This is a genomic window from Sphingobacteriaceae bacterium, from assembly GCA_002319075.1.
In the GTDB taxonomy this organism is placed as follows: Bacteria; Bacteroidota; Bacteroidia; order B-17B0; family Aurantibacillaceae; genus Aurantibacillus.
Map to the genome: position 1 here is coordinate 1,957,062 of NVQB01000001.1, position 115,343 is coordinate 2,072,404.

Sequence of the window (115,343 nt, forward strand, 5' to 3'; positions counted from 1 at the left end):
GGGGAAGAGCCGCCGACTCTTGAACTTTTAATAAGTGAGCTTTTGCGTGCGCGTAAACAAACATTGTCGCTGGCGGAAAGTTGCACCGGGGGTTATATTTCCTCCTTATTTACCGCTATTCCGGGAGCTTCTGAAATTTTTAAAGGGGCAATAGTACCCTACACAAATCTTTCAAAACATGAACTTTTGCAGGTGGATAATGCCTTGTTTACCACTGTTGGCTCTGTGAGCAAAGAAGTTGTAGAACAATTAGCGCAAAACCTCATGAAAAAGTTTGGAAGTGATTACGCGGTTTCTATTTCCGGTATTGCTGGTCCGACCGGTGGCACGGCTGAAAAACCAGTTGGAACCGTTTGGGTGGCCGTAGCAAATAAAGAAAAAACGCTAACCTATAAATTTCAGTTCGGAGATAACCGCCAAAGAAATATAGTAATGACAGCCGCCGCGGCTATGAGTTTGCTAAGAAAACTCATTTTAGGGGAAATTTAAGTTCGGGGAAACTAAACATCTCAAAGTCATAAATTTTACTTCTTACCCAACCATCTTTTTAGTCGCCTTGTAAAGGGTAATAGGTAGCAGGTCAATCTACCAAAGTCATTATTTTAGTAAATTTGGGCAAGGAATGTCATGAAATTGGCATGTCCTGAAAGTTTTAACTTCAAACCCAACCATTGCAGTTTATTAGTTGTACTGGTAAAGATAAGACCTGGCTATTTAATGGACATTCAGCAAAAACTGATAGAAGCTTGTATTAAAGGAGAGCGTAAAGCGGAATACGACCTTTATAAAGCTACCTATAGTTACCTGATGAGTATCTGTGTAAGGTATACTCGAAATGCGGACCGGGCGAAAGAAGTGTTGAATATTGGATTTCTTAAGATTTTAACCAATTTATCAAAATACAACTCAGAAGTACCTTTTAAACCGTGGATAAGAAAAGTAATGATTAATACTTTGATAAATGAATATAAAAAGGAAAAGGTGCACACGGGCAATATCGAATACATTGAAGGGTATCACGAATCCGACAATTATTCTGAAATAAACCATGCTATAACCAAAATAGACGTGGAGCAGATTTATGTTTTTATTTCAAAATTACCTCCGGCTAGTCAGCAGGTATTTAACTTGTACTATATCGACGGTTACAAACATAAAGAGATTGGCGACATGTTGAACATCAGCGAAGGCACATCAAAATGGCACCTGAATTCAGCACGAGAAAAATTGAAGCTGATGTTAACTGAAGTGGATGTTGTAAAATTAATAGAACATGACTAACGAAGAGAGATTTAAAAAGAACCTGGAGGATTTGCTTGGGGCGAAAGAATTTCCTTTCGATGAAGCGAATTGGAAGGATGCCCGCGACCTCATCGATGCTTCTAAAGCAAAGAGAAGAAGAGTTATGCCATTTTTTATTTTAGGGCTTGTAGTATTGTTAGGAACAGGCGTTTATCTACTTTCCAATATCTCAGCTGCTGATCAGTCATTAGCTGATACAAAAACCCATTTAATTCCACAGCAAAAAAATAGTGTTACTGAAATTCCGGAACTAAGCACGAAACAAAGGGCTCGTGCGGAGGTAAGCCACCCGGCTTCAAAAACACCTGAAGCAAAAACTAACCTTGCTCCGGTAAAAAACCAGATCTTGAGTTCTGAAATAAAACCTGCTGAAAAGCTAAAAGATCAAACTGTAAAGTCTCAGATAAATCCAGAAATAAAAGGTTCAGAGGATCAGGCTATCGCTGCTACAATTCGTCCGACTAAGAAAAAAGCGAATCCTACTCTGCTAAATGCAAGAGGTACCAAAAAGAAAACCTCAGCACCTGCAGAAGCTGAGCTTCCTATGGCAACAGGTACTGCAAAAACTACTCCTCTGGCAGATGAGAAAACAAGTTCTCTCCCCGAACAAAAACCTGCGATTGCCAGCGGCGAAAAAACAGCTGCCACAGATATTACGCCAGACGAGACGTCGGACTCAAAAAAACCATCGGATGATACATTTGCGAGCGATGCTGTTAAGTCAGAAGACCCCGGCCTTTCGCAAGATAAAAAAGAGCAGGTCGCTGAAACTAGTTCATCACCTGAACCAACAGCGAGTAGCTCTCCAGCTAAAGACGAAGAACAATCTACTTTTGCTCCAAACAGTTCCAACATACCTGATACAACAAAAACTGCTCAAGCAAGCAGCATAAGTGCAGTGCCAGGCGATAATGCCGATGGTGAAATTGGAAAAACAAAAGAACGACTTGTTCTGTTTTCAACAGAAGCCGGCGCTAATTATATGCTTGGTTGGAAAAACCCTGACGGACGCGATGCCAATGGATTTGATCCCGTTTTCGGAATAAACTATTTCACTAATTTTAAATCTAAAATGGCACTGACTGTCGGTTTGCAATATACTTCGGTTAGCAAACTTAGCTACAGTAATTATACCTCAAGAGTTATCCGTCTGGCTCTTGGCGAGGAAAGCCAGGTGAGTGTATATACCCCGACAAAATTGCATTACCTTATTATGCCTTTGCGTTTTGAATACAGCGTAAATCCAAAAAACGCCCTGGGCATTGGTTGCAATATAGCTTATCTTGTTACTACAGAAAGTACCGTAGAAACCTACAGTGAAAAAATGGCTACCAAATACGATGTGAGTACATCCAAAGAAAAAGGGTATACAAAAGGATTCAAGCCATACGATACACAGATCTCTGTTTTTTACAAAAGAGCATTACATCCAAACTTTGCAGTTAACATGGAATTTTATTATGGTTTAACAGATATTAAAGACAATACTTTTTTTAATTCGAAGGTGATAGAAAGAAATACAGGTTTGAAACTTACCCTGGTATATAATTTTTTAAAAAAATAAAAAATGAAGGCGCTTAAATTTTTAATAGTTCTATTACTTTTTGGTATAGGTTTTTCCTGTAACAAAAAAGAATATCCAAAACCTATTGAAGTAATAAACACTGCAGTTTATTATTCAAAGTTGGTTATAGACAATACTCCGGTTGTTTTGGAAGCTGGTGTTGACGGGTATTACATGTATTCTTCCTACGAGGTAGATTCTTTTTCACTTTATAATTATGTGGCTGATCTTAAAAAAATAGATTGTTCAGATTGCACAAACAGTCTTAAAATTCAAATAAACGATTATAAGACAAGTTCCGATTTCCCTAAAATAGATTCTTCGTTACATCCGGCTCGCTATCCCTATTTTAACGAAAATCCTACTGTTTCTTATTCGGTAAAATTCACTTCCCAGTCAGACAGCACCACCACTTATTCGTGGGATTTTGGCGATGGCAATTTTTCCTCAGAACCGAATCCAAACCATGTTTACGCTAAAGAAGGAGAGTATTCAGTTTGTCTTAAAACAACAGCTAATAAAGGTTATGTAAATACCATTTGCAACAAAATCACTGTTAACAAGAAAAACTTCAAAGCTATGATTTCCTCCAGCTCTCCATCCGGCAATGTGGTTAAATTTAACGCTAATGCGAGCGGTGGAACGGCTCCGTACAGCTATTTCTGGAGGCTTGCAGACGGTTCGACTTACCAGCAAAGTAGTATTTCCCACACTTACACTTATCGTGGATCTTCTGCCGTTACATTAAGAGTGATTGATGCAGTGGGCGACACCTTAAACATGAATTACAATGCGAAAACATTCACTGATAAGTCTTCCTTCCCGGCCAATTATTATGTATCAAACATTCAGCAAATAGGTGCTGTTTTGCCTTTTTCAAAAATAACAATTCATTGGAAAGCAGCCGATGGCTTGGTTTACAGCTCAAATAGCGCTTTGCAACCGAATGATAGCTTCTTCGAAATACTTTCCGCCACAGAAGGCGAGAAAAATGAAAAAGGAGAACCGACAAGAAAAATAAATGCGAAGTTTAAATGCAGGCTGTATAACGGCACTAAATCTATTGTAGTAAATGATGCGGAAGTTGTAGTCTGCGTTGCATATAAAAATTAATGTTTAGCAGACTATGAAAGTATCCATATCCCATAGAATAAATTTTGTTTTACTTACTTTGTTCTTTTTATTTTCAAACAAAGTTTCTGCTCAATCGCCCTCTTTCGCAGTGAATTCACCCACGCAATGTTTTAGTAATGGGTCTGCGACTGTAAGCGCGGTGATCACCAACACGGTTGCCGGCGCCACAAGTTATTCGTGGATAGTAGTTGGACCCTGCACTCCCACTATAACTACAATTGGAAACGGAACGCTGGTAAATGTCTCTTATGCATGTTGTGGGTCTTATACCTACGTCTGCATGGCGATGAATGCATCAACGCTTATTGCCTCTGCTTTTACAGTAGCTATTGTGTATTGTTCTCCAACGGTACAAATTTCGGGCCCTGCGGTCCTTTGTTCGGGTCTTTCCACGACCCTGCAAGCAAGCGGCGCCACCACTTATACCTGGTTTCCCGGCAACATTGTGTCCACTTCTATCGCCATTAGTCCAACCGTTGCCACAACCTATACGCTGGTTGGCGATAGTGCAAATTGCAATGCTACGGCAGTTACAACGGTTAGCGTTGCACTTCCACCTAATCTTACAATTACTGCCAGTAATAATACTATCTGTGCAGGCACAACTTTAACACTTACCGCTTCGGGAGCAAGCTCATATACATGGGCAGGAGGCCCCCCCTCTCCTCTTTATACAATTACTCCTTTGTCGTCTGCCAGCTACACTGTCTTTGGTACTTCTGCATTTGGCTGCTCATCCAGTGCTGTCACATCCATTTCGGTGTCAACACCTGGTTTTATAAATATCTTGTCCACGCACTCATTTGTTTGTCCGGGACAATCGGCAACCTTAACTGCCGCGGGCGCCAGTAATTACACGTGGACAAATGGTCCATCCACATCTAGTTATGTTGTTTATCCTACAACATCCACTGGTTATACTGTAACTGGATATGCCGGAGCGTGCTTAATAACTGCAACAGCTTTTATAATCGTCAATCCCATTCCGTCTATTGCAATTCAACCTGCTAATACACAAACACTCTGTCTGGGTGCAACTACTACGATCACAGCCAGTGGAGCTCAATCCTACACCTGGTCACTGGGATCTATGACAAATAACCTGGCCCTAACTGTTACGGCCAGTGTTAATTTTTACGTGGTAGGCTCCAACTCTAGTGGTTGTGTAGACACTGCCTTTGTAAGCCTCTCCGTTATCCCTTTTATTTCCCCTGGCTTTACTTATTCGCAAGGCGCAAACGGACAGGTTAATTTTATAAATACAAGCACCAATACGCTATCGAGCACGAGCTATTCGTGGAACTTTGGAAACGGACAAGGCAGCGCCTTAAATTCTCCCGCAACTACTTACTCAGCTAATGGTGTTTATACTGTTACGCTTACCGCTAATAACGGTTGCGGCCCGGTTACCGTTACGCATACGCTGCTTGTAAGCAGTATAAGCGCAGGATGTGCTGCAAGTTTTACAAGTTCTGGATTTGGAGGAAACTATTCTTTTACAAATACATCCACGGGTACAACCAGTAACACCATCTATTACTGGAACTTAGGAAATGGAACAACCTATAGCGCGGGCCCAAATCCTCCACCGCAAACCTACCTGAGCGGCAACTATACGGTATCATTGCATATTATGAGTACTAACCCCTTTTGTTCAGACACAGCTACTAAAATAATATACGTGTGCAGCGAACATGCTCAGTTTACAATGGTGGCCCTTTCTAACAACACCTATTCATTTTCCAGCACATCAACAGGCACATCAGCAAGTACCACTTTTTCCTGGAATTTTGGTGGGGGAGCCACAGCCACAGGAAGTACGAGTATTCATACCTACAGTGCAGCAGGTATTTATTCGGTTTATCTTACTGCAAAAAATACTTCTTCCTGCGCATCAACACTGGTTCAGACTTTGTCTATAGCAGCTTGCAGCCTTTCCTCCAACTTTACACATACACTTACCACAAATGGAGTAGTTAATTTTGGTAATACAAGTAGCTTCTCTTCATCTATCCCTGTAAATCAGCAATGGGACTTTGGTGATGGCACTTATTCTTTTCTGAGCAATCCCACTCATACTTTTTATAATGCAGGTACTTACAATGTTACTTTGATATTGCAGGACAGTTCATCGTTTTGTAAAGACACATTAACCCAATCTATAAATGTTACCGGAATATCCTGCGTTGCGTACTCTAATTTTACACTCTTACCTACCAACACGCCACAGTATTGGGATGCGGTACCTGGTTATCCCTGGAATGTGACTGCGGCCGAATGGAGCTGGGGAGATGGAAGTACAAGCACAGGTCTCTATTCATCCCATACCTATTCAGCGGCAGGCAACTATTCTATTTGTCTTTCGGTAACCGTGTCTTGCGGTTCGAGTTCGTCTTATTGTTATTCTTATTACGTCAATAAATCGAGTGATGAAAGTTCGCAGTTAGTGCATATTAATGTTCAGGCCCCGGAAAAAACAAATGGACTTACGGCATTAACTACAAAAGCTTTTGCTTTCACCATTTACCCAAATCCTAATAATGGAGAATTTAGCATACATCTTAGTGAGCTTAATAAAGATAAATTGACTGTTTCAGTTTATTCCCTTCTTGGAGAGCTAGTCTATTTCTCTGATGAAGCTGAGAATACGGAGATTAAAATTATCGCGCTTCCCGAATTAACTAACGGTATTTATTTTGTAAGGTTAAGTTCAGGTACCAGTGCCCGCACAGAAAAAATTATTATTTCGAAATAATTTTTTTAGCACCCAACCTTTAATTTTTAGAAGTGTTTATACTAGTGAATACAATTATAAATCTTCTAAAATCCCAATCATGAAAAGAATTACAAACTCCCTTAAAGCACTTGCCCTGATTTTTGTATTGGCAAGCTCTAACTCCTCTCACGCCCAGATACTTAGTCCGAGCTTCACCCAAACAGTAAATGCAGGGGGTCAGGTAACCTTTAGCTCCACAACTGCCGGAACATCTTCTATCACTATTTTTAGCTGGAATTTCGGCGATCCTGTGGGATATGCTGGAATTCAAACTTCTTATGACACGATAAATCACACTTATGCGGCCAACGGAATTTATCTTGTAACCCTTCGTATACAAAATGGACCCCCCACAAATACCAGTGCTGTTACACAAACCGTAGTTGTAAATACGTCTACAAACACCGGCTGCTCTCTTAATGCAGATTTTACCAGTAGTTTGTTAAACTTCGGAACTGTGATGCTGACAAACACTTCTACAGGAACTACTCAGGCAACTACTTACTGGATAAATTATGGCGATGGCAGTCCTTTAGCAAACAGCTATTATTACCAGTATCCTTACAACGGTACATTTACCATAAGTTTAACAGCAGACAATAATTACAGCCCGACCTGTGTTTCTACAAAAACTGCAGTTGTCACAGTAACAAACGCTACCTGCAATGTTGTACCGGGTTTTACCTTCAGTAACACTTCCGGGCCAACATTTCAATTTATAAGCACCGCTACAGCGCCAGCTAATCATATCTGCTACTGGAATTTTGGTGACGGATCTCCAACTGCTTCCGGTGATACAGTAACACATACGTTCTCTGCACAAAGCGGTAATTATTATGTCCAACAACAAGTTTCAGGAGGAGGCAGTTGCGCCAGTTATACAACTCAAGAAGTAAGCGTTAGTAGTGCTAGTTGCGTAGCTAACTCTAACTTCACATTCGCTCCTTCAGGAACCCCACAATGGTGGAATGTTTTTCCAACGTTTCCTTACAATGTTTCCAATGCTGTATGGAATTGGGGAGATGGAAATACTAGTAATTCTTTATATACTTCACATCTTTACGCTTCTGCCGGAACCTATACTATTTGTTTATCTGTGACAGTGACTTGCGGAGACACTTCAAGCGCTTGTTCCTCCTATGCTGTCTATAAGTCCACCGATGGTTCATCGGAGATGATCGGAGTTACTGCTCTTGAACCTGGAACTACAACAGGAATTACACCTACTGAAGCTGATGTAAAACAATTTGTCGTTTATCCCAATCCAGGTAATGGTCACTTAAATATTCTGTCCAACTTAACTTCAAAAGCAACTATACAAGTTTACAGCCTGATTGGAAAGCTTGTTTATAGCGAAGAAGAAGCTTCCCTTAACACTCAGACCCATGGAGTAGATCTGACAAGACTTGACAATGGTATCTACTTTTTAAAAGTCACCGAGGGTTCAAAAATATCTACTGAGAAAATTGTAATAACGAAATAAAATTATGCCCAAAAAGAACAGAGAGTTGCCGCGAACCGGCAACTCTTTTTTTTGAAATAAGCTTATCATTTCATATTGATGAGCTCGTTCGTTTTCAGGATCAGATCCATAAAAAGAATTTTAGGATTGGCATTGCGCTCTATATAATAATAATTGCTGTTAAACTCTTCCACCAATCTTTCGTAATTTTTTTGATTTACAAAGGGTGCAAATTTTTCAAGAAATTGTTTTTCCTGCCCGCTTAATCGCACCAGGTTTTTGTCACCATAATTAAACATTAAACTGTCCCGAAAAACTTCAAGACTATACTGTAGAAATTGTTTCTGCTTTTCCCGTCCGCTGGAAGCATTATCATCTATCCAGGTCAAAGCTTTTCCGCAGTCAAACTTTAAAGCAAGACGCATAAAGGTTTGAAAATTATTCAGGAAAGAAACACTTTCTTCGTTTTGCGTCAGAAGATGTAAAGCCTCAGAATAACTGCCATTGGACAAAATTGCTGTTTGCCTCGCTACTTCTGGATTAATTTTAAATTGCGATACCAGGGCATTGGCAATTTCATCTTCCGAATTTGAATAAAAAGGAATTTGTTGCACACGCGAAAAAATAGTTGCAAGCAGTTGTTCCGGATTATTGGAGATCAAAACAAAAATTGTTTTTTCTGGTGGCTCCTCAAGAATTTTTAAAAGTTTATTGGCCGACTCAGCATTCATTTTCTCTGGTTGCCAGATCAGCATCATTTTATAAGAGCCTTCGTAACTCGTGTAACTTAATTTCTTTAAGATATCGTTAGCTTCTTCAACCGGAATGAGTGGTTGTTTATTTTCGGCGCTTATCTCGTTAAACCAACCGTCTAAAGTTAAATAGGGATTTGCAAGAAAAGCCTCTCGAAATTCTTTAATAAGATCGTTGCTGCTTTTTACATCCTTACTTTTTGCAATAGGAAAAACCAAATGCAAATCAGGATGAATTAATTTGGAAACTTTGTTACAGGAAATACAAACACCACAAGCGCCTGTTTCTTTTTTATCTAAACAATAAAGGTGCTGTGCAAAAGCAATAGCAGTGGGCAAATTGCCACAGCCTTCTTTGCCAGAAAATAATAAAGCATGCGGAACACGTTCTTCCTTCACCATTTTTAGTAAACGGTGCTTGGGTTCCTGCTGACCTACTATTTGTTCGTAAAGCATACGCTAAAGATAGGGAATCCCGATAACTATCGGGAGGAAAAATAAGACGGCAAATGTAGCGTTAGAAAAAAATAACTCAGGTTGTTTTTCGATCTACCACGCGCCATGTTACATGTTATGTTATTTATTATTAAACTCGTTCATGCAGCGCTGAAGTCCTATAAAGGCAAAAGCTTTCATGGCATCTGCTGAAATTTTTATTCTATCTTGAAGGGTTTTTAATTCTTCTTCGTTCCATTTGCCAAGAACATAATTAACCTGCTGGCCCTTGTTAAACTCGCTGGCAATACCGAAACGAAGTCTCGGATAATTTGTGGTGTTTAAAGTTTCCTGGATACTTTTGAGTCCGTTATGCCCGCCGTCACTTCCCTTAGGACCAATACGAATTTTTCCGAAAGGCAAGGCCAGCTCATCAACAAGCACCATGATATTGTCAACTTCAATTTTTTCAGATTGCATCCAATAATTCACAGCTTTACCACTCAGGTTCATGTAAGTACTGGGCTTAATAATCACTAGCTGTTTACCTTTATATTTTAACTCGGCAACATCTGCGTAACGCTCTGACGAAAATTTTACTGAACCCGATGCAGCAAGCTCGTCTGCAATCTTAAAACCAATGTTATGGCGCGTTTCGGCGTATTCCTCACCAATATTACCTAGTCCGACTATTAAGAATTTACTCATGCCGAAAAGATTTTAAACCCTGTTAGAATTTTTTTGTTTTGTACAAATCGTGTTTGATGTTGTAACGAATGCAGTCCCAGTATTCTTTGGTATAGCTCACAAAAATTTCTTCGCCCGCTTCTATATCGCGACTGGCAACAATAAAACACCTGTCTTTAACCACTTCGTAATTTGCATTGTTTTTTAAGCCTTTTGTTTTGCTTAATCCCGCTGCATCATTTGCGTAACGCGCTTTGTGCTCTGGCGTAGAATAAGCATCGATACATCTTTTTTTACTAATAAAAAACAGATATCCATCTTTGTCTTCTTTTACGCGTTTTTCATATTCTTTCCAATCAATGATCTCACCAAGGTATTCAATAACCTGCTCGCCTTTTTTAATGGGTTTGTCAGTGAAGAGGCCTTTGCCTGCATTTGGTAACTGTGAAACTTTTACTTTAAGAGCCATAATTTTTTTAGCTATAAGGCGACAAAAATAGAGTTTAATTCTATATCCAGAAGGGCTTTTGAGAAATGTTTGTAAGTTTGGTCGCCCTAGCCCAAAAGAATAAGCCCCTGCGTACAAGAAATTCTATCCCAGAGCGTTATTTAAGCCTTGCCGGCAAATAAACTAAAGAAATACTAGTCAAAACACTATTTTTACTTTGATTAACTAAAGAATATGAAAATCCGTTATCCGGAACTATTAATAGCCACATTTATTTTCGCTATTCTTTGCATTATCGCCTTTACAACCACTACCACAGGCGATTCGGGTGACGGAATAAATCATTATTTATATTCGCATTACGCTTTTAAATATCCCGATATTTTTTTTAATCACTGGGCAAAACCTGTTTTTGTACTTTTTAGCGCCCTGCCTTCACAATTTGGTTTTACAGGTATTCAGATCTTTAATTTTATATGCGCTTTGGCAAGCGCCTTATTAGCATTTTATACCCTAAAAAATCTTAAGGTAAAATACACTTACCTTATTTTTGTGTTTTTATTTTTCTCGCCCCTTTATTTCAAACTTCTTTTTTCAGGTTTAACAGAATATTTGTTTGCACTCATTCTTAGTCTCGGTATTTACCTTGAGAGCAAATCAAAACATAACTCCGCATTGATCTTAATCTCGTTTTTACCCTTGGTTCGGTCGGAAGGACTTTTAATTGTTGGTGTTTTCGCACTCTATTTTATCTTTCTTAAAAAGTACAGGCAACTGCCACTTTTGTTGAGTGGACAAGCTCTTTACAGCATTGTCGGTGCAATCTACCATAAAGATTTTCTTTGGGTCTTTAATGAAATTCCGTATTTAAGCAAAACTAGTCCTTATGGTCATGGCGAGATGTTTGATTTCGTAAACCGTTTAAATTACACCATAGAAAAACCTATTTATTTACTGCTTCTTGTAGGAATTTTTGTGAGCTTCTATAAGTTCCTGAAAAACACCGCGTCAGCTACCGAGCTTTTTAAGATGTTAGTGATTGGTGGAAGTTTCATCATTTTTTTCATAGCCCATTCTATCTTTTGGTGGAAAGGGATATTTAATTCTATGGGTTTGCCCCGCGTTTTAATATCCGTGCTTCCTCTGATTGCCATGCTTTGCGTTTTTGGACTCGATTTTTTACTTGAGAAAATAAAAAATACAAGGTTGAAATATATAGCTCTTGGTACCATATTATTTTTAGTGGTCCTTTACCCGTTCACAAACAGGCCCCAGGGTGTTGTATTTAACAGAAACCTTTTTGTGATTCCTGAGAACGAACTCATCGCTAAAGAAGTGGTTCCATTTATTCAAAAAGAATTTCCAGATTACAAAACTCACTTCTTTTATTATTCACATCCCTTTTTAAGCATAGCTTTAAACATCGACCCCTTCGATTACCGCCATCATAAAGAGATTACTAATGTACCCGCCGACTATTTCTTTGCTAAAAACACATTGGTTATCTGGGACGACTGGTACTCAAGCGTAGAAGGTCGCATCACATGGGAGCAAATGAAGAACGACCACCGTTTTGAACTGCTTAAAGAATTCAGTACTATTGAAAAAGGCAGGGTAATAAAACTTGCAGTGTTCCGATCAATAGAAGGGTTTTAACCTATTCTTATAAAAACCCTCCGCCTATTTGCATGAAGGCCCTGTTTTCTCTGGCTTCGGAGGTCTTTATCAATTCTACCGAATCTTCTGATATAACCAATAATTTGTTGCAATATTTGATGAGTAAATCGAGATCATGTGAGCTTACGAGAATACACTTTTGGTGTTCTTCTACCAACTTTTTTAAAAGTATGAACAAATCGTGTTTCGATGCATAATCCAGGAAAGCGCTGGGCTCATCCAATAACATAAAAGGCGTTTGCTGAGCCAGAGACTTAGCTATTATTGTCTTTTGAAAAAGTCCATCGCTTAATTCATTCACCGGTTTTAATTGATGCGCTTTGATACCACAGGACTCTATGGCTGCATCAATAACAGAAAGATTTTCTGATTTCAATTCGTGAAAAGAATTGGTGTACGGAATTTGCCCAGCCGCCACAACATCGTAAGCCGTCAGATTAAAGCCTCCTACTTTCTCTGTAAGCACTATTGATATTTTACGGGCTAATTCTGTTAAAGAAACTTGCTCTATGTTTTTTTTATTTAAATAAATTTCCCCCGATAAAACCGGCAAAAGTCCACACATACTTTTAAGAAGTGTAGATTTACCTATCCCGTTTAATCCGACAATGCCAATAAATTCTTGCTGGCAAAACTCAAGATTTAAGTTTTTAAGAATGACCACGTCCTTCCCGGCTTTCTTATATCCCAGGCTAACATTATTTAAAGACAAGTGTTGCATGCTATCCATCTACCAGTGTTTGTTTCTGAACATTAAATAAATAACCAGGGGTGCACCAATTAAAGTGGTAATCATATTCAGGGGTAAAGAAATATTTCGGACCACTGAATTTGCAAGAGCATCCGAAAATAAAAGAATACTACTTCCTATAAGAAGGCAGGCTGCAAAATGCAGTTGTTGTTTTGAACTGCCAAAGACCATGCGCGATAAAATAGGAACAGCGATTCCCACAAATGCAATCGGTCCGCAGAAAGCTGTAGTAATGCCTGTAAGAACAGAGGAAATAAGGATCAGGTAAAATCTGCTTTGGTTAAAATTAACTCCTACGTTATGAGCATAGTTCTGCCCTAATAATAAAGCGTTCAGAGGTTTTATAAAAAACAGCAGCGCTGTCAAACATAAAAACGCTACCGGCAAAAATAATCCCAGATCAGAGTTTGTTGTATTTGCTAACGAACCCATTCCCCAGACTACAAAACTTTTAAGACTACCAGGATCTGAAAAATATTCCAAAGCGGTTTGAATAGCCCCACAAATTTGCGAAAACATGAGTCCGATCAGAAGCAAGACAATGTTACTATTTACTTTTTTAGAAATTATTAAAATAAGCACCGTTACCAGAAAACTCCCCGTTATCGCCGAGATAACAATAAAGCTTTTTCCCAGGAAAAAGTCAGAAAACACATGCAGGGCGTTTCCCGCAAGAATACTAACAGCAACCATCAGCGAAGCACCAGAGCTTATTCCCAGAACATAGGGACCCGCCAGGGGATTTCTGAAAATAATTTGCAGAATTAAACCAGAGACCGATAAAGTGCAACCTGCTATTATAGCCGTAACTGTTTTAGGAAAACGGATCTGCCAGAAAATAAAATTATCCGCCGTAACTTCTGAAACATTTACTGATTCGCTTCCACCAAAAAATAAACTCAATAAACATCCCGTTACAAATAACAAAATCAGTATAGAAAATTTTATGGCTGAATAGTTTTTCAATCTTTAGAAATCTAAGTTAGTAATGATTCCATTTTTATTAATCTGCGAGATCAGTATAATCTGTGGTAAAACTAGCGTAGTTGTTCGTAATACCAAAAATCCGTTTTAATTTTTTCGCGCAATGCCGGATGAAAAACCTGGATCAAATCACTCAAAATTCTGTTCGGATAAATCATTCCAGTTTCCCAGTAATTGCTATATCCCTTACTGTTAGTCACTTTGGTATTGTTATATAAATTTCCATTTTGATACGCTTTAAATTCCGAATAACGGCTCTCAAATCCTATCAATTCCTTCTTTGTTCTTAAAGTCGAAAGATTGATCCAGAAATCTGCGTTTTTTGCTTTTACATATACTTGTTCAAAACTCAAAGGAAGGCTGCCAGAAAGCGTATCTTCCTTCCATAAATAATTTGCTCCTGCATCTTTTAAAAGTTGTGCTACATAGCTTCTTCCTCCAGGCATATACCACGAATCACTGTATTTTATTTCATTAAAAACTGTGGGTTTATAAGTTGTTTGTGAGGCAATTTGTTTTAACTCATAATAATTTTTTTCTACCGCTTTAAAAATCGAATCAGCCAGTTTTTCTTTGTCCACAAACGCCGCAAAAAATTTGATCCATTCCGCTCTTGCCAGCGGACTCTCTTCGAGGTGATCAACACTTATTGCTACAGGGATTTTGGTCTGCTCTAGTTTTTTATCCACATCCTTTTCGCCTTCACCCATTCCAAAAGTGAAAATGATATCAGGATTTAGCATAACCGTTTTTTCCAGATCGATTTGCGGCGACTTCATCAGTTCTTTTAAGTCACCCTTCATGTACTTTGTAATGACCTCTTGATTGTTCACGTAATCCATATTGTCAATAGCGGAAAGTTTATCTGAAGACTGTAACTCGCAAAACATGGTCGCGTATATACTACTTAAAGCGGCAATCTTTTTACAAGGACGTCTGATCCGAATTCCTTTTGCAGGGAGATTAGCAGAATCTGTGTAAAGAATAAATGTTGCTGTGGTATCGTGATTGTGCCTGTTACCGAATAGATATACAGCAGTAAATCCATTTCCCTTTGACATTGCAAAGCGTTTTGCATACTGCAGGCTGCTATCTTTTGTTAGAACAAAATCACTTTTTATTTTCTTAGAAGAAGTATTACATCCTACCATAACAAGTGCTACTCCGAAAAGAGTGAAAAGTTTACGCATAAAATTTAATTTCGAAAATGCTCCCGCAAGGTTTATTATCTTTTACTTTTATTTCTGCATTGTGTTGCGTAAGAATGTATCTTACAATGTACAAACCTAAACCGGTTCCTTTAGTACTTCGGGTTTCTTCATTACCTGCTCTGAAAAATTTTGAAAAAACCCTTACCTTGTCGTTATCTGAAATGCCGCAGCCCTGGTCACTCACAAACATGCTTGTTTTTCCATCTACCAGTTTTAACTCTACGAGTATTTCCTTTTCCCGTTTAGAATATTTTAGCGCATTATCCACAAGATTGGTTATAACGGATGGAAACGCGTTTACATCAATCTCCATAAAAATATCGGGTGATAAATTCGTTTTTAACTCGCCGCTGATTAATTCGTTCTTGTAGTAGCGTTTCAAGACTGTTTCTATAAACACTCCAAGATTTTGTTTCTCTTTTTTAGTAATAAACTCACCTGTTTCCAGACGACTTGCCAGTAAAATATTATCTATTAACGCGTTAAGTCTCTCTGTTTCAAGCAACGCATTAGAAATAAGTTCCTGCTGAATTGTCTCGCTTAATTTTTGTTTCTGTAAAGTCTGCAGTTGTAGTTTAGTAGCTGCAATAGGAGTTTTGAGCTCGTGTGTGATACTTAGAAAAAAATTTTTCTGTTGATTGTTGAGGAAAATTTCTTTGTCGTAAGCTTGTTTGATTTTATAAATCCCAAAAAGAAGCAATAAAAGAAAAACAGTTCCTTCGCTCACGATCATAACAGTTTGCATTTTCTTTTTATGATGCAGCACGTTAAGATCTTCTTTTAGCTGAGTTTCATTTGTAGAGGTGATTTCGGTCAACTTTATCTTTTCACCGATAATTCTATCGTTTTGCTTCACCAGTAACATTTCCCACCATAAAAACTGCAGCAAAATGTACCCAAACAAAATGCTTAAAATAAGTATGGATCTTGATTTTGGCTTCATTTATAAAACGAAAATTACACTTCGTTAGGCACCTCAGGAAACTGGATCAGGTCTTCAATTTGCGACAGAACCTGCGCAGAACGTTTCACAGAATCCACATCTTCAATGGTTAAATATAACTTATTGTTTTGTTCTTTCAAGGTGCAAAGGTTCGGATATTTTTGCGCGTACATAAGGGATGCCTGAAACATAGGACTTGAAAAATAGTCACTCTGCTGTTTGTTTAAAAAGTACGCAAGCATTTTTTTATTTTTCAAGGTAAGCTTCTCAAAACCAAGGCGCATGGCTTTCCAGCGCAGACGCACCACATTAATCAATTCTATAGCTTCAGCCGGAATTGGTCCGAACCTGTCGCGTAAATTCTTTTCAAACAAAACAAGATCTTCTTCTTTGGTGATATTATCCAGTTCCCTGTAAAGCATCAGGCGCTCGGTCAGACTGCTCACATAAGCATCCGGAATTAATAATTGTAAATCTGTATCCACAACGGTTTCTTTTACAAACTGTCTTGAGAACACAGAGTTATCCGTTACCTGATTTGTATCTACAATGTCTTTATACCAATCTTCTTCTTTTAACTCTTCAACGGCTTCATTCAAAATTTTCATGTAAGTATCAAAACCCATATCATTAATGAACCCACTTTGCTCTCCTCCCAATAAATTGCCGGCACCGCGAATATCCAAATCACGCATCGCAATCTGGAATCCACTTCCAAGATCACTGAAGTCTACGATTGCTTTTAATCTTTTTCGAGCTTCACTCGTTAATAATATTTGAGAAGGCGCTAACAGGTAACAAAAAGCCTTTTTATTACTTCTTCCCACGCGACCGCGCATCTGGTGTAAATCGCTTAATCCGAAATTTTGAGCATCGTTAATTATAATAGTATTGGCGTTACTAATGTCTAATCCGCTTTCAATAATGGTGGTGGCTACTAAAATATCGTAATCGCCTTCCATAAAACCCAGCATAACATCCTCGAGCTTGTCGCCGGGCATTTGACCGTGGCCAATGGCAATACGCGCATCCGGCACAAGCCTTTGCAAGATTCCTGCAACCTCGGTTATATTACCTACTTTATTATTTACAAAAAACACCTGGCCTCCGCGTTGCAATTCGTAGCTTATTGCATCACGAATTAATTCTTCATCAAAAGTATGCAACTCTGTTTGCACGGGATAACGATTTGGCGGAGGTGTTGAGATTGCTGAAAGATCTCTCGCGCCCATCAAACTAAATTGTAAAGTTCTTGGAATAGGCGTTGCAGTAAGTGTTAGAGTATCAATATTCGCTTTAAAAGTCTTTAATTTATCCTTTACCCCTACGCCAAATTTTTGTTCTTCGTCAATAATAAGTAAGCCTAGGTCTTTAAACTTTACGTCTTTACTTACCAATTTATGCGTGCCTATTAAAATATCTATTTTTCCTTCTGACAAACGCTTAAAAATTTCTTTCTGATCCTTCGCAGACCTGAAACGATTGATGTATTCTACTGTGCACGGAAGATCGCGAAGTCTTTCTTTAAATGTTTTATAATGTTGATAAGCAAGAATAGTTGTTGGCACAAGCACGGCCACTTGTTTACTATCGCATACCGCTTTAAAGGCTGCACGCACCGCGATCTCAGTTTTTCCAAACCCTACATCCCCACAAACCAACCTATCCATAGGATGCGAACGCTCCATGTCTCGTTTTACATCACGCGTTACCTTAATCTGATCTGGCGTATCTTCATAAATAAATGAAGCTTCCAATTCATGTTGCAAATAATTATCTTTTGGAAAAGGGTGTCCGGGTTTTGTTTTGCGTTGTGCGTATAATTTGATAAGATCGTAAGCCAGCTCCTTTACGTTGCGTTTTGTTTTCGCCTTCAGAGTCTGCCAGGTAGTACTGCCTAATTTATCGATGCGCGGCACCTGACCTTCTTTGCCGCTATATTTACTAATACGGTGTAAACTATGAATACTTACATATAAAGTATCGTTGTCGCGAAATAATAATTTTACGCTTTCCTGCTCTTTGCCATTGATATTAAGTTTGTGAAGTCCGGCAAAACGACCAATACCATGATCTATATGGGTTACATAATCACCTGGGTTAAGCGTGAGCAATTCTTTAATGGTAAAAGCTTCGGCATTTTTATGTTTAGCCTCTTTTAATTTAAAACGGTGATACCTTTCAAAGATCTGGTGATCTGTATAAATCGCGATCTTCAGATCTTCATCAATAAACCCTTCGTGAATATTGATAGGCAAATAATCGATCAGGGTATCGTAAGTGCGATGTTCTTTTACAAGCAAATCATTAAAAATGGTAATAAGACGATCGGCTTGTTTTACGTTATCCGTTAAAAAATAATTTTTGTATCCGCGCGTTTTATTCTCCTTCAAATTAGAAATCAATAGTTCAAAATTCTTATTGAAGGAAGGTTGCGGACGTTGATTAAATTTCAGAGTATCAGAGGAAAGCAAAGAACTAATTCCAAATTCAATAACCGGAAAACCTTTTATGGTGAATTTTAATTCCGTAGAATCAGAAAATAATTTTTCAGGCGGAACCTGTTTTACTTCTCCCGTTTGATTGTTATAGGCTTTGCGCGCTGACTCCAGTTTTTTGTCGAAAACATCAAACATATAGTTGGCATCTTCCATCACTAACATGCTATCAGCCTTATCAAAATAATTAAAGAGTAAGGCTTTGTCTTCGTTAAATAAAGCTGAATTAATATTTGGAATGATAGTTACAAAATCAAAATTCGCAGTTGATAATTGCGTGGAGGGATCAAAGGTTTTTATCGCTTCTACATCGTTTCCAAATAATTCAATCCTGTAGGGATATTCATTCGCGAAAGAATAAACATCTATAATTCCCCCGCGAATACTGAACTGACCGGGTTCAAAAACAAAGTCAACATGCTCAAAATTATATGAACTTAAGAACTCAGAAATAAATTCAATAGATAACTTTTCGTTCTTTTTTATTTGTAAGGTATTTTGGTGTAACTGTTTTTTAAGTGTCACCTTCTCACTTAGCGCCTGCGGATAAGTAACAACAACACCTTTAAAATTATCTTTAGAAAGTAAATTTAAAACCTCAGCACGCTCCTGGATATTTGCGTTAGTTGTTTTCTCAATCTGGTAGGGTTGTTTGTAGGTTTCTGGAAAAAATAAAACTTTTTCTTTGGGAAGAAGAGCATCCAAATCATTCAAAATGTAAGCCGCTCTTTCTTTATCAGAAGCAATAACAATCAGATTTTTGTGTGTTTGCAAAACAATGCTTTGCAATAAAAAAGACAAAGAAGATCCGTTTAAACCCTGAAACCAATGATTTTGGTTAAGGTTTAGCTCTTGCAATCGGGAATCAAAAATCCCTTCAAGGGACTTGTTAAGTAACATTTAGGCGGCAAAATTACACAATATCGTCCTCAAAACTCAAAAAACCCATCAAAAAAAGACTTTTTTAAGGATCTGGGGCGATTTACCACTTATACAAAAAATATAACCACCTCTCTCTAAATTTAGCTTTTTAACATTTGTATATAACGTAAAAGGAGCGCTTGGTGTTATCTTTGTTAGAATACAAATATCTGATCATTAAGATGAATAAAAATTTACTTGCCTTAAGTATACTTTTTCTTGGTTTAACAGTAACAGCACAAACACCTCGTTTGTCGCTGTTTGAAGAATTTACCGGTGAAAATTGTCCTCCCTGTGCTTCTACAAATCCTGCGCTGAATCTTATTTTAGCCGCACCAAGTAATACCGCCAAGGTCGTTTCCATCAAATGGCAGGTTCCTATTCCTTCTGCACCTACGGCTACCTGGTCACTCTACAAAACGAATAAAGCAGAGATTGACTGGAGATACCAGGGATCGGGATATGGCTATCAGAGTCAATGGGTTCAAACCGACCCTTCCACTCCGGGAATTAGTTCAGCTCCATCGGGTCTGTTTGATGGTCAGCACCAATGGGTTTTTGGCGCTCCCAATGACCACCCTGCATATGTTTCGAACGGCGTTATTGCCACTGCACAATCTTATACTTCCGCTTTTTCAGTTACTATGAACCGTGCCTGGGATGCCACCGGTACTTCTGTAACTCTTACAGTAAGCATTCAAGCTACTGCGCCTTTTAGCTCTGTTGGATCTCTTGTATTTCGCACTGTTATGGTAGAAGAAAGAATTCAATTTGCAAGCTCTCCGGGCAGCAATGGCGAAACCGTTTTTGAAAACGCTGTTATAAAATCTTTTCCTTCCATTCAATCTGGTGTAGCCATGGCTAGTACGTGGACTACAGGTCAAACACAAACCTTTACTTTAAATTGCCCGCTTCCTTCTTATGTAAGAGAGAAAGCAGAGATTGCTTTTGTAGGATTTATACAAGATGACGGAAATAAAAAAGTGGCTCAGGCTGTAAGATCAGGAAAGGCCCTGTTAACGAATGATGCACTTGCCGCCGGGGCAAAAGTACCTGTTACCTGTAATAGCAATATCAATCCTGAGGTGACTGTTTTTAATAACGGTGCCGATCCTATAACCAGCATGACCATTACTCCTGCGGTGGATAATGTTGCGGGTGCAGTGAATTACTGGACAGGAAATCTTGCGCCAGGAGCATACACAACCATTCCTCTAAGCGCCATGACAACCGGCACGGTAAATAACTCTCACGTATTTTCTTACAGCGTAACATCTATCAACGCTGTTGATTTTAACCCGAGTAATAATAGTGGTAAAACAAATTACCTCGTGGCTACCGACTATCAAACCAATCCTATTGAAGAAGGATTTGTTATGGGTGCTTTTCCACCTGCAGGATTTACTGTTGTTAATCCAAACGCTGGCGCAGGCTGGAGCAGAAGCACTGCTGCGGGCGGTTTTAATGTCGGGCCTTTACAATCCGCTAAGTATGATTTTTATAAAAACACGGTTATTGGAGATCAGGACGAACTTATTTTACCTCCGGTAGATTTAAGTGGTACCGTTGATCCTCTTATGTTTTTTGATGTTGCTTATGCGCAACGTAATTATACAAGTGATGATAAACTTGAAGTATTTGCGTCTATGGATTGCGGCGCAACCTGGACCAATTTTTACAGTGCACATGGAAGCACTTTAAGCACCACTGCTCCCGTATCAAACACTGTTTACGTGCCAGGCAGCTCAGACGAATGGAGAACAGAAAACATTACATTTCCGGGTTACAACAAACCAAATGTGCTTGTAAAATTTGTGGTGACTAATAATAATGGTAACAACTTATATCTTGATAATATTAACTTACTGCAATTAGAATCTCCTACAGTGGGCATTCCAAAAATAACTACTTCACGCTCCAGCATGGTTCTTTATCCGAATCCAAGCACCGGAGTTACAAATTTAATAGTTAGCTCTGGAAGATCTTCAGATGCAACGGTTACAGTAATCAACGCACTTGGCCAGGTGGTTTATAACAAAACAACTAATTTGACTGCCGGATCAACTACGTTACAGGTAGATCTTAAAAATTTGGCGGATGGCATTTACACGGTGTCGCTAACTACTAACGACGGAAGACTTGTAAAAAAAATAAACATTACGAAATAAACAACGATTATAAATAAAGACTACTAAAAACTATCAAAATGAAAAAACATCTAGTTATTTTACTCGCAGCTCTTTCTGCAAACCTCTTATCACAAACTACAATTCAGTTACGTCACGTTGAGGCTGGAAATGTTGCATTAGCTCCTAATGGCATTATTTACTCAACAACAAAAGCTAATAAGTCTACCCTTATTAATATTGACATTACTAATACCAGTACGGTTACTAATACTTATAAAACGAAGCGCTATGATGTTATTTTAAACAACGGAGCAGATGCTTCTTTTTGCTTTGCCGGAAATTGTTTTGCTTCCGTAACAGAAGTTTCTCCCGGGGGAACTACCCTTAACGGAGGGGCAAGCGCTTCGCAATCAAGCACCGAATATCAAATGCTTACAGCGGATATTGCTGAGGGAAGTACGCCCGGTATAAGTCATATTAAATACACTATTTTTAATGCATCCAATCCTAGCGACTCTGTTCAAATTACAATTAAATATAATGTTGCAGCTCCTGTAGGGATTAAAGAAGCAAACAAAAGTTTATCTTCTTTTGAGATCTTCCCGAATCCGGCAAAAGAAAATGCAAGCATTCTTGTAAACTCTGTAAAGTCTTTCGAGTCGCAGGTAATTGTTTATAATTCTATTGGTGCAGTTGTTTTTCAAAAACAAGTTTCGATCGTTGAAGGAAAAAACAAAATTGATTTAAATATCGAAAATCTTTCAGTGGGTATTTATTTTGCCAGCATTAAAACGGCAGAAGCAACGGTTACTAAAAAATTAGTTGTAAACTAATATAACGTAAAAACTGAAGATCCGTTCCAAAAAAAAAGGAACGGATTTTTTTTGAATTTATACTTTTAGATTCATTATAAAACAATTAAAAACAATAAAATAAATTCGCTCATGAAACAACAATTATTCCTTTTAAGTTTTTTAGTATTAGTTCTGAGTGCTGCGGCTCAGACTCCCCGTATGGTTCTATATGAAGAATTTACAGGTGAAACATGCCCGCCTTGTGCTTCTACCAATCCAGGGTTGAATCAATTACTGGAGGCAGACTCTGCGCTTACCATTCCAATTAAATGGCAGGTTCCTATTCCTTCTGCTCCCACAAAAACCTGGTCGTTATACCAAACCAATAAAACGGAAATTGACTGGAGATGGAAAAGCACTGGTTATGGTTATACACCTCCCATTCAATCTGCACCATCCAGTAAAATCGACGGACAAGAAGCTACGGTTTTTGGCGCGGCATCCAGCCATCCTATAGATCTAACACATAATCACCTTGTAACTGCACAATCTTATACTTCTCCTTTTTCAATAACTATAGCGCGTGCATGGAATAAAAGTACTACAGCAGTTAATGTAACTATCACTGTGCAAGCAACAGCACCTTTCAGTTCTGTGGGATCATTGGTTTTTCGTACTGTTATGGTTGAACGTTTGATTCAATTTTCAGTGCAACCAGGCTCAAACGGTGAAAAGAATTTTGAGGATGTAGCTATTAAGTCTTTTCCAACACTTCAATTAGGAACATCTTTACCAGGTACATGGACTGTAGGACAAACACAAACATTTACACTTAGCTGCCCTTTACCAGCCTACACAAGAAAAAAAGATCAGGTAGCTATTGTTGGCTTTATACAAGATGATGGCAACAGAAAAGTAATTCAGGCCGCAAGAGCTAATAAAGCAGCGATCCCACAAACTGCTTTGTCAGGGCTTTCAGCCAACGTAGATTTAACCTGTACAAATTTGATTACCCCTACTGTAGAAATTAAAAACGAAAGCGCCTCTGGTGCAATCACAGCTATGACTCTGACACCTTATGTGGATGGTATTGCAGCTCCGGTTACACAATGGACGGGCAACCTGGCAGCGGGGGCTACCACCATTATTACAATGAACCAGATTTCTTCTCCGGCACTTTCGGGTAGTCATACTTTTTCATGTGATATTGATATCGCTTCACCGAGCTACAACCTTATCAAAAATACAACCCGCGTAACTTATATGAGTGCGTCTAATTACCTGGGTACACCGGTGGCACAAGGCTTTACAGCTGCTGCTTTCCCGCCACAGGGCTTTGGTGTTGTAAATCTTAACAACGGTCCAACCTGGTCGAGAAGCAATGTTAGCGGTGGGTACAACACTTCACAAGAATCTACTAAATATGATTTCTTCAATAACAGTGTTGTTGGAGACCAGGATGAATTTTATCTTCCTCCTATGGATCTTTCTACTGCAACAAGTGCGCAACTATCTTATGATTATGCTTACGCGCAACGCGTAGCTGAAAGTGATGATGCTCTTGAGTTATTTGTTTCTAACAATTGTGGTGTAACATGGACCAGCTTAATGAAAAAACATGGTTCAAGTTTAACAACCAATAGCAATCTTTATGCTAACGCTTATGTTCCTGATTCACAAAATCCTCTTGATCACTGGCAAACAGAAAGCATTGATCTTAGCGGGTATCAGCAGGCCAACCTGTTAATTAAATTTGTTGCGACAAGTGATAATGGGAATAATCTTTACATGGATAATATTAATCTGCGATTTGCTGATGTAACAGGTATTACCAAAAATGTTATTGTGTCTTCAAACCTGAGCTTATATCCTAATCCTACCAATGGTACCACGCAATTAAAAATGATTAATATGAAAGCGGGTTCCGCAAAAATTTCTGTGGTAAATACTTTAGGACAGGTGGTTTTTGCGAAGGAAACAACTTTAACCGAAGGCGCAAACACAGTTCAGTTAGAAACTAAAGAACTTGCAGTAGGCATTTACAATGTAATAATTGATTCACAAAACGGTTCTGCCGTGAAAAAATTAAATGTGATCAAATAATAAAATCTAAAATTTTAGAAAAGCTGTTCCTGAAAAGAACAGCTTTTTTTATGTCCTTACTTTAAGCATGTACCCCTCAATGCCTTGCAAATAATGGCTTTCAAGCTGATGCATCAAAGGCAATCGCAAATACATGATCTTTGCATAAACAGGTAAACACGAAAAAAATCAGCTGTAAGGTGTGCCAATTCTTACATAGAGCTATGTATTATGTTAAAATCGCATTTTCACCTCAGCTATTTTGGCATTTCCGGTGGTAAATCATTTGCAGATCATTATATTTGATATTCAATCTATAATAAAAACTAATACACCATGAAAAAACATTTACTAGCCGGCTTACTAATCACCGGAATGACAGCCGTAGCGCAAACGCCACGTCTTTCTTTGTATGAAGAATTCACAGGAGAGACTTGTCCGCCTTGTGCAGCAACAAATCCTGCGCTTAATGCTTTATTAGCTTTACCAACCAACACAACCAAAATCGTTGCCATTAAATGGCAGGTGCCTATCCCAAGTGCTCCTACCGCTACATGGTCATTATACCAAACTAACAAAACAGAAATTGACTGGAGATGGAAAACCATTGCTAACGGTGGTTATGGATATTCTCCTGCAATTCAATCTGCTCCATCGAGTAAAATCGACGGACAAGAAGCAACTGTATTTGGAGCTACAAGCAGCCACCCAGGTTACTTAACTTCAGGCATTATTACTACAGCTCAATCTTATACATCCGCGTTTTCAGTAACCATGGCACGTGCCTGGGATGCTACTTTTAGCTCGGTAAATCTTACAGTAAATATTACTGCTTCAGCAAACTTTACAGCTACAGGCAATTTAATATTCAGAACGGTAATGGTTGAGAATGTAATTCACTTCGCAACACAACCAGGAACTAACGGTGAAAAAGATTTTGAAGATGTAGCTATCAAATCTTTCCCTACTATTCAAAACGGTGTTTCAATGGTAGGTACCTGGATTACAGGTCAAACACAAACTTTCACTTTAAATTGTCCGATTCCATCTTACGCACGTGACAAATCTGAAATTGCTTTTGTTGGATTTATCCAGGATGATGGCAATCAAAAAGTAGCACAAGCTGTAAGAGCAGTGAAAATGCCGGTAACAAATGATGCTAAAGCTCTTGTTGGAACTATTCCAACAATCTGTGGAACTACTGTTTCCCCACAAATCAGCATTTACAACAACGGATCAAACATCATCTCTAGTTTTGATATTAATCCAACAATGAACGGTACTAACGGAGCTATCTTTAACTGGTCAGGATCTTTAGCTCCCGGAGCTACAACGGTAATTAATCTTCCTTCAACTGCTATTATTGGAGGTGTAAACAATTTCTCTTACACCATCAGTAACGTTTCTGGTTCAGATAATAATTTACCGAACAACTTCGCCGGCACTAAATTCTTTGGTGTTACAAACTACCAGGGAACTCCGGTTGCAGAAGGATTTGTAGGAGCTACTTTCCCACCTGCCGGTTTTGCTACTTATAATAACTACAATGGTCCGAGCTGGGCTAAAGTTACCACTTGCGGTGGTTACGGTCTAAGCGCAAATGCTACAAAACTTGATCTTTTCACTTTTCCAAACGGTTCAGTAAACGAATTAAACATTCCGGCTTACCACACAACTTCTCTAACACCTAAATTACATTTCGACGTAGCTTATGCACAATATGCATCCGGCGACGCTGATCAATTAGATATCCTGGTGTCTGATGATTGTGGTGCTAACTGGACAAATGTGTATTCAAAAAATGGAGCTGGTTTAATGACAGCGCCAGTGGTAACATCCCCTTTTACACCTTCGGCCAGCCAATGGAGAACCGATACCGTATTTTTAAGTGGATATGCTAATAAAGACCTCCTTATTAAATTTGTAGGTACTAGTGATTATGGTAACAATATGTACCTTGATAATATTAATCTGTCATCTTGTGCACTTCAAACAGTTGTAGCAACAAGCAATCGCGAAAACATCTGTGTAGGCGAAACTGCTACCATTACAGCTACAGGAGCTAGTTCTTACAGCTGGAGCACCTCCTCTTCTACCGCAGCAGTTCAAGTAGTAACTCCTTCCCAAACTACTACTTATATGATCAGCAGCAAAGATCAATCGCGTTGTAAAGATGCTTCTACTTCTATAGTTGTAAATGTTGACGCTTGTACTGGTATTAAAATGCTAAACGCAAATCAACTAAAAGTAACTATCTACCCTAATCCGTCTAACGGTGAAACAAGTATTATCATGAATGCTAACAACAGCGGAAAAGCTACTGTAAGTATTGTTAATACTTTAGGACAAGTAGTTTACAAAAAAGCAACTACACTTAATTCAGGTGAAAACACATTGCAATTAGATGTTAAAGCTCTTGCAACAGGTGTTTACAATGTTGTAATCGATTCAGAACAAGGATCTACTGTAAAAAAATTAACTGTATCTAAATAAATCCGCAGGGATTTTTTTCAGTAATTTTTCTTATAAACCCCGTCATGGTAAATCTGTGGCGGGGTTTTGTTGTTTAAAATCAATACCATTTAATTCATTTTTTTTTAGTTTCTTTACAGCTTAATTTAATACGAATATGGAATTATACTTAGACTCAGCCAATTTAAAAGAAATTGAAGAAGGTTTTAAATTGGGCTTTTTAAACGGCTTAACCACAACCCCAACCTTTATGCAAAAGGAAGGAATTACGGATATTGACGGAACAATTGTAAAATTAAGCAAGATTGTGCCTGTGCTCCAAATCGAAGCATTAGGAAACACTGCTGAGGAAGTATTAGCGGAAGCTGAGCGTCAGTTAGCTCTTGGATTAGATCCTACAAAAACAGTTTTTAAAATTCCGGTTTCTTTAGAAGGTGTTAGAGCTTGTAAATTATTAAGAGATAAAGGGTACCTGGTAAACGTGCATTTGGTGTATACGTTGCAACAAGCTTATATGGCTATGCAAGCGGGTGCTACTTATGTTTGTCCATTAGTTGGGCGTTTACAGGATCAGGGTCACGATGCTTTAACGCTGGTTGAGCAATGTGTTGACGCTGTAGAAATTTACGGGTACGATACAAAAATCATGTTCTCTTCGGTGAGACATGCAGAACACGTGAGAAATGCCATCAACATTGGCGTTCATACAATCACAGTTCCCCTAAAAGTACTAAAGCAATTAACGGAGAATAATTTCACTACTTTAGGAACGGATCAGTTTATTGCTGATACCCGTTTGATGATGGTGCGTGTGAAAGAAGCGATGAACGGCGTAAATCCAATCGTTGCAGAAGAAACTAATATTACTGATGCTTTGGTTAAAATGACTGAATTCAATTTTGGTGCTATTACCGTTGTAAAAAAAGACGGTAGCATTAAAGGAGTATTTACAGATGGTTCTTTACGTAAATTGTTACAGGAAAAAGGTCACGGCATTTTAAGCAAAAAATTAAGTGACGTTGAATTCCGCGAACCAATTACAATTGATGGAGGTGTATTGTTGAATGACGCAAGTGTTTTATTTAAAAAGACTTCTGTTGATACCATTGTGGTGACTGAAAACGGTAAACCAGTTGGGATGTTGGATATTCAGGATTTGAAATCTTAGTCTCGACTACGCTCGACTTGACATTCGACTACGCTCGACTTGACATTGCTAACACACGAGCTGGCTCAAAAGAGTCTTTACTCTTTTGCCCTGCTCGACTTGACATTGCTAACACACGAGCTGGCTCAAAAGAGTCTTTACTCTTTTACCCTGCTTGACTTGACATTCGACCAAGCTCGAACTGACACTTAATTAAAACCTGGGCAGCAGATATGCCCAGGTTTTTAGTTTTTTTTTAAAAAGTTTTATGACAGAACCTGAGAATTTATATGGCGTTATTGGTGGAAGATTTATTACTTCAGCCGATGAAATGAGAATCAAACTCGAAAAGATAAAAGCTTTTGTTTTTGACTGGGATGGCGTTTATAATAACGGAGAAAAACAATCTTCCGGAGGAAGCAATTTCAGCGAGGTTGACAGCATGGGACAAAACCTACTGCGTTTTTCCTATTATCTCAAAAATAAAAAACTTCCGTTTACTGCTATTATCAGTGGGGAAAAAAACGATACAGCTTTCTATTTCAGCGAAAGAGAATGTTTGAATTATTCTTTATTTAAAGTGCCTCACAAACGCGCGGCTCTTGACCTGCTTTGTGAAAAAGAAAATTTAAAGCCGGAAGAGATCGCCTATTTTTTCGATGATGTGCTCGATATTCCCATTGCAGAAGTTTGTGGAATAAGAATGATGGTAAATCAGAAGGCCAATCCTCTTTTTGCGCAGTATTGTATTAAACACAAATTAGTAGATTACCTGAGTGCCTCTGCTGGTGGCTCATTCGCGGTGCGGGAAATGACGGAGCTTTTAATTGGTCTTAATGGAAATTATGACGAGGTAATGACCGGGAGAAAAAATAATTCGGTGGAGTATCAGAATTATATTCAAGCGAGAAAAAAAGTGAAACCGGATTACTATACCTTAAATGCGGACGAATTAGTGAAGGTAGATTCACCGAACAATTTAACCACATAGAGACATAGAAAAACATCCTGATTGAGATCGGATGCCCTAGAAAACATGCAAGCCTTCAAAAGTTACACATAGCAATAAAAGCTTTGTTTTTATTGAAGCTCTAAAGTTTAACTTACATCCAGTCCTCCGTTTTCAACTTGGTAAAAGTGATTTTATTAAATAGTTCAGTTATATGGAAGAATTAAAATACCCTATCGGACACTTCAAAGCCCTGGATGATTATTCCCATGAAGATCTAGAAAATTATATCTCTATTATTGAGAGTTTTCCTAAACGCCTGAAACTCGAAGTAGAGAATCTCACAAATTCCCAGTTAGATGTGCCTTATCGTCCGGATGGCTGGAGCGTGATACAAGTTGTGAATCACTGTGCTGACAGTCATATGAACGCTTTGATTCGCGTTAAAATGGCACTTACGGAGGAAACTCCGATTATAAAACCTTACAGGCAGGAATTGTGGGCAGAGTTGGCGGATGGATCTATGCCAATTCATTTTTCTTTAAACATTTTGGAAGGTGTTCATGCGCGCTGGGCAAAAATTTTAAGATCGCTTGATGAAAAACAATGGAAACGCGGATTTATTCATCCTGAAAAAGGAAAAGAACTAAGTTTGAAAGAGGCCGCTGCGTCTTACGCCTGGCATTGCCAGCATCACCTGGCGCATATTACCAATCTTAAGAAGCGCATGTTGTGGTGAAAATTGCACGGCTATAAAAAATGAACTGACCAATTTACGCTATCAGCATAATTCCGTTCAAAAGCTATAGTACGATCCAAAAGCCCCATTTTTAAAATTTCTATAAACTCCGTATCTTTGCAGCCGCATGGACGACTTTAGTGAAGCGGTAATTTTAAAATTTGCGATCCCGATTTATACGCTTATAATTGGCTTCGAGATTTTTTACAGTTACTGGCATGAAAAAAAATATTATTCTACCAAAGGAACTATCGCCAATGTTTACCTGAGCATGCTTAATGGTGGTCTCGACCTTTTGGTTCGTGCGGCCGGTCTCGCTGTACTTTGGTTCTTCTACCAGTTTAAGTTTGTTCAGATAGATAAACATTTACACCCCGTCTTTTATTGGACGGCACTGCTCGTTGGACAAGACTTTTTGTTTTATTGGCTGCATCGTGTAGATCATTATTGCCGCTTGTTCTGGGCTATCCACGTAACACATCATTCTTCTGAAGAATTTAATTTTACAGTTGGTTTCCGTTCTTCTGTTTTTCAACCGCTTTACCGCTTTATTTATTTTATCCCGCTATCCTTCCTGGGATTTAATCCTTTAGATGTTTTATTGATGTATGCCATCACACAAATTTTTGGTATTTTGATTCATACAAAAACAGTTGGCAAACTTGGTCCACTCGAATGGATCATGTCTACACCCTCGCACCACCGGGTACACCATGCCAGCAACGTACGTTATTTAGATAAAAACATGGGCATGGTCTTTATTATCTGGGACAGGCTATTTGGTACTTTTGAAGAAGAAAAAGAAGAAGTGGTATATGGCCTTACCAGCAACTTAAAATCTTACCATCCCATTAATATGGTTTTTCACGAATGGCGTAATATTTGGAACGACCTTAGAAGAAAGAAAGCTCCTCTTAAAGCAAAATTTATGTATGTCTTTGGCCCCCCGGGCTGGAGTCATGACGGAAGTACAAAGACCAGCGCACAGCTTCGTGCAGAACTTAAATTGAAAGACTCCAAGAATGGCTAAACTCACGGCCGTTGAGCGTTTAAAGCACGTTAAAGACTTATTAAAAATTGAACGCGACGAAGATTACCGTCTTTATAAAGAACTATTTCTACGTGTTAATTTAGAACAGAGAAAAAAAAATGGTGTTACCTGGTATCCGGTAAAAATAAATAGTGAAGAACTTGGTTCCGGAGATCTATTGCATTTAGAAATTGAACGGACTTCGCAAATTGACAAAGCACATCAATTCAGTTCTGGAAAAAATGTAAGTCTTTTTAGTAATTACCAGGAAGAGACCCATGAAATTACGGGTACGATAAAATCTGTTTCGAAAAACAGTTTAAAGTTGATCATACATGCGGATGAGCTTCCCGACTGGTGTTACGAAGGTAAGCTGGGGTTAAATATCCAGTTTGACGACAATAGTTACAACGAAATGCAGCGCGCCTTAGATCAGGTAATTGATGCTAAATATAACCGTGTAGCAGAACTTCGCGAAATGATTGAAGGAGAAATTCCCCTTTCATTTGAAAAAATAAATGAGGACATATTAATTCCACAATTAAATCTTTCTCAAAACAGAGCGGTACGTCATGTGATGAGCGTGAACGCTATTGGCGTAGTGCATGGTCCGCCTGGTACGGGGAAAACAACAAGTTTGGTACAAGCCATTCGTTTGACTTTACAAAGTGAAAAACAAGTTTTGGTTTGTGCGCCAACAAATGCGGCGGTGGATGTATTGACAGAAAAACTCGTAGAGTTAGGAATTGACGTGCTGCGTCTCGGGCACCCTGCTCGTATGGCCGAGGAACTACTGAACAGTAGCATGGATGGAAAAATAGCTTCCTCTCCTTATTACAAAGACATAAAAAATTTGCGCCGTAATGCTGAAGAATACTTCAGAATGGCGGGAAAATATAAACGCACTTTCGGTAAAGAAGAAGCCCAACAGCGGACTGCTTATTATACCGAAGCAAAAAACTGTATTAAAGAAGCGCGGTTGCTTGAAGACTTTATTGTAGACGAACTTTTTAAAACCTCGCAGGTAATTTGTTGTACCCCGGTAACCAGCACACACAGGGCTTTGGCGAAAAAACGTTTTAATACTTTGTTTTTTGACGAAGCTTCGCAAGCTTTAGAACCAATGGTTTGGATTCCTCTTTTAAAATGTAAACGTTTGATTTTATCTGGAGATCATTTTCAATTACCTCCCGTAGTAAAAAGTATGGAGGCAAAACGCGGCGGACTCGATCAAACACTTTTAGATCGCTGTATAGAATTTAAAGAAGCGGTGGTGCTTTTAAACCGTCAGTACCGCATGAATTCGGCTATTATGGGATTCAGCAATCACTACTTTTACAAAAATGAGTTGATAGCCGATGAAACCGTTGCCACACATGTGCTTGTAAATGACGACTCTTACCTTGGTAAAAGTATTGAGTTTATTGATACGGCGGGCTGCAGTTTTGATGAGATCCAAAATCCGGAAACATTAAGTTACTGGAATCCAAAAGAAGGCGAGATTTTATTTAAACATTTGCAACAATTGCTTTTAGATTATTCTACTCACGCAGATTTACCTGCGCTGGAAATAGGCGTTATTTCTCCCTACAAAGAGCAGCGAGAATGGTTAAAAGAAAATATATCAGATCTGGATTTAGAAAGAAGTAAACTTCAAAATCTGAGTGTAAAAACCATTGATGGGTTCCAGGGCGAAGAACGTGATGTTATTTATATCAGTCTTGTTAGAAGTAACGAAAAACATGAAATTGGATTTTTAAATGATCTGAGAAGAATGAATGTTGCTATTACCCGCGCTAAGAAAAAATTAGTGGTGATTGGAGACAGTGCTACGATTGGTTCCAGTGATTTTTATCAACAGTTTTTAGAGTACTGTGAGAAGAACGGTATGTATAGAACGGCCTGGGAGTGGGCCTAGAATATTTCGCGCAAAGAGGCAGAGTACGCAAAGGTTTTTATAGTTACAATGCGATCATCCTTCCTTAAACACTCTGTTTAGGCGCTTCAATAAAAGCATCATAATCAAAAACGCAAACATCAATAGAGCAAAATTTAGCCAGAAGTAATTTGCTTTGTCATCAAACTTATCCCAGTTTTTTGCAAGAACGCCACTTAATTTATTTCCGATCGAGGTTGCGAGTTGCCAGCCTCCCATCATCAATGCGGTAAGGCGTAAAGGAGCAAGTTTTGATACCATCGATAATCCCATAGGACTGAGCAGCAATTCGCCAACCGTTATAACTCCATAGCTGGCTACAAGCCACCAGGCGCTGGCCTTATCCATACCGTTATTTGTATGATAAACAGCAAACACCATAACCAAAGTAGAGAGTGCACTAATCAATAAACCATAAGCAATTTTTGTAGCTGTAGTTGGTTCCATCTTTTTTCTCCGTAGAAAAGCAAAGAAGGCAATGATTAAAGGCGTTAGTACAACTACGAAAAAGGGATTTATCGATTGAAATATTTCGGTGTTCACCAGATTTACGGAACCACCTTCCGATGGTATTTTTTCAGGTGCACTGTTCTTGAAATAGAGCGGATAGTCGATACACTTCACGGGTTTTCCTGTCTCGTCTTTTATTTTTCTAAACTGTTCGTCTACTTGATTTACTTCCTCATTTCGGGCCACAAGTGTTTCAGAGAAGCCAAGATCCTTTGTAATGGCTGTTATCTGTTTAGGGCTTTCTCTTTCTGTATAATACTCAGCATAAGTAGTTAATGCAGTTCCATTTTGTTTAAAAATAGCCCAGAATAAAATTACGATAATAAAAATAGTAAACATTGTTCCGAGCGGTTTGCGTTCTTCTGCTGTGGCTTTCTTGTAAATAGATGAATAAAAATAAATCACAGGGATACAAAACATAAAAAAAGCATCGGTACTTTGACTTCCCATAATTGTAAAGATCTTACCTTCTTTACCCCAAATAGCATTAGGAATAACCCACCCAATAACTGCAAACAGAACACCCACACACAGGACTTTTACGAACTGCATTAAAAACGGTTTATCTTCCGGCTTTGGTTCTTTGCGTACATCAACATGTTTATAATGTTTCATACCTGCCCAAAAGGTGATAACGCCGATAAACATTCCAATTCCTGCTGTAATAAACGCGCCGTGCCAACCTATTTTGTTTCGCATAATGGCGGCCACAAAATTGCAGATTAACGCACCCACATTAATACCCATATAAAAAATATTGTAACCGGTGTCCTTATTATCACGGTAACGTGGATCATTATAAAGATTTCCGAGTAGCGTTGCAATATTGGGTTTAAAGAAACCGTTGCCCACAACCATCACCGCAAGAGAAGTAAAAAACGCCCATTTCTCCGGGATAGCAAGCATACAATAACCTATACCCATCAATATTCCTCCAAGTGTTACTGAAAACCGGTATCCGAGTTTTAAATCGGCGAGGAGCCCGCCCATAAAAGGCGTAAGATAGGCCAATGCAATAAAAGTTCCGAAGATGTCAGAAGCTGTTGATCTTTCCCAACCCATGCCGCCATTTTTTCCATCAGCAGTCATGTAAAGGAAAAAGATCCCTATCATTAAATAATAGCCAAAACGTTCCCAGAATTCTGTGAATACTAAAAAGAAAAGTCCCCTGGGATATTTTGATTCTGCCATGCTAAGAAATTTAATTATCACTACTACTCTAAAATTTTGAGGTTTTCGCGACCTACAAAATTCCAGGAAAGAAAATGGATGTTAAGTATTACGAACCGGATTGAATAAAAGTATTGTTATTTTTTTTGTTCATGTATTTTATATTAGCCACATACATGCCAATAAAGACAAGGTCTATCACCACCATAAAAATTGTTCCACCGTAAGACTTTTCTTTTTCGAGACCAATATCAGTTGAAAAGAAATTAGTAGCAAGCTCAGCAATGGCATAAATTATTACGCCTATTTTTTCGAGACGCCACATCATAATTACGCCGATTAAAGAAAAAACATTTGCTATAAGTGAATAAAGACAAGCCATCCCTATTCCATGAAAAAAAGTATAAGGGTCTATCTCAGCCATTTCAGGACTGCTTGCAGCTATCTGCGGCCATATTTTATCAATAGTTGCGTCATCCATAGCCAGACAAACAGTGCCGATAGCGCTTACAAGTATCATGAGTCCGCATGCCACGAAAGATAGAATGCAAAGAATTTTCAAAAATTCAGGGCGTTGAGCAATAGGTTCTGAGGGCATTTGAAAGTTTTCGTCAATTGTGTTTTCCATAAGTTTATTTTTTAGACAGGTAAAAATGCTAATAAAAAAATGGATAAACTAATAAGTAAGATCGATTTTACATCATCGCACAAAATGTATGGTGAATGGTAAAAAATAAAAAGGACCAGAAAAACTGGTCCTTCACTATTTAAACAAATTATGGTTTACCAGAAAATGGCGGGTACTTATCTGTAAGAAAAGACAAGTAGATATTTACGCGGGTTGCCCATCTCAGGGTGCCAACAGAAAAATCATACAGACCTTTAGGATATTTGCCCGTTATAAGTACGGCCCACCAGGCTATAAAAGCCACAAAAATAGTGGCAATGCCACGAAAAAATAAACAGATGCCGTGAGGAATCAGCACATAAATAAATTGAAAAAACAGACGAAGCAATAGAAGGCCCTGATCTAATTTTTGTGGATAAGCAATAGTTACATTGACCTTATCGTCTTGTGCACTCAGTCCAAAAGCCGGATAGCCGTCGGCCAAATTCAGTAATCTTGCCTGGAGTCTTGTTGTCCACCTTATCAAGGACACCTGGAAATCAAAAAAAGAACGAGGATACTGGCCTGTGAATAGAACGGCCCACCAGGCAATGAAGCCAAGTACTGCCGAGCCAATACCAATAAAGAACAAAAGAAATCCGTGCGGAATCATAATGAAAAGCTGTCCGAACAGAGTACGCAGAATCAATTGCCCCCTTGAATAATTGTCCTGATGAACAATATCGAAAGCAAAACTGGGTTGTGTAGTTGTTTCTTCCATTTTGTTTAGATTTTATAAGATTAATATCTCTTGAAAATAGAATTCAGAAACCAGATTGTCAATTAAAAGTTGTAAACAGAAACCTTTCTAAAATTGCTTCCATCTTTCAAAAGCTTCATTTTCTTTTGCATCTTTTAATTTTAACACAGGATTAAAAAACCAGGAAGTTTCTTTTTTATCTTTTAGTAAGGAAATAGTTTTCAATTGCTCGGCCGAATTTACAGTAAGCGTTAGTTCTTCGGTTGACATAAAATACTGCAGCCAGTGATTTAAATTATTTTTCAGCATCATGCCATTAACAGCAAGGATCTCATCGCCGGCGAAAAGACCCGCTTTCCAGGCTGGAGAATAAGGAAAAACAAGACTTATCTTGCTGAAAAAACCACTATCAATAGCTTTAAATCCAAAAGTATGTTCATGAACATTCGAATTATTTTGTTTTGTAAAATCAATTCCTAAATAGTCGAAGCATTCTTTTAAAGGACTTTCAAAATCACCTGGCGTGTAAACATAAGTTTTAAAAAACTCTCTGAAGTCTTTTCCACTAACTTCGTTTACAAGGTCAATAATAGTTTGTTCGGTATATCCAATCGCTTTTTTTCCGAAACGGTCGTAGAGCAAAACACAAACATCACGGAGCGATCTTTGGTTCTCTGTTGCCTGCATGATCTTAACGTCCAGCATAAAAGCCACTAAGTTTCCTTCGTCGTAAATATTTGTTTTACGGTATGGTGCACCCGGAACGTAGCCATCGAGCCAGGTTTCCCAGCTGCTATGGGCTACGCTTAAATTGAAACGGCCGGCGTTGTGAAAATGTTTTACAAGACGCTCCTGAAGTGTATTAAAATACTGTTGTGTAGAAAAGACCGAAGAACTTAATAAAAGTTTGTCGCCATAATAGGTCGTAAACCCTTCGTAGACATAGCCCGTGCGCGAATAATTTTCTTTTGTATAATCGTAAGGCTGCATTTCGATGGGACGAATTGTTTTGATATTCCAGGTATGAAATAATTCGTGACAACTCACTCCTAAAATATCTTCATAAGTTGCCCCCGAATTGATCGCATAGCCCGGACCAATTGCTATTACCGTGTTTTTCTTATGTTCGACACCATGATAGAATTTGAAAGGTAAAACCTGGAATAAAAAATGATATTCGTCGTACGGAAAATCATTCCAGAATTCAATTTGTTTTTTTGTGAAAGCTTCAAAGTCTGTTTTTATCTTTTTGAAGTCAGGTTGGCATTCTCCGTTAAAATGAACAAAAAATTTAATTCCGTTTACTGTATAGCTATCCGTTTTAATATCTGCCGAAGCTATAAAAGGTGAATCTACCAGCTCATCGTAATTTGCCGCGATCAAAGTGCTTTTTTCAGTTTTTAAAGAGCAGGCGATGCTATAAGTTTCTGGAACTTGCAGCTCTACTTTATGCTCCTCTTGTGTTCGTCCTACAACATACATGCAGCAGTGAACAGGATTTACATAAAGTTGCGAGCCATCTGCATAACATGCGCCGGCATTTAATTCGGCTGCGTAATAACTATAAGTAATCTTTACACGTTTGCTTTCACCAATTTCAACTTCCCAAAGATCTTTATTCAGCTTGGTGTATTCGAGCACTTCATTTTTTTCGTTAAACATATCCACGCGCTTTACATTCTTTGCAAAGTTACCAAGTTCGTAGCGACCCGGACGCCATGCCGGCAGTTGGAGTTGCAGCTTGCCGGAGCCTGGATTTTCGACAATCATGTCGATATAAATGTAATGCGAAGAAGGATTTTTCTGGTAAAAAGAATAGTGGATCATTGTTTCAATAATAAGTCTTAAAATTATACATTTGATGGAAATAAGAAGATGCGCTTAACCTTTTTTTTATTAGTTATTTCTAATCTGTTACGTTCCCAGGAAAGTGATACCCTATTGACGCGTATTTTGTTGCTGCAAAACGACACTGAAAAAGTGAACCAACTCTACAAACAAGGTTTTGCTCTACGTAATAGTGATCCTCAACTTGCTTTTTATTACGCCAATATGTGCGAAGAGCAGGCTCACATATCAGAATCTAAAAAACACCTTGCCAAAAGTTATAATTTGTTGGGAATTTTATTTTATAAGAAAGGAGATTTTACAAAAGCATTGGCCTACCATCAAAAAGCACTCTCTATCCGCACGGAAACCAAAGATAAAAGTGCTATGGCCCTGAGTTACACAAATCTTGGAAATATCTATACCGACTTACAATTGTTTGAACGAGCAGAAGCTTCTTATCTAAAAGCACTGGAAATTTTTCGCGAAACAGGTGATGAGAAAAGAGCTGCAGACTGCCTGATAAATCTTGGCGTTTTAAAACAAACTACAAAACAAAATGACGCAGCATTTGAAAATTACGCGCTAGCTTTAAAAATGGCCGAAAGGCTGAATGATTATGAGATGCGATCTCTCTGCCTGAACAATATGGCACAGGTTTTTTTTGATAAAGGCAATTATGAAAAATCTATAGCCTACAATGAAGACGCTTTGAAGATTCGCAATATGATGGATAATAATGTGGAAGTAGCAGACAGTTATTTAAATCTGGCTTCCAATTATATTCGCCTGAGAAATCCCGAAAAAGCAAAAGAAAATTTGGACACGGCCTATGCCATTAGTGCTCACTATGAGTATTACCAAGCTATGCAGACAGCCTTTAAAATTTATTCAGAGTATTATTCTGAATTAAAAAATTATGAGGCCGCCTATAGCTGGTTAAAAAAATACGAACTAAGTAAAGACAGTGTCATGGCCCAGCAAAGCTCCCGCGAGGCAGCTTTCGATTTTGATCTTCCTGAAAGTATAGAGCACGTTTATACACCACAAAAACAATTACATAATCTCTGGCTCCTTATAGTTTGTTTTATTTTAGTAATTTTTATTCCCTTATTTTTTATAAGATTCAAGCGATGAGCAAAAAAGAAAAAAGCGGTGGACTTGTGTACTCTACAAATCCGAATTTTAAACCCGAAGATGATCTTGAAGAAGAAATTGTTATGAAACCCGGTGAACAACACTTAAAAGTATATCTTGATCGTTTAGGCGGCGGCAAGCTCTTAACGAGGATCACGGGCTTTACCGGTAAAACCGGCGATATAGAAACGCTTGGAAAATTATTGAAACAAAAATGTGGTGTTGGAGGTTCGGTTAAGGAACGCGAAATTCTCATACAAGGAGAACATCGTGATAAAGTTATTCTATTGCTTTTAAAAGAAGGCTACAAAGCTAAGAAGGCGGGAGGGTAAATAACCGACTGATATACTGTATAAAAAGGTCACTCTAAACCTAAGAGATAAAGATTATTCTTTCACAACCTTCGCCAGATAATTATGTTTAGCCGTTTTAAATTTCAATGTGTAAACGCCTACTGCAAAATTGGTGAGGTTAATTTGATTCCGTTCAGGCGAAATTGTTTCAGTGGAAAGCTCCTGCCCAAAACTATTCATGACTATAAGAGTTCCTTCTTCGTTGGTGTTAATTAAATAGAGACCGTTAGAGGGATTCGGAAAAACCTTTAGTTTCTGGGCGCTTAAATTAAACTCCGATAGCCCATCTGGTATGCCGTACGACTGGCCGCAGCGGTTACTTCCTTTACGGTACCATTCCAGGCGGGTTTCAAAACCAGAGGGATTGGGATAAGCTGCGGTTAAAGACAAAGTATGCTCAAAGACACCGATTCCCTCAATTACCCTATAGAATAATGTGGGAGGTTCAAAACAGTTACTATCGCTGGTTGCAAAGTCTAAAAAAGCATCGTGCTCGAATATTCCGCAATTATTTATGTAGCTGGTATCGACACGCTGTCCGCAAGAGCCGGAAGTAAATTGAAAGTTAAGAGCAGAAGCCGATAGATCTGTTACCGCAAAAGCTGAATTGTAGGAATTAATTACCGGACCACACGGGTAACAGGTATAATTAGCTACTACGTCATGAACTGTATAATAAACAGTATCCATATTCGTAGAAAAATTTTTACCGGTAAAAATCCGGTAAGTCCACGATGGGGGAGGTTGTGGGTTGGGACTGGCCATGAATTGTTGATAGGAAGTTACAATGGTGTCGCCCACATTATAATTATACACCGAACCATTCGTAAAATTTTGTGAGTGATTCGAAAAAAAAGCAAAAAGAAAAAACAAACTATAAAAATGTTTCATGCTTATGGGTTTTAAGCGGAGATTCATATAAAGGTAAAAAAAATCACAAAGTGAAATGTTAAAAGCAAAAAAGCCGGCTACTCGCCGGCTTTCAAATTATAAGAGTTTCATTCTTAGTTTTTGCTTAAGTACTCAGCAACACCTGCGTGAGTGTCTTTTAAACCTTCTTTACCTTTAGTCCAGTTTGCAGGACAAACTTCACCGTTTTCTTCAAAAAATTGTAAAGCGTCTACCATACGTAACACTTCGTCTACATTACGACCTAATGGAAGATCGTTAATTAACTGGTGACGTACCACGCCTTCTTTGTCGATTAAGAATAATCCACGGAATGCGATCATTGGTCCTGTTGCGATCAACTCACCATCTTCGTTTACATCGTAGTCACCCGAAAGCGTGCCATAATTTAACGCGATTGTTTTTGTTGTATCAGCGATGATGGGATAAGTGATCCCTTTAATTCCACCCGCTTTTTTTTCCATTTGTAACCAACCCCAGTGACTTTCTTCTGTATCTGTACTTGCAGCTACAACCGCGCAATTACGGCTTTCGAACTCATTCAATTTTTCCTGGAACGCGTGTAATTCTGTTGGACATACAAACGTAAAATCCTTTGGATAGAAGAAAAATACAACATGTTTTTTTCCTAAATATTGATCCAATGAGAAATCTTCAACCATTTCTCCACCTTTAACTACTGCACCTGTTCTGAATGACGGCGCTTTTTTACCTACTAAACTTGCCATATATTTATTTTAAATTGTTTTTAATTGGTTTAAATCGTGTGCAAAAGTATAAATTAGTTTTTAAATGATTTTAAAGTAATTTTGAAGAAAACCTCACTTAACAAATATTAGTATGAGTACTGAAATCGGCGCAAAAGCCCCTGAATTTAAGCTGTTTAACACAGAAAAAAAAGAAATTAGTCTTTCCGAACAAAAAGGAAAGAATGTTGTGCTATTGTTTTTTCCCCTGGCCTTTACAAGTGTTTGTACGGCTGAGCTTTGCAGTATACGCGACAATTACGCCATGTATAATGGTTTAAACGCTGTGGTATTTGGTATTTCCACAGATTCTCTGTTTAGTCTAGGGAAATTTAAAGAAGAACAAAAGTTAAATTTTGATTTGCTCAGCGACTATAATAAAGACGTATCTACCGCTTACAACAGTCTTTACGAACAATTCGGATTCGGCATGAAAGGGGTTAGTAAGCGCGCTGCCTTCGTTATTGATAAAGAAGGAAATTTAAAATACTCTGAAGTTCTTGAAGATGCCGGAAAACAACCAAATTTTGAAGCCATTAACGCGACTTTAAAATCTCTGAACTAGTGCTTAAAAGATTCTTTTTAAATAACACAAGTATTGAAGCAGGCTGCGACGAGGCCGGCCGGGGCTGCCTGGCCGGACCCGTATATGCCGCTGCTGTTATTTTACCAAAGAATTACAAAAACAAATGGTTGAACGACAGCAAACAATTGAGTGATGCTGACCGTTACGAACTGCGTCCCGAGATTGAAGAAAAAGCTCTGGCTCATGCGGTAGGTGTGGTATCGCACATCGAAATAGACCAAATAAACATTCTTAATGCCTCCTTCCTGGCTATGCACAGGGCAATTGATCAGTTGAAAATTATTCCTGAATTGTTATTGATTGACGGTAATCGTTTTAACCGTTACAAAGAAATAGAGCACAAATGCATTATTGAAGGTGACGCAAAATTCATGAGCATAGCGGCCGCCAGTATTCTTGCAAAAACATACCGCGATGACTTTATGAAAGAAGCCGCTATAAAACATCCGCATTATTCCTGGCATACCAATATGGGTTACGCAACCAAAAAACACCGCGCTGCCATCAAAGAACACGGCCCCTGCGAATTGCACCGCATGAGTTTTACCCTCTTGCCGTCGCAGCTTGACCTGGAATTAGAGTACCTGGATTAATACCCAGCTCTACGAACAGAACCTTATTAATAAGTCCCCATTACATTCGTTTCAACATTCTACATTAATGGCTACTTTTAACTAGTGTCGCGTTTTAAAACAATTGCTTTCTGGATCTTCGTTGTCCTTGCCCTGGGTACGGGCATATATGCCTATTTTAATCTAAAGAACAACAAGAAACCTCAGCTGGAAGCGCTTTCTGTGATTCCTGACGAGTGTTTGTTTTATCTGAACACCAAAGATTTTTTTGAGCTTAATAAAAAGGTCAATTCTCAGAGTTTGATAGCCGATAAATTAAAGCTCTTTGGAGAAGTCGATCTTATTTGCACAAGCCTCGCCAGTTTTGACTCACTTTGTACTGCCGATGAAGATATACAGGAGATCATAAAAGATAACATCATTCATCTTGCAGGCTACAAAGAAAAAAATGGTTGGCTCGCCGCTTTTAACATCAAACAATTTGGAAAACAAGACGCTATTGCCGGACATCTTGCCGGCATTTTAAAAGCCACAAAAAGTAAAGCAAATATTTATTCCTTTAAGCTCAATGCGCTACTTCTTTATTTTAATTTGAATGAAGGAGTAGCAACCATTTCCAACAGGCAGGAACTGATTATTTACTCATTGGATTCGAAAAGAAAAAAACTTCATACAAATCCTGATTTTGTTCAATTCAAAAACACACTAGACGAAACCAGTTTGCTCACTATCTATCTTGATCATGCAAGATATGCGGAAAGCAATTCAGCATCTCATTTAAACCTGGCATACGCCTGCAAAAAAGGATATTCGGCCGGAGCTATTGATTTTCAACCCTCCCAAATAAAAGTGAACGGGTATATAGAACCAGGAGAAGATGAATTGCTGGCACTATTTCGCGAGCAAAAGCCTCAGAATACTGCTGATGCTCTTGCCCTCCTTCCACAAAACAGTCGCTTCTTTAAAGCCTTTGGATTTAGCTCTTACCAGGATTTAAAGGACGGTTTTCCGCTTACACGCGTGCATATAAAATATTGGATGAAAGCTAATGAGCGCGGACTTTACAATGTAGAAAATGATTTCAACAGCAATCTCATCAATCACATAGTTGAATTCGAAACAAATTACCCTCAGGCCAAATTTATTTCGGTACAGGTAAACGATACCCTGAAGGCTCTGGAAAACCTCAAATTTATGAGCGACTCGGTTTTGAAAAAAGATTCTCTGGTTGTCTTCCGATTAAACGACAGCATTGACAATCCGTTGCGTCTCTTTGTAGCTTTATCTACAAACAACACAAATTATGCGGTAGTTTATCAATCGCACATCTTCTTTGCAGATAAAAGCGAAGAGTTATTTCAATTGATCAAAGATTTAAAAAATGGCAATCTGCTTTCAGCGAACGAAAGCTTTGCAGGCTATAAAAACCAGAATTTCCCTGAGGATTTTAATTATCTTCTCTATACTTCTCCAAACCAGATGCCTGAAGAGATTCCGGCTTTCTTTAACTTTACAACTACTTCCGGTGAAAACCCTTTTTCTAATTTCAAACACTTTTCTTTTTCGGTGAATGGAAATGCTAAAACTTTAAAATTTCGTCTTCATTTAATGAATGAACCCGAAAATCACAGTAAAGAGCAAAATGTTTTATGGACACTTAACCTGGATGCATCTTCAGGAGCACCTGCCAGTGGTTTTGTAAATCATATCACCGGCGAAAATGAAATCGTTGTTCAGGATGATAATAACGTCTTGTATCTCGTTAATGCAAAAGGCACCGTATTATGGAAGAAGCAACTCAGTGAAAAAATTCTTTCCATGATTTATACCGTTGACATTTACAAAAAAAATAAATTTCAATTATTATTTAATACCAGAAATTATTTGCACCTCATCGATCGCAATGGGAATTATGTAGAGCAATACCCTGTTAAACTCCCTGCTGAAGCAAGCGCTCCACTGAGCCTTTTCGATTACGATAACAATAAGGATTACCGCTTATTCATCGCCTGTAAAAACAGCAACATTTACAATTATTCGATACATGGTATGCCGCAGGATAAATTTGCGACCGTTAAAACGGATGATGAAGTCACTCTCCCTGTTCAGTACGTCAAAGTAGGCGCGAGTGACTACCTTGTAGCATTAGATAAGGAAGGGAAAATATACACCTTCAGTCGCAAAGGTGCTGGCCGTATCGGACTGAGAAACCGAGCGATTTCGAACTGTACTGCTTTTTATGTGGATCCCGGAAATTCTGTTAGTTCAACTTTCCTGGTTTATTTAGACGACAAAAGTGGCTTGCTGAATAAAATATCGTTTGAAGACAAAAAAGAAATTGTGCGTTTACATTCAGACCTGGAAAATGCCGACATCAGGTTTAGCCTTGTGGATGAAAATAGAAGTATGGATTTGCTTATCACTAAAAACAACTTTGTACAAGCTTACAACTTTTCAGGAAATCTTATTGTTGAAAAAAGTTCAGAAGCACCACTTGGTAAATCCGGCTTCTATAGCGATGAAAGTCATTCTATATTCTACACTTTGTACGAAGACAAAACGGCTTTGACCATTTTTGACCAGGTAAATTCAACAAAAAAAACAGTAAAAGCCACAGCACTTCCATTGGTAAGCAATCTTTTTAAGGACAATAAAAAATACCTGATCGTTACAAATGGTAACCAATTGAGTTGTGTTCTGCTCAATTAGTACTCACCGCCAATTTTTCTTTTATTAAATTCTTTATTCTTAAAAGAAGGCAGCTTTTTAGGGGCGCCCTGCAAACCAGTGGTATCGCTCAAAGTGAGAAGGAATGACTTTATATCGTGTAATTCTTTCTTTGACAAACCCAAAGAATCGAAAGGTAAAGTTTGATTCTCAACTTTTAGTCCAACACCCGCTCCACCGCCGCGGTTATAAAAAACTAATACAGAGTCTAAATTGTCATACACGCCATTGTGCATGTAAGGTGCTGTGTAAGCAATGTTTCTTAGTGTGGGTGTTTTAAATGCATGGTCATGAATTATAGAGGAAGTGACTGTTTTTCTTCCAGGGTCTGAATCAAGGTTTTTATTGTCCTGCTTTTCAGGAGTTCCAATGACTTCAAACTCATTATCGTTGTACATGGGCGGAACAGTTCCATTAAAGAGTGGAAAAAAATGACAAGAACCGCAGAGTGCCTTGCCGGCAAATAAATTATATCCGTTTATTTCTTCTTTGTTTAGTTGTGATCTATCTCCACGTAAATACTTATCGAATTTACTATTGTGGGAATCCAATGTCTTGATAAATTCAGATAAACATTTTAACACTGCATAGGTAGTAATTACTGTGTCAGGAGTGCCCCGGAAGGCCGATGAAAAAAGTGTTTTATATTCTTCGCTCTGGGCAAGTTTATAAAGGACTTCTTTTTCATCACTGTTCATTTCATGCACATTCTTAAACACAGCGTTGGCTTGCTCTTCCAAATTAAAAAGTCTGCCATCGTGAAAAAATAATTTCTGATAGGCTGCGTTAATTAAAGTTGGAACATTCCGCGTAAGTTTTCCCGACTGATCAAAGGTCATGCTCTTATCCTGCCCATCTGTAAATCCTTTGTTATCCTGGTGACATGAAGCACATGCTCTTTTATTATTCCCGGATAAAATAGGATCGAAAAATAAAAGCTTTCCCAAAGCAGCCTGACTTTTTAAATCAGATGAATCGGTAATGTAGACAGAAAAATACTGTTTGTTTATACTTTCAGGTTCAAAAAAAGAGGCAAGCTTAAGATTGACAGCGTAGTACAAGTCAGACTTTTCTGTTTTAAGGGCCGCGAAAAAAAATACAAGATCCCTGTAAAGTGGATTTAATTGTTCGGTAGTTAATTTTAGACGGTCAAAACTGTCTGAATCTTTATGCTTAAGCAATGCCTTCCTGCAAGAGCCGAGTGTATGTTTCAGCTTTGAGAACAATTTTTTCGTTTCCGAATCCGAAGTCTCACTGTAAGTAGAAATTATTTTTTCTATTCCATCCAGTGCATAAGAACATTCTACATTACTTTCTTTATTAATAGTGCAGTCGTACCCGTTCATGGTTAAACACATAATGCGTATAACCTGTAGCTTTAAAGCGTCCTGAATTTTAGGCCTCTCGATACGAATAGTAGAATAATACTCTTTCAAAACGCTAAGCTTTGCTATGAGGAGACTGTATTCCCTTTCCAGAACTTCAAAATCTGTTTTACCGGCGTCAAACAAGTTCTCTTCAATAACCTGAAAACCCTGCGGCGGAAAAGGTTTTCCGCTTATTTCCATTTCGATTTTTGGCACAAGCGGTCCATTAATATAAAATTTAGAATCGAAAGGTGAATAATATTCTGTGAAAAATTCAATCTGTTTGTAATAGCTTCGTGCCGCGTGATAATGACCGATAAGCTTTTTGCTTCTTTTTGATTTGGATTGCTCCGTTCTGAGAACATCTGCAGAAGCACCTAATTCAGAAATTATTCCCGAGAGATTTTTGAGTACTAATACACGACAAAATTCCTCCGTGTTGGCGGAGGAATTTTGTTTTGTAAACGAAATTATAAAAGGCGATAAAACAAGGATAACAAGGCAAGTAAAGATAAATCTTCGATAAGACTTTACTTTGGTTAACCTTCTATAGGTATCTCTATTCAATGATAATCTTCCCTCTTTCAAGAATTTGAGATCCATTCAAAATCACATAAAAATAAATGCCTTTAATTTGGTTCAACGCGATATGCGTTGTTCCTTTATCTAATTTGGCTGAATACACGCGCTCGCCCAACGCATTAAAAATATCCGCATTAAAGTTCCCCTGCGTATTCAGTTCTATGTTAAACGCCCCCTTGTTAGGGTTCGGATAAATTAAAGTTTGGATGTTTGAGTTGATCTTTTCAACTGCCGTACACTCACTTACATTCTGAACGATGCTGGTTGAAGCCGAGCAGTTGTCCGGGCTCTTTCCCGTAACGCTGTAGGTTGTATTAACAAGCGGGGAAACAACAATACTATTTGACGTCGCATTCGTATTCCACATGTAAGCAGATGCACCTGTTACTGTAAGCGTAGCACTTTCACCCGCACAAATTAAGGTGGCGTTTGATAAAGTAGCAAGAACCGGTAGCGCGTTAACCGTAAAACTTGTAACCGCTACATTTGAACAACCGTTTGCATCCGTTCCTGTTACGGTATAGTTTATACCTGCAGACGGAGAACTAACCAGGGTGGCAGTAGCTATTGCATTACTCCATAAATAAGTTGTTGCGCCATTGGCTATTAAGGTTGTGGTTTCTCCGGCACATAAAGACATGTTTCCAGACAAAGTTACGACCGGAATCGCGTTCACAGCAATAATTTTCATTTCTGTATCCACACAACCGTTAGCATCTGTACCGGTAACCGTATAAGTAGTTCCGGAGGTTGGATTAACAGAAATACTAGACGTAGTAGCATTTGTATTCCATACGTAACTTGCAGCACCACCAGCACTTAAAGTTAAAGCAGAGCCTAAGCAAACAGCATTATTTCCTGAGATTGTGACTTGTGGTAAGACATTGACACTTATTGTTTTTAAAGCGACATTTTGACAACCGTTAGCATCTGTACCGGTTAAAGTATAAGTGCTGTTTGTAACCGGACTGACAGAAATAACGGAAGTACTTGCAGCTGTATTCCACGAATACGTAGTAGCTCCAAAGGCTGTTAAGTTTACTGATTGCCCTATACATATTGCTGAACTTCCCGAAACAGATACTGTTGGTAATGGATTTACCGTTACCGATTGAGTCAGTGTATTCTGACATCCATTCACATCCGTTGCTGTTACAGTGTAAACTGCAGTGGTTGATGGTGCGAAAGGAACACCATTGGTAATTCCAGCATTCCAGCTATACGATGTCGCTCCCGAAGCAGTTATTGAGATGGACGCTCCGTTACAGACCATAGCAGTGGAAGGAGAACTTACCACAGACAACGCAGGCAATGCATTCACAACAATAGCCACTGTAGCGGTATTCTCACAACCGTTAGCATCCGTACCAGTTAGCGTGTAGTTTGAATTTGCGTTCAGTGTAAAAGTTGATCCGTTAATAATGCTGCCTGTCCAGCTATAGGAAGAAGCTCCAGCCCCATTTAAACTCAGCGTTCCACCTGAACAGATGATTCCGGATGTTGGTGTAGTGATCACACTCACCGAAGGCAGGGCATTTACAACCAGTGTGCTGATACTTGATGCGATACATCCGTTCAAATCTGTTCCTGTTACAGTATAAGTTGCAGATAGGGTAGGATTCACCACCACGAGGCTTGTTGTAGCTCCTGAATTCCAAACATACGAATTTGCACCACTTGCCGTTAAACTAGCTGATTGATTTATACATATTGCCGTTGCATTTGCAGATGAAAGAACTACGGGGTTAGCATTTACAGAAATGGTTTTAGTGATAGCCAATCCAGGGCCATAAGTATTTTCCGCGATTAATGATACAGTATAAATACCAGCCGTGCCAAAAGTAATACTTGGATTCTGAGCACCAGAAGAGCTTATAAGCACGCCGGCTGAAGGGCTCACTGACCAAGTCCAAACCGAAGTATTGTTTGTGGAAAGATTGGAGAATGAAATTGGTGCTGATATACAATAAGGAGCAGTTGCAGTAAAATCAACAGCGGGAAGGACTTTTAATTTAAAAGTATCTGCCACACAACTGTTAGGATCCTTCACCCAAAACGTTGCATCCGATAAAGCACTCACTGTATTTGTTTTTGCAGTTGAATTATCATCCCATGTAAATGCACCTGGCCAAGAGGCTTGAAGTGTTGCCACCTGTGCAGGTAGAACCGTATAATTTTTAACGGCATTTACATCTTTGTAAATTGTGAATTTGTCACGCACTACTCCATCAGCGCATAACCATTTTAAATCCAAACGATTTCCTTCAATGTCCATTACTAAAGAGCCGCCGTTAGTTGAATTTGAATAGTGCATAGCATCATGGGGGAAAGATCCTTGTTGCCCTCCTAATTGACCGGATGACCCGGAAAGTACATACACTGTTCCTGTAGCGTGATTTACAGAGTCTTTGGTGTAAGGACAAGAATTTGAACTACCATCGTACAATGCCGAAGATTGACTTAGATTATGAACGGAGGCGGTGAAAGTTGACTCTGCCCCGTAATGCCCTTGCATTAATTTTGAGCGTTCGTAATCGTGACTGTGTCCGCACAAAATTAAATCTACTTTGTAACGTTCTAAAATGCGGATAAATTTTTGACGAATAGCTACGAGATCGCTTTCTGTATCAGAGTTGTGAGATCCCATAGTATATGGAGGATGGTGCCAGTAAGCTACGATCCATTTTTTTGTATTTGCAGCAAGGTCTGCTTTTAGCCACACAGCTTGAGCTCCTGTAGTATCGTACATTTTATTTCCCGCTACAGTACCATAAGAATCTAGTGCAATAAAATGGATGTTGCCATAGTCGTATGAATAATAAGCTTTAGTTCCTGAAGCAACTCCTCCGGCTTCTGCAGCAGTAGGCACATTAAAAATAGAAAAATAAGGAGTAGTGGAGGAAGTTACAGCGCCATTGTTGTAATCATGATTACCCGGCACCGGCCAAAGCACTTTATTCTTCATTACATCATTCTGATAAATAGTAAAAAACTCCGCGTTGAATTGCGGGTCGCTCCCGCTGCTATAAGCGTTGTCACCAAGCGTTAACCAACCATCTACCATGCGGTTACCGTTGTAGTTTTTAAACTGATTTTTTACGTTCACCTGATTGGTCGAAGCGTTGCCGCAATCACCAATTACCCAGAAACGGTATTTACCCTCAGCACCAGGAGTGGGAGAAGTTAAAAAATAATTATTGGTATCGCCTTGAATAACAAAAGAGGTAGTACCAATGCTGTAAAAATATTTTGTGTATGCGGAAAGACTTCCTATCGAAACTTCATGAGAAACAACCGGACTCGTATTTGATATAACTGAGGTTAAACTTGCGGCACTTGTTCCGTACATTACTTTTGTATCGCAGGCAGAACTGGTCTCCCAGCGAATTTTCATAGAGTTTTGCGTTCCAATCTGTAAATAGGGTCCTTTTACGATTGTAGGTGAGGGCACTGCAACAGAGCTTGTGTTCGCTACAAGTTCCATTTCAAAAGTTGCATCGGAGCTTGTTCCGTCACGGTTATGTAATTCGGTAGCGATCCAGTTTGTTCCTGCAGAAAAGGTGTTTGCCGGCACGGTTGTAGTAATTACAGTTTGGCCATCGTCTGATACAGCAGTGGATGCCCAGGTTGTATAGTTGACGGCCCCTGTGGGCATATTGCTCCGGAATGCTTCCGTTCCGTTCACATACACGATGATCCCGTCGTCGCGTTTATAATTAAATGTGTAAGCGGTATACCCTGTTACGCTCGCTAGAGAAATTGATTTTCGGAAATACTGTGTAATATATTTGTTGGTGCAGGTTGGCGTGGCAACCACGGTGCCACAGGCATTTACCAGGGTGGCTTCATCGTTCTCTCCAAAACCGAACTGTGCCGTACCGGTTGGCCAGGCCAGGTCGTTAAATGCCGGTGCAGACCAGCTAGTTCCCTGATCGGTACCGTCGTCCATATATTTCCAGGTGGTGGCAGCAGGGAACAGTGTTACATTCACCGGCACCGTAAGCGTGGCCGGAGCTCCACCTATAAGGTTTAATTCAAAAGTCTCGTCAGAACTGTTCAATGCATTCTGGTGAACTTCCACTGCTATTACATTTGTTCCTGAAGAAAAAGTGCTTGCTGAAACCGTTCTCGTGCGTACCGTCTGTCCGTCATCTGAAGTGCCTGTAGATAAGGTGGTATAATTCACTGCGCCCGTCGCCATGTTGTCTCTGAATGCTTCCGTTCCGTTAACATACACGACAAAACCATCGTCTACCTTATAATTAAATGTAAACAGAGAATAAGTCCCTGCGGGTACAGTAAATGTTTTACGGAAGTAATGTGTTACGTATTTATTGCTGGCGCTTGGTCCATAGGAAAGAACTGTTGCTTCGTCGCTCTCCCCATAACCTAATTGCGCTGTACCAGTAGCCCAGGCAAGGTCATTAAATCCCGGCGCGTACCAACTCGTTCCCTGGTCAGTGCCATCATCCAGGTACTTCCATGTTGTGTTAGTCGGGAATATGGATACCTGTGCCGAGAACACGCAGGTTAAAAATAAAAAGAGGAGTGTAAGATTTTTTTTCATGATGCTTTGTTTAGCGAGCCAAAATTACTCTTAGAAAAAGAGGGCGTTGCATGAATTATCTTATGCTTATGTTATTAAAACATCGCTGAACAAGCGTTAATGTTACGCGAAAATTAAGGTCAGGTGCGAAATGTAAATTCCTGTGCAGAATGGGAGCTTTTTTCTACACTTGTTGGTATCAGTGAGTTTCACGCACAACTATTATTTTTATATTTAATAAAATTTAAACAGAATGAAAACTGCTTCCCTGCTTGCTTTAATGATCTTAGGTTTGAGCTCCTGCAAAAAGAGCTACTCCTGCGAATGTGTTACGACAGAAACAACGGGGCGTAGAGGATTTGTATCTACTTCCACTTACAAAAATACTGAGACGCCTTATGATCAAAAAATGACGAAATCTCAGGCGCAAGCCGCCTGCCAGCATGAAGAAGAAGCTATTCAATCTTCTTATACAAATTGGTGGACAGAAAATGGCACTACTTCTGACCCGAGCGTTAGTGTAAGTACATCGTGTGACCTGACCAAATAACTCTTTGAAAAATGAAAAAAATTATCACGTTACTGGTATTCGCCAGCCCTGGATTGATCTCCTGCAAAAAAACATATGTGTGCGAATGCACGACTAGCTCTAATTACACAGGCACAACGGATTATAATAAATCAAGCGCGAAAACTTACGGTAGTAAAATGACGAAAAAGCAAGCCACAGCCGCGTGTGATCATGAAGCAGAATCTATTGAATCTACTTTCGAAAATTCTTTTTCTGAAAATGGAACTGCAGCAACGAATGCCACGGTTATGACGAGTTGTGAGTTGAAGTAACCAGTATCGCTTGCTCAGCCGCAGGTGTCTCGTAATGAATTCAGTTACTACTTTTAGATCAATGTCAGTTCGAATGCAGCGGTAGGAAAGGTTTATGCACTTCTCGACTAAGCACAAGCTGGCCTCAACATCCACTGGATGTTGATCCTGCTCGAAGTGACAGGGTACAGCTACCGTTAAGTTGATAAAAGGGTTGTAAGTTGGAAAAGGACAAAAGAGCTGCGTTTTTTTGAGCCAGTTTGCGCAGCAGGTTTAAAGAAGCCGAGAACCTAATACTCAAAGGTACCGAACTCCGATTTTATGGTAACGTGTTTGCCTTCGCCTTTTTCAACGCGACCAATAATTTTTGCTTCTACATTAAAGCTGTGGCTGATGGCCATTATTTTTTCGGCAAACATTTCGTCTACATATAATTCCATGCGGTGTCCCATGTTGAATACCTTGTACATTTCTTTATAGTCAGTGTGACTTTGTTCGTGGATGGTTTTGAATAAAGGCGGAACATCAAAAAGATTATCTTTTATGATATGAAGTCCATCGTTTATAAAGTGAAGTACTTTGGTTTGAGCCCCACCACTGCAATGCACGATGCCGTCGATATTTGCTCCCATTTCAGAAATGATTTTTTTGATGATGGGTCCATAGGTGCGTGTTGGTGAGAGCACCAATTTTGCAGCGTCTACTTTTTCTGTTATATTTTTACCGTGTTCGTCGGAATAAGAAACCTCCACTTTGTCCTGTAAGTTTAAACCACCGGTGTAAACAACACTTTCAGGCAAATTAGGATCAAAGCTCTCAGGATATTTTTTTGCAAGAGTTTTTCCAAATACGTCGTGACGTGCGCTGGTTAAGCCATTGCTTCCCATTCCCCCGTTGTACTCTTTTTCATAGGATGCTTTTCCGTAACTGCTCAAACCAACAATCACATTTCCTTCCTTGATCTTATGATTGGAGATCACTTTGTCACGCTCCATGCGACACATCACTGTGCTGTCGACAATTATAGTTCTTACCAAATCACCTACGTCAGCAGTTTCGCCACCAGTAGAGTGAATGGAAATTCCATTGTCACGTAAATTTTGTAAGACTTCTTCCGTACCATTTATGATGGCGGAAATAACATCTCCGGGAATTAAATTTTTATTTCTGCCAATGGTTGAAGAAAGTACGATATTTTCTGTAGCACCAACGCAAATTAAATCGTCCACATTCATGATCACGGCATCTTGTGCAATACCACGCCAAACGCTTAAATCGCCGGTCTCTTTCCAGTACATATAAGCTAAAGCAGATTTTGTTCCTGCTCCATCGGCATGCATTACCAGGCAATGTTTTTCACTGCCACTTAAAAGATCAGGAACTATTTTGCAAAAAGCCTTTGGAAAAAGGCCCTTATCTAAGTTTGCAATAGCTGCATGCACATCTTCTTTGCCGGCAGAAACGCCTCGTAATTGGTATTTATTGTCGCTCATAAATTCGGGACAAAGATACGGTTTTTACCACAGAGAAAAAGAGATTTTTGAGATTCGCTGCGGGGTTTTTGCCACAGATTGCGCAGATTGTAAAGTGCTAAATGATTCTGGCCACAATAGACACTCCCAGAGCGTAAGATCCCGTGCCCATCTATTTACTCATTCAAAAACTGTATTTTTGTTGCTCGTTATTATGACAGAAAAATTCAGAGTTTCCATTGTAAATTACACCAACACACTTCCCTTTAAATGGGCTTTAAAAAGAAGTGATTTTCTTAAGAGCATCGATTTGCAGGAAGACATTCCCAGCATTTGCGCTCAGAAACTAAAATACAAACAGGTGGATATTGCTTTGGTGCCTGTTGCTCTTTTGCCAGAGCTGGACCAGTACCATATTGAAACGGATTATTGTATTGGTGCCAATGGGAAAGTAGATAGCGTAAAACTATACAGCGCTGTACCGTTGGAGCAAATTAAAACGGTGACGCTTGATTATCAATCTAAGTCTTCGATCACACTTATAAAAGTGCTTCTTAAATTTTTCTGGAAACATCCGGTTACGTTTCTCGAAGCAAAACCCGGATTTGAAAATGACATTCAAGACACAAATGCTGCGGTAATTATTGGGGACCGGACTTTTGGTCTGCAGGGAAAACACGCCTACGAATTTGATCTTGCTGAAGAGTGGAAAAAATTTACAGGATTACCTTTTGTTTTCGCTGCCTGGGTAAGCACTGAAAAACTTCCGGCAGATTTTATTGCAAACTTTAACGCCGTTTTAAAAGAAGGCATGGATCATGTTGCGCAAGCGGTGGAAGAAGATTACAACGTGAAAAGTCTTTCAAAAGAAGATACGGTTGTTTACCTGACAAAACGTATAGATTATAAGCTTGATGCCGACAAGCGCAAAGCTTTAAATTTATTCCTGGATTATATAAAACAGCTCTAAAACATTCTTGTTGAATCGCTGTGTTTTTTTTCTATCTTCGATTAAATCATCATAAAATGCTCAGGTCGAAAAAGAATCTATTTCTGTTTTTCATTTTTTTAAATGCGTTTGCATTTGCTCAAACAAAAGTTATTCCTTACCAGGAGTTACCCACTTCGTCAGGCGCAAGCAGCGGCTCTGGTATTTTTTTCAGCGCTGCCATGAACCCTACTTTTGTGACCATTACTTTTGAAGGTCCTGCTAACAGGTGGATTGCCCTGGGACTTGGCACCGCGATGTATACAACGGATGTCATTGTTTATTCTAACGGGCAATTAGCATCAACACATGCTTTGGGTTGGAGAGATTATTTCAACACTTCACATAACGGATCAGGTGTCACACTCGACGCTTCGCAGGACTGGACGATAGTTTCGACGAATACCGTTTCTTCGCAACGCACCGTTACGGCTACACGTTCATTAACAACCGGCGATGCGAATGATATCGCCATAAGTTACACAGCATCAGCCCTTGACCTTGTTTGGGCAGCAGGGGCAACAGCTGATTATACGATCGCTTACCACGGCAGTAGTAACAGAGCCTCAGGAATATCTCTTCCATGGCAAAGTATGCCCACCGCTTCTTTCTCCGCACTCTCAACAACGGTTTGTGCGGGCTCGGCCGTTTCTTTCTCAAATCAGTCACAAGGTGGACAAACTACTTACACCTGGAACTTTGGTTCGGGTAACCCTGCCACATCAACACTTACAAATCCTTCGATAACTTATACAAATCCGGGCACTTATTCTGTTTCACTCATAACAAGCAATGCTGTAGGAACGGCCACTTATGTGCAGACCAATTATATCAGCGTTACAGCAAGCGTTGCCCCTGCCTTAAGTATTTCGCAGATCTCGGGAAACAATCCGATCTGCGCAGGGAGTCCGGCCACTTTTAGCGCAACCGCTATTAACGGCGGCACTTCCCCGGTATATCAATGGAAAGTTAACGGAACAAATGTGGGTACAAATACTTCCACGTTTAGCTCAACCAGCCTCAGCAATGGCGCAGTTGTTTCCTGTATTCTAACCTCTAACTTCACTTGTGCAACTCCTTCCACAGCAACCAGTAGTGCTATTACCATGACGGTAAATTCAACGGCCGCTGCAAGTGTTTCAATTACTCAGAACTCCGGAACAAATCCTATGTGTGTAGGAGTATTCGCTGGATTTACCGCTACAACAACAAATGAAGGTTCCAATCCAATCTTTCATTGGCAAATAAACGGAATAACAACGGTTACGACTGCTGGCAGTATAGGTTTTTCGACGTCATCACTTATTAATGGGGACGTGGTCAGTTGCATTCTCTATTCAAGTAATTCCTGCGCAAGTAACACAGCAGCGACCAGTTCCGGCATTACCATGACCGTTAGTTCCGTGCTTGTTCCATCAATAGCTATCAGCATGACATCGGGCAGCAATCCAATGTGCACAGGCGCTCCGGCAACTTTTTCAGCCAACTATGCTAATGGCGGAATGAATCCGATTTTTCAATGGCATTTAAACACAATGATTACCGGCGGTAACTCCCCTACACTTTCTTTACCAGGCCCCTTTTCCGGCACGGTTGATTGCTCGATGTATTCAAGCTCTCCTTGTGCAAGCGCAACACTTATTACCAGCCCGGCACTTAATATGACTATTCATGCAACACCGGTTACCACCGTATCCCCAATGGGAGTAGTTGCACTTTGCACGGGTACGCATTTTTTAGCTATTGGATCCGCTTCAACAAACGTTCTATGGTCTAATGGCGTCACCACCCAAACTATACTGATAAATCAACCCGGAACGTATGGATTTACACAAACTGTAAATGGTTGCTCCGGCGTATCTCCTGTATTTACCGTAGTTTCAGTGGTTCAACCCACAGTATCTCTTTTTATACCACAGCTCATTTGTAAAGATTCACCAACATTAGCATTACAAGGACAACCGTCCGGCGGCTTCTATTTAGGATCAGGTGTTACGGGTAATGTGCTCGATCCTTCGTTAATTGGGAACGGACCTTCTTTTGTTTTGTATATGTACGCAGAACTTTTTGGTGGCACACCCGCATGTGTCGATACTGCTATGGCATATTTCAGTATTTCAGATTGCGCAGGCGTCACCGAAAATAACAATTCGCAGAATCTGATTTCTGTTTACCCTAATCCTTCACATGGAGAATTTGTTTTACAGTCTGCTTTTCAGAAAATAAAAACTGTTCATGTTTATGATATAAGCGGAAAACAAATCTTTGCAAAGACAGATTTATCTGCAAACACCGCTATTATTGATCTTAAAGAGTTCAAACAAGGCGTCTATTTAGTTGAACTTCAACTGGAATCTCAGGTAGTGAGAACCCGCATTTATAAAACAGACTAAGTTTTATGATTCGGAAATTATATACTTTTTGTTTGATTTTTCTTTTATCTGGTCCCGCTGTTTTTGCACAGGATATTTTTGATGCTGCCCGAAAAGGTGATATCCAAAGAACCGAAGCGCTTTTAAAACTCAATCCTGATACTATTAACAAAAAGAACGCAGCAGGATTTACGCCATTAATCCTGGGAGCTTATCGCAATCAACTAAAATTTGTTGAATTTTTACTGTCGCACAAGGTGAACGTGAATGAAGATTCTCCAGAAGGTCCCGCCTTATTGGGTGCCTGCTACAAAGGAAGCGTTGAAATCACGGAATTACTGCTCAGAAATGGCGCTAATGCAAACGCTACTAACAGTCATGGTACTACCGCACTCATTTACGCGGCCATGTCCAATAATAGTACGTTGGTTAAGTTGTTATTAGCTAACGGAGCTAAAAAAAATCTTGCAGAAAAATCGGGTAAGACTGCCCTTAGCTACGCGAAAATAAATGAATCTGCTGAATTGATAAAGCTATTATCAGAGTGATTGACTTTTTTTATAGTTTTCTCCAACAATGGCGTTAAGTGTTTGTTTTTTATTTTCAAAAACCACCTCTCTGTCGGTGAATTCAGGATCTCCGTCAAAATGGATGCAGTCTTTTTCATCGCGCGTTATCTTAACCTTATCGGTTACATAAGTTTCTATGTGTTTACTAAGATGCGCTTTTTTCATTAAGATCTTAGCCATCAAACCGAATACCTGCAATGCATTAAATGGCTTCAGAATGGCAATATGAAACAATCCATCTTCCATGTTAGCTTGAGGGGCTATGTAAAAATCATTTCCATACTGCCCGGCATTGGCCACGGTAATCAGGAAAGCTTTACGCTCTATTTTTTGTCCGTTAAACTCCAGAGTATATTTCTTCGCCCGGTATTTGAATAATTCTCTGAACGTAATTTTTATGTAGCCTTGAAGTCCTCGCTTTGTCATGGCCGCGAAAAGATTTCCGATATGGGCATCGAAACCAATACCGCTGGTGCAGAAAAATGGAATCCCATTTACAACACCGTTATCCATGCGTGTTATTTTTCCTTGTGCAATTTGCCTGATTACTTCCTCAATCTTCATGGATAATCCCAATGAACGTGCGAGTCCGTTACCAGAGCCAATCGGCACGATTCCCAGAGTAATGTCAGTACCTAAGATTGTTTTTGCTACGTAGTTTACAGTTCCGTCACCACCCACGGCAATAGCATCTGTGTAACCTTCTGTTTTAAGAAGTCCGGCAATTTCTTCAAAATGATCTTTGTCTTTCCAGATAACTACCTGGTAATAAATATTCGCCGGAAATTCTTTTCGTATTTCTTCAATGATGCGGTCCGAAACACGTTTTCCAGCATTCGGATTCACAATAAACAATATTTTACGGGGCATACTAGACGCTGATGATTTCGTTATAGATTCTGTGTTTTGCATTCGCTACCCAATTTTTAAACCATGGATTTGATCCGTCAAATGTAGTAGAAAAATTGGCAAGTTTGCTTAAATCGAAACTATCTGAAAATATTCCTGCGCCTGCTTTGTAGGCATCACGCGAGTTACAAAATTGTTCAAAATGTCCATGAATTGGAACCATCAAAACCGGCTTGCCTAAATACATGGCTTCGCAAACACTTTCAAATCCAGCAGTGCTGGCAAGTCCCTTACTTTTACTCATCATTTCCAAAAATAATTTGTCGTTGATGGCGTGTAAAAAAAGTTTTTCTTTATCAAACTCGTAACTGGCGTTTATTTTTTCGGGTTGATCTGTAAAGCAATGCAGTGTAATCTCTGGATTTTTCCTATGCCAGCTTAACACTTCTTCAAAATAACCACTATTAACAAGGTACACCAGGTAAAAATCGTCGCGCTTGGTCTGAAGTTCGAATATCTCCTTGCGTAACAGAGGCGGCACTATAACTACTTCTTCATTGTTGGTGTGAATTTTATAAAAAGAAAGTCCCAGATTTTTGGAAGATCCTTTCGAGGTCATACGCGTAAAGAACTTAATAGCAGCTCTGTCAAGCCAATGGCCTTCGGGGAATTCGAAGTCGGGATGAAAATAAATATACTGGTGTCCTACACAAATTAATTTTGCCTGTGGCTTGTAGAAACGGTAATACAAGCCGATCAACAAATCAAAAAAGTTGATCACCACATCCGGCTGATGCTCCTTCATTAATGCATCTATCGCTTTTAAACTATTCCGGAACGTTTTCAGTTTTCCAAAATTATGAATAACCGACTTAGTGATGTTTATACTTTTATTGTTTTTATCGCATACAAAATTGGGACTTTGTAATTGAATAATGGGACATTTTATCTTATCAAAGAAAAATTGCGGCACGTCTCTGTTGCCCGAAGAACCAAGAATAACGGCGCATACAGTATGTCCTTCTTCAATGAGAAGATCATACATGCTTAATGTTTGGGTCATATGACCGCGACCTTCACCCTGTACGGATAAAATATACTTTTTAGACATATTATTGGGTATTAATGGTTACACCTTTTGGCAAAATCTCATTGATGGAAGGAGATTCTGTTTTGGCTTCATTTTTAGCCGCTTCTTTTTCCGCCAACGTATTCAGAAATTCCTGGTAATAAATAATTTTCCAGTTGCCTTCATTGTCTTCTACAAGAGCTGTAAGGCTTTCTACCCAATCGCCCGAATTAAGGTATTCAATACCATTTATTTCTTTAATCGCCGGTTGATGAATGTGTCCGCAGATAATACCATGACATTTGCGTGCTTTGGCCACCTTCACTAATTCGTTTTCGTAATCGGAAATAAAAGAAACAGCTGATTTTACTTTTGCTTTTACAATTTGAGACAACGAATAATAAGGCATACCGCGCTTTTCACGGTAGGCGTTATAATGACGGTTTAACCACAACAAAAAAGTATATCCAACGTCGCCTAACTTGGCAATCCATTTTAGTTTAGAAGTAATACTGTCGAAAAGATCGCCGTGTGTTACGAAATATTTTTTCTGAACACCGTAGTGAACGTAGTACTTACGTATAGAGAAATTTCCAATACGCAAAGGCATAATCTCTTCCAGGAAATCATCATGATTTCCCCTCAGGTAAATGATCTTACATTTGTTTTTAGACGTTAAGCTAATAATGTGCTTAAAGAAATTGCTGTGTTGTTTCGTCCATTTGCCACTCTTGCGCAATTGCCAGCCATCGATGATGTCTCCGTTTAAAATCAGAGTCTCACATTTGTGGTGCTTTAAGAAATGAACAACTTCCTTCGCTTTACTGGCTTTGATTCCCAGGTGAATATCTGAAAGGACAATAGTTTTGTAAAAGGTCTTCATTAAGAGAGTTTTACAAATTTGGCTTTATCTTATAACCTTATCATGAAGAGATAATTAATTCTGAATTAAAAAAACCCGCATGTATGTTACACGCGGGTTAAGTAAAACAAGGCTAGGTTAAGAGCTTATTCCACAATTATTTTCTTGAGGCTTTGTTTAGTGCCTGAAGTTATTTGAACGAAATAAATTCCGTTTGAAAGTTTAGAAATATTCAAAGCTGAAGTAGCAGTATAGTTCCTCTCTTCCATAACCACGGCTCCAAGAGCATTGATGATTTTTACGCCAACTGTAGTTTCACCTGGAAACGAAATACTTAATTCGGTAGTTGCAGGATTTGGATAAATCGTGTAAACCTCATTAAGATTTTTTTCTGATAAAGAAGTACATTCTGAAACGCTTTGAGTAATTACTGTTTTAGCTGAACAATTTTGTGCGTTTGATCCGGTAATTGTATAAACAGTGGTTGCCATAGGATTAACAGAGATAGAAGAACTTGTAGAACCAGTATTCCATTGGTAGCTTGAGCCACCAACTGCTGTTAAAACAACATTTTCTCCAGAACAAACAAGCGTAGAAGAACTGCTTGCAGTAATAACCGGAACCGGATTTACGGTAACTGTTTTTGTTAATGTAGTTGAACAGCTATAAACGTTTGTGCCAGTTACAGCATAAGTTGCAGTAGTTGCTGGTGTTAAAGTGATAGCTGAACCCGTAGCACCTGTGCTCCATGAATATGAATTTGCACCAGTTCCAGTTAAAGTAGAAGTTTCTCCTATACAAAGAGTTTCCGGAATAGCATAAAGATTAAGCGCTGGTAAAGGATTTACAACAAATTGTTTGACAAGCGTGCCTGAACAACTGTTGCTACCTACTCCGCTTAATGTATAAGAACCAGATGCAGAAGGCGTGTAAGTGATTACCGAGGTTGAAGCAGCAGAATTAAATGAATAAGTAAGCGCTCCTGAAACTGTTTGTGTGATGCTTCCACCCAAACAAACCGCAGTTGGTCCGCTCACAGTTAATGTCGGCGTAGGGTTAACTGTTACCGATTGAATGATTGAATTGGCTGCGCAATTTGTTCCACCGGTAATAGCCACCGCATAATTTCCTGTTGAGTTAGCTAAAATTGTGTTTGAAGTAGCTGAAGCAATTGGCGTTCCGTTTTTTAACCACTGGTAAGTAACAGCAGTTGAAGCTGGCACGCTTAAAACCGGGGCACTGTTAGCACAAGCTCCAACTGTAGCACCAGCAACACTTAAAGAAGTAGAAAGCGGTGAAGTACAGCCAGGTATTCCCCAGATACTTAAAGTACTGCTTACCTCGTTTGCTGCGATAACAATGTGCTGACCATTAGGACTGTCTGTTTGTTTGATAAAGATAATTCCTTCAGCACCAAGATCAGGACCGTTAGAAGGAAGGCTTCTGTTATTTACATACCTCACAAAAGTAGGAGCCGCCGGATTAGTAACATCATACACCATAACACCACCAACACGTTCTAAAGCTATAAAAGCATAAATATTAGATCCGATTACACCAATAGTTACACCTTCAGGTTCAGGGCCTTTATCATCGCTTCTGTCTTTTCTTGTGGCATTAGAGTTACTTGCATTAAATAAAACAGAGAAAGAGCTGGCAGCAGTGATTTGTTCTAAATCATCTTTGCTATCATACACCTGAACACCAGTGCTGGCATCCCAGATAGAAAAAGAACGGGAACCTAAAGAATAGATGGTATCAATATCACCATCGTTATCTGTATCTCCATTTTTATTTGTAACAGTTAATCTGCCTAATGCATAATTATTTTTTAATTCTGCGCCATAAGGGAATTTTGTTGGGTCAAGAGTTAAACCAGAAACACGTGATTCTTCTGAGAAACCACTGTAGGAACGTGAATCGCCTTCGTTAGCAGAAATAATATAAGCATTACCTCCAACAGTGTAAGAAGCAATGGCATCTGGCATATAAAATCCTTTAACAGGAAAATTCGCAATATTTATTCCTTTCGTTACGTTCGAAGCATCGTAACCGTTATTAAGCAGATTATGATTTTTTGTTCCTAATGCTTTTAAGTAATTGATGGAGTTAGTTGAAAGATTGATTTCTACAAGCGCGTTATTCTCCTGTAAACCAACCCATGCTTTTGAATCATCAGGTGATACAGTAATATATTCCGGTTCAAAATCTTTTGCGGCATTAGCGTTTAATCCGAAGATACGGATGCTTTGAGCCCTTAAAGTGGCTTCTTGTCCATTATAAACAGTAAAAGTTACGTGAGCCACATTGGTTTGACTTAATGTTGAAACCCCACCAGAAATATCCACTATACTTATTGAACCATCAGGATCATTTGTATAAGCTGCGTTTGGTTCACCTTCATTAGCCGTTAATACTTTTGTCCCTGCGTGATTAAACGTGATCATGTCGGGCATCATTCCTACTTTAACTTTGTTTTGGTAAACACCATTAATGTTGAAGAAAACAACGCTTCCTGAATCTTGAGGATTTGTATTTTCAATAGCGCAAGCCACAATGCCATTTTTTACAGCTACTGAATTAATGTTTCCATAAGTAGTAATAGGTACCGAGTACAATAAAACCGGGCTGGAAGGATTTACAAAATTGATGATATCTAGTTTCCCACCAATACTGTTCGCGATAAACAAACGTTGTGAAGCTGGGTCGTGAGCCACAATTTCAGCAGAGTTTACTCCCGATGCTCCGTTTGAAAAACTTGACAGTAAATTCAATGATAAAGTGTTTGAAGCTTGTGGCGCAGTTTTGTCGTCGTCACCAATATAAAAAGCGAACTGACTGGTAGCTCCCGGATTTGCATTTTGTCCGTTAGCTAATCTTAATATAATATATTCTGAACTTTCAAGTGCAGCATCGTTTGTTAAGCTTAAGGTAATAGCTGCTGTAGAACCCACCGTAGCGTTAGCAGCGAAAGTAGCCGTTCCGATAGTTAAACTGTAATCAGCGCCCGAAGCGCTTGATAGAGGAGAAGCAGTAACAGAAATTGCCGAAGAAAATGTGCTTGTTGTTGTTAATCTAACAATAACGTTTGCCAAACCTGCTGTTTCTACAACAGTGGTGTCATTCGTTACAAAAGAAATAACAGCAGGGGGTAAAGTGCTACCACCGGTTACTGTTACATCGTCAATTTTAATGTTAGACCCCGTTCCTGTTCTATCAAATTTCCATCTTATGTACAATGCAGCCTGATTACTTGCTCCTGCAGGAAGTGTTAAACCAGATCCTGAAACCAGACCCCAACTGCCAGCTGCAGGTTCTGTAAAAATGATATCCGTATAAGTGATATTATCTGTGCTCCATGCAAGTGTATAAGTTGCATTAGCACTATAGCTTGCAGATGATCTTCTCATCCCAAAAGAAAGTGTTACATTAGAGTAATTGGTCGTGCTTAACAATAAAACGGCTTCTGACGTTCCAATAGGGGATGACGTTTGTACGTTACCCGCTGTGTTTGTAAAAGTTACAGAGTTACCCTCCCCTAAATATGCATCCCCCGAAAAACCTGTGTAGCCCGAGCCCGGGTTGTTGATACTAATATTCATGGCTGCTCCGGTAAATGTCCAGCCTGTTGGATTAACATTGGCAATTGTTCCAAAAGTGGTTGAATACAAAGTTGTTTGAGCAAGCGCAGTATTTATAAAACCGCAGATTGTAAAAAACACAATCGCTGCCATGGCGAGTTTCGAAGTGAAGGAAGTTTTAGTTAGGTCTGTTTTTTTCATAGTTTGATTTAATTGTCTTATTAATGTGCAAAGAAGCAACTCTTCATTTAGGCTAAGATTTTTTTAAGATTACCGATCGGTAAAGTTTTATCCTCAAATGTTACCCAAGAGTTAGCACACCATCCGTTTTTGTTTATGATATATTTACATGCTCATGTTACAAATCACTGAAATTGGCCTTTTTTGACCAGTTTAATATTATTATCTTTGGCGCTTAAATTAAATGGTATGCAAAGCACATTAAAAGCCCTAGGTATTAAAGAAATAAATGATGGTTGCTCAACAGGACAAAACTGGTTCGCCGGTGGCGATCTTCTTGAGTCGTATAGTCCGGTAGACGGAAAATTAATTGCTAAAGTAAAAACGGCTACAAAAGAAGATTATCAAAAAGTAGTAAAAACCGCAGCTGAAGCTTTTACTTATTGGAGAACAATTCCTGCACCAAAACGTGGAGAAATTGTGCGCCAGTTTGGCGATAAATTACGCGCGAAAAAAGCGGATCTCGGAAAATTGGTTTCTTATGAAATGGGAAAATCACTACAGGAAGGTTTGGGCGAAGTACAAGAGATGATAGACATTTGTGATTTTGCAGTAGGTCAAGCGCGCATGTTATACGGAACACAATTTCACAGTGAACGTCCGAAACACCGTATGATGGAACAATGGCATCCACTTGGAATTGTTGGAATTATTTCTGCTTTTAATTTTCCGGTGGCAGTGTGGAGCTGGAATACAGCTCTGGCGTGGATCTGTGGCGACGTTTGTATCTGGAAATCTTCTGAAAAAACGCCTTTGTGCGCAGTAGCTTGTCAGAATATCTGGAATGAAGTGGCTAAAGAAAATAAACTTCCGGAAGGAATTTCAAATATCATTAATGGTGATCATCAGATTGGAGCGCTTATGACAGAAGATACGCGCTTGCCTTTGATCTCTGCAACGGGTTCTACGCGTATGGGAAAAATTGTAGGAACTAAAGTGGCTGAACGTTTTGGAAAAAGTATTTTAGAGTTGGGTGGAAATAATGCCATCATCATTACAGAAAACGCAGACCTTCACATGACCATCGTAGGCGCAGTTTTCGGAGCGGTGGGCACAGCAGGACAACGCTGTACTTCTACACGCCGTTTAATTATTCATGAAAACGTTTACGATAAAGTAAAAGAAAGTCTGGTAAAAGCCTACGGACAATTAAAAATCGGCGATCCCCTGGATGAGAAAAATCATGTGGGTCCCTTGATCGATAAAGACGCCGTTAAAAATTACCAGAGCGCTTTAGAAAGCATCATTTCTGAAGGCGGTAAAATTATTGTAGAGGGTGGTGTATTAGAAGGAAAAGGCTACGAGAGCGGGTGTTATGTAAAACCTGCCATTGCAGAAGCTAAGAATGATATGGCAATTGTGCAACATGAAACATTTGCACCGATTTTATATCTGATAAAATACAAAACATTAGACGAAGCCATTGCCTATCAAAATGGTGTTCCGCAAGGTTTGTCAAGTGCTATCATGACAACCAATATGCGTGAAGCAGAATTATTTTTAAGCGCAACGGGAAGTGATTGTGGTATTGCAAACGTTAACATTGGCACAAGCGGTGCTGAAATCGGTGGAGCGTTTGGCGGTGAAAAAGAAACCGGTGGTGGTCGCGAAAGTGGCTCCGATGCCTGGAAAGCCTATATGCGCAGACAAACCAATACTTTGAACTGGGGTGACACTTTGCCTTTAGCACAAGGAATTAAATTTGACCTGGGCTAATAAATCTCAACTCTACTACAAGGGCAGCTTCGGTTGCCCTTTTTTTATAGATCTAAACTATTTAAGCGCTATCCCATAAAATCTACTCTTTAAACATTAAGCGCTCCAAAAGCAAAGTTTAATCATAAGGCGCTGCAAAGTAACGCCCGACAGCCAAAACAAGTTAATCACAAAAACAGCTCTTACCATTTAGCATTTAATCTTGCATGTGATATATCGGCGCCTTATAGCGAAAAAAAGTGCCAGTTAAGAGCTTATCTTTGACTAAGAATCACTAAAATAAGGATCATGAAAATCCGGAAAAGTTACATCTCACAAACAGGTAAGGAATTCGCAGTAATATCAGACAAAGGAATGTTGGTCGTTAAAGTTTCTTTAATTTTTTCCGGGCTTGTTTTCAGCGTATGCTGTGTTCAGCTTCTTTTCGCTTTTTAAAATACATGAAAAAATATAGGGAATTCCAGGGAACGAATAAATTGTTTGATCCTCAACTTCCGCATCGCCTCTTATAATACTACTTTAGCTCAATTCTTTTCCATTACTACGTTTTCTTCCTTAAACGGATTTCTCGGAATCCACTCTGCCGGTTGTAGAAAAGAAATAAAGGGTTTTTGAATAATTCTTGAAATAGTGTTTTGTGGTTTTATATAACAGATCAGATTTTCTGCTTTTGCACCCACAGTTGTTTTAATCTCGGCAGCTGTTCGCCCCAGATTAATTTTTGTTTGTTTGTGCTTGATACCTTCGCTGATCATCAGGTATAAAATATTCTGATAAAGATCAAATTGATGGTTTAAGGAATAATCAAAACCTATGTAATGCGCCTCTAAAGAATTATCTTCCATTACAAAGCTACTCGCAAAAGCCACCAGAGCACCTTCGTGAAAAAAACCTGTAACCGTAAAGGTTTCAGGATAAATAGCTTTTACACTTGAAAAATAATCTTCGGGTAATTTTATTAATTTGAATTTTGCATTGGCGAAAATCTCCCCATAAAGCCTGTACATTTCTTTCTCTTGCTTTTTTATTTCCTCCGCATTTAATTCGCGAATTTCTAACGAAGCGGCATTTTTAAAAATAGACCTAGCACGGTTTCTGTATTTTTTTGAAAAAAGTTCAATGTATTCCGCAATAGAATGAATGTTTGAAGGAATATCCACAATCATATTAGGCTCCACAAAAAACTGCGAATATTTCTCTGAAGCGAATAAAGAGTCGGGCTCTAAAGCTTTTTCGAAATCTTTTAGAAGAATAGCGGAAATCGTTCCTCTTAATTTTTCTTCTTTAGACACTAAGTCTGTGATCTCTAAAAGTAATTCGTTTGCCGTTTCTTCTTTTAATGTTTTAGAGAACCGAAATCCATATTCACCACTGTTTAAATTATTGCCACAAGTAAACAAGCGTAAAAGCACCTCGTTTTTATTTTTATCAATGTAACGCTCGAATAAATTCATCCTTTTGGATTTCAGATTCTCAACCTGTTGATCCATGATGTCTCCAAAAACTTCTGCTTTAAAATCTGCGATCTGGAAATAAATAACGCCGCAAGGTTTTTTATGCTGGTAAACGATTGCGTAACGGCAGGTTAGCTTAGTATGGCCGCTGCGTTCTACAATTTTTAAATACTCTTTTTCAAGAAAAGTCGTTTTTTTTAAAGTAATAGCTTCCCAATCCGCAACAGGGATAACATCGGCGCTTTCCATCAAAGAAAACGAAAACTCCTCATTTATTTTCCGGAAAGGTAAAAAGCGTTTTTTTGAAGAAACCGGCTTGCAAAAGCTAAACATAGTGGGTTAAATTTACTAATTATAATGCGGTAATTTAAAGGCCGGGTCTATTAAAAAAGTCTAAATAAACAACGCAATACTATACGAAACCTGAGGGTTTTCAGATCTTGCAGGCTAATAAATCCTTTGCTATCGCCACTTGAAACTTGCAAAAAGAAGTATCTTTAATTTAATGAATCCTGATTTTAAACAAACAATTGCTATTGATCAACTTGGCGTAGAAGAGCGGGTAGCACGCTTAAACACGCGCAGCTTAAAAAAAGAATCAAAAACGGCTGCTTTAAAGCTGGCCCTGAACATGATAGATCTTACTACCCTGGAAGGAAAAGATACCGAAGGAAAAATAAAGCAACTGTGTTACAAAGCCTTGCATCTTGCCGACGATCTTACGGATGTTCCAACGGTTGCCGCAATTTGTGTTTATCCCAATCATGTTAAGACCGCCAAAACAGCATTATCGGGAAGTTCTGTAAAAGTGGCGTCTGTCGCAACAGCTTTTCCCAGTGGCAACTCTAGCCTGGAAGTTAAACTCTCAGATACCAAATTTGCTGTTGAAGAAGGAGCAGATGAGATAGACATGGTGATAAGCCGCGGGCAATTTTTAAAAGGGAATTACAGTTTTGTTTTTGACGAAATTGCTGCGATCAAAGAAACCTGCGGAAAAGCCAGATTAAAAGTCATTTTAGAAACAGGAGAACTTTCTACGTTAGAGAACGTCAGGAAAGCAAGCGACATCGCGATGTACGCCGGTGCCGACTTTATCAAAACTTCTACCGGGAAAATTCAACCGGCAGCAACCATGCCGGTAACCTTGATCATGCTGGAAGCGATAAAAGACTTTCATTACAAAACCAATAAAGTAATAGGAATGAAACCAGCCGGCGGAATTTCCACCGCAAAAAACGCACTCCAGTACCTGGTGATGGTAAATGAAACCCTGGGTGAAGCCTGGCTGACGAATGAGTATTTTAGATTTGGGGCCAGTGGTTTGGCCAATGATATTCTACTTCAGTTAGGGAAGGAGAAATATGGGGCTTATTATAGTAAGGATTATTTGAGTGTGGACTAGCTAAAATGACTCTGACGCAGATTTCGCTGATTACGCAGATAACTTCTAAACTAATACGCTAAAAATTTAACGCACATCTAACCAATAAATTAGACTAAAAGATGGATTACACTATCGAAGAATTTGAGGAAAATATACTGAGTGATTATACAACAGATTATGGCTCTGCTGAAATAAATGACTTGACTTACAGGATCATTGGCGCAGCCATGGAAGTTCACAATGTTTTAGGCAAAGGATTCTCTGAAGCTCTTTATCAAGATTGTTTGTCTCTGGAACTAAGAAATAGAAAGATTAGCTTTGAGAAAGAAAAAAAATTCGAGATTGTATATAAAGGAGTGTAGATTTCCCATTACTATTTTGGTGATTTTATAGTTGAAAATAAAGTTGTACTGGAAATAAAAGCACATAGCTCTTTAATGGACGATCATGCAAGATAGGATTACTTGTAAACTTTGGAGAAAATATTTTAAAATATAAACGAATCATTTTAAGTAAATAAAATTTCAGCTTTACAGGTCAATCTGCGAAATTTAATGCCGAAGGCATCTAGTTTTTTGAGACCAGCGTAATCTGTGCAATCTGCGTAAAATATGGCAACAAAACTTTCCAAAACGAAATCTGTGGCAAAAAAATCATCCGCGTTTACCGCACCATACGCCGCCGCGGTAGAATCCCAAGACCACATAAACATCGCCACCCGTTACGATCTCTTCATCAACGGTAAATTCGTGAAACCAACCGGCAAAAATTATTTCGCCACATACAACCCTGCCACTGGCGAAAAGCTCTCTGAGATTGCCCGGGCGAATGAGACAGATGTTGATCTTGCCGTATCAGCTGCACGCACTGCATATGAAAAAGTATGGAAAAAAATGCCATCAAAAGAACGTGCTAAATATATTTTTAGAATTGCACGGGTTATACAAGAGCGGGCCCGCGAACTTTCTGTTATTGAAACACTTGATGGCGGTAAACCGATCCGTGAAAGTCGCGACTTTGATATTCCCTCTGCAGCGAATCATTTTTTCTATTATGCTGGCTGGGCCGATAAATTAAATTATGCCTTTCCTAACCGCATACCAAAATCATTAGGAGTGGTCGCTCAAATCATTCCATGGAATTTTCCTTTGTTAATGGCAGCCTGGAAAATAGCGCCAGCATTGGCTACCGGAAACACTGTTGTCTTAAAGCCAGCCGAAAACACTTCATTAACAGCCCTTAAACTGGCTGAGATCATTCGCGACTGCGGTCTCCCACCGGGTGTTGTAAACATTATTACCGGCTTAGGAGACACTGGTTCGGCCATGGTAAACCATCCTGATGTAAACAAAATCGCCTTCACCGGGAGCACAGAAGTTGGAAAATCAATTCAGAAATCTGTAGCCGGTACCAGTAAAAAACTGACTTTAGAATTAGGTGGAAAAGCAGCGAACATTATTTTCGATGATGCCCCCATAAATCAGGCTGTTGAAGGAATTATAAATGGCATCTTTTTTAACCAGGGCCATGTATGCTGTGCGGGCTCGCGCTTATTTGTGCAGGAAAACATTGCTGAAGAAGTCATTCGGAAATTAAAAGAAAGGATGAAAACTTTAATCGTGGGCGATCCCATGGACAAGAACACCGACATTGGCGCTATAAACAACAAAGAACAATTAGATAAAATAAACCACTACCTAAAAACTGGAAAAGAAGAAGGACTTGAAATTTATCAACCAGATTGCATTCTTCCAGCCAACGGAAATTTTTGCAAACCCACTTTATTTTTAAATGTTGCTCAGAGCAACCGTGTTTCGCAGGAAGAAATTTTTGGACCGGTTTTAGCGATACAAACTTTCAGAACTATTGAAGAAGTAATTGAAAAAGCAAACGGTATACCTTACGGACTAAGCGCAGGAGTTTGGACAGACAAAGGCTCCAAAGCATTTAACCTCAGTACAAAATTACGGGCTGGTGTTGTATGGGCAAACACCTATAATAAATTTGATCCAACTTCCCCTTTTGGGGGCTACAAAGAAAGCGGCTTTGGACGCGAAGGCGGATTGCACGGATTAATGGCTTATCTGACTTTTTAAGTTTGACAGAGATTGTGCTGATCATACAGATGTGTTAATACAGCTTCAGTATCCTTGATTTTTTAACTCGCACAGATCAGCGAAATTCTTGTAACCTGCACCCGGATCAGATTCGCACACCGATCACTAAAACATCATCTACCTGGTCCAGATCCCCTTTCCAGTTCGTGTAAACACGCTTTAGATTTTCTTCCTGCCTAACCAAATCCATTTCGGAAATGGAGACCACTATTTTCTTAAAGTTCTTCAGCATTAATTTTTTTCCTTTCTCGCCACCGAATTGGTCTGCGTACCCATCCGAGAATAGGTAAAACATATCTCCGATCTTTAATTCGATTTCGGTTTCATTAAATTCTTTTTCATTCCCGTAACTAAATCCTCCAATAGCGAGCTTGGTAGCTGTGTATTCCAAAATTTGTTTCTCCCTCACAAAAAGCAAGGGACGCATAGCCCCGGCGTAAATTAATTTACCATTGTTTGTATCTACACAGCATAAACAAACATCCATTCCATCCCGCGTTGCATCCTCTGTGTGTTGTTTTAGCGCTTGTTTTACTTCCTTATCCAGTTCTTTTAAAATGTCTTTAGGACGTGCCACTTTTCTCTCCAGCACAACTTTATTTAAAAGCGTTGTTCCTATCATCGACATCAGGGCACCCGGAACGCCGTGTCCTGTGCAATCTGCCACCACAATAAATTTTAAGTGTCCAAGTTCCGCCATCCAATAAAAATCGCCGCTGACAATATCTCTGGGTTGATATAAAACAAAAACATTTTCCTGATAATCTTTTAAAATTTTTTTCTCAGGTAACAAGGCATCCTGAATTCTTTTTGCATAAGTGATGCTATCCCTGATTTCGGCATTTTGTTCTTCGATTCTAATATTACTCTTCTCTACTACTTCCTTTTCTGCCCGAAGCTCTTTCGTTTTTTCTTTAACCAGCTCCTCTAATTTGTTTTTCGCTTCAATAAGTTTCTTTGTTCTTACCCGAATAATTAAGTAGATAATACCGATTAAAAACAGAAAACTAACACTCCAAAAAAACGGATGTTTCCAGAAAGGACTGGAAATGCTAAAGCTGTAAAGCGCCACTTCACCTGAAGAAAATCCTTCAGCGTTATAAGCTATCACTTTAAAAATATACGTTCCTTCTCCCAATTTCGAAAACTCCGCTCTTCGACCCCTGCTTAGCTCCGACCAATTTTCGTCGCGGCCTTCCAGCTTATATTTAAAAAGAATATTCTCAGAATTTTTCAAACCAAGCGCTGAAAATTCTATAGCGAAGTGATAACTTCCATACGTAAATGTTTTATTTTGTTCTTGACTATTTAAAACGGAATCCTGTGCGCTTACACTCACGAGGTAAGGAAGGGCTAATTTATCCTTAACATCCACTGAACTAAAATGTACAAGGCCTTTATTTGTTCCAAAATAAAGATCGCCAGTGGCATTTTTAAAAAAAGAATTTGAATTGAACATGAATTGTTCATCAGTACCAAATTTTATTTCACGAAGCGCCTTTTCTTTTGTATAATACTTGTAGAGATGATAACGTTGTAAGATCCATACATTGTTATCATTATCGCAAACCAGACCATAGATAAACTTAGATTCCAGGTCGTCATTCAACCCAAATGGCTGAAGGGTTTTATCCTGCATCACGTACAACCCATCGCCGTTCGTGCCGATATAAAGCTCTCCATTTTTTCCTTCCGCCAGACTATTAAAGTCTGCTATCAAACCAAGATCTTTAGTATCGATCTCAAATAATTGTTTACCCTCTGAATAACTGAAAGAAGTAGTGTGCGTTGCATAAAAAACCTTGCCAGATTTCGCGCGCAGTGAATAATAAACATTGTTATGAAGCAATGTTGTTTCAACAGAAAAGTGATCCTGAAGGATTGCATTTTTATAAGTGTAAACACCTTCCAGGTTCGTGGTGACAACTACTTCAGTGCCATCTCCTGTGATAGAATTCACACCAATATTTTTAATGGAGCTGAACTCAAATTTAAAAGTGCCTTGATCCTCGGGGCTAATTATGAAGAGCCCCTTGTTTTCCGTACCGATCCAGATATAAACGCCATCGAAATACAGTGCGCTTACTTTACCAATCTTAAACTGCTTCAATTCTGAAATACGGTCAATAAAGTTACCTGCCGCATCATAAACCAATACGCCATTTTCTGTACCATAATAATTTTTACCCTTTCCATCACGAGTTATCGAAAATACAGATTCATCTAAAGGTAAAAATCTGTAATCATTTTTTGTAATACGGTATAAACCTTTTCCTGTGGTAGCTACCCAGACATTTTTTTCATCGTCCTGAAAAAAAGAACGGCCTGCCGCTAAAAACGCTGTTTGATTAAATAGATAGTCTGTTCCCTGTTTAATATCGTGCAGACCCAGGCGCTCGTTTGTTGTTGAACTGTAGAGGCTCTGCTCCTCCTCATCCACAAAGAAAGCCGCGATCTCAGTAGGATTTTCTTTTTTTAATTCTGATAAGCTACTGTTCTTACTAATCTCAGCCCTTTCATCGAACTCTAATTCGTAAACCGATGATCTCTCTGTTAAAATATAGAAAGTGTTATTTTTAGTTTTACTTTTTTGAACGGACTTAATTCCTTCATTCAAAAATTTAATTTTAGTAGCATTACTTCCTGCCTTCATTAAAAACAATCCTTCACTCGTGGCAGCTAATACATTTTCTTTATTATCTAACAACGCAATGTCATTTACCTGGTACTCTTCTGTGCCCTCTATGTGCGTAAAAATGTCGCCACGTTTTACAAAAATGCCATTACCCAGGGTGTTGAGATAAATATTTCCGCTAAATTCAGCAACAAGAATTTTCGTGATCGAACTTTTGCCGTCAAATTTTGTAGAGTCCAGTTTATTGCTTCCTGATTTGCTGGACACCAGTTTTCCGCCAGAAGTTCCGAACCAAAGGGTTCCATTTTTTTGAATGGCGGATGCGTAGATAAGATCACTTCCCAAAAATTTTGTATCGATTGGAGCGAACAGTTGCCCGTCGAATTTCGAAAGTCCTTTACCATGTGCAATCCATAAAAAACCCTTCTGATCTTGTTGTATCGTGTAAACATAGGGATCAGGGAGTCCCTGGTCTTTCGAAAATAAACGGGTAGAATAGTTTTGCGAAATGGAAGAACCGATAAAATAAAAAAGAAGGGCAACTAAATTTATTCCCCTGCTCATCTTATTTGTCCTTTGGCGTTTTTGAGACTTTTACTTTGTAATTATATCTTGGTACGCCACCAAGCGGCGCCGCAAAGAAAGGTACCGGAACGTCGTATTCGTTAGTAATATAAAGTACCAGGTCGTTTGTATAATCCCCTTTCTTTACAATTTGTAAATCGAGACATTTATTTTTTTCACCATCTACGATAGCTTCACTTGCCATGCTCCACTCATTGTTATCAGAGATCGCCACAGGATGTCCGTTTTTTACGGAAGAATACAATTTAACCTGTCCATCATTGTCAAAATCAAAACTGCGGATCTTAAATCCCGTGATTAAATTATCTGCAAAAGGATAAACGTGCGCGATAGAATTCACCACAGACTGCAACCTCACACTATATTCATAAGCGAATGCATTAGCGCCTTCTACTGCGATATTTTCTGTGTTCCTGACGCTTAGAAATAGTTTATATCCATTACCATCATTGCCTTTTAACCCATCTATAACCACTTTAAAAACATAACTGTCAAAATCATTTACAAACTCGCCTTGTTGGGGATTAAAAGGTCCCATGCTGATCCACTTACCATCGGTTGCAGCATCGCTCCCAAAAATTTTCGAATCCATAAGAATTCCGCTCTTGTAATTACCAATTGGGTTTACGCCGCGCGCATCTTTATCATAATAAGCATCTTTGCCACCGTAAATGGAGTATTTAATTTTAGTATCCCATCCTTCCTTTATTTCATCCAGTTCGCCAAAGGTTTCAGGATCAAAAATACGAATATAGAAGGGCGTGGTCTGACTCTTCGGAATGGAGAAAAAAACCGTTTGTGAAAAATCATCGTCACCCCATGAGTGATCGCCATTAATACCAAAGGTTACAAGGCAACTCATATTTTCCTGCGCAGATGGCACTTGTTGCGCAAAAGAAATTCGCTGGAAAAACATTCCAAGAATAAAATAGAGAACAACCTGCGTTTTATTTGGCGCCATTTAATGAGTCTGAAAATGTTTTACTTGGCATTTCGTAGTTCTCTACGATAGCAATTTTTTTATTCGCTGAAAAAAGTTCGCGTTTACCGGTAATTTTATTTTTCGCTATAACCACCAATCTTACCTGGTAATCGCGGCCGTTATTGTATTTATATTTTACTTTTTTACCGCTGCTTATATCACCGTTATTGTCCATATCCCAGAGATAATCTAAAATATCGTATCCGGGTAGTTGGGTTTCGCTTGCATCAAAGTCTACATAAAAATAACGTTTCGCCGTTTTCGGCGCCTTAAATTTTACCGGTAATTTTTCAAGATCTATTACAAGCATTGTATCTCTTTGCCTGATCAAACCAGTTGTTTTATCGGTGATATTTAATACAACTTTGTGCAAACCTTCTTGCTCAAAACAATGTTCAATGTTTAACCCTTCGGCGCTCGTGCCATCGTCAAATTCCCAGTTATAAAACATAGGCGCCGCAAGAGTGTCCAAAGATGCAGCCGCGTCAATGGTCACACATTTATAATTCGAGTCCAGATCAAAAGAACGTACATACGCCGAAGAATCGGCATACAGCGTGTAGGTTTCCAGAATGTCTTTTGCTGCGGCATCCTGGGTGATATCGGATAATTTTTGATAGAGTTTTAAAGCTAGTTTTATTTTACCACTCTCTTTACTACTCTTAGCATAGTTTGTAAACTGTGGAATGTTCTCATAAATACTATCACGAAAATACTCCGCGTAATATCTTTGCGCCGGTATATAATTTTCATTTAAAAAATTCGCGTCTGCTAACTTTAAAAGCACCGTGCGATCTTTTTTCTTCTCGTACAGTTTATCGTAGATGGGAATTGCTTCACCATACCGTTTCTCTTCAAACAATTTATCTGCCTTAGCAAGAACTTCCTTCTGAGAAAAACTTAACACTCCGTAAAAACATAAAACAGAAGAAAGCAGAGCTTTCTTTAACGAATCAGAAAAATAAGAATGTAGTTTGTGTATGCGCATAGCTAACAACTGTTGTCAAATGTATTCAAAACCCTCAAGTAATCAAAATTAATACCTTTCCTCCTGCTCATTTAGACGTTTAAAAGAAGGCTTTAACCTCAAAAAAATTAAGTATTTTTACAAGGATCTATGTACGGCATATTCAAACTTTTCTGGCAATATAATTTACCCCGCTGGTCGATATTGTTTATTGATACACTTATATGTGCCTTTGCATTGAGTCTTGCTTTTGTTATTCGTTTCGATTTTGCAAGTATTCCTGAAAATGATGCACGCAACCTGCCTTACGATTTTATTGTGGTATTGGGAGTGCGCCTGAGTTCCTTTGCTATTTCAAAAACCTATAAAGGGGTTGTTCGTTATACAAGTACACGCGACACCATTCGTATTTTCTCAGTAGTGGTAATTGGAAGTTTGTTGATTTTTGCTTTAAACATCATTTCTCACTCGGTGCTGGGTTACCGTTTTATCCCCAATTCAGTTCTTATCATCGACGCCTTAGTTTCTTTATTCCTGATGATTAGTTCGCGCCTTGCCGTAAAAGCTTTATACTTTGAAATTAAAAATCCGGCGCGCGAAAAAATGAATGTTATTATTTACGGCGCCGGAGAATCTGGAATTATTACCAAACGCACACTCGATCGCGATGCTGCAATCAAATACAAAGTGGTTGGTTTTATAGATGACGATGAGAAAAAGCATGGTCGCAGCATGGAAGGGGTTTTTGTTTACGGACAAAATAAACTGGAAGAACTGATAAAAGCGAACGAGGTAGAATTCGTAATTATTTCCATTCAAAAAATCTCGATCAAAAAGAAAAATCACATCACGGATATTTGTCTTGAAAATAACGTGCGTGTGTTAAATGTGCCACCTGCTGCCAAATGGATAAACGGTGAATTAAGTTTTAACCAGATTAAAAGTATTCGCATTGAAGATCTTTTAGAACGGGAACCAATTAAGTTAGACACAGATAAAATTCAATCGGAACTCAAAAACAAAGTGATTCTTATTACCGGCGCCGCGGGTAGCATTGGCAGTGAGCTGGCGAGACAGTGTTCGAAATTTAATCCTAAGAAGATTTATTTGCTCGATCAGTCTGAAAGTCCTTTACACGAACTGGACCTTGAATTTTCTGATAAATTGGTCAAACCTCCTTATGAAGTAATTATGGCAGATGTGCGTAATTACGACCGGATGAAAAACGTCTTCACCACTTTTCAGCCACAGATAGTTTTTCATGCCGCCGCATACAAACACGTGCCTATGATGGAGAATAATCCCTCCGAATCTATTCTCACAAATGTTTTAGGCACCAAAGTGCTAGCCGATCTTGCTCACGAACATAAAGTAGAACGTTTTGTTTTTGTTAGTACCGACAAAGCCGTAAATCCAACAAATGTTATGGGCGCCAGCAAAAGGATAGCTGAAATATACATTCAAAGCCTTGGAAAAAATTCTGGCACTAAATTTATCACCACCCGTTTTGGAAATGTTCTGGGCTCTAATGGTTCGGTGATTCCACGTTTTAAAAAACAAATTGAACAGGGCGGACCAATTACCATAACTCATCCGGAAATAACCCGCTACTTTATGACCATTCCTGAAGCGAGTCAACTCGTACTGGAAGCTGCTGCTATGGGTAAAGGTGGAGAAATTTTTGTTTTTGATATGGGCGACTCTATTAAAATTGTAGACCTTGCCCGTAAAATGATTTTGCTGGTTGGCATGAAGGAAGGTAAAGACATTAGTATTGTTTATACAGGATTAAGACCGGGAGAAAAACTTTACGAAGAACTATTGGCCAACAACGAAAACACACTTCCCACGCATCACTCGCAGATCCTTATTGGCAAGGTGCGCGAATACGAATACAATGATGTGAAAGTGATTATACAGGAGTTGATCAAATCTTTTGATACACAAAACAACGAACTCATAGTGCAACGCATGAAAGATCTTGTACCCGAATACATCAGCAATAATTCCATTTTCCAAAAATTAGATTAATGAAGACGAAATTTTTAGTTCTTAGCATGATTATTTTTTTGCTAAGTAGTACGCATGCACTGGCACAGGTTAATAAAACAACTGGCACTGGCGGATCGCTTACAAAACCTAAACTGGTTGTTGGTATCGTTGTAGACCAAATGCGTAATGATTATTTATACAGGTATTGGAACCGCTATGGAAATGGTGGTTTTAAAAGACTTGTAAACGAAGGTTACCATTTCAAAAATGCGCATTACAACTATGTTCCAACTTATACAGGTCCGGGACACAGCAGTATCTACACAGGTGCTACTCCCCGCGCGCATGGTATTATTGGCAACGATTGGTACATAAAAGCGAACGGAAAATCTACTTACTGTTGCGAAGACACGGCTGTGCAAACCATTGGATCTTCCAGTAAGAATGGAAAAATGTCTCCCCAAAATCAATTGAGTTCCACTATTGGTGATGAGATGAAAATGAGCAGCAATCAAAAAGCAAAAGTATTTGCAGTTTCTTTAAAGGACAGAAGCTCTATTCTTCCTGCCGGGCACGCCGCTAACGGAGCCTTCTGGTTTGATGACGCTACCGGAGATTTTATTTCGTCAAGCTGGTATATGAAAGAATTACCCCAATGGCTGCAGGCATTCAATGCAAAAAAACTCACCAAAACTTATTTAGAAAAAGGATGGAACACCGTGTATCCTATTTCCACATATACTAATTCCATAGAAGACTATAACCGCTACGAAGGTTCGCCTGTAAAGGATTCAGCGATCTTTCCCTATCAGTACAACAAACAAATTTTAAAAAACGGCTGGGGCGTAATTAAAGGCATGCCAGCCGGAAATACTTTAACGAAAGACCTCGCTATTGCATGTCTTGTAAACGAAAAATTAGGTAAGGGTTCTGAAACCGATATGCTTTGTATTAGTTTTTCGAGTACCGATTATGTAGGACATTATTTTGGTTTGCGCGCTATTGAAACGGAAGACGTTTACCTTCAGCTGGACAAAGATTTAGAAGAACTGCTGAATGCTTTAGATAAAGAACTTGGAAAAAACAATTACACCATTTTCTTAACTGCCGACCACGGTGGTGCAGATGTTCCTAATGAATTATTGGATAATAAAATTCCTGCGGGTTATATCAGGGAAAAACAAGTTATTAAAGAACTTAAGAATTTTTTAAGAACAAACTATGCCGATACTTTGTTATTTGCCGGTATGAGCAACGAACAAATCTTTTTAAACGATCAAAGAATTTACGACTTTAAATTAAACAAGCTGGAAATTGAAGAACGCATTTGCGCTTTCCTGGTAAGGCTACCCGGAATTGCAGAAGCCTATTCCTCCTCCTCTCTAAAAAATGCTGCTTATGATAAAAACGACTTCCGCGCGCTGCTGCAAAATGGATTCAATCATAAACTAAGCGGCAACATAGCACTTATTTATCAGCCCGGCTGGATGGATCATGGCGATAAAGGCACGAGCCATGGCACTTCCTACAATTACGACACACACATTCCAATTATCTTTTATGGAAACGGAATTAAAAAAGGAGAGAGTTTCAATTACGTCACCATCACACAAATTGCTCCAAGCGTTTGTGAACTTTTAAAAATAAACCAACCTAATTCAACCGTTGCCGAACCACTCAATGGGTATTTTAGATGATTAAAAAAGGCTTAACATTGTTTTTTACTCTTTGGTTGTTTCAATCCTGTCACGTAGGGAGATTTTTTCTTTACAACATGGCGGATGTTCGCGACTATAAAAAATTTCCCAAAACCGAACTGCATAAGTCCGCAACACCTTTCTTTTTTAAAGATGTAAGTCAACTCAACTTCGCGAAGCTTCCAAAAACAGTGAAAGGCAAACGCAAAACCATTTCTTTTGAAAATGCTGTTAAGAAGACAGGAACCGTTGCCTTTATTGTGATCCGTAACGACAGTATTCTTTACCAATGGTATCGTCCGGGCAAACAACGATCAGACATCACTACTACTTTCTCCATGTCAAAATCTTTTATTTCAGCTTTAGTAGGTATCGCGATTGATGAAGGCTATATTAAAAGCGTAAATGATCCCATCACCAATTACCTCGATTTTCTCGATAAAAACGATCCAATAGGTTTTGATAAAGTGACTATACAAAATGTTTTGGACATGCGCTCCGGAATTCATTTCGGAGAAAATTATTTTAATCCCTTTGGTGACATTGCAAAATATTATTATGGCAACCACCTTAAAAAATACCTCAAGCATTTAAGAATGGAAACTGAGCCCGGCAAAAAATTCAAATACATTAGCCTGAACACCCAACTGCTCGGTTTAATCCTCGAAAAAGCCACAGGAAAATCACTCACCACTTACTTGCAGGAAAAACTATGGGACCCCTTAGGAATGGAGTTTGATGCCAGCTGGAGCATTGACAGTAAAAAAAATAAAACCGAAAAAGCTTTTTGTTGCATTAACGGAAGAGCCATTGATTATGCCAAACTCGGCAGACTGTATATAAACAAAGGAAAATGGAACGGTAAAACACTCCTCTCTGAAAACTGGATTCGCGAAACCACTACATTCACCCAACGAAAAAATAATTTTGTTTACTCGAACCATTGGTGGCATACAAGAGATTATCTTCTTTCCCAGGACAGTGTTAAGATTAAACAACCCTACTACATTGATCCCTATGCCAATGTACCAAACTCTTACATCGTAAAACCCTCCGGAGATTTTTTTGCCCAGGGACTTTTTGGCCAATACCTTTACGTTTATCCCGAAAAAAATATAATCATTGTACGCGTTGCTAAGCGCGAAGGCTGGAAAGTTTTATGGCCTGAATTGTTTAAAGAGATTGCACGGAGGAATTAAGAAAATTTCTTCGTCTGATCTTTATGCCCAAAACTCAGTTTCATCTTCTTACTTGGCCCAGAAAAATTTAATTTCACTCCTTTCGTATTTTCAGCACTTTCTCCCGAGCTCTTAGGAATGTAATTTTTACCACGTTTTTTTAAATTACTCCAGGGAATTAAAAGATTCATGTTCGATTCACCTTTAAAATTATAAAGTCCGTCAACAACATAGAGATTCAGGATATTTGAGCCAATTTCCAGCTCTTCAATCTGCATTTCGTAACCCCTGAGTTTAAAGGTCTCAACAAGCTCGGTAAATTCTACATCATTAAAGTCGCGGTTGCGGAATAAAAAATTAGAAAGACTTTGCACCGGCTCGTAATTTATCAAATGGCCATTCACCAATTTTAATTTCACATCACCGGCCATGGTCTCAGGCTTTAAATTCATTTTTTCATCCAGGTCTGTTTTAAATTTCGCTTCTACAGTCATGTTCCCTTTTAAATTAGAACTTACAATTGCTTCCTGCCCGAAATTCTCAAACTGTTCAAATAACTTGGTTACGTTTACATTCTGAATAGTCATATCTGCATTTACCTTTTCAAAATTTTGTACAGATGCTTTTGCAACTATTTTTCCATCGCAGGTATTAATCGAGGCGGATTTAATATTCAAAGCGTTGCCTCTGTACGAAAGATCCACGTTAGCATTACTGCCTTCAATTTTCCGAAAAATTAATTTCTTCGCAAATAAGTTGATGTTGAATTCGAAATGGCCCTGCGAAATTTTACTTGCAGAGGCACTTGTACTTTCTTTTGTAGTTTTATCTTTTTCAGGAGCTGGTGTGTCTGATTTTACAAAAAGAGGATTGAGGTCTAGTTTTTCTGTTCTCGCCGAAGCCTCTGCCTTAAAACCTTTACTGAGTCCAAACAAATAAGGCACAAAACCTTCTGCTTTTCCCTTCACAAGGGCATCAGCAATATCTGTCTTCACCCGAAGATTATCGAATTGCAGATCGCGGTTATTTAAACTTGCATTTCCATTTAGCGTATAAACATATGCCCGATCTAATTCTTTATAACTCAGATTTTTAAAAGTTAAGTAAGCTGTTAAACTCATGGGGCTTTGTAAAAACTGCGCTTTATTAAGCATGTCGGTTGGGCCGCTATAGTGAAGCTTAGCCGTAGCCGATCCTTTTAAAACAAGATCTTTAGAAACTTCGTAAGGAATTTTATTAGCCTCGATCAAAAGATCGGCTTCAATCGCGATATCTGGTTTTGTAAGGTTATTAACCTTCACAGTAGCTTTAAAAGGAAAATCATAAACCTTGCCTTTAAGCGGTTCAAACACGATAGACGCGTGTTCCATATCTCCACGCTGACCAGTAGAATCAAGGCTCCGGATTTTACCGGTAAAAAACACTCCGGAGTAAGGTATTTTGCTATGCCCTATAGCCAGATCACAGTTCTCTCCAATAACTTCCGCCAGAATAACGGGATCTTCTTTCTTACCAAGATTAACAACCAATAAAATTTTTGCATCTATAGGTCTTTTAACTTCAAAATTGGAAAGGACCTTTTTAATTTTTGGCGTTAAGAGCTCTGCTACTTTTTCCACTTTTAATTTTTCGCCCTTAATTTGCAAAGCGAGTCTTTGATTTTCTCCTAAATTTATAAGGGAAGTAAGATAATAAGTCTGGTCTTCAATTTCTGCTTGCGAAGATGGAAGTATACACATTGTTTTACGATCAAAAATATAATTGATATCGAGATCAAGAATAGCCCGTTTTTGTTTAAGAAAAGCTCCGTTTTTTTCATTGAATAAAAGTTCCTCTACCACAGACTTCCCCCGCAGAGTAGCCTCTACCCCATCCGAGTACTGTTTTAAGCGAATAGCCATTTCTTTAAAATCTATGGCTATGTTCTGTTTCTTCTCTTTATTTTTAAAAGCAAATTTTACATGCTCCAGCGAAATCTTGTTTACTTCAAAACTAATTCCTGTGTGCTTGGCAGTATCATGAGGTTGTTTTTTAAATTCGAAATTGCGTGTTCCATCTTCATTTCTTTGAAGCAAAATTTCCGCGTCACTCATAGAAATATATTTCACAACAAATTGTTTGTGAAACATTTTCTCCATGTTAAACGACAACGAAAGGGAACCTGCTTTTAAAATCGGCTCACTTTTTCCATTTAACTCGCTGGCTATATAAATATCTTTTAACTGCATGGAAGCATGCGGCCAATTATCAAAAAAGGTAACGCGAATGTCGGCTACTTTTAAATCCAGTCCATAATTCACTTTAAGATTTTCAATCAATAAAGCATTGAGTTCTTTCTTGTAAAAAGTAATCGTGACAAAAATTGCTGCACCTGTGAGAAAGAGCAAGATAAACAGCCCTATAAAAAAACGTTTAATATATTTCATTGATATCCTTAAACTGCAAATCTCATGCTACGTGCATGTATTGCTAATGTAAGACATTTTCGGTTGAACAGCCCGGTTTTAGTCGCCTACGGACCTTATTTTGTCGAATTGTTTGCAGGCATGAGATTTGCGATTGCACAACTTTGAAAGACAAATGAGCAATGTGTTTCTCACAGATTAATTGCTAATTGTTGCCAGGAGTATGCGGATTCCGAAAGTAGAGCGGGGCATTTCCGGGTACTTACCTATAACAAAATCGCTAAGCCGGTAGTCGTAAAAAAACAAAAAAGGATAATAGCCTACATTTACGAAAGCTCTAAAATCTGTAAACTGGTGTATTCCCCAGGCTTGTATAATTTTATTGCCCTCATAATTCCCTCTGTAACGAAAATATAAGGGGAAATTATAAATTGCTCCTACCTCAGCGATAAAACCCGGAGGCGAAGTTTTGCTTTTTTGATTCCTGCTGCAAAGCCTTACTTTATAATCAAGATGGGCGTTGAGATAGTGATAGGCCTCCTCCGTTTTTTTGTAAGAAACCGGGGCTGCAATAAACGAGGTGTCTCCAGCAATTTTAATGTAGTGATAATTAAAACCAAAGCCGAAGATACTCGCGAAATGCCGGTGTTTTATTTTCCAGGAGTGCAATCCCATTCCAATCATAAAACCGCTTCGAAACACGCTATTCGGACTCTGAAGTCTTCCATTTTGGTACCCTAAATTAAACTCGCCATCTCCTGTTCTTCCACTCAAACTATCAGCCGAATCTCTTGTCTCCGATATATCCAGATCAACATACAAGCGGGTAATATCATTTGCAAAAACAGTTATTTCCCGTGAAAAAAACAGACGGTTTGAATTTGTTTCGCGCACTTCCAACCTGTACTTCCCTTCTTCAATGCTATCCAGCTGCATTTCCTCCTGACAATCGTATGTTCTTGTGGCTACCACTGAGCTATCCGCATGATTATAAACTTTCATGGTGTAAGCGGCGCCTTCAAACCGCAGTTCATGAAAAATAATTAAAGTTCCTGTACTTTGAGCAACCGTGCGAAAAGAGATAAAAATCAGTAGAAGGCTAAACAGATTTCTGAACGTCATGGGAATAGTTTGTAGCATTGAAACTACAAAATTTCCTTAAAACATTTACGCTGTGTTTCTTTGGCTAAAGCTATAAAAAACACCTCCAAATAAACCAAGTAAACCTCCAAAATAACTGAAGTTGTGCATGGACCCAACCGCAATAAAATTTTCCTTATCCAGCAAGATATCCGGGAGCCACCAGTTTACCCCGCTTACAGAAAGAAAATACTTTCCATAAATAAAACCATTTATCCCAGTAAAAAAAGCTATGCCTGCCACCAGCGCAAAAGATACCATGGTTACAGTAAGCATGCGCCTTGCATCTTTTTGTAACAGGCCAACTGCGGCCAAAATAATTCCAATAAGTGGACCCATCCACCAGGTAGCCAGGAACCCTACAAAACACACATATAAACGTGGATGTGATAACACATAATCTTCACCATAGGCATACATACCAAATTGTATGAATTTGAATTTGGTATAGTATTCAGGAGAGATGGTGTAGGTAAGTTGGTCGTGTAGAATGCCGTATAATCCTGCAATAAACACAGAGCAGAAAACAATCAACCCAAAGGCAAAAAATTTCTTCATTTTTAGAAAACAATTTTACTTTGGAAGCTCAAAAACAACCGGAATGGACTCATACTTGGGCAAAAGTTCGTCCCTGTACAAGCCTGGCATCCAGCGCGGCATGGTGCGAAGAACCCGAAGCGCTTCCGCATCTAAAAGTGGATGTACCGATTTTTGTATATATAAACTTTCAATAGCACCTTGCCTGTCTACCACTAAACCCACCTGCACCGTGCCGGAAATTTTGTTGCCTCTTGCTTCTGCGGGGTATTTAATGTTTTTTTTAATAAAAGCCATTAAAGCGTCCATGCCACCTATGTATTGTGGTTTTCGCGCATCATCGTCGTAACAAACAGTATCTTTTCCCGTCCATCCAAAGCATTGTTCAGAAAGTATTTCACTGTCATTATAGAAAATTTTCCTTTTTAAAATACCATTGGGAAAATAAGAAAGCATCTCTGAAACTTCAACATCTATGGTGGTAATGCGTTCGCCTACTTTTCCGTTCTGATAATAATAAACCTGGTTTTCCTTTTTGCTCCCGTCGGCTTTGTATTTATACTCAACACGTTTTAAGAGTTTGCCATTCATGAAGTAGGTCTCCACACTTCCAGATTTCACCACAGTGTCTGGATTTGTTTTATAGATCGCATAAAAGGATGCTTTTGTGCTATCAACAAATTTTTTATTCCCGTCAAGAAAATATTTTAGATCCTTCTGTGCAGAAAGAAAAAAGAAATTAAAAAGTAAGAGGCAAAAAAGAAATAATCTAAGTTTCATAGCTTAATTAAAGATAGGAAAAAACGGATAATTTTTTTCTCAGGGCTAGCGGCTTACAAGTTTTCCTTCACAAAAAATGCAAACAGAATTGCCAGGCTTTCTAAGATTCCATCACCTTCTTCACCTGATTTTCTAAATCTTGGAGGTCTTTAAATCGTTCAAGAGAAATTGTTGCATTCAAATATTTAAGTTCTGTAACTAGATCCAGTAAAAGATCGTTAGGTTCTGCTTCAAAACCCAACATACTGCTATCGAAATTTATACCGGCAAGATAGCCGTCACCAGACATACCAACGCACCAGTTTTCTAAAAAATCTGTAAGCCCAATGCGTTTAATTTCAAATCCCTGCCATCCGCTTTGAATGCAGGATGTAGCCAACTCCGCTTCCGACCAAAAACAAATGAGGGGAATGGGGTTATCCTCTTCATCTTCGTAGTCATGAGAAGAAGAGGTGGCTAATCCATCAGCAGATTCTAAAGCAAACAAGGATTTGGTCTCGCAGACCTTTTTAACAAAGCGTTCGTAACGAAGTTTTAGCAGTAAATGATCTTCGATCATAGAAAAAGGTAGTTTTTAAGCCACTAAAATACGCAGGAGATTTTAATATTTGTATGGCGACTTAAAATTAAACCACTTAATCAGTAAAACAAACCACTCTCACAAAACCTCTGGCGAAATCATTTTTTAGATGCTTATATTTATACTAACCTAAAAAACCCAAAACCATGCATATATTTACCCGCCTTACTTTGTGTTTTGTATTTTCTACACTGCTTACCGAAGCACAAGCCCAAAACATCTTTGAACCAGAACACCCAAAGTCTGACATCAAGTTTAAAGAGAATAAGGGCCAGGTTTATGACCAGTTCTATAAAGCACGTCCGGATATTCTTTATTACGGACTAACAGGTCAATTCAGTTTTCATCTTAAAAAAAATGGCATTTCTTACCAGCTTGAAAAGATAGAGGAATGGAAAACAGAAACACCGGTGTATCTCGCTTCTGCATATAAAAAAGAAAGGCGTGAGGCTTCCTCAATAAGCTTCTACCGCTTGGATATAGATTGGTTAAATGTAAATCCGGATGCTGAGATCGTTCAGGGAGAAAGGCTTCCCGGAGTAGAAAATTATTACAATGAAACTTCACCAGAAGGCGCGTTACAGGTTAAGAATTACAGTGCACTTCTTTACAAAAATCTTTATCCCGGCATAGATTTAAAATGGTTTGGAACAAGTGAAGGATTAAAATATGAATACTATGTCGCCACGGGCAGTGATTATAAACAAATTCAACTTCAGTACGCCGGTGCGGAAAAAATTTATCTCTCGCCAAAGGGAGAATTAATTATCAAAACACCCCTGGGTGAACTGGTAGAGCAAAAACCTTATGTGACACAAAACGCTAAAAAATTAGAAGCGAACTGGTTAGTGAAAGACAATGTAATTTCTTTTGATATCAAAAATTATAATTCAAACTTGCCGCTTGTTATCGATCCGCTTATTCGCCTTTGGGGAACATACTACGGTGGTGCTGGCAACGATTATATCAATTCACTTGCAAGCGATAACCTGGGTAATACCTACCTGGGTGGTGAAGTTAAGTCTACAAGTAACCTGGCTACCTCTGGCGCCCATCAAAGCACTTTTGGTGGAACCATCGGTTACTGGGGTGACGCTTTTGTTTCTAAATTCAATCCTAATGGAGTTTTACAATGGGCTACCTATTATGGTGGTGCACAGTCTGATTTTGCAAATAGCATAACGGTGGATGCTAATGGTAATGTTTACATGACCGGTGGCACCTCTACAACAAATTCTGCGGTAATGGCTACACCAGGAGCACACCAGAGCGTCGCTCCCTCATTTACCGTTCCCGGGCCTGTAAACGACGCTTTCCTGGTAAAATTTAATTCTTCAGGAGTAAGGCAATGGGGTACTTATTATGGAGGAACAAATTATGAATGGGCCTATGGGGTTGCTGTGAATACAACGGGCGACATTGCCATTGTAGGAACAACCAAATCGACCAACAGTGGAACCATAGCAACACCGGGCTCTCACCAATCTTCTTTCGCAGGAGGCTTAACCGACGGATTTATTGCAAAGTTTGACGCGTCTGGTACCAGGCTTTGGGGAACCTATTTCGGAGGATCGAGCGGTCAGGATGACGTGCTGTATTGTAATTTTGATGCTGGCGGAAACATTTATATTAACGGAGGTACACCCTCCACTAACAGCATTGCAACCTCCGGTGCCCATCAAACTACTTACGGAGGTGGTTCACAAGATGGTTTCCTGGCAAAGTTCACTGCGAGCGGGCAATTGCTTTGGGGAACATATTATGGTGGTGCCGGCACCGATAATCTTTTCTTAAGCGCCATTGATGCTAATGGAGATATCTATTTAGCAGGAACAACCAGTACAAGTCTCAGCGGTGTTGTTGCTACTGCATCCTCTCATCAACCGGCTTATGGAGGAAATACGGATGGACTGCTTGTAAAATTTAATTCTGCGGGAGTCAGACAGTGGGCCACGTACTATGGTGGTTTGGGAAACGATTATGCTGCAGGTCCTTCCATCGATCCCATGGGAGATATTTACATATCCGGCGGAACGTCTACAAGTTCGGGAACAGCGATTGCCAGCTCCTGTGCCTACCAGGAAAATTTTAAAGGAGGAAGTAGCGACGCTTACCTGGCAAAATTTAATGCTAACGGTTCGCGCATCTGGGGTACTTATTTTGGTAGTATTTACACAGATGATGGCGGTATGTGTGCTGCAGACATTCATAACAATATTTACATTACCGGTGCCACACTCGCAAATTCAGGAACAGTTATGGCGACAAGCGGTGCGCATCAAACTACTTTTGGCGGACAAACAGATACCTACCTCCAAAAATTTAATGGATGCACCCCCGGTAATGCACTCAACATGACCCCTGTTTCAAACTTACTGGTTTGTCCTGGTACTACTGCTACATTAAGTGCCACTTGCGGAAACTGGTACAGTACTTTGAGTGGCACTACCAGCCTGTTTACCGGGTCAGATTTTACCACGGGAATCATTAGCTCAGACTCCACTTTTTATGTGGAAGATTTTAGCTGCGGCTCTATATCTGGTCCGCGCACGGCTATTAGCTTAACGCTTAGTTCTTCTCCTACAGTAAGCTTGATAAATAGTAATCCCGTTGCTTGTGTTCAGGAAAGCGTGGTTATCTCTGCTTCAGGAGCTTCTACTTATTCTTGGATAAATACATCAGCAACTACTTCGTCCATCTCCTTCTATGTGCTTTTACAAACCACATACACCGTTATTGGAACGGGGGCTAACGGTTGTCAAAATACCGCAACGCTTACCGTTGTACCGAATTTATGTCTTGGAACAAATGAATTGGCTGATCAAAATGCACAGTTAACCGTATATCCAAATCCTGCTAAGGGCCAAGTAACTATTCGCTCAGCCAGTGAAGTAAATTTAATTCTTGTAAATGAACTCGGACAGGCGATACGATACATATCACTCAACACAACTCAGGCCTTTGAAGCTACATTAACAGATTTACCTAATGGTATTTATTTTCTGAAAAATGAGAGAGACGGAACAATGTTGAATAAAAAAATTGTGGTGATGCATTAAGCACTCCCGATAATTTTTCTGATCTTATGATTCGTTGGTTTCTTCTGTATCTTCTTCTGCAGAAGTCATTGCCTCTTCACAGATTTTACCGCTGGAGTGAAAATGAACCGTCATGTCAATAGGCTGAATATTATCAAGCCTGTATTCGCCTCCAAGGATGGGAAGTTTTTTGTAACCGTAAACTTCGTTTTCTTTTAAGAGAATTTTTTTCTCTTGCAGTTCAATGTACAGGTCTGTAAGAAACCATTCTGCAATACTATCCTTATTGCCCAGCATGTTTTGAAACTCTGTTAATGTTCTCGCTACTTTGGTGAGTTCGCCGGCACCACAGTCCAGCCAATTCACTTCGCTCTTCGGCCCCAAAAAAAAGATGTCTCCAAAAACGCTTACAAATAAAACATGTTTTTGTTCTGCAATAAGCCAGGTCCATGTAGAACAAATATCTTTCAGATCAATTTTTTCTCTGTCTTTTACCAGGTCGGAAAGTTGAAGTATCATGCTAAAATGATTTTTAACGCGCAGTTTTTAAGCGTTGTAAAAATACAATTTTTGTTAGTCGGAATTGCTTTAATTCTGATGAATTATTCGCGTTCGGGTTAATAGTAAACTTTTCTTCATTTAGTAAGCAGCAGATGATCCAACAAAACCAGCTCGTTAAATTTTATACCGATTACAATATCATCTTTATAACCTATAGCACTTAGAGTCATAAATTTTGTCTTTTCTATTCCCATTAATGACGCTTGTTTCCCGAAACAACTATCAGCCCTTGCTGCCGAATTTGTAGCGCTATCGTACAGATTTATGGACCCCGTTATTTTTCTAAGCCAGGTATCCAGTTCTAAGATTTTAGTCGGGTAATTTTTAACCGTGCTATCTTTGGAATCAGACTTAGTTTTTAAAAGTGCCAGTCTCTCCTCTATTTCTGAATCAATATGCGCTCCTATTCCATCTTCTACTTTTGAATTGCTTGAGCAAGAGCAGAGCAGTCCACAAAAAATTAAAATTTTGAAAATCATTTTCATAAGGTTTGGGTTTTATGCTGTTATAAACGAAGGTATAAATTTATCTGGGATCATCTTTTTTCCATTCGTACAAGTCCTTGTCTTGTAGCCAAAATTAGGTTGCCGTTTTTATCAAATTCCATAGCTGCGATATGGGAAGTAAGAATTTGTGAATTTTGATTATGATAGTTCTCCCATCCTTTATCTAAATCGAAGCGAATTAAACCAGCCCGATCTGTTGAAATCCAAAGGACCTTCTCATTTTTATCATATACTATATCATTGGTGCCATTTACAGGTATTCCGCAATTATCTGTAGTAAATTGTTTGTAGGTGTTATCGGTATAAAGAACCGCTATCCCTTCGTCATGATTCAACTTACCTTTTTCTTTAGGTCCAAATTGATATAAGGAAAAATAGATATTTCCTTTTTCATCTTCTGCCAGACCCATTATGCATTTGCCTTTTAAAACAGTTTCGGTAAATTCAAAATTTGTAGTCTTCCCATTCTCGTCAATCATTGCAGTGCCTGTAAAAGTTCCAATCCATATCCTGTTTTTAGAATCCCTTTTCGCAAATCCAACGCGGTTTGAAGGAAGTTCGCTGTTCGTTTTCGTATTGATTAAGGACCAATTTCCATTTTTATATATTGTCAGCCCTTGGCCGGAACAGAAAAAACCTCCCCGGTAGCCGAATTATTTATGATCTTTAATGCCCTGGTAATTCCTATCTCAGAAGAATCGTATTTTCTCCATTTTACGTTATCGTAACTATAAATAGCGTTTTTAGCATATATCCATTTAACATTATTATTGTCTGTGGCCAAGGCACTGTATCCAAAATATTTTCCTTTTTCTGTAATATTCTGTTCTGTATTTTTAAAGTTCTTACCATCAAAAGTTACCAGGCTTCCATCGACTGTCAACCATATCAATTCGTCTTTATCAATAGTCATGTAATTGCTCATGTTATTAGGAAGATCTGAATTGGCGGAGTTCCAAACTGTCATTTTATACTTATCTAAATTTTTATTTTCATAAGTATAGTGTGTATTATAAATTACAGGATCTAAGGGTCTATCGAAACTCTTCATAAGAGCTTTTCGATCAATACGCTCGATACTAGCGGAAACCCTGTTATCGCCTAAAGTAAAAACAACAATTATGGCAGACCTTACTTCTTTTTTGTTATTGGTAATTGCCGGGGTCCACTTTTTGAACTTGTTAAGTTCTTTAATGATTTTTAAAGTAATTTCGCTATTTGACCTATCCGTGTGGCTCAACACACAGCCTCTTCCGCTTGAATCTACAAGAACCTGAAATTTTACCGCTCCTTTTACATTGCGGAGATTCAGTGAATTATTTACTTTATTCTGTAAATTCAAAAATCCTTCTATATCGTAGCCTGCTCCAATATCACCGCAATCCATACAAAACATTTCAGTGTTGCAACTACCAACTTTAAGAGGAAAAATATTTTGTCCTACTGAACTTAGCGACTGTGCTGCCAGGAGAATAATTAGTAAGTTTTTCAATGTTTAGCTTTTAATTTCCTGAAGGCTCCCACAACTCGATCTTATTTCCTTCTGCATCCATGATATGTAAAAATTTTCCATAGTCGTAGGTGGCAATGCTATCAAGAATTGTAACACCATTTGCTTTAAGCTTTTCTACCAGTCCTTCGAGATTTTGCACGGTATAATTAATCATGAATTCTTTTTTGGAAGGAGAAAAATACTCATCTCCTTTTTTAAAGGGAGTCCATTGAAGTGTATTCACTTCTTCTGGTTTGTTAATGTTGCGGGAATCAAAACTTACCGCGCCCCATTGATTTACATCAAAACCTAAATTTTTTGCATACCACTCTTTGGTTTCTTTCGGACTATCCGAAAAAAAGAAAACGCCACCAATGCCTGTTACTTTCGGGGTGGTGTCTGCAGACTGAGTGGACTTGTTTGTTTGATTTTTTTGATCTTCCATTTTGCTTATAGTTTTAGTTTTTAATCACAGCTTGCGAACATAAATGTTGCCGGTACCAAAATCCACGATAGTTTCATAGCTTTAATATTTAACAGTACTATGATTAATGTATCGTGAATCTGAAGCTTTAAATTTACGATTGTAAGATGACTTTCCAAAAAAAGGGGTCGCAAAATAAATCTGAACTCGTCCTTCTCACAAATCGTCTATGCTAATATGAGTATGTTTCTAAGCAACATAGCTTACTCGCAAGAAGCCCTATCTCATTTTGGCTCTTATTTTGGCCAGTGATTTAGTATAAAAGTCTTCCCAGCTTACTTCCCGGGAAGTCTTTACAACGTTTACTTTAAACGATTCTAAAGTTCCTTCCTTTTGTTGTGTTATATCATCGCTTGCATAAAAAAAGATTTTATTCTTAATGAGATGAGAAGTTTTTTTATCCGCTATCATGCGCGCCCTTTTATTTAAAAGCCACCAAATATCTGTTTCACTAAAATCCATCGAAAAGCCAAGGATGTGTACATTAGTTCTAAAAAATAATTCTGCCCACGATCTGTTGTCGAATTTGTTCCACGCTAATTTCAGTTCAATTCTCTTTATTGCTATTGGCTTCTTATTTTCCTGGAATTCATATGTCCCTTTTATGTAACCATCTATTTTGGAGACAGAACCACAGTATTGATCGAAGCCCAGCATAATAGACATTGGCTTTCCAATTTCCCCATGCAGGTGCCAGACCTTACACTGTTCAGCACCCGAAGCAGTAGCAACAGATGTAAAACGTCTTATGCTGTAAAGGTCCTCCATGTTTTTGTTGGAGAGAATCATTCCCTCGTTTTCAAATCTTTTTTCCAGCGCGTAATCGTAATTCGTTGTTAAATAGTTTTTGCATTTAAGGTCCATTAGTTTTTTATAATACTCATTCGTTTCAATCACCTTTAGCTGCTTAGCTATTTTATTCTTTAAATCAAACTCTGTTTGCGGGATGTCCTCCTCCGTATGATTTTGAAACAAAGCCCTTTCGTAAATTAGGGTATTAGGCAAAGTACCATTGTCAAAATTGTTTCTTTCTTTGATGCTATTTAAAAGGTGATTCCACGAAATGGGTTTATTACTCAGGTTATTGATCCCGTTTCCAAAAAAAAGTGTCGTCTCTAAACTCATTTTAAGTAGTCGGATTATTTACCGCCAATTTCTTCAGCAAGTCCAACCAGAAGTCCCTCTGCACCTCGCATGTAACAAAGCTTGTACGAATTCTCATAGTGAACTACTTCTCCTACAAGTTCGGCGCCCTGCTTAACAAGCCTTTCCACCAACTCGTCAATATTCTCAACAGTGAACATGGCTCGTAAATAACCCAGGGAATTTACAGGTGCCTTTCGATGATCGGAAACAGTTGCAGGCGTAATAAAACGCGAAAGCTCAATCTTGCTGTGCCCATCCGGAGTTACCATCATTGCAATTTCTACTTTCTGAGAAGCAATGCCGGTAACCCTACCGGCCCATTCTCCTTCTATGGTAGCTCTTCCTTCGAGTTTTAAACCTATCTCCGAAAAAAAAGCTATTGCCTTGTCAAGCGATTCTACAACGATGCCGACATTATCCATTCTCAATAATCTGTTATTTGCCATTTTTTTGTCTTAATAAATGTGTTTTATCTCTGCTGAGAGAATGTAGACGATTTCACTCGCGCACTTAAATTCTTCCACTATCTCAGAAGTTTTACTTTTAAAGTAGCAGAATGTTCCAATACATCTTTTAAAGGTGCAAAATTCGTTCCAGAATTCCATACAATGTATCCTTTAAGAATACGAAAACCATCATTCTCTCTTAAGATAATGGTGAGGAAGTTTAATCGCAGCCTATTTTACAAACTTTGCATTGTAGGCGCGCACATATTCAGCTTGTATAGTAACGTAGTTTTTATTCCAGTTATAAGTTGTGGCATCTGTTCTTTCATCCACATACTTTTTAAACAATGGTGCATTGTCCTGAATAAAGAACTCAACGTCTCCATTTTTTTTAGAATCGGCATTCTTTTTAGTGAAAATAAGGTAATAACCAAATTCATCAATTATTCCGCTATATGCACGAATGTAGTTCTCTTTGTCATAGTCCGTGGTATATATATTCCCACGGGAATAAAAAACAAAGTACAGGTTTTTACCTCCCCCTATAAAAATGCCATAGCGCTTCTCTTTACCGTTAATAGCAAAAATGGGGTTCATAGGATTTCCCGGAATTCTAAAGGCAAAAAAAGAAGAATCCTTGTGCATGTGAAATTTTATTCTTCTACCGGTTTTTTTATCCGTAAAAGAAATTTTCCCATAATCGTAGACTATGTCGTCGCCAACAAGAGAATCCTTTTTATTCTCGAAAAAGTTGTCGGAGGTTTTGTAATAATAAAGTTTTTTGATGTTTGTAATTTTAATGTTCTGAGAAATTACTTCAAAGTATGAAACAATTAATAAAAAGCAAATGCTGTATTTGTTCATAGGGCTATCTTGTTTCTACTTCTTTACTCGAATTTTCAAGTGCTATTTTGTAAAGTTCCTTTTTAGTTTTAGGCTCGGTGTCATTAAATGCTGCTTCTACATCAATATATTTTGAAGGGGGGTAAAAGAAAGATAGAGTTGCCAGATCAACAATAGGACCAATGCCCAATGTAATCGGCGTTTCAAGCACCAGGAAAACAATTCCTTTTCCAGCCTTGCCCTTAAAAGAATACTGAGTGGTTTTGCCTCCTGAACTAAGTTCTAATTTATTGTTACGCCTAACTTTAATTTTTATAGTAGGATGTCTATAAGTGGTTCTCTGTGAACCTCCATAAGCTGTTTCCCTCCCCACAATTTCTTCCTGAACATCAATTCTTTTTCCATTGTGCTTCACTTTAATATCATCGTGCGCACCAACCAGAAACATTCTGCGTTTGCCAAAGTCTCCAACATACATGCAGCTACTTAAACAAACTAGTATAACAGCGGCTAAAAAAAATAAATGTTTCATTTTGAAATACGGATGCCTGATTAAAACCAGAGTTTAAATTAAAGTCCCGAAAATAGGAATTCTACTTACTTATCTTAAGAATTGTTTTCCCACAAGCGTTTATGCAAAACTTTTTTACAATTAAACTAACGGTTATTAGGCTTGCGTAGGTAGAGGCCTTGCTTATCCTTTTGCGGGTTCTGCAGGGAATTTCGACATGTCCATAAAAAATACTTCCCAGGTATGCCCATCAAAATCTTCTATGGTACGTTGTACCATAAAACCATAATCTTTTGCCTCGGTTGGCTCAATGCCTCCCGCTTTAAGTCCTTTCTCCATCATAGCGTTCATCTCCTCTACACTGTCTAAGGATAAAGAAAAAAGTCCTGCCAAAGCGGATTTTGTATCAGCTATGGGTTTGGTGGCAAAAAGTTTAAACTTTTCGTGAGTAAGGATCATTAAAAAAACACTCTCACTCCAAACCATACACTTTCCTGCATCATCTGAAAACTGTGGATTGTTAGTGAACCCCAGGGCGGTATAAAAATCCATTGATTTTTGAAGATCTTTCACTGCCAGATTGATAAATATTTGTTTTGCCATTTTCTCTAGGTTATTAATTTTTATGCCGAATTTATTTTCTGGTTGTGAAGTTAAAATAAAATACGCAAAAGCAAAACATCAGTTGGTCCTGGGCTTCTTAGTTAACATTCAACAATCAGTCCTTGTTGTAAAAGAGAAACCATTATCACTTTATTAAATTTTGATAGGCATGTTCCACCACAAAACCGGAACAAGAAATCAACTCATCTATTACAGTCCTTTTTTTGTCTTTACCGAGGTTTTAAATACATAAATCATATTTCATAATTTTAGTAGTTACAACCCTTTTTTTCCTTCAAGCCAATAGCCTTGTGAATAAACATTACCCTGAGTTTTGTTTTTCAGAACTTTTCTAAACGCCTGAACAGATCTGACGTTTCCTACTAATACAAAATTAGCAGCGTTCCATTCCTCAATTTTAAACAAAGGCAAATCGCTTATCCATTTGTCATTCCTGAACGAATCATTTTTTGGAAAAACAGTAAAGTTTTCTAATCCCAAAAGTTCGGGAACGTTTTTGTTTTCTTCATCCAGCTCAAAATAGAATTGAAATTGATGATTCTTGTTTTTCAATAGGGGCAATAACGCACAAGCATTGCCTAACGAAGTTTCATCCCCAAAAAAGAATTGATTTTCTATACTTGGGTCATATAATTTTTTTCCTCTTGATGGACCAATATATGTTTTATCGCCTGTATTTATGGAATCGAAATAGTTACTTCCAACTCCATTTTTATGAATATGAAACAGTATATCTATTATTCCTTTTTCCTTGTCGTGATAAGCAGGCGTATAATTCCTGTATTCCGTTTCCGAAACACGAAGCACATTGGCATAGCCAATCTGAAAATTCATTTTTGATATATTTCCCTGAAAACGTATTTTCTTAATCTGTGAACTGATGTAGGAAGTTTCTAAAACTTTTGCGTTTGGTCGAAGTGTACTTTCGAAAATATCACCTACCCATTTTGGTATGCTTGAAATCATTGTTTATTGCTTTTTAATTCAACGCAAAGAAACAATGATTGAAAATTTCAAACAATGTAAGAATAAGGTAAATATTGGACTAATCGTGGTTTTTATTTCGGAACGCCAAGGCGCTCATTCCAGAAACCTTGGTGAAGAGCCTTGAAAAATAAGGGTAGTCGTCATAACCTAGTTCGGTGGCAATTTCTTTTACCGACATATTGGAATGATAAAGCAAACGTTTGGCTTCCAAAACGACGCGTTGTTGTATATGATGGGAAACAGAAAATCCTGTGGTGTTTTTAACACATTCGTTTAAATAAGGTGAGGAAATATTTAATTGCTGTGCATATTCTGTCGGTCGTTTGGCAGAAGCAAAATTTCGTTCCAACAACTCTTTAAAGGCTTTGGTTAGGATTTCATACCGTGAAAGTTTGTCAAATGGCTTTGATTTGACTAAATACTGTGAAATAACAAGTCCGATTAAGGTATTGCAACTGCCGTTTAGCAAGGGGTAATATAGTTTTTCGTTTTTACGTTCAGCTAACTTTATGCAAAACGATATAGCTTCGGTAATAATTGCAAACGATTCTTGATTTAATTGCAAAGGTTTAACTGGCGTTATATCTTCTAATAATTTCAGGTATTCAGGATTCAGATTTTCATTACTAACTGCCCAAATGCTTGCTTTGGCTTTTTTGAACGACAAAGTTCTATGCACTTGATTTTGATGAATAAAAACAACTGATAAAGGTGTTATGGTGTATTCCTGAAAGTCAATTTCAATGGTCGTTGTTCCTTTTTCTTGTAAGAAAAATAAGTGATACTCGTCTCTGTGTGATTGCTTTATATTGTCAAATTCCTCAAACTGCTCATATAAATGAAAATCTTCGCTGGACATTTTGCCTATAAAAATACCTGTGCCGAAATCGGCGATCATAGGATTTACAGGGATATATTTTGACTTTTTGTGCATATTTATTTGTTCTCAACACAAAGTCAAAGAGAGTTATTTGTGTTTTTTGCTGGCCTGTGTGCGTCGTGTTAGGACTGCCGCTAACGGATGCGATTAGCCGCGTTTTTACTAAATCCAAGTTACACATTTGAGCGCTAACCCGCAAAAGGACGGTTTGCTGTTAGCGCTCGTTTATTTTAGTCCTTTGTTTAAGAATTCAATAAAGTCTTCTGTCTTACCAGTGTAACCAATTTCGGAAAGAACTTTGCCTTTTTCGTCGATGATGTAAAAGTAAGGTTGGTAACTAGATTGAAAATTGTCAGCCTGAATTCTAATGAATTTTTTGCCGACAGTTGAATTTGATTCTTTATCTTCACTTTTGTCGTCAGTGTATGCGACAAAATACGCGAAGTTTTCAGTCAATAAATTTTTAACATGATTGTCGGTTAAAATTCGATCGTCCATTTTTCTAGCGCTAACACAAGCATAACAGGAAAAATATATAAGAACTCTTTTTCCTTTTTCTTTGCCGGTTTTAATGGCACTTTCAATGTCAACAAGCTTACTGAATTCGATTTTTTCAGGAGGTGCGAGTTGAGAAATTTCCTTTGTCGAGGAATATTTTGCATAAGCCTCTCGATAGGTCATTCCCTGCGAAGGGTTTGACTGAATATAGGTTTTAAAACCCTTCAAGTCTGATTGAGATAAACCAGCTTTCAATAATAGTTCTTTATCTTTTTCAAACTCGTCTGCCGATACAATTTTATGTTCAAGAGTCTTAGAAGCAATAATTGCGTCCCGAAATCTTGAATAATTATCGGTCTTTTTAAATGCATTAATACTCTTTAATATCGTATTATAAGTGACTTTTTTGTCGTTTGTCAGATGCTGAATCATTATTGAACCTAACATTGGTCCCGTAAGTAATTCGTTGTCTATGGAATCCAGTTTGCCGCAACTTCTGAGAATGTCGAAGTCAATTTGCAAAGAGTCATTTTTCTCGGCAACACTGTGGCTTATGAAATAAGGAGTCTTCTCAAGAATTTTCTTACAGTCGGCAGTGTTCTGTTGTCCGCAGGAGGTTAACGAGAATAGTAAAAATGCAGATATTATTTTTGTCGTCATAAATGAGTGCTAACGGATTGCAGCTAGGCGCCCGCGAAAAAACGATTTCGCAGATGCTAAAAAGTTACAGTGTCACTCCCGATAGCTATCGGGAGTGAAGTTAAAATAAAATACGCATTTGCAAAACTAAAACGGTTTGCGAAGCAGACAAAATATTTTGCAAATGCATGTGCCAATGTCCGCTGGCGCCTCGCTGCTGTTAGCACTTGTAGCGGGCACACAATCTCACGCTGATTTTTAGTCCTAAGTCGGTTTATATATTGCGAATGAAAGTCCAGCGCGAAGAGTACTTGTCCAAGTAATTCGATTTCCGTAGTTGTAAGTATTATCATAAACGCCTTTTACAACTAAGTAGTTGTAGCCAAACCCACAAGTTAAATAAATATAGAAACGCTTCATGAAATTAGATTCAATGCCAACACCATAAGTATTTATGAGAGATTTATTTTTTAATTCAACAGCGTCATTGCAAACATATTTATTTGAATAGGCATAAGGTCGCGCATAAAGCCCACAACCGTTTTGAAATTGAATGTATTGAAAAGAAGTGTTTATAAAGAAATTATGTCTTTTGTCGGGCTTTAAAAAGTGATAGCGATACTCTCCTTGCCCACCAATAACTAAAGGATATTGTTCTTTGTCATACCTGGGACCCATAAAATAAAAGTCCGTACCGATGAGAATTTCTTGTCGTTTAAATTTAATGTTTAAATATGGTGTTGCACAAATGGATGGAAAGTCACCATAAGCTGTTTGAAAAGGGACTGTCGAGCTGATACCAAAACCTATTGAAGTCGGCTTTTTTGTCTGAGCATTTACGTCTGAGTGAATAAACCAGATAAAAGCCGTCAGTATACTAATTGATTTCATGTTGTCAAAACGAAAAAAAGATACTTTTATTGTCGTTGAATTGTCTGTGGGAATGTCCTCCGCTATGAGTGCTAACGGATTTCAGCCTTGCGCCGCGCCGCTTCCGCAATGTTACAAATGTACAAATGTCCAACGAAATGCTAAAATAAAAAGATGCCCGGCATGACGCCACACTTGCGGTTATAAGTAGTTGCCGCCACACTTTTTTTTTCTGGTCACGTGTCCGCTAACTTTACTATTTGGAATTAGGATCAAAGTCATCAACCCATTCTATAATATCAGGGTCTTGCGTCGAAAAAATAATTGTTTCGCTGTCGCCTTCGCTAAAGTGTTTTTGCGATAGATGGTCAGAATATTTTTTGTCATTAAAGTAAAAATCAAAAAATGCAAATGAAGAGCCCTTACCCAAGTGTCCGGTTTTTGTGATTACTACCTTTTGCGTCTGCCCAAATTTTTTTAGTTGATTGAATTCATGATTGTGAAATAGAGTGATATATGAATAGGAGGAAATTACAAAGAGGAATAAAAATAAGGAAATGTAAGTTATGTTTATTAAGTGGATTTTTCTACCAACTTTATTTTTCAATTCTTTATAGTTCAAAGAATTGGAAAGTGTTGAAAGGTTGTAATTATATTCACAAGGAATAATTAGCCTAGTCAATGCAACCCCGCCGAAAAGACTGCCGAAGCCAACTAGAAAAAATGCAAGGATTCCAAAAAATCTTGCACTACCATTTGTCCAGCTAACAGTAAATGCAATAAATACACCCAAAGATGTCAAGCCGATATAGAATAAAAAATTAATAAAAGTTTTTAATTTTGTCATGTGTTTTGTCAGTCGAAGGGTCTGCTGCAATTACTTATAACGTATTGCGGCCTTGAGGCGTTTTTTGCTAAGTCCATTTATGCATTTGAGCGTTAACCCGCAAAAAATGGTGGCAAGGGTGCTGTTACCAGCTGGGCTTTTTCCTTCGCGTCTGGTTATTTTACTTCGGTTAAGTATTTATATGTGTCGCCCGATCTTAACAAAACATTTTCACTCCAAAATTTGTTGTCGTCAAGTTTGTCGAATGAAAAATTCCACACTGTCAAAGTATTGATTTGGTCCATAAAACTTGGTCCCAATTTGGAGTTTTTGAAATTGTCAGGATTAAGATAAGTCCATTCGTAAGTTTTGTAATTGCTGTCTTGGGGTAAGAGAACAAAGTAGCGAATAAACATATCTTTGTTTTTTTCTTTAACTTTTATAGGGCAAAGAATGACTTTTAAGTCTGTGGGATAAACTAACAGAAAATCCTTTGACATTTGTTCAATAGAAACAATTTCGTAGTTGTTTTGAGTTTTCAATTTGTCTGCAAGCGGATTAATATACTTGTCGATAATTTCCTTTTCTTTTTTGCTCGCAAATTCTTCACTTTCTTTTCGTAGATGGTTTGCAACCATTTCATATAAACCGATGTAAGGTCGATTGTTTATTTCATCTGTCTTCCAAATGGAAACACCATACTTCTCCCAGTCAGGATCTTTTGTAAGGTCCGGTACTTTTTTGAATAGTTTTGTTTCCCAAAAGTCTTGATTAAATTCCGTTGAATTTGTTTTGAAGAAATTCCATTGTTGTAAGTTATTAAAGAATTTTTGTTGCCCATCATTTAATGTCTTTGCTTCAAAATATGTCACGTTCGATTTTTCATAATACCATTTTTCTTTGTACTTCAAACCTTTAACGATATATCCGTAAGTTTTTGGAATGTCGTCTAAAAATCCTTCGTCTTTTATGTCTTTACTTGAAATAATATTTACATTTTTATCCTTGTTATTATCTTTTAACGTCTTGAAGTCTTGTGCGGAAACTTGCTCTAAAAAAAAAGCGACAAATTTACTTTTGTCGGCGCTAAATAGTGCTTGGTAAGCTATGTCAATATTGATGTTGCTGTCTAAAGGTGAAATAATATTTTTAACCGATTGCTTTTCGAAAGTTTGATTGAAATAACTTTTCATTAAAACATCAAATCTTTCTTGCTGCAATTGTTTTTCTCTTTTTAATGTAGGACTATTTGATGCAATAGTATAAATAACTTCTTCCAATGCTTGGGATAGAGCATTATTTAAAGTGCAATTAATAGTTTTGTCTTCACAAGCAAATTCAAAACCTGGATTACTCCAGTCGCCAATGTAAGTTTTGTCCAGTAGTATTGACTTTGAAGCGTTGTCATAAAGCTGAACCGTAATTTTTGCGTAGTTAATTTTATTCTCTTTGTATAGTTCAATTGAAGCGAAATTTAAAACGTATTGAAATTTCTCCTTTTCGGATTGAGTTTTCAAGTCGTCCAATGCGCCACTACTTTTAGCGTCTTTAAGTTTTATTAATAGGTTAGGGAATTTCTCAAAAAAACGATACGCCAAAAATTGTTCGGAAATAAAACTTGCTTGTTTGAAAAAGTCAAGGTTTTTAGAAAAAGCTATTTCACTTTTGGTGATAATTTGTATATTATCTGGTTGCTTTTTAAAGTCGGGTGAATTAAGGGCCTGTTCCTGTTCCGAAGTATTTGTGTTTTTCTTTATTTCCTCGTTATAGTTCGTAACTTCTTTGTCAAACGCCTTCTCGTATTTTGTCACATTTGGTGCAAGAATTAGAATTTGTGGTTCGTAAACCGTCTGTCCAAAAGTTGCAGTTAAGGTCTGTAGAAATAATATGGTCGTTAAATGTTTCAATTTTGTCGTGTCGTTGTTTAGCCTTGCTGGTAAAGGACTCGGGGCTTGCGCCGGCCGCGTCTGCAAATGCCGCCGGTTGCTAAAGTGTTCCGATGTCCTCCCGATAGCTATCGGGAGTGAAGTTAAAATATTTTGAGCAAAAGCAAAACAATGTCACGCCGAAGGCGCCAAATTAAAATTGCTTTTGCATGTACAATCGTCCCGGCTGGCGCTATGGCCCAGTGTTATAAGTAGTAGGGTCAATAAGGACAAACTAGTCTAGAAGTATACAAAATTGAATTGGAAGATAGTTAACATTTCTATTTTTGTCGGTAAAATACATTGATGTCAAATAAACTGATGTCGGTTTTAACTCTTTTACGTGCCACTTAAGTTTTCGTAATATTGGTTCGGAATCCTGTCCTGTCGTGATACTAACTACTGACGAGCTGGTATCGTTGGAAACAATAAATTCCGCTTGATCGATCTTAAAATATTGACCAGACATTTTTAGATTAATATCGAATGTGCTTTTGTCGTCCAATTTGATGCTATCAGAAAAATGATAGAAAAAATGTTTGAATTTCTCTTTGTTTCCGGAGTAGTTAATCACAGATGCATTCCCTGAAGCGTCAAACTGTTCCTCTACAATGCCACTCTTAGGAAAAATTTCAATTCCTAATATTTTATTTGGACCTTTATGCATGGTCCTGATTACATAAAGTGCAAAATTCTCATTTGACGTGTAATAAACTTTACTCCGTTCAAGCGGATATTTACGTCCGAGAATAATTAGGGTGTCAATTTGTTTAGGTTGGCAATATGTTGTCAAAGTAAAAAAGAGAAATATTATCAACGTGGCTTGTTTCATATGTCTACAATGTCTTTTGTTGAATTCGTCCCTATTACTTATAACGTTGGGCGAACTGGCGCCGCCGCTCCCGATTACTATCGGGATTCAATGCCGCCGGTTGCTAATCCCGATAGCTATCGGGACGCGTGTCCTCCCGATAGCTATCGGGAGTGAAGTTAAAATAAATTACGCAAAAGCAAAACTGTGTCACGCCGCAACGCGGCACCAAACTAAAATTGCTTTTGTATACGCGATGCTGTCTCTTGTCCGCGGTGGCGCCACGTTTGCTGTTATGCGGACGTGTTTTTTTGTCCGTCTATTTAGCTAGAAAATCGAGGGACCCTTTTTTAATTAATTTCATATATTGTTTGGGATTATTATTCTTGTCGGTAAAAGAAATAACAGCACCGTCCTGACCAGCCCAATAAAGAAGTTGAAATGAGTCTTGGCTTACAATTATGTCCGCCGGAACATAAGATGCCGAAGTAGATTGCCAATCATTAATATTATTGTCGACCCATTTTGAAAAACGTATGTATTTCTCAGAATTAATAGGTAGTTCGATCTCACGTCCATTGAATAGATTTGAATTACTGTCAAGGACACTCACATATAAACTCGAATTTTTATTAACGTAGTCAAAAATATTAACGTCGGAAGAACAGGACGTCAAAATGAATATTGATAAAATTAAAAAAAGGTTTTTCAAAATTGAATTGTTCTTGAGGTGTCGTCCACAAACATGCCGCATAATGGACTCGGGCTTGGCGCCGCCGAAAAAACAATTTCGACGGTGCTAAAATGTTCCGATGTCGTCCCGATAGCTATCGGGAGTGAAGTTAAAATATTTTGAGCATTTGCATTTCAAAAATCCAGTGGATTTTTGAGAAAGTTAGTGCGAAAGCATAAAAAGTCCCGAAGGGCCCGCTGAAAAATTTGCAAATGCATGCACAGCCGTCCGCTGGCGCCACTAGCCCGTGTTACGTTTAGTGTGCCGTACACAGTTTTTTGTCGGTGTCTGCCTAGGTAATAATTTGTCCGGTGAAGTCGAATTTGTATTGATTATTTTCCCAGTCTTTTACCAAAATGTAATTTTCAGTGACGATAAAACCGTCATTGGTCTGCGCCACGAAAATGTCTCTCCCGCTCTGTTGCCAAAGAATTATACCATTTTTATCCAACATGCTTATTTCCATTTCTCCGTGAATTATGTAGTTGTCTAGATGCTTAAATATTTCAAAACATGTAATTCCGTCGACTTTTGTTTTCCATAATAAATTTAGGTCTGGTATTGATAAACAAAAGACAGAGTTTGAACAGCAGATTATAATTCGGTCTGGCTCGATAATTAATGAGTTCTCAAAAATTCCAGTCGAACCACCGTCAGCACCAATTACAGCACCCTTTAAAAGAACTTCGTCTTTGAAAATTTTAATACCATAGACAGAGGAAAGCCGATATTTTGATTCTGGAAAATGAATTGTTTCATAATCATTAACATTGTCTGCAGAGCCGAAGCGGTAAGTAGGATCGCTTTCTATTTCTATTTGATACTTGTCCGACGAAAAGTGAGGCATTGGTAAAATTGATTATTTGTCTGTGGAAATTTATTTTTCATTTCAGGGTCCCGGCACATTGAACATAACGTACCGCGAACAGTTTTCTGTGCCCGCGTCCGCGATGTTATAAATGTAGTAATGTCCAGCGAGATATTAAAATAGAAAATACCGGGCATAGAAACTGTTTGCTGTTATGCGATGCCAAGCCAGGTTTTGGACTTGTCCGCAAGTCAACCCGAAATAATAAAAAAAATTAAATGTTCAGACGTCGACCCGTAATAAGACGTCCGACCAAAACTCGAAATGAAAATTAAAAGCGTCGGGGCATTTTTGAAACGAAATGTTGTCCATGCAGGAAGCTAAAGTACGGGAGTCCAACCAGAAGCTAAAATGCGAAGATGCGTCGATGCACAAAAAAAAATGCATGAGCGAGAAAAGTTGAAGGCGGAAATTAATTCGTCCATAGCTTGTGCGGTCGCTGAGGGGTCGCCGCGAAAAACAAACTAACGAAAAGCCAACACAAAGTGTATGAGCGCTTCTGGTGTCCATAGAGAGGTTTGTTTTTTGTGAAGGTGCGAAGGTGTGCGTGTCGGTTTATTGTTAAGACGTCCGTGGCTTGGTTGCGCATAACGTACCGCGAACAGTTTTCTGTGCCCGCGTCCGCGATGTTATAAATGTAGTAATGTCCAGCGAGATATTAAAATAGAAAATACCGGCATAGAAACTGTTTGCTGTTATGCGATGCCAAGCCAGGTTTTGGACTTGTCCGCGCGTCAACCGAAATAATTAAAAAATTAAATGTTCAGACGTCGACCCGTAATAAACCTCCCACCAAAACCCGAAATGAAAATTAAAAGCGTCTGCGCATTTTTGGAACGAAATGTTGTCCATGCAAAATATTAAAGTACGGAAGTCCGCCCAGAAGCTAAAATGCGAAGATGCGTCGATGCACAAAAAAAATGCATGAGCGAGAGAAGTTGAAAGCGGAAATTTATTCGTCCAGAGCTTGTGCGTGAGGTGTGCGCCTGTCTGCCGTGCGTTGACTTGAGCGTTGAAGGCAGAGTCGCTGCGAAAAACAAACTAACGAAAAGCCAACACAAAGTGTATGAGCGCTTCTGGTGTCCATAGAGAGGTTTGTTTTTTGTGAAGGTGCGAAGAGTGCGTGTCGGTTTGTTGTTAAGACGTCCGCGGCTTGGTTGCACTCTAACGTTTGGCAAGCTTGCGCAGTGCGGCTTATGAAACTTCCTGTGTCTGCCCGCCGAAACGTTTATTAAATGTACAAATGTTTATTAGCAAAGCCAAACGAAAAAAAAGTTCCGGCGTCGGCCGGACAATAAATTGGCTTTGCGATGCGCCGAAAACCCGCATTGCGCAATTGCTTGCTGTTAGGCGGTCGCTTTTTAAGTTTTGTCAAAGTCATGCCAATTGTCACCGTGTATTTGTTTTAGTCTTACAATATCTTGTCTACGCGCTGCTATTTCAGAAAAATCTTGAGAGTTGCAAAACCCAAGCATCTTTAATCCCTTTTTTACGTCAGAAATTTTTTTTGTTTCCTTATTAAGAATTTTAAATATCTCTGGTAACATATGATCGAATTGGAAAATACAAAGATGTTTATGTCCATGATCGAGAGAGTCAGTAGGAAACCACGCCTCATAAATACTTTGTGTTAATTCAAAATTGATTTTTCTGAAATTACTTGGGTTGTCCAATTCAAATATTATGTCGAATTGCTTTGGGACAGAAAGGTCAGCATATGCATAAAGAGTAAATACAGCTATTTCATTTGGCTTTCGCGTCCATTTTGTAAAATTATTATATGGCCGTCCCTTTTCTTTGTCCTTGCACCGCTTTACGCACTCAGACTTCCAAATTTCGATAGCTTCATCAGAAAAATAAGTGTCTGCGAAAAGATACCTTTCTGAAGTTTTGCATTTTTCTTCTGTCTGCATTTATTGGAGTTTAAAGTGCCGCCTAACGGACTCGGGGCTTGCGCCGGCCGCGTCTCCAAATGCCGCCGGTCGCCGGTTGCTCAAGTGTTCCGATGTCCACCGTGAAGTTAAAATATTTTGAGCAAAAGCAAAACAATGTCCCACGCAAAGCGTACCAAATTAAAATTGCTTTTGCATACGGCAAATGTCCCGCGGACATTTGAGCGAGGCTTGTGCGCTGAAAGCTGTTCTTGTCCGGCTGGCGCTATGGCCCCGTGTTAGCACCAGTTACCGTCACACAGAATTGTCGGTTGTCTACAGGTCCTCTTGTGTAACGTGAAATTCACATTTAATGCTTTCTTTTCCGTGTTTTTTAAGTTTACTTTTGTTTGGAATTTTCCAATTGGTGCAGCTATTGTGGTCTTTTTTAATGACGCCCAAAGCTGAGGAGATATAAAAAATTTGAGTTCTGTCTGGGCAACAGTCAAAAGTTTTTTTATTGCCAAGACCACCAAATGAATTAACAAGAAGATTGTCGTTGGGTAGGATGTCTTGAATTATTGTGTCAACAGAATTATATGGGCCATTATTGTACGTAATTCTTAACGTTTGATTTGTCTCGTTAAATACTTTTATGTCGCCGTCAAGCGCGGGGTCGCAACTTGTCAAAGCGAAAAGTGCAAATAAAACGAAAATATCCTTAATAGTTCTCATGTCTACGGTAATTGGTGCTAACGGACTCAGGGCTGGCGCCGGCCGCATGTCACGATACCGCCTATGCTAAAATGTTCTGATGTCCACCGTGAAGTTAAAATATTTGGAGCAAAAGCAAAACAAAAGATGTCTGCCCGTAAAATTGCTTTTGCATGTTAAATCGTCCCGGCTGGCGCTACGCCCTGTGTTAGCTGTCTGGTGGCGGGTCGAAACTTATGTCTACACGTTTAAAATTGTCCTAACATGCTTTTGTACCGGACTAGCTCACCTTTTTTATTAAGAATAACTAGGACTTGACCGAACGAACCGTCATCGCTAGATTCAAATAAAATATAGTATTGATCGTTATGTTTAATAAATCGATAAATTACTAATCCAGGATCTCCAGTGCTTCCTCTGATTTTCTTCGGTACAGAAAAACTTGTTAAGTCGCTATTTTCTATAATTGACAGATTTCTGAATGCTGATGTCAAAACGGTAGAGTTCGAGACGAGCTGAGATGTGTCTGCGAAGGTCATTTTCTTTTTTGTCACATAACCGTTGGTAAAGTACCTGAAGTATTTAATTTGTTTATCAATTTTCGTTAAACTGTCCAGATGATATAAGGCAACTTCCTCAACGAATCTCTTTTCTTGTCCGAACGTTTTCATTGTCGTCAAGAGTAAGGTTAAAATTAAATATTTCCAGATGTTTGTCAAAATTCAATTATTTTTTTCGGATGTCCGTCCGCCACTTGCAGCTAACGTACCGCGAACAGTTTTCTGTGCCCGCGTCCGCGATGTTATAAATGTAGTAATGTCCAGCGAGATATTAAAATAGAAAATACCGGGCATAGAAACTGTTTGCTGTTATGCGATGCCAAGCCAGGTTTTGGACTTGTCCGCAAGTCAACCCGAAATAATAAAAAAAATTAAATGTTCAGACGTCGACCCGTAATAAGACGTCCGACCAAAACCCGAAATGAAAATTAAAAGCGTCGGGGCATTTTTGAAACGAAATGTTGTCCATGCAAAATATTAAAGTACGGAAGTCCGCCCAGAAGCTAAAATGCGAAGATGCGTCGATGCGCAAAAAAATGCATGAGCGAGAGAAGTTGAGGGCGGAAATTAATTCGTCCATAGCTTGTGCGGTCGCTGAGGGGTCGCCGCAAAAAACAAACTAACGAAAAGCCAACACAAAGTGTATGAGCGCTTCTGGTGTCCATAGAGAGGTTTGTTTTTTGTGAAGGTGCGAAGGTGTGCGTGTCGGTTTATTGTTAAGACGTCCGCGGCTTGGTTGCGCATAACGTTTTGCAGCCTTGCGCGCGTTTTTGCTAAGTCCAAGTTACGCATTTGAGCATTAACACGCAAAAATGGCGCAAGACTGCTGTTACCAGTAGTTGCGGACCCAATGGTACGTCTTGTTGGGTGTCCGCAGATTAACTATAAATTAAAGATGGAGTTGTATTTGATTAAGCTGTCGGGCTGAACAATGCCGTACTGTGAAAAGTCTTTTGAACTAATAAGCAACTCGTAATTGTCTGGATTGGTCGGGCAATAGATTACCGGGAAACCTTTTTGACAAAAACTGTTGAAGTCTGCGTTTTTAAGTCCTGTATATGTTTTTTCGCCGTAAATTGTTTTGTCACCTACATAGAAAAGAAAGGCAATTGATGCTTGGCCTTTGTCGGCGGAGACTTCGCACCAATATATGTTTCCGTATGTTATAGTATTGTTTGCTTTTAGTTCTCTCTTTTTATTTGTCAGAATGAAATACGATACAGCCATTAAGACAATTAAAGTCGCCGAAAAGATAAGAATGTATTTTTTTGAATTAGTCATTTTTACCGGAATGTCTGTCCGCCGCAATTACTGGTAACGTTCTCCAAGCAGGCGTCCGCTTTTTGCTTTGTCAAGTTACACATTTGAGCGTTAACACGCAAAAAGTGGTCGCTTGCTTGGTGTTAGGTGTCTGGTGGCGGCACACAGCTTTATTTTTTAAGTGTCTGCCGTAATGTGTCTGTAAGTTCTATTTTTCCTGTGCTCAAAAGTCTGCCTTTAATGTAAATGATATAATTTTGAAGCGTCGATTTTATTTCTTGTCCTAAGCTGTCGAGTTCGGCCTCTGCTATTGTGTCTGAAGCGTAAATAGAAAAGTCACTTTTTATTTCAGAAAACTCTTCGCAACGAAAGCCAGGAGATGCGCCACACAAACCAATGCCTATTGATTTTTGGTCAATTACTTTTCCGTTTTTGTCATATGTAATTAAATAAGGAAGGGCGCAGTCCGAAAGTCCGAGGCGAATAACTGCATAATAGTCGCCGTTTGTTTTAAAAGTGCAATAGGGCACCGTTCCGTCTTCGTTGTCACTTTGCAAACTGTCGGAATTTATTAAAGGCAATTTGAAGGAATCACCAAAACAGCCTTTCATCGTAACAGGAAGAGTTGTCTGCTTATACTTTTTTAAAAAGTCGGGCGTCTGCATTTGTTTGTCCGAAATGCTGTCCGCGGAATTGTTATTGCATGAGGACAAAATAATTGTCGAAAGGAAAAGTAAAAAGTATGTGAAGGTTTTTGTCATGAGTCTTTTTGTCTACCGAAATGTCAGTCCGCCACTTGCACCTAACGTACCGCGAACAGTTTTCTGTGCCCGCGTCCCCGATGTTATAAATGTAGTAATGTCCAGCGAGATATTAAAATAGAAAATACCGGGCATAGAAACTGTTTGCTGTTATGCGATGCCAAGCCAGGTTTTGGACTTGTCCGCGCGTCAACCGAAATAATTAAAAAAATTAAATGTTCAGACGTCGACCCGTAATAAGACGTCCGACCAAAACCCGAAATGAAAATTAAAAGCGTCGGGGCATTTTTGAAACGAAATGTTGTCCATGCAGGAAGCTAAAGTACGGGAGTCCGACCAGAAGCTAAAATGCGAAGATGCGTCGATGCACGAAAAAAATGCATGAGCGAGAGAAGTTGAAGGCGGAAATTAATTCGTCCATAGCTTGTGCGGTCGCTGAGGGGTCGCCGCGAAAAACAAACTAACGAAAAGCCAACACAAAGTGTATGAGCGCTTCTGGTGTCCATAGAGAGGTTTGTTTTTTGTGAAGGTGCGAAAGGTGTGCGCGTCGGTTTATTGTTAAGACGTCCGCGGCTTGGTTGCGCATAACGTTTTCCAAGCAAGAGCCGTGCCTGTCGTCCGTGTTGTTAAATGTACGAAAGTCCAGCGAAATGCCAAAATGCAAAATGAACAGGCATGGATTTTGCTTGGTGTTACCACCAGTTGTTTAATTGTCTGGCCTAAGTTTGTTGAAGAGTCCGTCTAATTGTCCGCTAACAACAAAAGAGAATTAATATAATCAGTGTCAAATTCAATTATGCTCATTTCTTTAAAAAGTACTGATTTCTTTTCAGCCCACTTAGCTTTAGTTGTCAAAGTTCTAATTATTATTGAGTCGTCTAAGACGTCGATGATCTTACCAATCCAAGTGATGTCGCCTTTTTTGTTGCTAATTGAAATCACTTTTTTTAGTGATTGAAGTGAACTGAAAACACTAGTACTATCGTCCAATATAATTTTCGGTGTCTTTGATTGCTTGGTTTTAATTAAAATTATTTTCTCAGTCCATTTATTTTCTTTGTCGTAGTAGTGTTTTTTAATAGAGGGATTATGAATCAACAAAAATCCGTCGCAGATGTAATCAACAACGTTATTGAAGGCTAAGGTCCATGCGTCTGAAGAGTTAATTATTAAGCCATGAACATTTGTCTTACGTGATTTAATGTCGAACGAAATATGTTTGTGAATCAATTTTGAGATTGTCATGGTAAATAATTTTATTTGGGTCTGTCCTACAATTGGTGGTAACTACCTTATACCATTACCTTTCTTCCTCCAATCTGGCGAATTTTACACGATTGGATTACCTTTTGTCCTCTTTGCTCTAAGGACTAATTCGGAATAGCATACTCAAATTTAATAATTTAATTTAAGTAAAAAATTATATCGGAATATGAATCCCCCACGTCCTTTTGTGCTTTAATTTAAACTCTCTCATCGAGCACGTTTTGCTGGTAAAAACAAAACCCTGAAGTTATCGCTTCAGGGTTTCGCACAAATCTCTAAACAAATAGCTAATATTTATTCAGACGGAGCATTCTCAGCGCTCAGTATGTCTTTGATCTTTTGTTCAATTTCATCCGCCAGATCAGGATTTTCAGCAAATAAAGATTTTACTGAATCACGTCCTTGCCCTAGTTTCGTGTCTTCGTAGCTAAACCACGATCCAGCCTTTTTAATAATTCCTTTTTCTACACCAATATCAATAATCTCTCCAACTTTGCTAATACCTTCGCCAAAAATAATGTCGAATTCAGCCTGACGGAAAGGTGGTGCCAGTTTGTTTTTAATAACTTTAACGCGGGCGCGGTTACCTGCAACCACATCGCCTTCTTTTAACTGACTTACTCTGCGAATATCCAAACGCACAGAAGCGTAAAATTTAAGCGCGTTACCACCGGTTGTTGTTTCGGGGTTACCAAACATGATACCGATTTTTTCACGCAATTGATTGATGAAAACACAGCAACATCCTGTTTTATTAATAGTACCGGTTAATTTACGAAGCGCCTGGCTCATTAAACGCGCTTGTAAGCCCATACGGCTATCACCCATTTCACCTTCTATTTCGGCTTTTGGCGTAAGAGCTGCTACAGAGTCAATAACAACCAAATCAACAGCACCGCTGCGAATTAAATTGTCAGCAATCTCCAGGGCTTGTTCCCCGTTATCGGGTTGAGATATTAAAAGGCTTCCTGTATCTACACCTAATTTTTCTGCGTAAAAACGATCAAAAGCATGCTCTGCATCAATGAACGCGGCTATACCACCATTTTTTTGACAATTTGCAATAGCATGAATGGCTAAAGTTGTTTTACCGGACGATTCTGGCCCGTAAATTTCAACAACGCGTCCTTTCGGTAAACCGCCAATGCCTAAGGCAATATCGAGACCTAATGAACCTGTAGAGATAACCTCAATCGCTTCGATCTTGGTATCACCTAATTTCATTACAGTGCCTTTACCGTAAGTTTTTTCTAATTTGTCCAATGTTAATTGAAGCGCCTTTAATTTTTCTGAATTCACAGTTTTTTTCTCCGTTACTTCCATTACATCTTCTGCGTTTTTCTTTGCCATGATATACTTATTTATAGATTACAATTTGTTTAGGGAAGTTACCAGTCTTTGATTTTCTTTCTGCACTTTCTTATTCACTCTTTACTAACTAATTTCCTCAACAAAAGTAGAGGCAAAGATAGCAGAGCCTTGCTACGAATTATAGTATTTGTTAAAATAGTAGGAATAACAAGGAGTTCATAAGGAAAAGAGTTAGTAGAAGTTTCAAAATATGCCTCAAATTATTAGGGCGCCACCCATGAAGCCAAAGGCCGCGTATATATATTCCTAAAGCCTTTCTGCTTCATGGGCCCTGCCAACAAACCGCCTGGCACAAAAGTTCACTGAACTTTTGTCGTGCTATATCCCGCTTGCCCAGTCCAAAAATGGCCAGGTTTGTGCGGGTCTTTGTCCTGGGGGCCAAAGCCACCACCAAACAACCATTTTAAACCGGTGTTCACGGGAATGCCGCTACGGTCAGTGGCGCGCAAATGCTCTCGCAAACCCTTATAAAAATTAAAGGATAGAATGAATGATTTTATAAAACTTGACCCCTTTTGTGTTCGGGTAAAAAAATAAGAAAAGTCGGCCCAACTGTTCTCCCTGCCGCACTACCAAGTGAATTATAAAATTATTCTCTTATAATTTTCTTCGCAACAGAAACACCATCTTTTTGAGTAATCATAAGGTTGTAAACCCCAGGTTTAAACTCGGCCAAAGATAGTTCAACTTCAAAATCCTTTACAACCGAACTAAAAATAATTTTCCCAAGCACATCACTTATACTAACGGTAGCAGGTTTGTCGCTTTCTTCCATCTTAACGATAAATTTATCAGAAAAAGGATTTGGAAAAATACTTAAGGGAAATTCTTCTTCATCAAGATCAGCTATGGATGTAAAAGGACCTTCTGTTCCCCACTTTGCCATAAAACCTCCTACGCTACCCGTAGGCACGCTAAATTGTGAGGAACCGTAATCCATGTTTTCAGTGAAAACACCTCCTGTGTAAATGTTTCCAAAAGCATCGGCAGTAAGGCTGAAGGGAATGTCATTACTAAGTCCTCCTTTTTGATCTGCCCATTGAAAATTGCCAAGAGTGTCCATTTCTGTCAGAAATATGTCGGCACCGCCACCAGGATAAAATGTTTCTGTACCTATCGTAAACATATTATCAAAATAACCCGTCATGTAAATGTTGTCGGTACCATTAATAGCTAAACAGCCCGCTCTTCTGAAACTCCCCAGAGAATTGAACATCCTTGCAAATTCCAATGTGCCACTGGTTCCATTATTTTTTGCGTAAAATATATTCACAAAGCCCTGAGTACTAAAAGTGGTACTTCCTGAAGTAAAGGTGCCTCCAAAATTTCCTAGCGAATAAACGTCGCCGTGCGTATCTACCACTAAACCTAAACTCTCGTCGTACCCCGTGCTTGCCATGTGCTGAGCCCATACTACATTTCCAGCAGTAGGTTCTAAAGAGCATAAAAAAAGGTCCCTGGCACTCACTGCATTAAAATTATCATTTCCCAAAGTTGTACTCACTGAAAACGTGCCTGAAATAAATAGCCTTTCATTCGCAGCCACGGCAATAGTAGATGCTCCTTCGTCATAAGTTCCTCCGAGTTGTGTGGCCCATACAACACTTCCGTTTGCCGTGTCAGCCTTAATAACAAAAGCATCACTTAAGCCGTTAGACTGCATAAGCGCACCACCGAAATCAAAATCAATTTCAAATCCTCCGCTCACATACAAATATCCTGAAGGACTCAAAACAATGCCGGAAGCACCATCATTGCCGGTTCCTCCAACATTATAAGCCCAAAGTACATCCCCTTTACCATTCATCTTCATAATAAAACCATCATAGCCGCCAGAACAGTATAAGGTAATATTGCCAAAAGTAGCTACACCACTAAAAGAGCCCGATAAATAAAGATTGCCATTTGCATCACACACCATACCGCTAACCATATGGTAAGTGCCCCCGGTAATTATTTTGTTCCAGAGATAGTGCCCAGATGGTTTTGTCTTATAAATACAAAAATCTCTATATCCACCACCGGCAAGGCTTTGTGTGCCTATGGACATTTTTTGCGCAAAACTAATAGCGGTGTACAAGTTGCCCTGCTTATCAGTGGTCATAGCCATAGGATAAGTATCATACAGACCCTGCATTTGTTTAGTCCACTGAATAGGTGGGGCTTGCGCGTTGAAATTAAAAGAAATAAAAAAACAGATACCTAAAATGGAAATACATTTCTTAAAGAGGGGGTTTGTGATCATAGCTTTGGGTTTTGACTTACGAAAATACAAAAAATAGAATTTTATATTCAAGACTTCACTAAATAGAATGCTTTGAAATGACTCTCAAAAAGTTCGTTCCATCAAACTGTAGCCATTCCCATGCAAATTACTGAGTTCTACCTTTGCATCGGAGGCCAGATGCTTGCGAAGCTTTAAAATGTAAACATCCATGCTGCGACCGGTAAAATAAGTATCTTCTTTCCAAATCTCCTTTAAAGCATGTTCGCGCAACAGAATATCGTTTTTATGCTGACATAATAAATTAAGCAAAGCAGATTCTTTTGGCGAAAGTTTTATTTCCGAATCAGGAGTTTTTAAAGACCTCAACCTTGCGTTAAATTTGAAATGACCGATCTCGTGCTGAAATTCTTCGTTGTTGAGCTGGTGTGTC

Annotated in this window: 92 protein-coding genes and 1 pseudogene (2 of these 93 cut by a window edge); 35 read left to right on the forward strand and 58 right to left on the reverse strand. The window is 38.7% G+C overall.

The features are described 5' to 3' along the window. From CNR22_08640 to CNR22_08665, 6 genes are all read left to right on the forward strand, one after another. On the forward strand, window positions 1-489 hold the final stretch of the coding sequence (locus CNR22_08640) for a competence/damage-inducible protein A (GenBank protein PBQ31831.1). 774 nt of this gene lie to the left of the window's left edge; 489 of the gene's 1,263 nt are visible here — the last part of the coding sequence; its start codon lies off the left edge, out of view; it ends in the stop codon at window positions 487-489. 138 nt (window positions 490-627) lie between these two features. Continuing rightward, complete coding sequence (locus CNR22_08645) at window positions 628-1,281, forward strand: RNA polymerase subunit sigma-70 (protein ID PBQ31832.1); 654 nt, start codon at window positions 628-630, stop codon at window positions 1,279-1,281. Then, complete coding sequence (locus tag CNR22_08650; GenBank protein PBQ31833.1) at window positions 1,274-2,866, forward strand: hypothetical protein; 1,593 nt, start codon at window positions 1,274-1,276, stop codon at window positions 2,864-2,866. The genes CNR22_08645 and CNR22_08650 overlap by 8 nt, the downstream gene beginning before the upstream one ends. Window positions 2,867-2,869: 3 nt before the next feature. Further along, window positions 2,870-3,979 carry a hypothetical protein gene (locus CNR22_08655; protein ID PBQ31834.1) on the forward strand — a complete coding sequence of 370 codons (1,110 nt, stop codon included), beginning with the start codon at window positions 2,870-2,872 and terminating at the stop codon, window positions 3,977-3,979. A gap of 13 nt (window positions 3,980-3,992) precedes the next feature. After that, window positions 3,993-6,755, forward strand: a complete 2,763-nt coding sequence (locus CNR22_08660) for a hypothetical protein (GenBank protein PBQ31835.1) — start codon at window positions 3,993-3,995, stop codon at window positions 6,753-6,755. Next, a complete protein-coding gene (locus CNR22_08665) occupies window positions 6,721-8,259 on the forward strand; it encodes a hypothetical protein (GenBank protein ID PBQ31836.1) in 1,539 nt (512 codons plus the stop codon). Before CNR22_08660 ends, CNR22_08665 begins: the two co-directional genes overlap by 35 nt. Before the next feature lie 65 nt (window positions 8,260-8,324). Here CNR22_08665 and holB read toward each other — a convergent pair whose 3' ends face one another. The 3 genes from holB to CNR22_08680 all read right to left on the reverse strand — a co-directional run bounded on the left by holB (window position 8,325) and on the right by CNR22_08680 (window position 10,581). Next, window positions 8,325-9,446 carry a DNA polymerase III subunit delta' gene (holB, locus tag CNR22_08670; GenBank protein ID PBQ31837.1) on the reverse strand — a complete coding sequence of 374 codons (1,122 nt, stop codon included), beginning with the start codon at window positions 9,444-9,446 and terminating at the stop codon, window positions 8,325-8,327. A 120-nt stretch (window positions 9,447-9,566) separates the two neighbouring features. After that, window positions 9,567-10,133: an aminoacyl-tRNA hydrolase gene (locus CNR22_08675; protein PBQ31838.1), complete on the reverse strand. Its 567-nt coding sequence runs from the start codon at window positions 10,131-10,133 to the stop codon at window positions 9,567-9,569. A gap of 22 nt (window positions 10,134-10,155) precedes the next feature. Beyond that, window positions 10,156-10,581 carry an SET domain-containing protein-lysine N-methyltransferase gene (locus CNR22_08680; protein ID PBQ31839.1) on the reverse strand — a complete coding sequence of 142 codons (426 nt, stop codon included), beginning with the start codon at window positions 10,579-10,581 and terminating at the stop codon, window positions 10,156-10,158. 213 nt (window positions 10,582-10,794) lie between these two features. On the opposite strand from CNR22_08680, the gene CNR22_08685 reads away from it, so the two are divergent. Further along, window positions 10,795-12,216 (forward strand): hypothetical protein, encoded by a 1,422-nt coding sequence (locus tag CNR22_08685; GenBank protein PBQ31840.1) that lies wholly within the window; start codon window positions 10,795-10,797, stop codon window positions 12,214-12,216. Window positions 12,217-12,223: 7 nt separating this feature from the next. Here CNR22_08685 and CNR22_08690 read toward each other — a convergent pair whose 3' ends face one another. From CNR22_08690 to mfd, 5 genes are all read right to left on the reverse strand, one after another. Next, window positions 12,224-12,967, reverse strand: a complete 744-nt coding sequence (locus CNR22_08690) for an ABC transporter ATP-binding protein (GenBank protein PBQ31841.1) — start codon at window positions 12,965-12,967, stop codon at window positions 12,224-12,226. Continuing rightward, window positions 12,968-13,954 carry an iron ABC transporter gene (locus tag CNR22_08695; GenBank protein ID PBQ31842.1) on the reverse strand — a complete coding sequence of 329 codons (987 nt, stop codon included), beginning with the start codon at window positions 13,952-13,954 and terminating at the stop codon, window positions 12,968-12,970. A 71-nt stretch (window positions 13,955-14,025) separates the two neighbouring features. Then, the gene (locus CNR22_08700; GenBank protein ID PBQ31843.1) at window positions 14,026-15,162 is read right to left on the reverse strand and encodes a hypothetical protein; all 1,137 of its coding nucleotides are present in this window, start codon (window positions 15,160-15,162) and stop codon (window positions 14,026-14,028) included. After that, the gene (locus CNR22_08705) at window positions 15,155-16,126 is read right to left on the reverse strand and encodes a two-component sensor histidine kinase (GenBank protein PBQ31844.1); all 972 of its coding nucleotides are present in this window, start codon (window positions 16,124-16,126) and stop codon (window positions 15,155-15,157) included. The genes CNR22_08700 and CNR22_08705 overlap by 8 nt, the downstream gene beginning before the upstream one ends. A 14-nt stretch (window positions 16,127-16,140) precedes the next feature. Next, window positions 16,141-19,524 (reverse strand): transcription-repair coupling factor, encoded by a 3,384-nt coding sequence (gene mfd, locus CNR22_08710; protein ID PBQ31845.1) that lies wholly within the window; start codon window positions 19,522-19,524, stop codon window positions 16,141-16,143. Window positions 19,525-19,727: 203 nt separating this feature from the next. Between mfd and CNR22_08715 the strand changes: the two genes are divergently transcribed. The 9 genes from CNR22_08715 to CNR22_08755 all read left to right on the forward strand — a co-directional run bounded on the left by CNR22_08715 (window position 19,728) and on the right by CNR22_08755 (window position 32,805). Then, on the forward strand, window positions 19,728-21,713 hold the full coding sequence (locus CNR22_08715; GenBank protein PBQ31846.1) for a hypothetical protein: 1,986 nt from the start codon (window positions 19,728-19,730) through the stop codon (window positions 21,711-21,713). Between the two features lie 38 nt (window positions 21,714-21,751). Continuing rightward, window positions 21,752-22,507, forward strand: a complete 756-nt coding sequence (locus tag CNR22_08720) for a hypothetical protein (protein ID PBQ31847.1) — start codon at window positions 21,752-21,754, stop codon at window positions 22,505-22,507. Between the two features lie 111 nt (window positions 22,508-22,618). Then, a complete protein-coding gene (locus tag CNR22_08725) occupies window positions 22,619-24,571 on the forward strand; it encodes a hypothetical protein (protein ID PBQ31848.1) in 1,953 nt (650 codons plus the stop codon). Between the two features lie 315 nt (window positions 24,572-24,886). After that, the gene (locus tag CNR22_08730) at window positions 24,887-27,043 is read left to right on the forward strand and encodes a hypothetical protein (GenBank protein PBQ31849.1); all 2,157 of its coding nucleotides are present in this window, start codon (window positions 24,887-24,889) and stop codon (window positions 27,041-27,043) included. Between the two features lie 136 nt (window positions 27,044-27,179). Then, window positions 27,180-28,190, forward strand: a complete 1,011-nt coding sequence (locus CNR22_08735; protein ID PBQ31850.1) for a transaldolase — start codon at window positions 27,180-27,182, stop codon at window positions 28,188-28,190. Between the two features lie 247 nt (window positions 28,191-28,437). Next, the gene (locus CNR22_08740) at window positions 28,438-29,160 is read left to right on the forward strand and encodes a phosphatase (GenBank protein ID PBQ31851.1); all 723 of its coding nucleotides are present in this window, start codon (window positions 28,438-28,440) and stop codon (window positions 29,158-29,160) included. 172 nt (window positions 29,161-29,332) lie between these two features. Beyond that, complete coding sequence (locus tag CNR22_08745; protein ID PBQ31852.1) at window positions 29,333-29,857, forward strand: metal-dependent hydrolase; 525 nt, start codon at window positions 29,333-29,335, stop codon at window positions 29,855-29,857. Between the two features lie 127 nt (window positions 29,858-29,984). Next, complete coding sequence (locus CNR22_08750) at window positions 29,985-30,887, forward strand: sterol desaturase (GenBank protein PBQ31853.1); 903 nt, start codon at window positions 29,985-29,987, stop codon at window positions 30,885-30,887. Next, window positions 30,880-32,805 (forward strand): IGHMBP2 family helicase, encoded by a 1,926-nt coding sequence (locus CNR22_08755; GenBank protein ID PBQ31854.1) that lies wholly within the window; start codon window positions 30,880-30,882, stop codon window positions 32,803-32,805. The genes CNR22_08750 and CNR22_08755 overlap by 8 nt, the downstream gene beginning before the upstream one ends. 54 nt (window positions 32,806-32,859) lie before the next feature. Here CNR22_08755 and CNR22_08760 read toward each other — a convergent pair whose 3' ends face one another. The 4 genes from CNR22_08760 to CNR22_08775 all read right to left on the reverse strand — a co-directional run bounded on the left by CNR22_08760 (window position 32,860) and on the right by CNR22_08775 (window position 37,697). After that, window positions 32,860-34,524 (reverse strand): MFS transporter, encoded by a 1,665-nt coding sequence (locus CNR22_08760; GenBank protein ID PBQ31855.1) that lies wholly within the window; start codon window positions 34,522-34,524, stop codon window positions 32,860-32,862. Window positions 34,525-34,612: 88 nt separating this feature from the next. Next, entirely contained in the window at window positions 34,613-35,131 is a 519-nt protein-coding gene (locus CNR22_08765) for a hypothetical protein (GenBank protein ID PBQ31856.1), read from the reverse strand. 148 nt (window positions 35,132-35,279) lie between these two features. Continuing rightward, the gene (locus CNR22_08770) at window positions 35,280-35,891 is read right to left on the reverse strand and encodes a hypothetical protein (GenBank protein PBQ31857.1); all 612 of its coding nucleotides are present in this window, start codon (window positions 35,889-35,891) and stop codon (window positions 35,280-35,282) included. Window positions 35,892-35,978: 87 nt separating this feature from the next. After that, window positions 35,979-37,697, reverse strand: coding sequence for a peptidase M61 (locus CNR22_08775; protein ID PBQ31858.1), 1,719 nt, complete (start codon window positions 37,695-37,697; stop codon window positions 35,979-35,981). A 48-nt stretch (window positions 37,698-37,745) separates the two neighbouring features. On the opposite strand from CNR22_08775, the gene CNR22_08780 reads away from it, so the two are divergent. Both CNR22_08780 and CNR22_08785 read left to right on the forward strand, forming a co-directional pair. Beyond that, window positions 37,746-38,834 carry a hypothetical protein gene (locus CNR22_08780; GenBank protein ID PBQ31859.1) on the forward strand — a complete coding sequence of 363 codons (1,089 nt, stop codon included), beginning with the start codon at window positions 37,746-37,748 and terminating at the stop codon, window positions 38,832-38,834. Continuing rightward, complete coding sequence (locus tag CNR22_08785; GenBank protein ID PBQ31860.1) at window positions 38,831-39,166, forward strand: translation initiation factor; 336 nt, start codon at window positions 38,831-38,833, stop codon at window positions 39,164-39,166. Before CNR22_08780 ends, CNR22_08785 begins: the two co-directional genes overlap by 4 nt. A gap of 54 nt (window positions 39,167-39,220) precedes the next feature. Here CNR22_08785 and CNR22_08790 read toward each other — a convergent pair whose 3' ends face one another. After that, window positions 39,221-40,105, reverse strand: a complete 885-nt coding sequence (locus tag CNR22_08790; protein ID PBQ31861.1) for a hypothetical protein — start codon at window positions 40,103-40,105, stop codon at window positions 39,221-39,223. 86 nt (window positions 40,106-40,191) lie between these two features. After that, window positions 40,192-40,824 (reverse strand): alkyl hydroperoxide reductase, encoded by a 633-nt coding sequence (locus CNR22_08795; GenBank protein PBQ31862.1) that lies wholly within the window; start codon window positions 40,822-40,824, stop codon window positions 40,192-40,194. Window positions 40,825-40,936: 112 nt separating this feature from the next. On the opposite strand from CNR22_08795, the gene CNR22_08800 reads away from it, so the two are divergent. The 3 genes from CNR22_08800 (at window position 40,937) to CNR22_08810 (ending at window position 44,709) form a co-directional block, all read left to right on the forward strand. Then, on the forward strand, window positions 40,937-41,407 hold the full coding sequence (locus CNR22_08800) for a peroxiredoxin (protein PBQ31863.1): 471 nt from the start codon (window positions 40,937-40,939) through the stop codon (window positions 41,405-41,407). Further along, on the forward strand, window positions 41,407-42,021 hold the full coding sequence (locus CNR22_08805) for a ribonuclease HII (GenBank protein PBQ31864.1): 615 nt from the start codon (window positions 41,407-41,409) through the stop codon (window positions 42,019-42,021). The genes CNR22_08800 and CNR22_08805 overlap by 1 nt, the downstream gene beginning before the upstream one ends. An 84-nt stretch (window positions 42,022-42,105) precedes the next feature. Further along, entirely contained in the window at window positions 42,106-44,709 is a 2,604-nt protein-coding gene (locus tag CNR22_08810) for a hypothetical protein (protein PBQ31865.1), read from the forward strand. On the opposite strand, the gene CNR22_08815 is transcribed toward CNR22_08810, so the two are convergent. Next, entirely contained in the window at window positions 44,706-46,697 is a 1,992-nt protein-coding gene (locus CNR22_08815; GenBank protein PBQ31866.1) for a cytochrome-c peroxidase, read from the reverse strand. The genes CNR22_08810 and CNR22_08815 overlap by 4 nt on opposite strands. Further along, window positions 46,654-51,243 carry a hypothetical protein gene (locus CNR22_08820; GenBank protein ID PBQ31867.1) on the reverse strand — a complete coding sequence of 1,530 codons (4,590 nt, stop codon included), beginning with the start codon at window positions 51,241-51,243 and terminating at the stop codon, window positions 46,654-46,656. Before CNR22_08820 ends, CNR22_08815 begins: the two co-directional genes overlap by 44 nt. 232 nt (window positions 51,244-51,475) lie before the next feature. Here CNR22_08820 and CNR22_08825 point away from each other — a divergent pair, with 232 nt between their 5' ends. Both CNR22_08825 and CNR22_08830 read left to right on the forward strand, forming a co-directional pair. Continuing rightward, window positions 51,476-51,772, forward strand: coding sequence for a hypothetical protein (locus CNR22_08825; GenBank protein ID PBQ31868.1), 297 nt, complete (start codon window positions 51,476-51,478; stop codon window positions 51,770-51,772). Window positions 51,773-51,783: 11 nt separating this feature from the next. Beyond that, entirely contained in the window at window positions 51,784-52,065 is a 282-nt protein-coding gene (locus CNR22_08830; protein ID PBQ31869.1) for a hypothetical protein, read from the forward strand. Window positions 52,066-52,334: 269 nt separating this feature from the next. On the opposite strand, the gene CNR22_08835 is transcribed toward CNR22_08830, so the two are convergent. Beyond that, on the reverse strand, window positions 52,335-53,537 hold the full coding sequence (locus CNR22_08835) for a phosphoribosylformylglycinamidine cyclo-ligase (protein PBQ31870.1): 1,203 nt from the start codon (window positions 53,535-53,537) through the stop codon (window positions 52,335-52,337). Between CNR22_08835 and CNR22_08840 the strand changes: the two genes are divergently transcribed. Genes CNR22_08840 through CNR22_08850 form a run of 3 tightly spaced genes read left to right on the forward strand, consistent with a single transcriptional unit; the run spans window position 53,527 to window position 57,424 of the window. After that, window positions 53,527-54,486 (forward strand): hypothetical protein, encoded by a 960-nt coding sequence (locus CNR22_08840; GenBank protein PBQ31871.1) that lies wholly within the window; start codon window positions 53,527-53,529, stop codon window positions 54,484-54,486. The genes CNR22_08835 and CNR22_08840 overlap by 11 nt on opposite strands. A gap of 56 nt (window positions 54,487-54,542) precedes the next feature. Continuing rightward, window positions 54,543-56,897 (forward strand): hypothetical protein, encoded by a 2,355-nt coding sequence (locus CNR22_08845; protein ID PBQ31872.1) that lies wholly within the window; start codon window positions 54,543-54,545, stop codon window positions 56,895-56,897. 5 nt (window positions 56,898-56,902) lie between these two features. Beyond that, complete coding sequence (locus tag CNR22_08850; GenBank protein PBQ31873.1) at window positions 56,903-57,424, forward strand: hypothetical protein; 522 nt, start codon at window positions 56,903-56,905, stop codon at window positions 57,422-57,424. On the opposite strand, the gene CNR22_08855 is transcribed toward CNR22_08850, so the two are convergent. The 4 genes from CNR22_08855 to CNR22_08870 form a co-directional block, all read right to left on the reverse strand. After that, a complete protein-coding gene (locus CNR22_08855) occupies window positions 57,416-58,357 on the reverse strand; it encodes a hypothetical protein (GenBank protein ID PBQ31874.1) in 942 nt (313 codons plus the stop codon). The genes CNR22_08850 and CNR22_08855 overlap by 9 nt on opposite strands. Continuing rightward, the gene (locus CNR22_08860; GenBank protein ID PBQ31875.1) at window positions 58,317-59,405 is read right to left on the reverse strand and encodes a hypothetical protein; all 1,089 of its coding nucleotides are present in this window, start codon (window positions 59,403-59,405) and stop codon (window positions 58,317-58,319) included. The genes CNR22_08855 and CNR22_08860 overlap by 41 nt, the downstream gene beginning before the upstream one ends. A 1-nt stretch (window position 59,406) precedes the next feature. Continuing rightward, on the reverse strand, window positions 59,407-60,246 hold the full coding sequence (locus CNR22_08865) for a UDP-2,3-diacylglucosamine hydrolase (GenBank protein ID PBQ31876.1): 840 nt from the start codon (window positions 60,244-60,246) through the stop codon (window positions 59,407-59,409). Between the two features lie 125 nt (window positions 60,247-60,371). Further along, window positions 60,372-64,007, reverse strand: a complete 3,636-nt coding sequence (locus CNR22_08870) for a hypothetical protein (protein PBQ31877.1) — start codon at window positions 64,005-64,007, stop codon at window positions 60,372-60,374. Window positions 64,008-64,235: 228 nt separating this feature from the next. Here CNR22_08870 and CNR22_08875 point away from each other — a divergent pair, with 228 nt between their 5' ends. Then, on the forward strand, window positions 64,236-65,762 hold the full coding sequence (locus CNR22_08875) for an aldehyde dehydrogenase family protein (protein PBQ34859.1): 1,527 nt from the start codon (window positions 64,236-64,238) through the stop codon (window positions 65,760-65,762). A gap of 524 nt (window positions 65,763-66,286) precedes the next feature. Here CNR22_08875 and CNR22_08880 read toward each other — a convergent pair. Beyond that, complete coding sequence (locus CNR22_08880) at window positions 66,287-67,549, reverse strand: hypothetical protein (GenBank protein ID PBQ31878.1); 1,263 nt, start codon at window positions 67,547-67,549, stop codon at window positions 66,287-66,289. A gap of 172 nt (window positions 67,550-67,721) precedes the next feature. Here CNR22_08880 and deoC point away from each other — a divergent pair, with 172 nt between their 5' ends. The 3 genes and pseudogenes from deoC (at window position 67,722) to CNR22_08895 (ending at window position 70,696) form a co-directional block, all read left to right on the forward strand. Then, window positions 67,722-68,618, forward strand: coding sequence for a deoxyribose-phosphate aldolase (gene deoC / locus CNR22_08885; protein ID PBQ34860.1), 897 nt, complete (start codon window positions 67,722-67,724; stop codon window positions 68,616-68,618). Between the two features lie 101 nt (window positions 68,619-68,719). Continuing rightward, a pseudogene (locus CNR22_08890) lies at window positions 68,720-69,120 on the forward strand (GxxExxY protein). 91 nt (window positions 69,121-69,211) lie between these two features. Continuing rightward, window positions 69,212-70,696: a betaine-aldehyde dehydrogenase gene (locus CNR22_08895; protein ID PBQ31879.1), complete on the forward strand. Its 1,485-nt coding sequence runs from the start codon at window positions 69,212-69,214 to the stop codon at window positions 70,694-70,696. Between the two features lie 106 nt (window positions 70,697-70,802). On the opposite strand, the gene CNR22_08900 is transcribed toward CNR22_08895, so the two are convergent. The 3 genes from CNR22_08900 to CNR22_08910 are packed head-to-tail and all read right to left on the reverse strand — an operon-like array spanning window position 70,803 to window position 75,907. Further along, a complete protein-coding gene (locus CNR22_08900) occupies window positions 70,803-73,916 on the reverse strand; it encodes a hypothetical protein (GenBank protein PBQ31880.1) in 3,114 nt (1,037 codons plus the stop codon). 1 nt (window position 73,917) lies between these two features. Next, window positions 73,918-74,898 carry a hypothetical protein gene (locus tag CNR22_08905; GenBank protein PBQ31881.1) on the reverse strand — a complete coding sequence of 327 codons (981 nt, stop codon included), beginning with the start codon at window positions 74,896-74,898 and terminating at the stop codon, window positions 73,918-73,920. After that, entirely contained in the window at window positions 74,885-75,907 is a 1,023-nt protein-coding gene (locus CNR22_08910; protein PBQ31882.1) for a hypothetical protein, read from the reverse strand. The genes CNR22_08905 and CNR22_08910 overlap by 14 nt, the downstream gene beginning before the upstream one ends. A gap of 129 nt (window positions 75,908-76,036) precedes the next feature. On the opposite strand from CNR22_08910, the gene CNR22_08915 reads away from it, so the two are divergent. Genes CNR22_08915 through CNR22_08925 form a run of 3 tightly spaced genes read left to right on the forward strand, consistent with a single transcriptional unit; the run spans window position 76,037 to window position 80,774 of the window. Further along, the gene (locus CNR22_08915; GenBank protein ID PBQ31883.1) at window positions 76,037-77,917 is read left to right on the forward strand and encodes a polysaccharide biosynthesis protein; all 1,881 of its coding nucleotides are present in this window, start codon (window positions 76,037-76,039) and stop codon (window positions 77,915-77,917) included. Then, window positions 77,917-79,575, forward strand: coding sequence for an alkaline phosphatase (locus CNR22_08920; protein ID PBQ31884.1), 1,659 nt, complete (start codon window positions 77,917-77,919; stop codon window positions 79,573-79,575). Before CNR22_08915 ends, CNR22_08920 begins: the two co-directional genes overlap by 1 nt. Then, window positions 79,572-80,774, forward strand: coding sequence for a serine hydrolase (locus tag CNR22_08925; GenBank protein ID PBQ31885.1), 1,203 nt, complete (start codon window positions 79,572-79,574; stop codon window positions 80,772-80,774). Before CNR22_08920 ends, CNR22_08925 begins: the two co-directional genes overlap by 4 nt. Here the strand turns inward: CNR22_08925 and CNR22_08930 are convergent. From CNR22_08930 to CNR22_08950, 5 genes are all read right to left on the reverse strand, one after another. Next, the gene (locus CNR22_08930; protein ID PBQ31886.1) at window positions 80,771-83,179 is read right to left on the reverse strand and encodes a hypothetical protein; all 2,409 of its coding nucleotides are present in this window, start codon (window positions 83,177-83,179) and stop codon (window positions 80,771-80,773) included. The two genes, CNR22_08925 and CNR22_08930, sit on opposite strands and share 4 nt — an antisense overlap. Window positions 83,180-83,356: 177 nt before the next feature. After that, window positions 83,357-84,280, reverse strand: a complete 924-nt coding sequence (locus CNR22_08935) for a hypothetical protein (protein ID PBQ31887.1) — start codon at window positions 84,278-84,280, stop codon at window positions 83,357-83,359. 45 nt (window positions 84,281-84,325) lie between these two features. Next, a complete protein-coding gene (locus CNR22_08940; GenBank protein ID PBQ31888.1) occupies window positions 84,326-84,856 on the reverse strand; it encodes a hypothetical protein in 531 nt (176 codons plus the stop codon). Between the two features lie 15 nt (window positions 84,857-84,871). Then, window positions 84,872-85,615, reverse strand: coding sequence for a hypothetical protein (locus CNR22_08945; protein PBQ31889.1), 744 nt, complete (start codon window positions 85,613-85,615; stop codon window positions 84,872-84,874). A gap of 100 nt (window positions 85,616-85,715) precedes the next feature. Continuing rightward, a complete protein-coding gene (locus CNR22_08950) occupies window positions 85,716-86,174 on the reverse strand; it encodes a hypothetical protein (protein ID PBQ31890.1) in 459 nt (152 codons plus the stop codon). 167 nt (window positions 86,175-86,341) lie between these two features. On the opposite strand from CNR22_08950, the gene CNR22_08955 reads away from it, so the two are divergent. After that, window positions 86,342-89,254 (forward strand): hypothetical protein, encoded by a 2,913-nt coding sequence (locus CNR22_08955; GenBank protein PBQ31891.1) that lies wholly within the window; start codon window positions 86,342-86,344, stop codon window positions 89,252-89,254. 24 nt (window positions 89,255-89,278) lie between these two features. Here the strand turns inward: CNR22_08955 and CNR22_08960 are convergent, their stop codons facing one another. The 17 genes from CNR22_08960 to CNR22_09040 form a co-directional block, all read right to left on the reverse strand. After that, entirely contained in the window at window positions 89,279-89,752 is a 474-nt protein-coding gene (locus CNR22_08960; GenBank protein ID PBQ31892.1) for a hypothetical protein, read from the reverse strand. A 116-nt stretch (window positions 89,753-89,868) separates the two neighbouring features. Next, the gene (locus tag CNR22_08965) at window positions 89,869-90,279 is read right to left on the reverse strand and encodes a hypothetical protein (protein ID PBQ31893.1); all 411 of its coding nucleotides are present in this window, start codon (window positions 90,277-90,279) and stop codon (window positions 89,869-89,871) included. Window positions 90,280-90,329: 50 nt separating this feature from the next. Continuing rightward, on the reverse strand, window positions 90,330-90,779 hold the full coding sequence (locus CNR22_08970) for a hypothetical protein (protein ID PBQ31894.1): 450 nt from the start codon (window positions 90,777-90,779) through the stop codon (window positions 90,330-90,332). A gap of 131 nt (window positions 90,780-90,910) precedes the next feature. After that, entirely contained in the window at window positions 90,911-91,687 is a 777-nt protein-coding gene (locus CNR22_08975; protein ID PBQ31895.1) for a hypothetical protein, read from the reverse strand. A 115-nt stretch (window positions 91,688-91,802) separates the two neighbouring features. Continuing rightward, on the reverse strand, window positions 91,803-92,237 hold the full coding sequence (locus CNR22_08980; GenBank protein ID PBQ31896.1) for a glyoxalase: 435 nt from the start codon (window positions 92,235-92,237) through the stop codon (window positions 91,803-91,805). Between the two features lie 258 nt (window positions 92,238-92,495). Further along, complete coding sequence (locus CNR22_08985) at window positions 92,496-93,401, reverse strand: hypothetical protein (protein ID PBQ31897.1); 906 nt, start codon at window positions 93,399-93,401, stop codon at window positions 92,496-92,498. 14 nt (window positions 93,402-93,415) lie between these two features. After that, window positions 93,416-93,868, reverse strand: a complete 453-nt coding sequence (locus tag CNR22_08990; protein ID PBQ31898.1) for a glyoxalase — start codon at window positions 93,866-93,868, stop codon at window positions 93,416-93,418. A 231-nt stretch (window positions 93,869-94,099) separates the two neighbouring features. Further along, window positions 94,100-94,732, reverse strand: coding sequence for a hypothetical protein (locus tag CNR22_08995; GenBank protein ID PBQ31899.1), 633 nt, complete (start codon window positions 94,730-94,732; stop codon window positions 94,100-94,102). A gap of 4 nt (window positions 94,733-94,736) precedes the next feature. Further along, window positions 94,737-95,243 carry a hypothetical protein gene (locus CNR22_09000; protein ID PBQ31900.1) on the reverse strand — a complete coding sequence of 169 codons (507 nt, stop codon included), beginning with the start codon at window positions 95,241-95,243 and terminating at the stop codon, window positions 94,737-94,739. 162 nt (window positions 95,244-95,405) lie between these two features. Beyond that, entirely contained in the window at window positions 95,406-95,825 is a 420-nt protein-coding gene (locus CNR22_09005; protein PBQ31901.1) for a glyoxalase/bleomycin resistance/extradiol dioxygenase family protein, read from the reverse strand. Window positions 95,826-96,101: 276 nt separating this feature from the next. Next, on the reverse strand, window positions 96,102-96,812 hold the full coding sequence (locus CNR22_09010; protein PBQ31902.1) for a siderophore-interacting protein: 711 nt from the start codon (window positions 96,810-96,812) through the stop codon (window positions 96,102-96,104). Window positions 96,813-96,891: 79 nt separating this feature from the next. Further along, window positions 96,892-97,767, reverse strand: coding sequence for an AraC family transcriptional regulator (locus tag CNR22_09015; GenBank protein ID PBQ31903.1), 876 nt, complete (start codon window positions 97,765-97,767; stop codon window positions 96,892-96,894). 171 nt (window positions 97,768-97,938) lie between these two features. Then, on the reverse strand, window positions 97,939-98,871 hold the full coding sequence (locus CNR22_09020) for a hypothetical protein (GenBank protein ID PBQ31904.1): 933 nt from the start codon (window positions 98,869-98,871) through the stop codon (window positions 97,939-97,941). Window positions 98,872-99,114: 243 nt separating this feature from the next. Continuing rightward, on the reverse strand, window positions 99,115-99,741 hold the full coding sequence (locus CNR22_09025; GenBank protein PBQ31905.1) for a hypothetical protein: 627 nt from the start codon (window positions 99,739-99,741) through the stop codon (window positions 99,115-99,117). A gap of 235 nt (window positions 99,742-99,976) precedes the next feature. After that, the gene (locus tag CNR22_09030) at window positions 99,977-100,567 is read right to left on the reverse strand and encodes a hypothetical protein (GenBank protein ID PBQ31906.1); all 591 of its coding nucleotides are present in this window, start codon (window positions 100,565-100,567) and stop codon (window positions 99,977-99,979) included. A 155-nt stretch (window positions 100,568-100,722) separates the two neighbouring features. Continuing rightward, window positions 100,723-102,453, reverse strand: coding sequence for a hypothetical protein (locus CNR22_09035; GenBank protein PBQ31907.1), 1,731 nt, complete (start codon window positions 102,451-102,453; stop codon window positions 100,723-100,725). A gap of 253 nt (window positions 102,454-102,706) precedes the next feature. After that, window positions 102,707-103,303 carry a hypothetical protein gene (locus tag CNR22_09040; GenBank protein PBQ31908.1) on the reverse strand — a complete coding sequence of 199 codons (597 nt, stop codon included), beginning with the start codon at window positions 103,301-103,303 and terminating at the stop codon, window positions 102,707-102,709. Between the two features lie 46 nt (window positions 103,304-103,349). On the opposite strand from CNR22_09040, the gene CNR22_09045 reads away from it, so the two are divergent. Next, window positions 103,350-103,613, forward strand: a complete 264-nt coding sequence (locus CNR22_09045; GenBank protein ID PBQ31909.1) for a hypothetical protein — start codon at window positions 103,350-103,352, stop codon at window positions 103,611-103,613. Here the strand turns inward: CNR22_09045 and CNR22_09050 are convergent. The 11 genes from CNR22_09050 to CNR22_09100 all read right to left on the reverse strand — a co-directional run. Further along, window positions 103,602-103,895: a hypothetical protein gene (locus CNR22_09050; protein PBQ31910.1), complete on the reverse strand. Its 294-nt coding sequence runs from the start codon at window positions 103,893-103,895 to the stop codon at window positions 103,602-103,604. The two genes, CNR22_09045 and CNR22_09050, sit on opposite strands and share 12 nt — an antisense overlap. A gap of 412 nt (window positions 103,896-104,307) precedes the next feature. Next, a complete protein-coding gene (locus CNR22_09055; protein PBQ31911.1) occupies window positions 104,308-104,862 on the reverse strand; it encodes a hypothetical protein in 555 nt (184 codons plus the stop codon). A gap of 1,382 nt (window positions 104,863-106,244) precedes the next feature. After that, window positions 106,245-106,796, reverse strand: coding sequence for a hypothetical protein (locus CNR22_09060; protein ID PBQ31912.1), 552 nt, complete (start codon window positions 106,794-106,796; stop codon window positions 106,245-106,247). Window positions 106,797-107,090: 294 nt separating this feature from the next. Beyond that, window positions 107,091-107,537 carry a hypothetical protein gene (locus CNR22_09065; GenBank protein ID PBQ31913.1) on the reverse strand — a complete coding sequence of 149 codons (447 nt, stop codon included), beginning with the start codon at window positions 107,535-107,537 and terminating at the stop codon, window positions 107,091-107,093. A 179-nt stretch (window positions 107,538-107,716) separates the two neighbouring features. Continuing rightward, entirely contained in the window at window positions 107,717-108,139 is a 423-nt protein-coding gene (locus tag CNR22_09070) for a hypothetical protein (protein PBQ31914.1), read from the reverse strand. 771 nt (window positions 108,140-108,910) lie between these two features. Continuing rightward, window positions 108,911-109,255, reverse strand: coding sequence for a hypothetical protein (locus CNR22_09075; protein ID PBQ31915.1), 345 nt, complete (start codon window positions 109,253-109,255; stop codon window positions 108,911-108,913). Window positions 109,256-109,458: 203 nt separating this feature from the next. Continuing rightward, entirely contained in the window at window positions 109,459-110,049 is a 591-nt protein-coding gene (locus CNR22_09080) for a hypothetical protein (GenBank protein ID PBQ31916.1), read from the reverse strand. Between the two features lie 741 nt (window positions 110,050-110,790). Next, complete coding sequence (locus CNR22_09085; protein PBQ31917.1) at window positions 110,791-111,294, reverse strand: hypothetical protein; 504 nt, start codon at window positions 111,292-111,294, stop codon at window positions 110,791-110,793. A gap of 315 nt (window positions 111,295-111,609) precedes the next feature. After that, entirely contained in the window at window positions 111,610-112,638 is a 1,029-nt protein-coding gene (gene recA / locus CNR22_09090) for a recombinase RecA (GenBank protein ID PBQ34861.1), read from the reverse strand. Between the two features lie 637 nt (window positions 112,639-113,275). Beyond that, window positions 113,276-114,931 carry a hypothetical protein gene (locus tag CNR22_09095; protein PBQ31918.1) on the reverse strand — a complete coding sequence of 552 codons (1,656 nt, stop codon included), beginning with the start codon at window positions 114,929-114,931 and terminating at the stop codon, window positions 113,276-113,278. A gap of 84 nt (window positions 114,932-115,015) precedes the next feature. Further along, on the reverse strand, window positions 115,016-115,343 hold the end of the coding sequence (locus CNR22_09100) for a DNA-binding response regulator (GenBank protein ID PBQ31919.1). Its footprint extends 359 nt past the window's final position; only the last 328 of its 687 coding nucleotides appear in the window; its start codon lies beyond the right edge, outside the window — the gene reads right to left on this strand; its stop codon occupies window positions 115,016-115,018.

Coding starts and splice junctions, on each gene's coding strand:
- CNR22_08645 (PBQ31832.1), top strand. CDS start 628: ATGAAATTGGCATGTCCTGAAAGTTTTAACTTCAAACCCAACCATTGC.
- CNR22_08650 (PBQ31833.1), top strand. CDS start 1,274: ATGACTAACGAAGAGAGATTTAAAAAGAACCTGGAGGATTTGCTTGGG.
- CNR22_08655 (PBQ31834.1), top strand. CDS start 2,870: ATGAAGGCGCTTAAATTTTTAATAGTTCTATTACTTTTTGGTATAGGT.
- CNR22_08660 (PBQ31835.1), top strand. CDS start 3,993: ATGAAAGTATCCATATCCCATAGAATAAATTTTGTTTTACTTACTTTG.
- holB (PBQ31837.1), bottom strand. CDS start 9,446: ATGCTTTACGAACAAATAGTAGGTCAGCAGGAACCCAAGCACCGTTTA.
- CNR22_08675 (PBQ31838.1), bottom strand. CDS start 10,133: ATGAGTAAATTCTTAATAGTCGGACTAGGTAATATTGGTGAGGAATAC.
- CNR22_08680 (PBQ31839.1), bottom strand. CDS start 10,581: ATGGCTCTTAAAGTAAAAGTTTCACAGTTACCAAATGCAGGCAAAGGC.
- CNR22_08685 (PBQ31840.1), top strand. CDS start 10,795: ATGAAAATCCGTTATCCGGAACTATTAATAGCCACATTTATTTTCGCT.
- CNR22_08690 (PBQ31841.1), bottom strand. CDS start 12,967: ATGGATAGCATGCAACACTTGTCTTTAAATAATGTTAGCCTGGGATAT.
- CNR22_08700 (PBQ31843.1), bottom strand. CDS start 15,162: ATGCGTAAACTTTTCACTCTTTTCGGAGTAGCACTTGTTATGGTAGGA.
- CNR22_08705 (PBQ31844.1), bottom strand. CDS start 16,126: ATGAAGCCAAAATCAAGATCCATACTTATTTTAAGCATTTTGTTTGGG.
- mfd (PBQ31845.1), bottom strand. CDS start 19,524: ATGTTACTTAACAAGTCCCTTGAAGGGATTTTTGATTCCCGATTGCAA.
- CNR22_08715 (PBQ31846.1), top strand. CDS start 19,728: ATGAATAAAAATTTACTTGCCTTAAGTATACTTTTTCTTGGTTTAACA.
- CNR22_08720 (PBQ31847.1), top strand. CDS start 21,752: ATGAAAAAACATCTAGTTATTTTACTCGCAGCTCTTTCTGCAAACCTC.
- CNR22_08725 (PBQ31848.1), top strand. CDS start 22,619: ATGAAACAACAATTATTCCTTTTAAGTTTTTTAGTATTAGTTCTGAGT.
- CNR22_08730 (PBQ31849.1), top strand. CDS start 24,887: ATGAAAAAACATTTACTAGCCGGCTTACTAATCACCGGAATGACAGCC.
- CNR22_08735 (PBQ31850.1), top strand. CDS start 27,180: ATGGAATTATACTTAGACTCAGCCAATTTAAAAGAAATTGAAGAAGGT.
- CNR22_08740 (PBQ31851.1), top strand. CDS start 28,438: ATGACAGAACCTGAGAATTTATATGGCGTTATTGGTGGAAGATTTATT.
- CNR22_08745 (PBQ31852.1), top strand. CDS start 29,333: ATGGAAGAATTAAAATACCCTATCGGACACTTCAAAGCCCTGGATGAT.
- CNR22_08750 (PBQ31853.1), top strand. CDS start 29,985: ATGGACGACTTTAGTGAAGCGGTAATTTTAAAATTTGCGATCCCGATT.
- CNR22_08755 (PBQ31854.1), top strand. CDS start 30,880: ATGGCTAAACTCACGGCCGTTGAGCGTTTAAAGCACGTTAAAGACTTA.
- CNR22_08760 (PBQ31855.1), bottom strand. CDS start 34,524: ATGGCAGAATCAAAATATCCCAGGGGACTTTTCTTTTTAGTATTCACA.
- CNR22_08765 (PBQ31856.1), bottom strand. CDS start 35,131: ATGGAAAACACAATTGACGAAAACTTTCAAATGCCCTCAGAACCTATT.
- CNR22_08770 (PBQ31857.1), bottom strand. CDS start 35,891: ATGGAAGAAACAACTACACAACCCAGTTTTGCTTTCGATATTGTTCAT.
- CNR22_08775 (PBQ31858.1), bottom strand. CDS start 37,697: ATGATCCACTATTCTTTTTACCAGAAAAATCCTTCTTCGCATTACATT.
- CNR22_08780 (PBQ31859.1), top strand. CDS start 37,746: ATGCGCTTAACCTTTTTTTTATTAGTTATTTCTAATCTGTTACGTTCC.
- CNR22_08785 (PBQ31860.1), top strand. CDS start 38,831: ATGAGCAAAAAAGAAAAAAGCGGTGGACTTGTGTACTCTACAAATCCG.
- CNR22_08790 (PBQ31861.1), bottom strand. CDS start 40,105: ATGAATCTCCGCTTAAAACCCATAAGCATGAAACATTTTTATAGTTTG.
- CNR22_08795 (PBQ31862.1), bottom strand. CDS start 40,824: ATGGCAAGTTTAGTAGGTAAAAAAGCGCCGTCATTCAGAACAGGTGCA.
- CNR22_08800 (PBQ31863.1), top strand. CDS start 40,937: ATGAGTACTGAAATCGGCGCAAAAGCCCCTGAATTTAAGCTGTTTAAC.
- CNR22_08815 (PBQ31866.1), bottom strand. CDS start 46,697: ATGGATCTCAAATTCTTGAAAGAGGGAAGATTATCATTGAATAGAGAT.
- CNR22_08820 (PBQ31867.1), bottom strand. CDS start 51,243: ATGAAAAAAAATCTTACACTCCTCTTTTTATTTTTAACCTGCGTGTTC.
- CNR22_08825 (PBQ31868.1), top strand. CDS start 51,476: ATGAAAACTGCTTCCCTGCTTGCTTTAATGATCTTAGGTTTGAGCTCC.
- CNR22_08830 (PBQ31869.1), top strand. CDS start 51,784: ATGAAAAAAATTATCACGTTACTGGTATTCGCCAGCCCTGGATTGATC.
- CNR22_08835 (PBQ31870.1), bottom strand. CDS start 53,537: ATGAGCGACAATAAATACCAATTACGAGGCGTTTCTGCCGGCAAAGAA.
- CNR22_08845 (PBQ31872.1), top strand. CDS start 54,543: ATGCTCAGGTCGAAAAAGAATCTATTTCTGTTTTTCATTTTTTTAAAT.
- CNR22_08850 (PBQ31873.1), top strand. CDS start 56,903: ATGATTCGGAAATTATATACTTTTTGTTTGATTTTTCTTTTATCTGGT.
- CNR22_08855 (PBQ31874.1), bottom strand. CDS start 58,357: ATGCAAAACACAGAATCTATAACGAAATCATCAGCGTCTAGTATGCCC.
- CNR22_08860 (PBQ31875.1), bottom strand. CDS start 59,405: ATGTCTAAAAAGTATATTTTATCCGTACAGGGTGAAGGTCGCGGTCAT.
- CNR22_08865 (PBQ31876.1), bottom strand. CDS start 60,246: ATGAAGACCTTTTACAAAACTATTGTCCTTTCAGATATTCACCTGGGA.
- CNR22_08870 (PBQ31877.1), bottom strand. CDS start 64,007: ATGAAAAAAACAGACCTAACTAAAACTTCCTTCACTTCGAAACTCGCC.
- CNR22_08875 (PBQ34859.1), top strand. CDS start 64,236: ATGCAAAGCACATTAAAAGCCCTAGGTATTAAAGAAATAAATGATGGT.
- CNR22_08880 (PBQ31878.1), bottom strand. CDS start 67,549: ATGTTTAGCTTTTGCAAGCCGGTTTCTTCAAAAAAACGCTTTTTACCT.
- deoC (PBQ34860.1), top strand. CDS start 67,722: ATGAATCCTGATTTTAAACAAACAATTGCTATTGATCAACTTGGCGTA.
- CNR22_08895 (PBQ31879.1), top strand. CDS start 69,212: ATGGCAACAAAACTTTCCAAAACGAAATCTGTGGCAAAAAAATCATCC.
- CNR22_08900 (PBQ31880.1), bottom strand. CDS start 73,916: ATGAGCAGGGGAATAAATTTAGTTGCCCTTCTTTTTTATTTTATCGGT.
- CNR22_08905 (PBQ31881.1), bottom strand. CDS start 74,898: ATGGCGCCAAATAAAACGCAGGTTGTTCTCTATTTTATTCTTGGAATG.
- CNR22_08910 (PBQ31882.1), bottom strand. CDS start 75,907: ATGCGCATACACAAACTACATTCTTATTTTTCTGATTCGTTAAAGAAA.
- CNR22_08915 (PBQ31883.1), top strand. CDS start 76,037: ATGTACGGCATATTCAAACTTTTCTGGCAATATAATTTACCCCGCTGG.
- CNR22_08920 (PBQ31884.1), top strand. CDS start 77,917: ATGAAGACGAAATTTTTAGTTCTTAGCATGATTATTTTTTTGCTAAGT.
- CNR22_08925 (PBQ31885.1), top strand. CDS start 79,572: ATGATTAAAAAAGGCTTAACATTGTTTTTTACTCTTTGGTTGTTTCAA.
- CNR22_08930 (PBQ31886.1), bottom strand. CDS start 83,179: ATGAAATATATTAAACGTTTTTTTATAGGGCTGTTTATCTTGCTCTTT.
- CNR22_08935 (PBQ31887.1), bottom strand. CDS start 84,280: ATGACGTTCAGAAATCTGTTTAGCCTTCTACTGATTTTTATCTCTTTT.
- CNR22_08940 (PBQ31888.1), bottom strand. CDS start 84,856: ATGAAGAAATTTTTTGCCTTTGGGTTGATTGTTTTCTGCTCTGTGTTT.
- CNR22_08945 (PBQ31889.1), bottom strand. CDS start 85,615: ATGAAACTTAGATTATTTCTTTTTTGCCTCTTACTTTTTAATTTCTTT.
- CNR22_08950 (PBQ31890.1), bottom strand. CDS start 86,174: ATGATCGAAGATCATTTACTGCTAAAACTTCGTTACGAACGCTTTGTT.
- CNR22_08955 (PBQ31891.1), top strand. CDS start 86,342: ATGCATATATTTACCCGCCTTACTTTGTGTTTTGTATTTTCTACACTG.
- CNR22_08960 (PBQ31892.1), bottom strand. CDS start 89,752: ATGATACTTCAACTTTCCGACCTGGTAAAAGACAGAGAAAAAATTGAT.
- CNR22_08965 (PBQ31893.1), bottom strand. CDS start 90,279: ATGAAAATGATTTTCAAAATTTTAATTTTTTGTGGACTGCTCTGCTCT.
- CNR22_08970 (PBQ31894.1), bottom strand. CDS start 90,779: ATGATTGACGAGAATGGGAAGACTACAAATTTTGAATTTACCGAAACT.
- CNR22_08975 (PBQ31895.1), bottom strand. CDS start 91,687: ATGGATTGCGGTGATATTGGAGCAGGCTACGATATAGAAGGATTTTTG.
- CNR22_08980 (PBQ31896.1), bottom strand. CDS start 92,237: ATGGAAGATCAAAAAAATCAAACAAACAAGTCCACTCAGTCTGCAGAC.
- CNR22_08985 (PBQ31897.1), bottom strand. CDS start 93,401: ATGAGTTTAGAGACGACACTTTTTTTTGGAAACGGGATCAATAACCTG.
- CNR22_08990 (PBQ31898.1), bottom strand. CDS start 93,868: ATGGCAAATAACAGATTATTGAGAATGGATAATGTCGGCATCGTTGTA.
- CNR22_08995 (PBQ31899.1), bottom strand. CDS start 94,732: ATGAACAAATACAGCATTTGCTTTTTATTAATTGTTTCATACTTTGAA.
- CNR22_09000 (PBQ31900.1), bottom strand. CDS start 95,243: ATGAAACATTTATTTTTTTTAGCCGCTGTTATACTAGTTTGTTTAAGT.
- CNR22_09005 (PBQ31901.1), bottom strand. CDS start 95,825: ATGGCAAAACAAATATTTATCAATCTGGCAGTGAAAGATCTTCAAAAA.
- CNR22_09010 (PBQ31902.1), bottom strand. CDS start 96,812: ATGATTTCAAGCATACCAAAATGGGTAGGTGATATTTTCGAAAGTACA.
- CNR22_09015 (PBQ31903.1), bottom strand. CDS start 97,767: ATGCACAAAAAGTCAAAATATATCCCTGTAAATCCTATGATCGCCGAT.
- CNR22_09020 (PBQ31904.1), bottom strand. CDS start 98,871: ATGACGACAAAAATAATATCTGCATTTTTACTATTCTCGTTAACCTCC.
- CNR22_09025 (PBQ31905.1), bottom strand. CDS start 99,741: ATGAAATCAATTAGTATACTGACGGCTTTTATCTGGTTTATTCACTCA.
- CNR22_09030 (PBQ31906.1), bottom strand. CDS start 100,567: ATGACAAAATTAAAAACTTTTATTAATTTTTTATTCTATATCGGCTTG.
- CNR22_09040 (PBQ31908.1), bottom strand. CDS start 103,303: ATGAAACAAGCCACGTTGATAATATTTCTCTTTTTTACTTTGACAACA.
- CNR22_09055 (PBQ31911.1), bottom strand. CDS start 104,862: ATGCCTCACTTTTCGTCGGACAAGTATCAAATAGAAATAGAAAGCGAT.
- CNR22_09060 (PBQ31912.1), bottom strand. CDS start 106,796: ATGCAGACAGAAGAAAAATGCAAAACTTCAGAAAGGTATCTTTTCGCA.
- CNR22_09065 (PBQ31913.1), bottom strand. CDS start 107,537: ATGCGGCCGGCGCCAGCCCTGAGTCCGTTAGCACCAATTACCGTAGAC.
- CNR22_09070 (PBQ31914.1), bottom strand. CDS start 108,139: ATGAAAACGTTCGGACAAGAAAAGAGATTCGTTGAGGAAGTTGCCTTA.
- CNR22_09075 (PBQ31915.1), bottom strand. CDS start 109,255: ATGGCTGTATCGTATTTCATTCTGACAAATAAAAAGAGAGAACTAAAA.
- CNR22_09080 (PBQ31916.1), bottom strand. CDS start 110,049: ATGACAAAAACCTTCACATACTTTTTACTTTTCCTTTCGACAATTATT.
- CNR22_09085 (PBQ31917.1), bottom strand. CDS start 111,294: ATGACAATCTCAAAATTGATTCACAAACATATTTCGTTCGACATTAAA.
- recA (PBQ34861.1), bottom strand. CDS start 112,638: ATGGAAGTAACGGAGAAAAAAACTGTGAATTCAGAAAAATTAAAGGCG.
- CNR22_09095 (PBQ31918.1), bottom strand. CDS start 114,931: ATGATCACAAACCCCCTCTTTAAGAAATGTATTTCCATTTTAGGTATC.